Origin of the sequence: Actinoplanes teichomyceticus ATCC 31121 (genome assembly GCF_003711105.1) — a bacterium.
In the GTDB taxonomy this organism is placed as follows: Bacteria; Actinomycetota; Actinomycetes; order Mycobacteriales; family Micromonosporaceae; genus Actinoplanes; species Actinoplanes teichomyceticus.
On the sequence record NZ_CP023865.1, the window covers coordinates 1386644 to 1498850 of the forward strand.

General features: G+C 72.0%; 112 protein-coding genes, 2 tRNA genes, 4 pseudogenes and 1 riboswitch (1 of these 119 only partly in view). Of the genes and pseudogenes, 70 read left to right on the plus strand and 48 right to left on the minus strand.

Features of this window, described 5'->3' with window-relative positions; all coding sequences use genetic code 11:
• On the minus strand, positions 1-700 hold the 5' portion of the coding sequence (locus ACTEI_RS06305; RefSeq protein ID WP_372443296.1) for an enoyl-CoA hydratase-related protein. Its footprint begins 71 nt before the window's first position; only the first 700 of its 771 coding nucleotides appear in the window; it begins with the start codon at positions 698-700; its stop codon lies beyond the left edge, outside the window.
• Between the two features lie 37 nt (positions 701-737).
• Here ACTEI_RS06305 and hemW point away from each other — a divergent pair, with 37 nt between their 5' ends.
• The 4 genes from hemW to ACTEI_RS06325 all read left to right on the plus strand — a co-directional run bounded on the left by hemW (position 738) and on the right by ACTEI_RS06325 (position 5156).
• A complete protein-coding gene (hemW, locus tag ACTEI_RS06310; protein ID WP_187645901.1) occupies positions 738-1940 on the plus strand; it encodes a radical SAM family heme chaperone HemW in 1203 nt (400 codons plus the stop codon).
• Positions 1941-2117: 177 nt separating this feature from the next.
• Positions 2118-3140, plus strand: a complete 1023-nt coding sequence (gene hrcA, locus ACTEI_RS06315) for a heat-inducible transcriptional repressor HrcA (RefSeq protein ID WP_122976777.1) — start codon at positions 2118-2120, stop codon at positions 3138-3140.
• Positions 3141-3174: 34 nt separating this feature from the next.
• A complete protein-coding gene (gene dnaJ, locus ACTEI_RS06320) occupies positions 3175-4314 on the plus strand; it encodes a molecular chaperone DnaJ (RefSeq protein ID WP_122976778.1) in 1140 nt (379 codons plus the stop codon).
• A gap of 107 nt (positions 4315-4421) precedes the next feature.
• Positions 4422-5156 carry a 16S rRNA (uracil(1498)-N(3))-methyltransferase gene (locus ACTEI_RS06325; protein ID WP_122976779.1) on the plus strand — a complete coding sequence of 245 codons (735 nt, stop codon included), beginning with the start codon at positions 4422-4424 and terminating at the stop codon, positions 5154-5156.
• A 35-nt stretch (positions 5157-5191) separates the two neighbouring features.
• On the opposite strand, the gene ACTEI_RS06330 is transcribed toward ACTEI_RS06325, so the two are convergent.
• Positions 5192-5728, minus strand: coding sequence for a PadR family transcriptional regulator (locus tag ACTEI_RS06330; RefSeq protein WP_122976780.1), 537 nt, complete (start codon positions 5726-5728; stop codon positions 5192-5194).
• A gap of 84 nt (positions 5729-5812) precedes the next feature.
• Here ACTEI_RS06330 and ACTEI_RS06335 point away from each other — a divergent pair.
• From ACTEI_RS06335 to ACTEI_RS06370, 11 genes and pseudogenes are all read left to right on the plus strand, one after another.
• A pseudogene (locus tag ACTEI_RS06335) lies at positions 5813-7012 on the plus strand (MATE family efflux transporter); the annotation flags it as partial.
• 234 nt (positions 7013-7246) lie between these two features.
• A complete protein-coding gene (locus tag ACTEI_RS38095) occupies positions 7247-7597 on the plus strand; it encodes an HIT domain-containing protein (RefSeq protein ID WP_239082646.1) in 351 nt (116 codons plus the stop codon).
• Entirely contained in the window at positions 7594-8976 is a 1383-nt protein-coding gene (locus tag ACTEI_RS06340) for a serine hydrolase domain-containing protein (protein WP_122976781.1), read from the plus strand. The genes ACTEI_RS38095 and ACTEI_RS06340 overlap by 4 nt, the downstream gene beginning before the upstream one ends.
• Positions 8977-9244: 268 nt before the next feature.
• Positions 9245-9958 (plus strand): annotated as a pseudogene (locus tag ACTEI_RS38100) (PhoH family protein); the annotation flags it as partial.
• A 552-nt stretch (positions 9959-10510) separates the two neighbouring features.
• Positions 10511-10720, plus strand: a pseudogene (locus ACTEI_RS38105) (hypothetical protein); the annotation flags it as partial.
• Positions 10721-11032: 312 nt separating this feature from the next.
• Positions 11033-11392, plus strand: a pseudogene (locus ACTEI_RS38110) (PhoH family protein); the annotation flags it as partial.
• Between the two features lie 23 nt (positions 11393-11415).
• Positions 11416-11886: an rRNA maturation RNase YbeY gene (gene ybeY, locus ACTEI_RS06350; protein ID WP_122976783.1), complete on the plus strand. Its 471-nt coding sequence runs from the start codon at positions 11416-11418 to the stop codon at positions 11884-11886.
• 32 nt (positions 11887-11918) lie between these two features.
• On the plus strand, positions 11919-13238 hold the full coding sequence (locus ACTEI_RS06355) for a hemolysin family protein (protein ID WP_372443297.1): 1320 nt from the start codon (positions 11919-11921) through the stop codon (positions 13236-13238).
• Positions 13231-13614, plus strand: a complete 384-nt coding sequence (locus ACTEI_RS06360) for a cytidine deaminase (RefSeq protein ID WP_122976785.1) — start codon at positions 13231-13233, stop codon at positions 13612-13614. Before ACTEI_RS06355 ends, ACTEI_RS06360 begins: the two co-directional genes overlap by 8 nt.
• 646 nt (positions 13615-14260) lie before the next feature.
• Positions 14261-15181 (plus strand): GTPase Era, encoded by a 921-nt coding sequence (era, locus tag ACTEI_RS06365; RefSeq protein WP_122981952.1) that lies wholly within the window; start codon positions 14261-14263, stop codon positions 15179-15181.
• Between the two features lie 83 nt (positions 15182-15264).
• On the plus strand, positions 15265-16377 hold the full coding sequence (locus ACTEI_RS06370) for an acyltransferase family protein (RefSeq protein WP_122976786.1): 1113 nt from the start codon (positions 15265-15267) through the stop codon (positions 16375-16377).
• Here ACTEI_RS06370 and ACTEI_RS06375 read toward each other — a convergent pair.
• The gene (locus ACTEI_RS06375) at positions 16336-17100 is read right to left on the minus strand and encodes a DUF4097 family beta strand repeat-containing protein (protein WP_122976787.1); all 765 of its coding nucleotides are present in this window, start codon (positions 17098-17100) and stop codon (positions 16336-16338) included. The genes ACTEI_RS06370 and ACTEI_RS06375 overlap by 42 nt on opposite strands.
• Before the next feature lie 193 nt (positions 17101-17293).
• Between ACTEI_RS06375 and recO the strand changes: the two genes are divergently transcribed.
• Positions 17294-18073, plus strand: coding sequence for a DNA repair protein RecO (gene recO, locus ACTEI_RS06380; RefSeq protein WP_122976788.1), 780 nt, complete (start codon positions 17294-17296; stop codon positions 18071-18073).
• Positions 18070-18852, plus strand: coding sequence for an isoprenyl transferase (locus tag ACTEI_RS06385; RefSeq protein ID WP_122976789.1), 783 nt, complete (start codon positions 18070-18072; stop codon positions 18850-18852). The genes recO and ACTEI_RS06385 overlap by 4 nt, the downstream gene beginning before the upstream one ends.
• 9 nt (positions 18853-18861) lie before the next feature.
• On the opposite strand, the gene ACTEI_RS06390 is transcribed toward ACTEI_RS06385, so the two are convergent.
• The gene (locus tag ACTEI_RS06390) at positions 18862-19548 is read right to left on the minus strand and encodes an HAD family hydrolase (RefSeq protein WP_239082644.1); all 687 of its coding nucleotides are present in this window, start codon (positions 19546-19548) and stop codon (positions 18862-18864) included.
• Entirely contained in the window at positions 19545-19841 is a 297-nt protein-coding gene (locus ACTEI_RS06395) for an MTH1187 family thiamine-binding protein (protein ID WP_122981953.1), read from the minus strand. The genes ACTEI_RS06390 and ACTEI_RS06395 overlap by 4 nt, the downstream gene beginning before the upstream one ends.
• Before the next feature lie 149 nt (positions 19842-19990).
• On the opposite strand from ACTEI_RS06395, the gene ACTEI_RS06400 reads away from it, so the two are divergent.
• Positions 19991-20866 (plus strand): aldo/keto reductase, encoded by an 876-nt coding sequence (locus tag ACTEI_RS06400; protein ID WP_122976791.1) that lies wholly within the window; start codon positions 19991-19993, stop codon positions 20864-20866.
• Positions 20867-20956: 90 nt separating this feature from the next.
• Here ACTEI_RS06400 and ACTEI_RS06405 read toward each other — a convergent pair whose 3' ends face one another.
• On the minus strand, positions 20957-22486 hold the full coding sequence (locus ACTEI_RS06405) for a wax ester/triacylglycerol synthase domain-containing protein (RefSeq protein ID WP_164465859.1): 1530 nt from the start codon (positions 22484-22486) through the stop codon (positions 20957-20959).
• Between the two features lie 499 nt (positions 22487-22985).
• Here ACTEI_RS06405 and ACTEI_RS06410 point away from each other — a divergent pair, with 499 nt between their 5' ends.
• On the plus strand, positions 22986-23903 hold the full coding sequence (locus ACTEI_RS06410; protein ID WP_122976793.1) for a methylenetetrahydrofolate reductase: 918 nt from the start codon (positions 22986-22988) through the stop codon (positions 23901-23903).
• A gap of 11 nt (positions 23904-23914) precedes the next feature.
• The gene (locus ACTEI_RS06415) at positions 23915-24289 is read left to right on the plus strand and encodes a PH domain-containing protein (RefSeq protein ID WP_122976794.1); all 375 of its coding nucleotides are present in this window, start codon (positions 23915-23917) and stop codon (positions 24287-24289) included.
• 293 nt (positions 24290-24582) lie between these two features.
• Here the strand turns inward: ACTEI_RS06415 and ACTEI_RS06420 are convergent, their stop codons facing one another.
• The 6 genes from ACTEI_RS06420 to ACTEI_RS06445 form a co-directional block, all read right to left on the minus strand.
• The gene (locus ACTEI_RS06420; RefSeq protein ID WP_239082647.1) at positions 24583-24804 is read right to left on the minus strand and encodes a type II toxin-antitoxin system VapB family antitoxin; all 222 of its coding nucleotides are present in this window, start codon (positions 24802-24804) and stop codon (positions 24583-24585) included.
• Positions 24805-25052: 248 nt separating this feature from the next.
• Positions 25053-25730 carry a hypothetical protein gene (locus ACTEI_RS06425; protein WP_239082648.1) on the minus strand — a complete coding sequence of 226 codons (678 nt, stop codon included), beginning with the start codon at positions 25728-25730 and terminating at the stop codon, positions 25053-25055.
• Positions 25727-27439, minus strand: a complete 1713-nt coding sequence (locus tag ACTEI_RS06430; RefSeq protein WP_122976795.1) for a PHP domain-containing protein — start codon at positions 27437-27439, stop codon at positions 25727-25729. The genes ACTEI_RS06425 and ACTEI_RS06430 overlap by 4 nt, the downstream gene beginning before the upstream one ends.
• A gap of 101 nt (positions 27440-27540) precedes the next feature.
• A complete protein-coding gene (locus ACTEI_RS06435; RefSeq protein WP_122976796.1) occupies positions 27541-28344 on the minus strand; it encodes an energy-coupling factor transporter transmembrane component T family protein in 804 nt (267 codons plus the stop codon).
• Positions 28345-28366: 22 nt separating this feature from the next.
• Entirely contained in the window at positions 28367-29809 is a 1443-nt protein-coding gene (locus tag ACTEI_RS06440; protein WP_122976797.1) for an ABC transporter ATP-binding protein, read from the minus strand.
• A gap of 3 nt (positions 29810-29812) precedes the next feature.
• Positions 29813-30403, minus strand: coding sequence for an ECF transporter S component (locus ACTEI_RS06445; RefSeq protein WP_122976798.1), 591 nt, complete (start codon positions 30401-30403; stop codon positions 29813-29815).
• Positions 30404-30472: 69 nt separating this feature from the next.
• A riboswitch (TPP riboswitch) is annotated at positions 30473-30577 on the minus strand.
• Between the two features lie 91 nt (positions 30578-30668).
• On the opposite strand from ACTEI_RS06445, the gene ACTEI_RS06450 reads away from it, so the two are divergent.
• Together ACTEI_RS06450 and ACTEI_RS06455 are read left to right on the plus strand one after the other, a co-directional pair.
• Positions 30669-31484 (plus strand): alpha/beta fold hydrolase, encoded by an 816-nt coding sequence (locus ACTEI_RS06450; protein WP_122976799.1) that lies wholly within the window; start codon positions 30669-30671, stop codon positions 31482-31484.
• Between the two features lie 31 nt (positions 31485-31515).
• On the plus strand, positions 31516-32067 hold the full coding sequence (locus ACTEI_RS06455; RefSeq protein ID WP_122976800.1) for a DUF6328 family protein: 552 nt from the start codon (positions 31516-31518) through the stop codon (positions 32065-32067).
• Here ACTEI_RS06455 and ACTEI_RS06460 read toward each other — a convergent pair.
• From ACTEI_RS06460 to ACTEI_RS06490, 7 genes are all read right to left on the minus strand, one after another.
• Entirely contained in the window at positions 32033-32641 is a 609-nt protein-coding gene (locus ACTEI_RS06460; protein ID WP_122976801.1) for a hypothetical protein, read from the minus strand. The two genes, ACTEI_RS06455 and ACTEI_RS06460, sit on opposite strands and share 35 nt — an antisense overlap.
• Positions 32642-32659: 18 nt before the next feature.
• Positions 32660-33067, minus strand: coding sequence for a Fur family transcriptional regulator (locus ACTEI_RS06465; protein WP_372443299.1), 408 nt, complete (start codon positions 33065-33067; stop codon positions 32660-32662).
• Positions 33061-33423, minus strand: a complete 363-nt coding sequence (locus ACTEI_RS06470; RefSeq protein WP_239082649.1) for an ArsR/SmtB family transcription factor — start codon at positions 33421-33423, stop codon at positions 33061-33063. The genes ACTEI_RS06465 and ACTEI_RS06470 overlap by 7 nt, the downstream gene beginning before the upstream one ends.
• Positions 33416-34285 carry a metal ABC transporter permease gene (locus ACTEI_RS06475; RefSeq protein WP_122976804.1) on the minus strand — a complete coding sequence of 290 codons (870 nt, stop codon included), beginning with the start codon at positions 34283-34285 and terminating at the stop codon, positions 33416-33418. Before ACTEI_RS06475 ends, ACTEI_RS06470 begins: the two co-directional genes overlap by 8 nt.
• Before the next feature lie 13 nt (positions 34286-34298).
• Positions 34299-35081 (minus strand): metal ABC transporter ATP-binding protein, encoded by a 783-nt coding sequence (locus ACTEI_RS06480; RefSeq protein WP_122976805.1) that lies wholly within the window; start codon positions 35079-35081, stop codon positions 34299-34301.
• Positions 35082-35166: 85 nt separating this feature from the next.
• Complete coding sequence (locus tag ACTEI_RS06485; protein ID WP_122976806.1) at positions 35167-36084, minus strand: metal ABC transporter substrate-binding protein; 918 nt, start codon at positions 36082-36084, stop codon at positions 35167-35169.
• Positions 36085-36133: 49 nt separating this feature from the next.
• Complete coding sequence (locus ACTEI_RS06490; RefSeq protein ID WP_372443298.1) at positions 36134-36487, minus strand: DUF6703 family protein; 354 nt, start codon at positions 36485-36487, stop codon at positions 36134-36136.
• Between ACTEI_RS06490 and ACTEI_RS06495 the strand changes: the two genes are divergently transcribed.
• The 6 genes from ACTEI_RS06495 to ACTEI_RS06520 all read left to right on the plus strand — a co-directional run bounded on the left by ACTEI_RS06495 (position 36422) and on the right by ACTEI_RS06520 (position 41331).
• On the plus strand, positions 36422-36763 hold the full coding sequence (locus ACTEI_RS06495; RefSeq protein ID WP_122976808.1) for an antibiotic biosynthesis monooxygenase family protein: 342 nt from the start codon (positions 36422-36424) through the stop codon (positions 36761-36763). The two genes, ACTEI_RS06490 and ACTEI_RS06495, sit on opposite strands and share 66 nt — an antisense overlap.
• Positions 36764-36780: 17 nt before the next feature.
• Positions 36781-37314, plus strand: a complete 534-nt coding sequence (locus tag ACTEI_RS06500; protein WP_122976809.1) for an Rv0361 family membrane protein — start codon at positions 36781-36783, stop codon at positions 37312-37314.
• A 60-nt stretch (positions 37315-37374) separates the two neighbouring features.
• A complete protein-coding gene (locus tag ACTEI_RS06505; RefSeq protein ID WP_122976810.1) occupies positions 37375-38754 on the plus strand; it encodes a glycine--tRNA ligase in 1380 nt (459 codons plus the stop codon).
• Positions 38755-38936: 182 nt separating this feature from the next.
• Complete coding sequence (locus ACTEI_RS06510) at positions 38937-39329, plus strand: hypothetical protein (RefSeq protein ID WP_122976811.1); 393 nt, start codon at positions 38937-38939, stop codon at positions 39327-39329.
• Between the two features lie 66 nt (positions 39330-39395).
• The gene (dusB, locus tag ACTEI_RS06515) at positions 39396-40514 is read left to right on the plus strand and encodes a tRNA dihydrouridine synthase DusB (protein ID WP_122981956.1); all 1119 of its coding nucleotides are present in this window, start codon (positions 39396-39398) and stop codon (positions 40512-40514) included.
• 43 nt (positions 40515-40557) lie between these two features.
• A complete protein-coding gene (locus ACTEI_RS06520; RefSeq protein WP_122976812.1) occupies positions 40558-41331 on the plus strand; it encodes an SDR family NAD(P)-dependent oxidoreductase in 774 nt (257 codons plus the stop codon).
• Between the two features lie 6 nt (positions 41332-41337).
• Here the strand turns inward: ACTEI_RS06520 and ACTEI_RS06525 are convergent, their stop codons facing one another.
• The 6 genes from ACTEI_RS06525 to ACTEI_RS06550 all read right to left on the minus strand — a co-directional run bounded on the left by ACTEI_RS06525 (position 41338) and on the right by ACTEI_RS06550 (position 45754).
• On the minus strand, positions 41338-42414 hold the full coding sequence (locus ACTEI_RS06525; protein ID WP_122981957.1) for a DUF2786 domain-containing protein: 1077 nt from the start codon (positions 42412-42414) through the stop codon (positions 41338-41340).
• A gap of 252 nt (positions 42415-42666) precedes the next feature.
• Positions 42667-43038 (minus strand): hypothetical protein, encoded by a 372-nt coding sequence (locus tag ACTEI_RS06530; protein WP_122976813.1) that lies wholly within the window; start codon positions 43036-43038, stop codon positions 42667-42669.
• A gap of 87 nt (positions 43039-43125) precedes the next feature.
• Positions 43126-43623: a roadblock/LC7 domain-containing protein gene (locus ACTEI_RS06535; RefSeq protein ID WP_122976814.1), complete on the minus strand. Its 498-nt coding sequence runs from the start codon at positions 43621-43623 to the stop codon at positions 43126-43128.
• A 35-nt stretch (positions 43624-43658) separates the two neighbouring features.
• Positions 43659-44738, minus strand: coding sequence for a DUF4388 domain-containing protein (locus ACTEI_RS38900; protein WP_187645900.1), 1080 nt, complete (start codon positions 44736-44738; stop codon positions 43659-43661).
• Positions 44739-44766: 28 nt separating this feature from the next.
• Entirely contained in the window at positions 44767-45114 is a 348-nt protein-coding gene (locus ACTEI_RS06545) for a roadblock/LC7 domain-containing protein (RefSeq protein WP_239082650.1), read from the minus strand.
• A 172-nt stretch (positions 45115-45286) separates the two neighbouring features.
• Positions 45287-45754, minus strand: a complete 468-nt coding sequence (locus ACTEI_RS06550) for a DUF4388 domain-containing protein (protein ID WP_145830802.1) — start codon at positions 45752-45754, stop codon at positions 45287-45289.
• 121 nt (positions 45755-45875) lie between these two features.
• Here ACTEI_RS06550 and ACTEI_RS06555 point away from each other — a divergent pair, with 121 nt between their 5' ends.
• The 7 genes from ACTEI_RS06555 to ACTEI_RS06585 are packed head-to-tail and all read left to right on the plus strand — an operon-like array spanning position 45876 to position 52431.
• On the plus strand, positions 45876-46226 hold the full coding sequence (locus tag ACTEI_RS06555; RefSeq protein ID WP_122976817.1) for a VOC family protein: 351 nt from the start codon (positions 45876-45878) through the stop codon (positions 46224-46226).
• A gap of 38 nt (positions 46227-46264) precedes the next feature.
• Complete coding sequence (locus ACTEI_RS06560) at positions 46265-47476, plus strand: deoxyguanosinetriphosphate triphosphohydrolase (protein ID WP_122976818.1); 1212 nt, start codon at positions 46265-46267, stop codon at positions 47474-47476.
• A 50-nt stretch (positions 47477-47526) separates the two neighbouring features.
• Positions 47527-49389 carry a DNA primase gene (gene dnaG, locus ACTEI_RS06565; RefSeq protein ID WP_122976819.1) on the plus strand — a complete coding sequence of 621 codons (1863 nt, stop codon included), beginning with the start codon at positions 47527-47529 and terminating at the stop codon, positions 49387-49389.
• Entirely contained in the window at positions 49386-49910 is a 525-nt protein-coding gene (locus ACTEI_RS06570; RefSeq protein ID WP_122976820.1) for a hypothetical protein, read from the plus strand. The genes dnaG and ACTEI_RS06570 overlap by 4 nt, the downstream gene beginning before the upstream one ends.
• 11 nt (positions 49911-49921) lie before the next feature.
• A complete protein-coding gene (locus tag ACTEI_RS06575) occupies positions 49922-50845 on the plus strand; it encodes an ABC transporter ATP-binding protein (protein ID WP_122976821.1) in 924 nt (307 codons plus the stop codon).
• A gap of 4 nt (positions 50846-50849) precedes the next feature.
• Positions 50850-51608 carry an ABC transporter permease gene (locus tag ACTEI_RS06580; protein WP_122976822.1) on the plus strand — a complete coding sequence of 253 codons (759 nt, stop codon included), beginning with the start codon at positions 50850-50852 and terminating at the stop codon, positions 51606-51608.
• 28 nt (positions 51609-51636) lie between these two features.
• On the plus strand, positions 51637-52431 hold the full coding sequence (locus ACTEI_RS06585) for an ABC transporter permease (protein WP_122981958.1): 795 nt from the start codon (positions 51637-51639) through the stop codon (positions 52429-52431).
• A gap of 58 nt (positions 52432-52489) precedes the next feature.
• Here the strand turns inward: ACTEI_RS06585 and ACTEI_RS06590 are convergent, their stop codons facing one another.
• Entirely contained in the window at positions 52490-53644 is a 1155-nt protein-coding gene (locus tag ACTEI_RS06590; RefSeq protein WP_187645899.1) for a YihY/virulence factor BrkB family protein, read from the minus strand.
• Between the two features lie 581 nt (positions 53645-54225).
• On the opposite strand from ACTEI_RS06590, the gene ACTEI_RS06595 reads away from it, so the two are divergent.
• Positions 54226-55134 (plus strand): apurinic/apyrimidinic endonuclease family protein, encoded by a 909-nt coding sequence (locus tag ACTEI_RS06595; RefSeq protein ID WP_122976823.1) that lies wholly within the window; start codon positions 54226-54228, stop codon positions 55132-55134.
• Between the two features lie 105 nt (positions 55135-55239).
• On the opposite strand, the gene ACTEI_RS06600 is transcribed toward ACTEI_RS06595, so the two are convergent.
• The gene (locus ACTEI_RS06600; RefSeq protein WP_145830803.1) at positions 55240-55569 is read right to left on the minus strand and encodes a hypothetical protein; all 330 of its coding nucleotides are present in this window, start codon (positions 55567-55569) and stop codon (positions 55240-55242) included.
• A gap of 258 nt (positions 55570-55827) precedes the next feature.
• Here ACTEI_RS06600 and ACTEI_RS06605 point away from each other — a divergent pair.
• The 4 genes from ACTEI_RS06605 (at position 55828) to ACTEI_RS06615 (ending at position 58003) form a co-directional block, all read left to right on the plus strand.
• Positions 55828-55900 (plus strand) — tRNA-Asn (locus ACTEI_RS06605).
• A 518-nt stretch (positions 55901-56418) separates the two neighbouring features.
• On the plus strand, positions 56419-57681 hold the full coding sequence (locus tag ACTEI_RS06610; protein ID WP_122976825.1) for an NAD(P)/FAD-dependent oxidoreductase: 1263 nt from the start codon (positions 56419-56421) through the stop codon (positions 57679-57681).
• Between the two features lie 24 nt (positions 57682-57705).
• Entirely contained in the window at positions 57706-57879 is a 174-nt protein-coding gene (locus ACTEI_RS36775) for a hypothetical protein (protein ID WP_164465861.1), read from the plus strand.
• Between the two features lie 47 nt (positions 57880-57926).
• Positions 57927-58003: transfer RNA gene (locus ACTEI_RS06615), tRNA-Ile, on the plus strand.
• A 70-nt stretch (positions 58004-58073) separates the two neighbouring features.
• On the opposite strand, the gene ACTEI_RS06620 is transcribed toward ACTEI_RS06615, so the two are convergent.
• Positions 58074-59246, minus strand: coding sequence for a tyrosine-type recombinase/integrase (locus ACTEI_RS06620; protein ID WP_122976826.1), 1173 nt, complete (start codon positions 59244-59246; stop codon positions 58074-58076).
• Positions 59243-59797, minus strand: a complete 555-nt coding sequence (locus tag ACTEI_RS06625; protein ID WP_122976827.1) for a hypothetical protein — start codon at positions 59795-59797, stop codon at positions 59243-59245. Before ACTEI_RS06625 ends, ACTEI_RS06620 begins: the two co-directional genes overlap by 4 nt.
• A 135-nt stretch (positions 59798-59932) precedes the next feature.
• Between ACTEI_RS06625 and ACTEI_RS06630 the strand changes: the two genes are divergently transcribed.
• The 15 genes from ACTEI_RS06630 to ACTEI_RS06695 all read left to right on the plus strand — a co-directional run bounded on the left by ACTEI_RS06630 (position 59933) and on the right by ACTEI_RS06695 (position 72300).
• Positions 59933-60127, plus strand: coding sequence for an excisionase family DNA-binding protein (locus tag ACTEI_RS06630; protein WP_239082651.1), 195 nt, complete (start codon positions 59933-59935; stop codon positions 60125-60127).
• Position 60128: 1 nt separating this feature from the next.
• The gene (locus tag ACTEI_RS06635) at positions 60129-60389 is read left to right on the plus strand and encodes a hypothetical protein (protein WP_122976829.1); all 261 of its coding nucleotides are present in this window, start codon (positions 60129-60131) and stop codon (positions 60387-60389) included.
• Complete coding sequence (locus ACTEI_RS06640) at positions 60386-63109, plus strand: DUF3987 domain-containing protein (RefSeq protein ID WP_145830804.1); 2724 nt, start codon at positions 60386-60388, stop codon at positions 63107-63109. Before ACTEI_RS06635 ends, ACTEI_RS06640 begins: the two co-directional genes overlap by 4 nt.
• Before the next feature lie 104 nt (positions 63110-63213).
• Entirely contained in the window at positions 63214-63675 is a 462-nt protein-coding gene (locus tag ACTEI_RS36780) for a hypothetical protein (RefSeq protein WP_145830805.1), read from the plus strand.
• Positions 63672-64016 (plus strand): hypothetical protein, encoded by a 345-nt coding sequence (locus ACTEI_RS06650; RefSeq protein WP_122976832.1) that lies wholly within the window; start codon positions 63672-63674, stop codon positions 64014-64016. Before ACTEI_RS36780 ends, ACTEI_RS06650 begins: the two co-directional genes overlap by 4 nt.
• Positions 64013-64396: a DUF7715 family protein gene (locus ACTEI_RS06655; protein ID WP_122976833.1), complete on the plus strand. Its 384-nt coding sequence runs from the start codon at positions 64013-64015 to the stop codon at positions 64394-64396. Before ACTEI_RS06650 ends, ACTEI_RS06655 begins: the two co-directional genes overlap by 4 nt.
• Before the next feature lie 331 nt (positions 64397-64727).
• A complete protein-coding gene (locus ACTEI_RS37705; RefSeq protein WP_203723792.1) occupies positions 64728-64922 on the plus strand; it encodes a hypothetical protein in 195 nt (64 codons plus the stop codon).
• Entirely contained in the window at positions 64919-65164 is a 246-nt protein-coding gene (locus ACTEI_RS06665; RefSeq protein WP_122976834.1) for a hypothetical protein, read from the plus strand. Before ACTEI_RS37705 ends, ACTEI_RS06665 begins: the two co-directional genes overlap by 4 nt.
• Positions 65161-65415 carry a hypothetical protein gene (locus ACTEI_RS06670; RefSeq protein WP_145830806.1) on the plus strand — a complete coding sequence of 85 codons (255 nt, stop codon included), beginning with the start codon at positions 65161-65163 and terminating at the stop codon, positions 65413-65415. The genes ACTEI_RS06665 and ACTEI_RS06670 overlap by 4 nt, the downstream gene beginning before the upstream one ends.
• Positions 65416-65677: 262 nt before the next feature.
• Positions 65678-66109: a helix-turn-helix domain-containing protein gene (locus tag ACTEI_RS06680; protein ID WP_122976837.1), complete on the plus strand. Its 432-nt coding sequence runs from the start codon at positions 65678-65680 to the stop codon at positions 66107-66109.
• Positions 66106-66918, plus strand: a complete 813-nt coding sequence (locus ACTEI_RS06685) for a hypothetical protein (protein ID WP_122976838.1) — start codon at positions 66106-66108, stop codon at positions 66916-66918. The genes ACTEI_RS06680 and ACTEI_RS06685 overlap by 4 nt, the downstream gene beginning before the upstream one ends.
• A 17-nt stretch (positions 66919-66935) precedes the next feature.
• Positions 66936-67655 (plus strand): hypothetical protein, encoded by a 720-nt coding sequence (locus tag ACTEI_RS06690; protein WP_122976839.1) that lies wholly within the window; start codon positions 66936-66938, stop codon positions 67653-67655.
• 16 nt (positions 67656-67671) lie between these two features.
• Positions 67672-67875 (plus strand): hypothetical protein, encoded by a 204-nt coding sequence (locus ACTEI_RS36785; protein ID WP_145830808.1) that lies wholly within the window; start codon positions 67672-67674, stop codon positions 67873-67875.
• Between the two features lie 13 nt (positions 67876-67888).
• Complete coding sequence (locus ACTEI_RS36790; RefSeq protein ID WP_164465862.1) at positions 67889-68053, plus strand: hypothetical protein; 165 nt, start codon at positions 67889-67891, stop codon at positions 68051-68053.
• A 29-nt stretch (positions 68054-68082) separates the two neighbouring features.
• Complete coding sequence (locus tag ACTEI_RS06695; protein WP_145830809.1) at positions 68083-72300, plus strand: phage tail tape measure protein; 4218 nt, start codon at positions 68083-68085, stop codon at positions 72298-72300.
• Positions 72301-72781: 481 nt separating this feature from the next.
• Here ACTEI_RS06695 and ACTEI_RS06700 read toward each other — a convergent pair whose 3' ends face one another.
• From ACTEI_RS06700 to ACTEI_RS36795, 3 genes are read right to left on the minus strand one after another with little or no spacing between them, the layout of a single operon-like run.
• Complete coding sequence (locus ACTEI_RS06700; RefSeq protein WP_145830810.1) at positions 72782-73165, minus strand: hypothetical protein; 384 nt, start codon at positions 73163-73165, stop codon at positions 72782-72784.
• Positions 73162-73455 (minus strand): hypothetical protein, encoded by a 294-nt coding sequence (locus ACTEI_RS06705; protein WP_122976842.1) that lies wholly within the window; start codon positions 73453-73455, stop codon positions 73162-73164. The genes ACTEI_RS06700 and ACTEI_RS06705 overlap by 4 nt, the downstream gene beginning before the upstream one ends.
• On the minus strand, positions 73452-73610 hold the full coding sequence (locus ACTEI_RS36795; RefSeq protein ID WP_164465863.1) for a hypothetical protein: 159 nt from the start codon (positions 73608-73610) through the stop codon (positions 73452-73454). The genes ACTEI_RS06705 and ACTEI_RS36795 overlap by 4 nt, the downstream gene beginning before the upstream one ends.
• 334 nt (positions 73611-73944) lie before the next feature.
• Here ACTEI_RS36795 and ACTEI_RS06710 point away from each other — a divergent pair, with 334 nt between their 5' ends.
• On the plus strand, positions 73945-75159 hold the full coding sequence (locus ACTEI_RS06710) for a helix-turn-helix domain-containing protein (protein ID WP_122976843.1): 1215 nt from the start codon (positions 73945-73947) through the stop codon (positions 75157-75159).
• Positions 75160-75818: 659 nt separating this feature from the next.
• Here ACTEI_RS06710 and ACTEI_RS06720 read toward each other — a convergent pair.
• The 10 genes from ACTEI_RS06720 to ACTEI_RS06760 form a co-directional block, all read right to left on the minus strand.
• The gene (locus ACTEI_RS06720) at positions 75819-76367 is read right to left on the minus strand and encodes a DUF6907 domain-containing protein (RefSeq protein ID WP_122976845.1); all 549 of its coding nucleotides are present in this window, start codon (positions 76365-76367) and stop codon (positions 75819-75821) included.
• Positions 76364-76696 carry a DUF6907 domain-containing protein gene (locus tag ACTEI_RS06725; protein WP_122976846.1) on the minus strand — a complete coding sequence of 111 codons (333 nt, stop codon included), beginning with the start codon at positions 76694-76696 and terminating at the stop codon, positions 76364-76366. Before ACTEI_RS06725 ends, ACTEI_RS06720 begins: the two co-directional genes overlap by 4 nt.
• A 585-nt stretch (positions 76697-77281) precedes the next feature.
• A complete protein-coding gene (locus ACTEI_RS06730; RefSeq protein ID WP_122976847.1) occupies positions 77282-77935 on the minus strand; it encodes a DUF6907 domain-containing protein in 654 nt (217 codons plus the stop codon).
• 255 nt (positions 77936-78190) lie between these two features.
• Positions 78191-78451, minus strand: coding sequence for a hypothetical protein (locus ACTEI_RS06740; protein WP_145830811.1), 261 nt, complete (start codon positions 78449-78451; stop codon positions 78191-78193).
• On the minus strand, positions 78426-78944 hold the full coding sequence (locus tag ACTEI_RS06745) for a hypothetical protein (protein ID WP_122976849.1): 519 nt from the start codon (positions 78942-78944) through the stop codon (positions 78426-78428). Before ACTEI_RS06745 ends, ACTEI_RS06740 begins: the two co-directional genes overlap by 26 nt.
• Before the next feature lie 148 nt (positions 78945-79092).
• Positions 79093-80481 carry a Wadjet anti-phage system protein JetD domain-containing protein gene (locus ACTEI_RS06750; protein ID WP_239082222.1) on the minus strand — a complete coding sequence of 463 codons (1389 nt, stop codon included), beginning with the start codon at positions 80479-80481 and terminating at the stop codon, positions 79093-79095.
• Between the two features lies 1 nt (position 80482).
• Entirely contained in the window at positions 80483-83554 is a 3072-nt protein-coding gene (locus ACTEI_RS36800) for a coiled-coil domain-containing protein (RefSeq protein ID WP_164465866.1), read from the minus strand.
• Positions 83551-84180 carry a hypothetical protein gene (locus ACTEI_RS06755; protein WP_122976851.1) on the minus strand — a complete coding sequence of 210 codons (630 nt, stop codon included), beginning with the start codon at positions 84178-84180 and terminating at the stop codon, positions 83551-83553. The genes ACTEI_RS36800 and ACTEI_RS06755 overlap by 4 nt, the downstream gene beginning before the upstream one ends.
• Positions 84177-84734, minus strand: coding sequence for a hypothetical protein (locus ACTEI_RS36805; protein ID WP_145830812.1), 558 nt, complete (start codon positions 84732-84734; stop codon positions 84177-84179). Before ACTEI_RS36805 ends, ACTEI_RS06755 begins: the two co-directional genes overlap by 4 nt.
• Positions 84731-86002 carry a DNA repair protein RecN gene (locus ACTEI_RS06760; protein ID WP_122976852.1) on the minus strand — a complete coding sequence of 424 codons (1272 nt, stop codon included), beginning with the start codon at positions 86000-86002 and terminating at the stop codon, positions 84731-84733. The genes ACTEI_RS36805 and ACTEI_RS06760 overlap by 4 nt, the downstream gene beginning before the upstream one ends.
• Before the next feature lie 1002 nt (positions 86003-87004).
• On the opposite strand from ACTEI_RS06760, the gene ACTEI_RS06765 reads away from it, so the two are divergent.
• The 7 genes from ACTEI_RS06765 to ACTEI_RS06800 all read left to right on the plus strand — a co-directional run bounded on the left by ACTEI_RS06765 (position 87005) and on the right by ACTEI_RS06800 (position 95550).
• Positions 87005-87373, plus strand: coding sequence for a PadR family transcriptional regulator (locus ACTEI_RS06765; RefSeq protein ID WP_122981960.1), 369 nt, complete (start codon positions 87005-87007; stop codon positions 87371-87373).
• Entirely contained in the window at positions 87370-88731 is a 1362-nt protein-coding gene (locus tag ACTEI_RS06770; protein WP_122976853.1) for a permease prefix domain 1-containing protein, read from the plus strand. Before ACTEI_RS06765 ends, ACTEI_RS06770 begins: the two co-directional genes overlap by 4 nt.
• A gap of 222 nt (positions 88732-88953) precedes the next feature.
• Positions 88954-89391 (plus strand): hypothetical protein, encoded by a 438-nt coding sequence (locus tag ACTEI_RS06775; RefSeq protein WP_145830813.1) that lies wholly within the window; start codon positions 88954-88956, stop codon positions 89389-89391.
• Positions 89392-89528: 137 nt separating this feature from the next.
• A complete protein-coding gene (locus ACTEI_RS06780; protein ID WP_122976855.1) occupies positions 89529-92969 on the plus strand; it encodes an NB-ARC domain-containing protein in 3441 nt (1146 codons plus the stop codon).
• Positions 92970-93427: 458 nt separating this feature from the next.
• Complete coding sequence (locus tag ACTEI_RS06790) at positions 93428-93922, plus strand: hypothetical protein (RefSeq protein ID WP_164465868.1); 495 nt, start codon at positions 93428-93430, stop codon at positions 93920-93922.
• Between the two features lie 9 nt (positions 93923-93931).
• Complete coding sequence (locus ACTEI_RS06795) at positions 93932-94234, plus strand: YbaB/EbfC family nucleoid-associated protein (RefSeq protein WP_122976858.1); 303 nt, start codon at positions 93932-93934, stop codon at positions 94232-94234.
• 2 nt (positions 94235-94236) lie between these two features.
• On the plus strand, positions 94237-95550 hold the full coding sequence (locus ACTEI_RS06800; protein WP_122976859.1) for a hypothetical protein: 1314 nt from the start codon (positions 94237-94239) through the stop codon (positions 95548-95550).
• Positions 95551-95785: 235 nt separating this feature from the next.
• Here ACTEI_RS06800 and ACTEI_RS06805 read toward each other — a convergent pair whose 3' ends face one another.
• On the minus strand, positions 95786-96643 hold the full coding sequence (locus ACTEI_RS06805; RefSeq protein ID WP_164465869.1) for an LPXTG cell wall anchor domain-containing protein: 858 nt from the start codon (positions 96641-96643) through the stop codon (positions 95786-95788).
• A 239-nt stretch (positions 96644-96882) separates the two neighbouring features.
• Positions 96883-98100, minus strand: a complete 1218-nt coding sequence (locus tag ACTEI_RS06810; RefSeq protein ID WP_122976860.1) for a cytochrome P450 — start codon at positions 98098-98100, stop codon at positions 96883-96885.
• Positions 98101-98299: 199 nt separating this feature from the next.
• Between ACTEI_RS06810 and ACTEI_RS06815 the strand changes: the two genes are divergently transcribed.
• A complete protein-coding gene (locus ACTEI_RS06815) occupies positions 98300-99619 on the plus strand; it encodes a hypothetical protein (RefSeq protein WP_122976861.1) in 1320 nt (439 codons plus the stop codon).
• Positions 99620-99713: 94 nt separating this feature from the next.
• On the opposite strand, the gene ACTEI_RS06820 is transcribed toward ACTEI_RS06815, so the two are convergent.
• Positions 99714-101141, minus strand: a complete 1428-nt coding sequence (locus tag ACTEI_RS06820) for a sugar porter family MFS transporter (protein WP_122981962.1) — start codon at positions 101139-101141, stop codon at positions 99714-99716.
• 456 nt (positions 101142-101597) lie between these two features.
• Here ACTEI_RS06820 and ACTEI_RS06825 point away from each other — a divergent pair, with 456 nt between their 5' ends.
• The 3 genes from ACTEI_RS06825 (at position 101598) to ACTEI_RS06835 (ending at position 104523) form a co-directional block, all read left to right on the plus strand.
• On the plus strand, positions 101598-102356 hold the full coding sequence (locus tag ACTEI_RS06825) for a dienelactone hydrolase family protein (protein ID WP_122976862.1): 759 nt from the start codon (positions 101598-101600) through the stop codon (positions 102354-102356).
• Between the two features lie 269 nt (positions 102357-102625).
• Positions 102626-103345, plus strand: a complete 720-nt coding sequence (locus ACTEI_RS06830; protein WP_164465870.1) for a magnesium transporter MgtE N-terminal domain-containing protein — start codon at positions 102626-102628, stop codon at positions 103343-103345.
• A gap of 179 nt (positions 103346-103524) precedes the next feature.
• Positions 103525-104523, plus strand: coding sequence for a LacI family DNA-binding transcriptional regulator (locus ACTEI_RS06835; protein WP_122976864.1), 999 nt, complete (start codon positions 103525-103527; stop codon positions 104521-104523).
• Between the two features lie 36 nt (positions 104524-104559).
• Here ACTEI_RS06835 and ACTEI_RS06840 read toward each other — a convergent pair whose 3' ends face one another.
• Positions 104560-106095 carry a UxaA family hydrolase gene (locus ACTEI_RS06840; RefSeq protein WP_122976865.1) on the minus strand — a complete coding sequence of 512 codons (1536 nt, stop codon included), beginning with the start codon at positions 106093-106095 and terminating at the stop codon, positions 104560-104562.
• A gap of 293 nt (positions 106096-106388) precedes the next feature.
• Here ACTEI_RS06840 and ACTEI_RS06845 point away from each other — a divergent pair, with 293 nt between their 5' ends.
• Entirely contained in the window at positions 106389-106715 is a 327-nt protein-coding gene (locus tag ACTEI_RS06845) for a hypothetical protein (protein WP_122976866.1), read from the plus strand.
• Between the two features lie 300 nt (positions 106716-107015).
• Positions 107016-107210 (plus strand): hypothetical protein, encoded by a 195-nt coding sequence (locus ACTEI_RS06855; RefSeq protein WP_122976867.1) that lies wholly within the window; start codon positions 107016-107018, stop codon positions 107208-107210.
• Between the two features lie 54 nt (positions 107211-107264).
• Here ACTEI_RS06855 and ACTEI_RS06860 read toward each other — a convergent pair whose 3' ends face one another.
• Both ACTEI_RS06860 and ACTEI_RS06865 read right to left on the minus strand, forming a co-directional pair.
• Entirely contained in the window at positions 107265-110189 is a 2925-nt protein-coding gene (locus ACTEI_RS06860; RefSeq protein WP_122976868.1) for a hypothetical protein, read from the minus strand.
• 168 nt (positions 110190-110357) lie between these two features.
• Entirely contained in the window at positions 110358-110915 is a 558-nt protein-coding gene (locus ACTEI_RS06865) for a hypothetical protein (RefSeq protein ID WP_122976869.1), read from the minus strand.
• 280 nt (positions 110916-111195) lie between these two features.
• On the opposite strand from ACTEI_RS06865, the gene ACTEI_RS06870 reads away from it, so the two are divergent.
• The gene (locus ACTEI_RS06870; protein ID WP_122981963.1) at positions 111196-112056 is read left to right on the plus strand and encodes a GDSL-type esterase/lipase family protein; all 861 of its coding nucleotides are present in this window, start codon (positions 111196-111198) and stop codon (positions 112054-112056) included.
• Positions 112057-112207: the final 151 nt, after the last annotated feature.

The following is a 112207-nucleotide window of genomic DNA, read 5'->3' on the forward strand; positions in this document are numbered from 1 at the left end:
AGGTGAAGTATCCGGCCGATCGGTCACTGAGGTCGGTCAGTTCGGCCCGGATGGACTCCGACCGGGTACGCCGCAGAAGTTCTTTCGTGCCGGCCAGCGCCAGCGGGCCGCCGCGGATCAGCGACGCGCAGTACCGGGCGACCGCGGCGTCCAGCTCCTCGTCCGGGACCGCGGCCGTGACCAGGCCGATCTCCGCCGCCCGCGGGCCGTCGAAGACGTCGCCGGTGAGGTAGAGCTCGGCGGCCGCCCGGGGGGCCAGCCGGGGCAGCACGGTGGCGCTGATCACGGCGGGGATCACGCCGAGCCGTACCTCGGTGAACGCGAAGGTCGCCGAGCGGGCGCAGACCGCGAGGTCGGCCGCGCCGATCAGGCCCAGGCCGCCGGCCCGGGCCGGGCCGCCGATCCGGGCCACCACCGGTTTCGGGAACTCCCAGAGCGCGGCCAGCAGGTCGGCCATCAACTCGACCGGCAGACGCTCGCCCGGCCGGGTCGCGGCGGTCTCCTTCAGGTCGGCGCCGGAGCAGAACACCGGGCCGGTGTGCGAGAGAACCACCACACGTACGGCGGGGTCGGCGGCCGCGGCGCCGAGCCGGGTGAGCAGTTCGGTGATGAGCGCGCGGGACAGCGCGTTGCGGTTGGCGGGGCTGTCCAGGGTCAGGGTGGTCACCCCGGCGGCGGTGACGGAACGGACCAGATCCATGCCCGGCACCTTAACGGCGACCGTGCACACTTGGCGGATGGCCGGCGCACTCCCTGATGGCGAACCCGTACCCGCGGACGGGTCGCTCCCCGACGAAGCCACCCGCGACGTGGGCGCGAACGGCTTCGCCGTCTACGTCCACGTGCCGTTCTGCGCCAGCCGGTGCGGGTACTGCGACTTCAACACCTACACCGCGAGCGAGCTGGGCGGCGGCGCCGGCCGCGACGAGTACGCCTCGACCGTGCTGCGCGAGCTGGACCTGGCCGCCAAGGTGATCCAGCCGCGCCGGGTGGACACGGTCTTCGTCGGCGGCGGCACCCCCACCCTGCTGAGCGCCGACGATCTCGGCCGGATCCTCGACGGCATCGACCGCACCTGGGGCCTGGCCGCGGACGCCGAGGTCACCACCGAGGCGAACCCGGAGTCGGTGGACCCGGCCTACCTGGCCCGGCTGCGGGCGGCCGGCTACACCCGGATCTCGCTGGGCATGCAGTCGTCGGCGGCGCACGTGCTGCGCGTGCTGGACCGCAAGCACACCGCCGGCCGCGCGCCGCAGGCCGCCCGGGAGGCCCGGGAGGCCGGGTTCGAGCACGTCAACCTGGACCTGATCTACGGCACGCCGGGGGAGACCGCGGAGGATTTCGCGCAGTCGGTGCAGACCGTGATCGAGGCCGGCGTGGATCACGTCAGCGCCTACGCCCTGATCGTCGAGGACGGCACCCGGATGGCCGCGCGGATGCGCCGCGGCGAGATGCCCTACCCCTCCGACGACGTGGCCGCCGACCGCTACCTGGCCGCCGAGCAGGCGCTGACCGGCGCCGGCTTCCAGTGGTACGAGGTGTCCAACTGGGCGCGGCCCGGCGGCGAGTGCCGGCACAACCGGCTGTACTGGACCGGCGCGGACTGGTGGGGGCTGGGCCCCGGCGCGCACAGCCACGTCGGCGGGGTGCGCTGGTGGAACGTGAAGCACCCGTCGGCGTACGCCCAGCGTCTGGCCGGTGGCGTCTCGCCCGGTCACGGCCGGGAGCTGCTGTCCGCGGCGGACCGGCACGTGGAGGACGTGATGCTGCGGGTCCGGCTGCGCGACGGCATCGCCCTGGATCGGGTGGACCGGGCCGGCGCGGAGCGGGCCCTGGCCGGTGGTCTGCTGGAGCCGGCGGCCTGGGCGGCCGGGCGGCTGGTGCTGACCCTGCGCGGCCGGCTGCTGGCCGACGCGGTGATCCGGGACGTCGTCGCCTGAGCGCGCGCGGGTGGCCCGGCGGCGGCGATCGGCCGTACTCTTTCGGTCCGGCCCCGGCTGGCGGGCCGGATCGGCCGCCCCGGAACCGCCGAGGGTCCGTCCTTTCGATCATCGCGCTGCAGCCAGCGGCGACGTAGACTGGCACTCTGTCCGCGGGAGTGCCAGAGGGAGGGTCATATGAGTCTGGATGACCGCAAGCTCGAGGTCCTGCGGGCGATCGTCGAGGACTACGTGAAGACCCGCGAGCCGGTCGGCAGCAAGGCGCTGGTCGAGCGCCACCAGCTCGGTGTCTCCCCGGCCACGGTGCGCAACGACATGGCCGTGCTGGAGGAGGAGGGGTACATCCGCCAGCCGCACACCAGCGCCGGCCGGGTGCCCACCGACGCGGGTTACCGGCTGTTCGTCGACCGGCTCACCCGGATCAAACCGCTCAGCCCGGCCGAGCGCCGGGCGATCGAGCGGTTCATGGTCGGCGCGGTCGACCTCGACGACGTGGTGCACCGCACGGTGCGCCTGCTGGCCCAGCTGACCCGCCAGGTCGCCGTGGTGCAGTACCCGAGCCTGTCCCGCTCCGCGGTGCGGCACCTGGAGCTGGTGCCGATCTCCACCACCCGGCTGATGCTGGTGATGATCACCGATACCGGCCGGGTCGAGCAGCGTCTGGTCGAGATGCCCGCCCCGGTGCCGGACGGCGACGTGTGGGAGCTGCGCCGCCGGGTGAACGAGAAGCTGGCCGGGCAGAAACTCGCGGACACCCCGCCGCTGGTGCAGAAACTCGTCGACGAGTGTGCACCGGAGCGGCGTGGGAACATGGCATGTCTCGCCAGCGTGCTGCTGGAGACGCTGGTCGAGCGGAGTGAGGAGCGCCTCGCGCTGGCCGGGACGGCCAACCTCACCCGCGGCGGTGTGCTGGACTTCCAGGGCACGCTGCGACCCGTACTGGAAGCGCTGGAGGAGGAGGTCATCCTGCTCAAGCTGATCGGCGACCTGGAGCCCAGCACCACCCGGGTCCGGATCGGCGACGAGAACGAGATCGACAACCTCCGGTCCGCGTCCGTGGTCAGCACCGGTTACGGGCCGGGCGCCACGATCGTTGGTGGGCTCGGCGTGCTGGGGCCGACCCGGATGGACTACCCCGGCACCATCGCAACCGTTCGTGCAGTGGCACGCTACGTTGGCGACCTGTTGGCACAGAATTGACGGATCCGCGCAGACATTGAGGACTCCAAACCCCGTGGCCAAGGACTACTACGGAATTCTCGGCGTGAGCCGGGAAGCCACCGACGACGAGATCAAGCGCGCCTACCGCAAACTGGCTCGGCAGTACCATCCGGACGTCAACCCCGATCCGGAGGCGCACGAGAAGTTCAAGGACATCAACGCGGCGTACGAGGTCCTCTCCGACGACCAGAAGCGGCAGATCGTCGACCTCGGCGGCGACCCGCTCGCGCCCGGCGGCGGCGCGCCCGGCGGTGGCCCCGGCGGGGCCGGCCCGTTCGTCGGTTTCCAGGACATCATGGACGCCTTCTTCGGCACCGCGGCCGGTGGTGGCAGCCGCGGTCCGCGGCCGCGCACGCGGCCCGGGGCCGACGCCATCCTGCGCCTGGAGCTGGACCTGGTGGAGACCGCGTTCGGCGTCGAGGCGCCGATCACCGTCGACACCGCGGTGCTCTGCACCCAGTGCTCCGGGGCCGGCACCGCGCCCGGCACCCACCTGGCCACCTGTGAGGTGTGCGCCGGTCGTGGCGAGGTGCAGTCGGTGCAGCGCACCTTCCTCGGCCAGGTCGTCTCGTCCCGCCCCTGCCAGAACTGCCAGGGGCACGGCACGGTGATCCCCAACCCCTGCCCGACCTGCGCCGGCGACGGGCGCATCCGCACCCGGCGCTCGCTCACCGTGAAGATCCCGGCCGGGGTCGAGGACGGCATGCGCATCCGCCTCGCCCAGCAGGGCGAGGTCGGTCCGGGCGGCGGCACCGCCGGTGATCTCTACGTGGAGATCCACGAGCGCCCGCACGACGTCTACTCGCGCAAGGGCGACGACCTGCACTGCCGGGTCACCCTGCCGATGACGGCCGCGGCGCTGGGCACCCGGATGACCATCAAGACCCTCGACGGCGAGGAGAACATCGAGGTCAAGCCGGGCACGCAGCCGGCCAGCACGCTGCGCATCCGGGGCAAGGGCGTGCCGCACCTGCGCGGTCAGGGCCGCGGTGACCTCTTCGTCCACCTGGACGTCAAGACGCCCACCAAGCTCACCGCCGACCAGGAGCGGATGCTGCGCGACTTCGCCAAGACCCGCGGTGAGGACGTCGCCGAGCTCAGCAAGCAGGGCGGCTTCTTCAGCCGGATGCGCGACGCGTTCAACGGCCACTGACCGGCCGGCGACACGGGAGGCGGTGGCCGGCGGCCACCGCCTCGCGGGCGTGGCACGCGCCCCCGGCCGGCGGCTGGGCGGCTTCCCCGGCGCGGTAGCGTGCGGGGGTGTCCGCGCCGCTGTTCCTGGTCGAGAGCCTGCCCGCCGGATCGTCGTTCACCCTGGACGGGCCGGAGGGGCACCATGCCGCCACCGTGCAACGGCTGCGTGCCGGTGAGGCGCTGATCCTCGCCGACGGACGTGGCGGCACCGCGTACGCCGAGGTCGTCGCGGTGGGCCGGGGCAGCGTCGACGTCGCGGTGCGCGAGCGAACCATCGAGCCGGCGGCCGACCCGCGGCTGGTGGTCGTGCAGGGCATCGCCAAGGGCGACCGCGGGGAGCTGGCCGTGCAGGCGATGACCGAGACCGGGGTCGACGAGATCGTGCCGTGGGCGGCCTCCCGGTCGGTGGCGCAGTGGCGCGGCGACCGCGGGGCCAAGGCTCGGGACAGGTGGGCGGCGACCGCCCGGGAGGCCGCCAAGCAGGCTCGCCGCTCCTGGCTGCCGGTGGTCGCCGGTGCGCCGGACTGCTCGACCCGGCAGGTCGCGGCCCGGCTCGCCGGCGCGGCCGCCGCCTTCGTGCTGCACGAGGAGGCCACCGAGCGCCTCACCGCCGTGCCGCTGCCGGCCGGCGGCGAGATCGTGCTGGTGGTCGGCCCGGAGGGGGGCATCAGCGACGCCGAGGTGAGCGCTTTCCGGGACGCCGGCGCGGTCCCGGTGCGGCTCGGCAGCGCCGTGCTGCGCACCTCGACCGCCGGGGTGGCCGCGCTCTCGGTGCTCTCCGCGCGCCTCGGCCGCTGGTGACCTGGCCCGGACCGGCGCTGCTCAGCGGCCCGCCGTCAGCCGGTCGGGTCGGCGGTCAGCTCGGCCAGGGTGCGCTCCAGCCAGGCCCGCTCGGCCCGTGAGGTGGCGCGGGCGATCTCGAACATGCCCTGCCGGAACGGATCGTCCACGTCGTCGGCGTGCAGCCGCCGGCCGCCGCGGGAGAAGAACGTGGCCGGCGCCTGCAGGAAGGCCAGCCGTCGGCGTAGCACCTCGGCCTGCCGCGCCGGGTCCGGCAGGTGCCGCAGGAACGCCAGCAGCGTGAAGTACCGGTTCCGGTCGGTGATCTCCACCTCGGAGGGCTCGCCGAGGCGCCGCAGCAGCTCGGCCCGGCCCGCGTCGGTGAGCGAGAGCATCTGTCGTGGCGCGGCCGCGACGCCCGGCTCGGTGCGGCGTTCCAGCAGCCCGGCGGCGGTCAGCCGGTTGATCGCCGGGTAGAGCGCGCCGTCGCTGACCGTGCGCACGTGGCCGGTCAGGGACGTGATCCGGTCTTTCAGCTCGTATCCGTGCAGTGGCTCATCGTGCAGGAAGCCGAGGATCGCCAGCGCCAGCATCACTGCCTCCCGGTTGTTCGGTGCCGGGTCAGCCTATATCGTTCCGTGTTACCTCGATTAGAGGTACAACGAAACGAGGCGCTGATGGATCACCGTGGACCGCTGCTGCGGCTGGCCGTGCCCAACTACGTCGCGCTGCTCTCCGGCGTGCTCACCGGGATCGTCGACGTCGCCTGGGTGGCCCGCCTCGGGCCGTCCCCGGTCGCCGCCGTGGCCGTGGCCACCGGCGTGGAGAACGTGCTGCTCGGCGCCGTTCTGCTGATCAACGGCGGGGTCACCGTGCGGCTCGCCGCCGCGCTGGGCGCCGGGGACCGGGCCACCGCCGGGGCGGTGATCCGGGCCGGCTGGCGGCTCTACCTGCTGCTCACCCCGGTGGTGGTGCTCGCCGGGCTGGTGCTGCGCCGAGCGCTGGCCGGCGCCTTCCTCGACGACCCGGGCACGGCGCGCCTGGCCGAGGGCTACTTCACCGTGCTGTTCCCGGGCGTCGCGATCTTCTACGCCCAGCAGGTCGTCGACGCGATCTTCGCGGGGCGCGGCGACACCCGTACGCCGATGCGCCTGGCCCTGACCGCCAACGCCCTGATCCTGATCCTCGACCCGGTGCTGATCTACGGCACCGGGCCGCTGCCCGCCCTCGGCGTCGCCGGCGCCGCCGCAGCGACGGCCCTCGGCCGCGCCGCCGCCCTGGCCATCGGCGTGCTGCTGCTGCGCCGCGGGGCCCGGCCGCCCGTCGTGGCGGCGTCCCCGGACGGCGGTGTCCCGGCAGCCACCGGCGGCGACGCGGCAGCCGGCGCCCGGGACGATCGCGCCGGGCGGGACCTCCCGCCCGGCGCGGCGGTGGGCGCGGTGCTGCGGACCGGTGCGCCGATCGCCGGGGATTTCCTGGTACGCATGGGCGGCGCCCTCGTCCTGCTGAGCCTGGTCGGCCGCTTCGGGGTGAGCGCCGTGGCCGCCTACGGCATCGGCATGAAGGTCCTCTACTTCGCCACGATGGCCTTCTACGCGATCCGCAACGCGGCCACCATCCACACCCCGCGCACGCTCAGCGCCCACCCCGGCCAGCGCCGGGCCGTCGGCCGTCAGGTGTGCGTCCTGGCGTTGCTCACCGGAGTCCTCGCGAGCGCCCTGTTCGCCGTGCTGGCCCCGCTGGTCATGCGGGCGTTCACGGCCGACCGCGCGGTGGCTGCCGCCGGCGTGCTGTTCCTGCGCAGCGTGGGCGGCTACCTGGTGCCGATCGCCGGGGTGATCGCCGTGGCCGGGTTCCTGATGGCGACCGGCCGGGGGCCGCGGCTGTTCGCGGTGACCGTGGCCGGGACGGTGGCGCAGACCGCCCTCGCCTGGTGGCTGCCGTCCCGGCTCGGCCTGCCCGGCGTCTGGCTGGCGATGGCCTCGGCCGCGGTCCTCCAGCTGGCCCTGGTCGTCCGGCTGGCCGGGCTCACCGCGGGAGCGGTCCCAGGACGAGATCCGGAATTCCGGCACCCGTTCAAGCCCAGCCCGGTCCCGCATAAGATCCGACGGGTGGACAACTCCTGCCTGTTCTGTCGCATCGTCGCCGGCGAGATCCCCGCGACCGTCGTGCACCGCACCGAGACCACCGTGGCGTTCCGCGACATCGACCCCAAGGCGCCGACCCACGTCCTGGTGATCCCGGTCGATCACCACGCCGACGTCACCGCCCTGGCCGCCGACCCGTCCGCCGCCGCCGACGTGCTGGCCGCCGCGGCCGCGGTCGCCGAGGCCGAGGGGCTGGCCGCCGACGGTTTCCGGGTCATCTTCAACACCGGCCGCAACGCCGGCCAGGAGGTCTTCCACGTGCACGCGCACGTGGTCGGCGGCGCCCCGCTGGGCCCGATGCTGGCCGGCAAGTGAGCGGCCCCACCGCCCGCTACGAGCGCGCCGCCCGCCGCGCCCAGGCCGACGGCCGGATCCCGGCGCTCACCGTCGCCCTGCACCGCGCCGACCGCGAGCCGTGGACGTTCACCGTCGGCGAGTCCGGCAACCCCGAGCACCCGCTCGGGCCGGACAGCCGGTTCCGGATCGGCTCGGTCACCAAGACCTTCACCGCCGTACTGGTCATGCAGGCCCGTGACGACGGGCTGCTCGACCTCGACGAGCCGGTCTCACGCCACCTCGAGGTCCCCGCGCACGGCGACGCCACCATCCGCCGGTTGCTCTCGCACACCGCCGGTTACCAGCGCGAGCCGTACGGCGACGTGTGGGACACGCTGACCGCCCCGGACGCCGCCCGGCTGCTCGCCGAGCTGGACCGGGCCGAGCGCGTGCTGCCCGCCGCCCGCCGCTTCCACTACTCCAACCTCGGCCTGGCCGTGCTCGGCCAGCTGGTCGCCAGACTCCGCGGCGGCACCTGGGCGGAGGTCCTCACCGAGCGCGTCCTCACCCCGCTCGGCCTCGACGCCACCACCGCCGCCCGGCCCGCCGAGGCGGTCGTCGGCTACCTGGTCGACGCGTACTCCGACGCCGCGCGCCCGGAACCGCCGATCGACATGGGCGGCGTCGCCCCGGCCGCGCAGCTGTGGAGCACCGCCGGCGACATGGCCCGGTGGGCGGCGTTCCTGGCCGACCCGCGCTCGGTCGACCCGGGCGCCCGGGTCCTGGCCCCGGCCACCGTCGACGAGATGCGCTGGCCGCTGACCACCACCGACGAGTCGCTCTGGGCGGCCGGCTTCGGGCTCGGCCTGATCCTCTGCCCGGACGGCCGGCGCGCGGTGCACGTCGGCCACGACGGCGCCATGCCCGGCTTCCTGGCCGGCGTCTACGGCCGGCGCGGCGGCGAGGGCAACCCGGGCGGCCTGGGCTGCGCCGTGCTCGGCTCCTCCGGCACCGCCGGGCAGACCAACGAGCTGGTCCACGAGCTGCTGCGGCTCACCGTCGAGGCGGACCCGGCCGAGATCCGGCCCTGGCGGCCGGCGGCGCCCGCCCCGGCGCCGTACCGGTCGGCGCTCGGGCGCTGGTGGAGCGAGGGGTCCGAGTTCGTCTTCGCCTGGCACGACGGCCAGTTGCAGGCCCGCGCGGCGGAGGCGCCGGCGGACCGGCCGCCGGCGATCTTCCGGCCGCTGCCGGATCGGGCGGACACCCTGCGGACGGTCTCCGGGCGCGAGGCCGGCGAGCTGCTGCGGCTGACCCGCGACGAGCGCGGCGCCGTGGTGCGGATGCACTGGGCGACCTACCGGTTCACCCGGGTGCAGGAGGGCTTCGACGGCGGCCCGGCCTCCGACGGCCCGTCCTGACCCACGGGCTCCCCGGCGGCGCCGTGCGGGGCGCTCACCGCCTCGGCCACGCCGGCTCCCGCAGCGCCACCCCGGCGCGCCGATCTCCCCGATCGGTGCGCCGGGTGGGTGATCTGCGGAACTGCCTGCCGATAATGGCATCGGCGAGGGAGCGGGCGAGCGGATAGGATGGCACGATCCTTGAGCACGCCGCCCCACTCGGGACAGCGCCGCCAAACAAGCCAAGCCGATGATGAGAGCAGGTGGCGGAGGCCCACAGGGCCGCCCTATGACCGGTACGCCGAACCCTTCCAGCACGGGCTCGTCCAGCCCGGTGCGGGCGCAGACCAAGATCTCGGTGTCCGACCCGAAGATCATGGTGAACCTGCTCGGCGCCAAGGACGAGATCCTCCGCCTTGTCGAGCGCACGCTCAGCAGTGACGTGCACGTGCGCGGCAACGAGATCACCATTACCGGCGATCCCGCGGACAACGCCACCGCCGAGCGGCTCTTCTCCGAGCTCATCGAGCTGATCGAGAAGGGCGAGACGCTCAGCGTGGACGCCGTCCGCCGGACGCTGCTGATGCTCGAGGAGAACACCTCCGAGCGTCCCGCCGATGTGCTGACGCTGAACATCCTGTCCCGACGGGGCCGCACCATCCGGCCCAAGACGCTGGGGCAGAAACGCTACGTCGACGCCATCGACGAGAACACCATCGTCTTCGGCATCGGCCCCGCCGGTACCGGCAAGACGTACCTGGCGATGGCCAAAGCCGTGCAGGCGCTGCAGGCCAAGCAGATCAACCGGATCATCCTGACCCGGCCGGCGGTCGAGGCGGGCGAGCGACTGGGCTTCCTGCCCGGCACGCTCACCGAGAAGATCGACCCGTACCTGCGCCCGCTCTACGACGCCCTGCACGACATGCTCGACCCGGAGTCCATCCCCCGCCTGATGGCCGCCGGGACGATCGAGGTCGCCCCGCTGGCCTACATGCGTGGGCGTGCGCAGCCGCTGGATGCCGGGGTGCTGACGCCGGACGGCTGGCGCCCGATCGGCGAGCTGACCGTCGGCGACCTCGTGGTCGGCTCGAACGGCCGGCCGACCCCGGTCCTCGGCGTCTATCCGCAGGGCCGTAAGCCGGTCTACCGGGTCACCACCCAGGACGGCGCCTCGACGCTGGCCTGCGGTGAGCATCTCTGGACCGTGCAGACCCCGGACGACCGCAGCCACGGCCGCGGCGCCCGGGTGGTGCAGACCCAGGACATGATCGGCCGGCTGCGCCGCGGCCACGTGCACCGGTTCGAACTGCCCCTGGTGGAGCCGGTGGAGTTCCCGGAGCAGGACGTTCCGGTGGATCCGTACGCCCTGGGGCTGCTCCTCGGCGACGGAAGTCTGACCACCACGACCACTCCGGCGTTCCGCACCGCGGACCCGGAGCCGGCGGGCGCGCCGGAGGCGGCGCTTCCGGACGTCGAGCTGGTCCGCAAGGACGAGGCCGACTACGTCCCGCGGCACGTCGACGGCCGGCGTGGTGGTGTGATCGTGGCGGACCCGATGACCACCGCGCTGCGCGTTCTCGGTCTCGCCGGCACCCGGTCACCCACGAGGTTCGTGCCGGACGCCTATCTGTGGAACACCGCCGCGACCCGGCTCGCGGTGCTGCAGGGGCTCCTCGACAGCGACGGCGGCCCGGTGCCACAGCGGGGCCGGACCTGCCGGATCCAGTACACGACCTGCTCCGAGCGGCTGCGGGACGACGTCGTCTTCCTGGTCCGCTCGCTGGGCGGGGTCGCCCACTGGCGCCGGCGCCCGGCGGAGGGCCGGAAGCCGGGCCTGGCGAACGGTCGTCCGGTGCCGTACCGCAACGATGCCTTCGTGCTGGACATCCGGTTGCCGGAAGCGGTTCAGCCCTTCCGGCTGGCGCGCAAGCAGGAGCTCTACGCGCAGTCCGGCGGGGGCCGGCCGATGCGGTTCATCGAGAGCATCGAGCCGGAAGGCGAGACCGAGACGGTCTGCATCCAGGTGGCGGCGGAGGACTCCCTCTACGTGACCGACGACCTGATCGTCACCCACAACACCCTCAATGACGCGTTCATCATCCTGGACGAGGCGCAGAACACCACGCCCGAGCAGATGAAGATGTTCCTGACCCGGCTCGGGTTCGGGGCGAAGATCGTGGTCACCGGCGACGTCACGCAGGTCGACCTGCCCGGTGGCACGACCAGCGGGCTCAAGGTGGTCCGGGAGATCCTGCGCGACGTCGAGGACGTGCACTTCGCCGAGCTGTCCAGCTCCGACGTGGTCCGCCACCGGCTGGTCGCGGAGATCGTGGACGCCTACGCGCGGTACGACGCCGTGCAGGACCAACAGGCAGATAATTCCGTACATGCCGTACCCGGACGGGCCGCGACCGGCCGCCCGGGGCGTCGGCGCTGATTGCAAGGGGTAATCGCACCACTATGTCCATCGAGATCGCCAACGAGTCGGGAGTCGAGGTCGACACCGACGCGATCCTCGCGGTTGCCCGGCACGCCCTCGACGAGATGGGGGTCAACCCCCTCGCCGAGCTGTCCATCCTGCTCGTCGACATCGATTACATGGCCGAGCTGAACCACCGCTGGATGGGCAGCGACGGGCCCACCGACGTGCTCGCCTTCCCGATGGACGAGGGCAGCGTCGACCACGGTCCCGGCGAGTCCGGGACCGGGGAGCCGGCCCTGCTGGGTGACATCGTGCTGGCCCCTGAGGTGGCCGCCAAGCAGGCGGCCGCGGCCGGGCACACGCCCGCGGACGAGCTGCACCTGCTCACCGTGCACGGCGCGCTGCACCTGCTCGGCTACGACCACGCCGAGCCGGAGGAGGAGCGCGAGATGTTCGCTCTGCAGAACAAGCTTCTGCAGAGCTGGCGCGCCGGGCGTAAAGCCGGCTGACCGTGGACGCCGCCTCGGCCGGCCTGCCGGACCTGCAACTGATCCTCTTCGCGGTCGGGCTGGTCCTGCTGGCCGGTCTCGCCTCGATGACCGACGCGGCGCTGGCCACGGTGTCCGCGGCCCGCGCCGCGGAACTGGAGCGCGAGGGGCAGCGGGGTGCGGGCGCGCTCGCCGCGGTCGCCTCCGACGTGGTCCGCCACGTCAACCTGCTGCTGCTGCTCCGGCTGCTCTGCGAGCTGACCGCGACCACCCTGGTCGCGCTGGTCGCGGTGGACAGCTGGGGGGTGGGCTGGCGTGCGGCGCTGGTCACCGCCGGTGCGATGACGCTGGTCAGTTTCGTGGTGGTGGGGGTCGCGCCGCGCACGGTGGGGCGTCAGCACGCGTACGCGGTGGGCCGTGCCGCGGCGCCGCTGGTGCGCTGGCTGGGCCGGGTGCTGAACCCGCTCGCGTCGCTGCTGATCCTGATCGGTAACGCGGTGACCCCGGGCCGGGGGTTCCCGGAGGGGCCGTTCGGCAGCCAGGTCGAGCTGCGTGAGCTGGTGGACCTGGCCGAGCAGCGGGGCGTGGTCGAGCACGGCGAGCGCGAGATGATCCACTCGGTGTTCGCGCTGGGTGACACGATCGCCCGCGAGGTGATGGTGCCGCGTACCGAGATGGTGTGGATCGAGGCGCCGAAAACCCTGCAGCAGGCGTTGTACCTGTTCCTGCGCTCGGGCTTCTCGCGGATCCCGGTGATCGGGGAGAGCGTCGACGACGTGCTGGGCGTGCTCTACCTGAAGGACGTGATCCGGCGGACGCAGAACGGCGACCCGGCGGCGACCGCGCGGGCGGTGGCCGACGCGATGCGCCCGGCGACGTTCGTACCGGAGTCGAAACCGGTCGACGACCTGCTGTCGGAGATGCAGGCGGCCCGTAATCACCTGGTCATCGTCGTCGACGAGTACGGCGGCACGGCGGGCCTGGTGACCATCGAGGACATCCTCGAGGAGATCGTCGGCGAGATCACCGACGAGTACGACGTGGAACGCCCGCCGATCGAGCACCTGGCCGACGGCGCGGTGCGGGTGACCGCCCGGCTGCCGATCGAGGACCTGGGTGACGTGTTCGGCGTGGAGCTGCCCGCCGACGAGGTGGAGACGGTCGGCGGCCTGCTGGCGCAGACGCTGGGCCGGGTGCCGATCCCGGGCGCCCGCGCCGACGTGGGCGGCCTGCACCTGATCGCCGAGGGGACCACCGGCCGGCGGAACCGGATCGACTCGGTGCTGGTGCGCCGGGTGCAGCCGGAGCCGCCCGCCGACGACAACGATGAGAACGCTACCGAGAACGAGGAAAGACTTCCCGCCGATGCCTGAGCAGACGTTTGCCGCCACCGCCGTGCCGAGTGCCGACGGCTCCGCGCTGAGCGCCGAGGACACCAAGCTGGTGACCCTGGCGCGTAGTTCCCGCGCCCGGGTCGCCGCGGCCGAGGGCGCCGCGGTCCGGGACCAGGACGGTCGTACGTACGCGGCGGCCTCGGTGACGCTGCCCAGCCTGTCCGTGACCGCGTTGCAGCTGGCGGTGGCCCAGGCGGCCGCCTCCGGCGCCACCCGGATCGAGGCCGCCGCGGTGGTCACCGAGGCGTCGACCCTGGACGGCGCCGGGCACGCCGCGGTGCGTGACCTGTCGGTCGACGCGCCGATCCACGTGGCGGGCCCGTCCGGCGCGCTGCTGGGCACGGTCTCCGCATGAGCGCCGCCGAGCGTCCGGTCCGGCCCGGCTCCCCGGTTGTCTGCGATCCTTCCCCGGCCGCCGGTGGCGGCATCTCTCCGCGGGTGGCGGCAGGAGGCACGGCGTGACGGACGCGAGCCAGCGACCACACGGTGAGCGGCGTCGTTCCGCGGGCGGCGGCGGGCCGGATGCGGGCCAGCGGGCGGCGGACGGTGAGCGGCGTCGTTCCGCGGGCGGCGGCGGGCCGGATGCGGGCCAGCGGGCGGCGGACGGTGAGCGGCGGCTGACGCCGGGGGAGCGCAACGAGCTGCGGCGCCAGGAGCGCCGCGCCGCCCGTCGCGCCGAGCAGCAGGGCGCCGAGCCGCGGGGACGCAAGCCGGGCGGGGCGCGTGGCGGCGCGTCCGGGGAGCGGGGCGCGGCCGGCGGAGCGGCCTCCGGGTCGCGCGGTGGTCGGTCCGGCGGCTTTCCCGGTACGCGGGGGGAGCGCGCCGGCACGAGCCGGGGCGGCGCCGGCCGGCGTGACGAGCCCGGTGCCGGCCGTGGCGGGGCCGGTGTGCCCGGCGGCCGGGGGCAGGCTGCCGCGCCGGGCCGGGACGAGGCGGCGGGGCGTCCGGGTCGTGTCGGCAAGCCGGGTGTGCCGGATGGTCGTACGGAGCGGAAACCGCGCCTGCACCGGCACAAGGCCGCGTCGCCGGACCGCCGGGACGACGGCGTCTATCGCGCTGGTTTCGCCTGTTTCGTCGGACGGCCGAACGCCGGCAAGTCGACGCTGACCAACGCCATCGTCGGCCAGAAGATCGCGATCACCTCGAACAAGCCGCAGACCACCCGGCATGTGATCCGGGGCATCCTGCACCGCCCGGACGCGCAGCTCGTGCTGGTCGACACGCCGGGTCTGCACCGGCCGCGGACGCTGCTCGGCGAGCGGCTCAACGACCTGGTCCGCGAGGTGTGGAGCGAGGTCGACGTGATCGGGGTGTGCTTCCCGGCGGACGAGCCGGTGGGGCGCGGCGACCGGTTCATCTCGGCCGAGATCAGCGAGCTCAAGGCCAAGGTGATCGCGGTGGTGACCAAGGTCGACCTGGTCGACCCGCAGACGCTGGCGCAGCGGTTGCTGGCGATCTCCGAACTGTACGACTTTGCGGAGATCGTCCCGGTCAGCGCGGTGTCCGGGCATCAGGTGGAGATCCTGACCGACGTGATGGTGCGCTACCTCCCGGAGTCGCCGCAGCTCTACCCGGACGACGTGCTGACCGACGAGCCGGAGCAGGTGCTGATCGCCGAGCTGATCCGGGAGGCCGCGCTGGAGGGGGTGCGCGACGAGCTGCCCCACTCGATCGCGGTGATCGTCGAGGAGATGCTGGTCGAGGGCAACCTGACCCGGATCTTCGCGGACATCTACGTGGAGCGGGACAGCCAGAAGTCGATCGTGATCGGGGCTCGCGGGGCCCGGCTCAAGGAGGTCGGCTCCACGGCGCGGGTGGAGATCGAGCGGTTGCTGGGCTCGAAGGTCTACCTCGATCTGCATGTCCGGGTCGCGAAGGAGTGGCAGCGGGATCCGAAGCAGCTTCGCAAGCTCGGCTTTTAGTTCGATAATTGGACATTCTTTGACTATGGGGTAGATCACCAGGATTTGCGCTTTGGCCCTCGGGGCGGGTAACACCGTTGGCCATGCGCAACCGGTACCTGGACCTTCTCCGCGCGATCGCCACCGTCCGGGTGGTGATCTATCACCTGACCGGCTGGAGCGCGCTGACCATCGTGTTCCCGGCGATGTCGGTGATGTTCGCGCTGGCCGGCTCGCTGATGGCGGCATCGCTGGACCGGTTCGGGGTGGGGGCGGTGGAGCGGCGCCTGCGCCGGCTGCTGCCCTCCCTCTGGGTGCTCACCCTGGTGGTCGCGGTGCCGGCGATGCTGATCGCCGGCACCCCGTTCGACGTGCACCTGCTGCTGTGGGGGTTCCCGCTGGCCGACCCGCAGGCCACCGGCTGGTGGATGCAGAGCCTCAGCCACGCCTGGTACCTGCGGGACTTCCTGTGGTTCGTGCTGCTCTCGCCGCTGCTGCTGCCGATCTTCCGGCGGCTACCGCTGGTCGCGCTGCTGATTCCGTACGTGGTTCTGCTGACGTGCGAGGTGAGCGGCGCCCGGCTCCCGGCGGTCGCCCACGACCTGGCCCTGTACGGCGGCGCCTGGCTGCTCGGCTTCGCCCACCACGACGGGTGGCTGCGGCGGATCCGGCCGGCACGGCTGCTCGGGATCGCCGCCGCGCTGGCCGGGGCGGGAGTCGCCTGGACCGTCACCCACCCCAGCGCCCGCGGGTACGACCTGAACGACATCCCGCTCGGCAACGCGCTCTGGTCCGCGGCGTTCGTCCTGGTCGCGCTGAGCCGCTCGCCGATGGTCCGGGACCACCGGGTGCTGACCGTGCTGAACTCCCGCGCGCTGAGCATCTACCTGTGGCACATCCCGATCCTGGTCGCGGTCACCCAGTTCGGGGAGCGGCACGGGCTGCCGATCACCGGGCCGACCGGCCTGGGCTGGCGGCTGGCCGCGGTGCTGGTGCTGCTCGGCGCGGTGCTGGTGGTGGTCGGCTGGGTGGAGGACGTGGCGGCCGGACGGCGGCCGGTGCTGCTTCCGGGTCACCGGGCGCAGGCGCGATCCGCCCCGCTGGTCCCCGCGCCGGCCCCCCCGTTGCCGCCCGCGCCGCCGCGCCCGGCACCGGCCGTGACGTCGCCCGCGGCCCTACCGGGTGCCGACGGTCAGGTCGCCGCTGCGCGCGCGTAGGTCCAGGACGTTCGGCGACTGCGGGTCCTCGGTGAGGCCGTCGATGTGCGTGTCGCCGTCCGCGGTGTGGTCGTTGATCCGGTAGCGGCCCTCGGGCACCAGCAGCATGAGGTCACCGCTGGTCACCGACGCGGTGACCGAGGCCGGCTCGGCCAGCTCCAGATCCAGGCTGCCGGACGTGACCCGGGCCTGCACCGGGCCGCTGATCTCCAGAGCGGTGATGTCGCCGGACGTGGCCTCCAGGATCGCGCCGGGCGCCCGGGTCACGCTCACCTGACCGGAGGTGGCCTTGACCCGCACCGGTGCGCTCGCGCCGTCGATCATGACGTCGCCCGAGGAGAGGGTCAGGTCGACGGCGCCGACGCCGGTCAGGTTGACGCTGCCGGAGCGCAGGTCGCCGCGGACCTTGACCCCGGTGGGGGCCTGCACCTCGTACACGATGTGGCAGTCGAAACCGCACTCGGTGGGCAGCGTCAGCGTGGTCCCGGCGATCCGGTAGGTGGGGCCCGAGCCGTTGCCGCCGCGCACGGTCCGCTTGATCCGGGTGTCGGTGACGTCGGCGGTGGTCACGATCACGTCACCGCTGCCACCGCTGACCACGATGTCGGTGATCTTCGCCCGCTCGGTGTCCTCGAAGGTCATCGTCGCGCCGACCACACCGTCGCAGCCGGCCAGGGCGGCCACCGAGGCGGCGGCCAGGACCAGGGCCACGGTACGGCTCATGCGGGGCCTGCCCGCCGGGGCCGCTGGGCGGCCCCCGCCTGCGGGTTCGTCATGCGCTCCGGCCACGTGCCGCGCGGTGCAGTCGCTCATGCCCCGACGCTATTGCCGGGCCGGCCCCGGCACCATCGGTTCGGTCCCGGAGTCCACCCTGAGATCCGGGTCAGGGTTTGTCGTAGGCACCGGGCAGAATGGCATGGTGCCCGCTGGATACCGCCGCCATCTCTACCGTGACGACGCGGTGGTGCTGCGCGTGCAGAAACTGGGCGAGAGCGACCGGATCGTCACCCTGCTGACCCGCCGGCACGGCCGTCTCCGGGCGGTCGCCCGGGGAGTGCGCCGGACCACCTCGCGCTTCGGCGCCCGGCTGGAGCCGTTCGGGCACATCGACCTGCAACTGGCCGGGTCGCCCGAGGGGGTGGGCAGCTCGCTGCATTCGGTCAGCCAGGTCGAGGCCCTCTCGCTGTACGGCAAGAGCTTCCTCGCCGACTACCCGCGGTACACCGCGGCCAGCGCCATCTGCGAGACCGCCGAGCGGCTCACCCCGGTCGAGCGGGAGCCCGCGCTGCGGCTGTTCCAGCTCACCCTGGGCGCGTTCAAGGCGCTCGCCGCCGGGGAACACGCCGGCAGCCTGGTCCTCGACGCGTACCTGTTGCGCGCCATGACGTTCGCCGGCTGGGCGCCCGCGGTCACCGAGTGCGCGGTCTGCGGAGAACCCGGCCGGCACGCGGCGTTCGCGATCCCGGCCGGCGGGGCGGTCTGCCCGGACTGCCGGCCGCCCGGCGCCGCCCACCCCAGCCCGGCCACCCTCGGCCTGATGAACGCGCTGACCATCGGCGACTGGACGGTCGCCGACGCCACCGAGCCCTCGGTGCGCCGGGAGTGCAGCGGCCTGGTCGCCGCCCACCTGCAATGGCACATGGAGCGCTCGCTACGCTCGCTGCCGCTTGTCGACCGACGGGAGTTGAAACCGTGAGCCCGCGTCCGCCCACCCCGCACATCTCCGGCGCCCGGCCGCCCAAGCTGCCGCCCGCGGCGATCCCGCGTCACGTGGCGCTCGTGATGGACGGCAACGGCCGCTGGGCCAAGGAGCGCGGCCTGTCCCGCACCAAGGGCCACGAGCAGGGTGAGCACTCGCTCTTCGACGCCATCGAGGGCGCCATCGAGCTGGGCATCCCGTACCTGTCGGCGTACGCGTTCTCCACCGAGAACTGGAAGCGCTCGCCGGAGGAGGTGCGCTTCCTGATGGGCTTCAACCGCGACGTCATCCGCCGCCGCCGTGACCAGCTGGTCGACCTGGGCGTGCGGGTGGTCTGGTCGGGCCGGTCGGGCCGGCTGTGGAAGAGCGTGATCTCCGAGCTGCAGACCGCCGAGGAGATGAGCCGGCACAACAGCACGCTCACCCTGCAGTTCTGCGTCAACTACGGCGGCCAGGCGGAGATCGCCGACGCCGCCGCGGCCATCGCCCGCGACGTCGCGGCCGGCAGGCTCAAGCCGGACAAGGTGAACGAGAAGACCGTCGCGAAGTACCTCTACCACCCCGAGGTCCCCGAGGTCGATCTCTTCCTGCGCCCGTCGGGCGAGCAGCGTACGTCGAACTTCCTGCTCTGGCAGTCGGCGTACGCGGAGATGGTCTACCTCGACACCCTCTGGCCCGACTTCGACCGTCGTCACCTGTGGTACGCGTGCGAGCTCTACGCCCAGCGCGACCGCCGCTTCGGTGGCGCCCTGCCCAACCCGGTCAGCCCGACGTAGCCGTCCCGCTCAGGCCGCCCGGAACGTGGTGAGAGCGCGGACCGCCGCGTCCCGGTCGCTCAGGTCCGGGAGCACCACGTGCGCGCCCGCGGCGGCCAGCTCGGCGGCCGGCGTGGACCCGGTGGCCACCGCGACCGCGACCGCGCCGTTGGCCAGCGCGGCGGTCACGTCGTGCACCGTGTCACCGACCACCACCGGGTGGAACCGCTCGCCGTACTTCGCCTCCGCCCGCTGCAGGCTGCGGAGCACCAGGGTGGCGCGCACGCTGTCGTCGGTGCCGTACCCGCCGACCTCGGCGTCGAACGAGCCGGACAGCCCGAACGCCGCCACCTTCGCCGCGGCCACCTCCGGGACGTTGCCGGTGACCAGCGTCTGCACCACGTCCGGGCGGTCACCGAGATGCCCGAGAACCTCGCGCACGCCCGGCATCAGCGCGCCGTGCCGGGCGAACTCGTGCCGGAGCGTGCCGACGATCTCGACGTAGCGGGCGAAGAACCGTTCCGGGGTGCAGTCGGTCACCCCGTGCGCGGCGAAGACGTCGTCGCAGATGTCCAGGTCGGTGCGTCCCGCGAAGACCGGGGTGTCCCGCCACGGCACGCCGGTCACCTCGGTGAACGCGGTCCTCCAGGCCCGGGCCGCGACCCCGCCGGTGCGCAGCAGCGTGTAGTCGATGTCCCACATCACTAGGCGTCTCATGAGTCGCCGAGCACCCGCTCGATGTGCTCCACCTTGGCGGTCAGCGCGCCGGTCACGCCGGGCCGGACATCCGCCTTCAGGGACAGGCTGACCCGCGGCGCGACCGCGGCGACGGCGTCCACCGCCTGTTTGACCACGGCCATCACCTCGTCCCACTCACCCTCGACGGTGGTGAACATGGCGTCGGTGCGGTTCGGCAGCCCGGAGGCGCGCACCACCCGCACCGCCTCGGCGACGGCGTCGCCGACGGAGTCCCCGACTCCGAGCGGCGTGACGGAAAAGGCAACCAGCATGCCGTCCATCCTCCCAGGCGGACCGGAACACTCTGGGAGATCTACAAAGTAGCAGTGACGGTGACAAACCGGTATCCGATGACCGGCCGAGGGCGGCGGGCGCGCCCAGCGCCTACGGTCTGCCGGTGACCACACGACTCGATGCGTCGATGGCCGGCACGTGGCGGCTCGGGGACCGGACCGTCAACCGGATGGGCCTCGGATCGATGCGGCTGACCGCGAACCCGGACACCGGCGTGGCGATCCGGGTGCTGCGCCGCGCCGTCGAGCTGGGCGTCGACCACATCGACACGGCCGCGTTCTACCGCACGCCCGGCGGGATCATCGACGCCGGACCCGGGCCGGTACGACACGCCACCGAGCTGATCCGGGCCGCGCTCAGGCCGTACCCGAACCGGGTCTTCATCGCGACCAAGGTGGGACCGGACCGCCGGCCGGACGGGCGCTGGGCGGAGGCCGACACGCCGGCGCGGCTGCGCCGGCAGGTCGAGGAGAACCTGCGGCGCCTCGGCGTGACGACGCTGGACCTGGTCAACCTGCGGATCACCCGGCAGATTCCGGCGCAAGCCCTCGCCGAGCGGTTCGGGGCGCTCGCCGACCTGCGGGCCGCCGGGCTGATCCGGCATCTGGGTCTCTCCAACATCACCGCGGAGCAGCTGGACGTGGCGGCCCCGATCGCCCCGGTGGTCTGCGTGCAGAACGCCTACTCCGTCGACCTCCGCCGCGACGACGACCTGCTGCGGATCTGCCGGGAGCGGGGAATCGCCTTCGTCCCGTTCTTCGCCATCGCCGGCCGGCAGCGGGAGGCGGGCGCGGCCGGCGAGCAGAGCGGGGCGCTGCGGCGCGTCGCGGCCCGGCACGGGGTGACCGAGCACCAGGTACGCCTGGCGTGGACCCTGCACCGGGGGCCGCACGTGCTGGCCATCCCCGGCACCGGCGACCCGGCCCACCTGGAGCAGAACATCGCCGCCGCCGGACTGGCTCTGACCGGCGCTGACCTGGCCGAGATCGACGCCGCGGGCTGACCGCGGCGGCCGCCGGCTGCCCCCGGGCCGTCAGGCATGGGCCGCCGGTTGCGCCCGGCTCTGCATCGGCCGCCGGCTGCCCCCGGGCCGTCAGGTCATCGGCCGCCGGTTGCGTCCGGCTCTCAGGTCACCGGCAGCCGCCCCGGCGCGCGGGCCGCCACCGGCCGGCACGCCGCCCGCGCCGCTCGGGTGGCATCCCGCGGCGAGGGTCGCCCAGTCCTGCCGGATGCCGGCGACCAGCGTCGGCAGGTCCGGGAAGCCGTCCGCGCCGGCCTGCACGGTCACGGTGAGCTCCCCGGCGTAGGACAGCGCGACCACGGAGAGAGCCACGTTGCCGGCCAGGTTCCCGACCGCGATCACCCGGCGCACCGGGGCACCCAGCAGCCGGATCGGCGTCACCGGCCCGGTCATGTTGCTCTCCACCAGGGCGGTCACGTGCTGCCGGCGACTGAACCAGCGCACCAGGCCGAGCCGGGCCAGGGCCACCAGGATGCCGTTGGCCGCGGTCACCGACTGTTCGCCCTTGGCCCGGGCGGTGGCCGCCGTCACCGCACGTAGCCGATCGGCGGGCTGGCCGGCCGCCACCGGCAGGCGCACGAGCATCGCGCCGGTCCGGTTGCCGTCCGGCCCGGCCGAACCGGCACGCAGCGACACCGCGACCGTGCAGTTCAGCCACAACCGGTCGGCCGGCTCCCCGCGCGACCGCAGCAGCGCGCGGACGCCACCGGCGGCGAGAGCCAGGATCAGGTCGTTGACCGTGGCCCCGTACCGGTGCGCGACCGTCCGGGCCTCGGCCAGCGGGAACGGCAGGACGACCAGGCGGCGGCCGGGGGTGAGCGGCACGTTCAGCGAGGTGCGCGGGGACCGCCAGGCCGCGCCGAGCATCCGCAGCCCGGGCAGCGGTGAGCCGGTGCGGCGTACCGGCGGCGCGGGGCGCAGGTCGCGCAGCCGGTCGGCGACCAGCGCCCGCCAGCGGGGTGCCGGCCGTGGCCGCCAGCTCGGGTCGGGGTGGGGCGTGCTCTCGGGCAGTGGTGTGGGGCCCGGGCCGATGGTCGGGCCCGGGTGGGGCGGTGTCTCGGGGAGGGGTGTGGGGCCCGGGCCGATGGTCGGGTCGGGGTGGGGCGGTGTGTCGCCGAGCAGCGTGGTGACCATCCGGATCGCCGCCATCCCGTCGGCCACCACGTGGTGCAGCAGGAACATCACCGCCATCCGGCCGTCGGGCAGGCCCGGTATCAGCCACATCCGCCACAGTGGCCGGGAGCGGTCCAGCACCGGCACGAGGAGCCGCTCGGCGAGCCGGAGGAGGGCGCCCTCGTCGTACGGTGGCGGCAGCTCGGCGACGCCGACGTGGTCGGCGATCCGGAACCGCGGCGCGTCCACCCAGACCGGGCGCCCGCCGAACGGGCCGCTCGGGCGGATCACCTGGCGCAGCCGGGGCACACGGGCGAGCCGCGCCTCGACGGCCGCGCGGATCTCGGCGAGCCGTGGCCGCCCCGCGGGGTCGCCGAGGGTGGTGCCGTCGAGCACCGCGATGGCGGCGACGTGGATCGGCGTGTCCGGGCCCTCGGCGGCGAGGTTGATCAGATCCTCGGCGGTGAGCCGGGGAAAGCGGCTCTCCACGGCGTGCCCTCCCTCCCCAGCGTGCCCGGCCGCGCCGGGCCGGGTCAGGGCCGAGAGTCCCGTGAGCGCGGGCTCCCCGGCGGCCGGGCCCGGCGCGGCGGAGGTGGTGGGGCGCGCGACCACCGTGGCCTTCCGGGCGACCCGGGAGTCCGGCGGATCGACCCGCGCGGACTGCCGGGGCGGCCCGGGGGTCCCGCGCATTGTCCGGGCGGGTCCGGAAGCTGTGCGGATCGAGCCCGCGGGTCGCCGGGCGGCCGGAGGTTCGGCGGATCGACCCGCGCGGAATGTCCGGGCGGCTCGGGGCGTGCGGGCGGGGTGACCGCGGGGCGGGGCGTGCGGGCGGGGTGACCGCGGCGCGGGGCGTGCGGGCGGGGTGACCGCGGCGCGGGGCGTGCGGGCGGGGTGACCGCGGCGCGGGGCGCGCGGGCGGGGCGTTCGAGGAGCGGGAACCGGCCCCCGCCGGACCCGGACCGGCTCCGCCGGTCCCTAGGGTGGGGCCATGACTCGTCCCCGACTGCCGGAACTGCTTTCCGAGACGCGCAGCGGTGTGCTGCTGTTCAGCATCACGCCGCCGAAGCGGAGCCACCCCGAGGAGCGGATCAAGGAGATCGCCGAGGTGACCCTGGAGCGGCTCCGGGCGCTCGACCTGGACGGGCTGATCCTGTACGACATCGACGACGAGTCGGACCGCAACCCGGACCAGCGCCCGTTCCCCTTCCTGGCCACCCTGGACCCGGCGCGGTACTACGAGACGCACCTGAGCTCCTGGACCCGACCGGTGATCATCTACCGCTGTGTCGGGAAGTACGCCGAGGACGAGCTGCGCGACTGGATGCGCGCCGCGGACCCCGGCCGGGTGCTGAGCGTCTTCGTCGGCGCGTCCTCCGGCGGCAAGGCGGTCCGCACCGGGCTGCGCCGGGCGCAGGAGCTGCGTGCCGAGACACGCCCGGAGCTGCCGCTGGGTGCGGTGGTCATCGGTGAGCGGCGCGCGGAGCACCTGCGGATGCTGGCCAAGCAGGAGCGCGGGGCGAGCTTCTTCATCTCCCAGGTCGTCTACCACGTCAACGAGACCAAGAACCTGATCTCCGACTACTACTACGAGTGCCGGGCGCGCGATGTGCAACCTCGGACACTGATCTTCACCTTGTCGCTGTGCGGTTCGCTCAAGACGCTGGAGTTCCTGCGCTGGCTCGGCGTCGACGTGCCCCGCTGGCTGGAGAACTCGCTGCGGCACGCCGGCGATCCGCTCGCCGAGTCGTACAAGCACTGCGTCGACATCGCCCGTGACCTGCGCGACTTCTGCGAGCACCTGGGCGTGCCGTACGGCTTCAACGTGGAGAGCGTGTCCACCCGCAAGACCGAGATCGAGGCCACCACCAGGCTTGCCGCCGAGGTCGCGACGTTGCTCGGACGGTAGGGTCACGCGCCGTGATCGACTTCAACAACGGTTCCGTCTTCAAGCTCAACCCGTGCGACCCGGGTGAGCTGATCCCGCAGGTCGCCCCGTTCCTCGTGCAGGGTGAGCAGGTCATCTTCGCGTTCCGCTCGGTCCGCGATTTCGTGGTCTTCACCAACAAGCGCCTGATCGCCGCCAACGTGCAGGGCATCACCGGCTCGAAGACCGACTTCACCTCCCTGCCGTACGGGAAGATCCAGGCATTCTCGGTGGAGACCGCCGGAAGCTTCGACCGGGACACCGAGCTGGATCTGTGGTTCAGCGGGCTCGGCAAGGTCCGCCTGGAGTTCAAGCGCAATGTCGACATCCGCCAGCTCAGCCAGATGATCGCAAACTACGTTCTCTGATCGGTTACGGCCCAAGGCCGGGTTTCCGGCCGGATGGCCCGAAACCGTCCCGGTGCGTCCGATCCCGGCCCGGGCGTTGCCGACGCCCGGGCCGACGGTGAGAGCGGGCAGCTGCGGTCAGACGCGAGCCGGTCACGGTGCTCCGCGGATCGGGCGGTGTAGAAGATCTCCAGTTCGGTGAGTTCACACATCGACAGCAGGCCCGCCCTGACGTAGTCACCCCAGGAGTCCTGAAGCGTGGCCTCCCGGGCGAGGCGCATGTATGCGCTCGTGTCGATCAGAAGAATGGCGGTTCATTGTCGATAACTGCGCTTGTCGAGGAAATCGTCGAAATCGTCCGCGGCCCCCATCCCGGCGAGTCGCTCCACGGCCGCCACGCGCTCATGGATGGCGACGACCTCGCGCAGTGCGGCATTGACGGTTTCTGCGGCGTCCGTCGTGCCCAGGATCTTGGCCGCCTCGATCAGCGCCCGGTCATCGATGCTGATCCGTGCGATCGGGGGATTCGCTTCCACGGTTGCCCCCATAAGCCGCGCCTCCCTTCAGGGTAGGGCAACCCGCCGGCAGGGGGTTGCTCAACGACTGGACCAGTCGTGCGCATTGATCGACTCAACCGGTCACCCACGCGGTTGCCCGGGAGGGGCCGCGGCCGGGGCGACACCGTCGCGGCGGGGCTCGGCCGCCCGGCGAACCCCGCCGGTCACGGTACGTAGAGCCGCCGGACGGCGTGCCCGGCCCGGCGGTTGGCCGGGCCGGGCACGCTTCAGTGGTTGGCGCAGCAGGGCGTGGGGTCGCGGCGCTCGAACGGGATCAGCCGGCCGCCCGCCGCAGGCGTCGTGACCAGGACCAGTTCGCCGCAACGGAACTGGGGGCGGACGAAGTCGCCGGTGTCGACGACCGTCGCCGGGTCGGCCGGGCCCCCGCCCAGCACCTCCACCCGGGCGATGGAGCTGCGCTGCAGGATCTCGCTCACGGTCAGCGCGCCGGTCAGCCGGCTGCTGCCGGGGAACAGGACGGCCCGGCCGGCCGGGCCGCCGGCCGCCGCCTCCGCGGCCGCCCGCAGCTCCGGGACGGTCTCGACGGGCGCCGCGGTGAGCAGGCTGATCGCGACGTGCGGGAACGGGACCGCGACCAGGTGAGTGCAGGCCAGCACCGGGGCCGGGACCAGCTGCTGGATCCAGTGGTCCGCCTCGGCCAGCGTCCGGTGCCCGAGGCTGACCCCGACGATCCGCGCATCCCCACCGGCGGGAGAGGCCGCCCCACCGGCAGCCGCGCCGCCGGCAGGAGGGACAGCGGCACCGGCGGAGAGGGCCGCCCCACCGGCAGGAGGGACAGCGGCACCGGCGGAGAGGGCCGCCGCACCGCCTGGAGGGATCGCCGTGCCGGGAGCGTCACCGGCGGAGCAGACGGCGACCCCGGCCGGCGCGCTCCCGCCGGTCATCGCGGCAGAACCCAGATGGGGTTGGTGTAGAACCACAGGTCCCCCCACGGGTCGGCGTCGCCGGCCACGTCCAGCGCCGGCCCGTACGGGTCGACCGCCGCACCCATCAGGCCAGGCTGCGTGCGGTTGCCGTCGGTGCCGCGGACCCGTACGTAGAACGGCTTGTCCAGGCGGCCCAGGTCGAAGCTGAGCGACACCCGGCCGGTGGTCTTGGAGATCTCGAAGGACTTGGCCACCCGGGTGTCCGGGGCGGTGAACCGGTCCCGGTCGGCCACCGGGCCGGTGACCGTGCCGACGATCACGTCGACCCGCTGCAGCTTCGGGATGAACGTCGCCCAGTTCGGGGTGTCCTGCAGATCGATGTCGAGGGTCAGCTCGGTGGAGGTGCCCCGCTTGACCTGCAGCACGCCGCCGAGCGGGGTGCCGGTGTGCCGCCGCCGGTCGCCGGTCCGGCGCACCCGCGCGTCCAGGCCCTTGATCAGGCGGCCGTGGTCGACCCAGACCCGGCCGGCGCGCAGGCCGTCCATGACCGCCCGGTACGAGAACGACGTCGAGCCGACGTTGGTCCGGCCGTAGTAGCCGGGCCAGAAGTCACCGGCCGTGGTCAGCGTCCTGCCGGTGTAGACCGGGTCGTGGTACCTGCCGTCGGCCTCGAAGTCGCTGCCCGGGCCCCGGTCGGACTGGTCCAGGTAGACCACGTGCGAGTCCGAGTTCACGGTGATCCACCACGCCTTGCCCTCGGCGAGCAGGCTGTCCCACAGTCCGCCGACGGTCGAGGTCATCCAGTCGTAACCGCCCCAGGTGCGGTAGCTCTCCAGCGGGTAGCCGGGGAACGACGCGGCCGACGGGTTGTTGTCGTAGTAGCCACGGGCGCCGCCGCGTCCGTTCGGGGCCGGGATGCCGGCGGCCTGGTGGCCGGGCGCGCCCTCGAAGCCGACCGCCACGCTCGGGTCGGCGTCGCGCCAGTTGCGGATCTCGTGGGGCGAGTCGATGCCGCGCCGGGCCGGGTGGTTGGCGAAGAACAGCGCGGCCTCCACCTTGCGGTCGCGGACCTGCCGGCCGAGGAACTTGATGCCCTCGATCGCCATGGCCTCGTTCTGCGCCGCGGTGTTGGTGGCCGGCAGCAGCGATCCGTCGTACGTGTTCTCGAAGCGCTTGAGGACGTCCACCTCGTTGCGGCCCGGGTGGACGAAGACCGTGGCGTGCTCGGCGCCCGGGATGTTCCACTCCAGACCCTGGAAGGTGAGCAGGTCACGGATCTCGGCGCGGGTCTTCACGATGTCCGGGTTCACCTTGTCCACGCCGATCTTGGCGTGGGTGGCGCTGCCGTGGTCGGTGATCACCAGCCAGTCCAGGCCGTACGCGTGGCCGTGCCGGGCCTGGTCGAGCACCCGGTACTGCGCGTCGGAGCTGTACTGGGTGTGGATGTGGTGGTCGCCGGCGAGCCACTGGAAGCCGCCCTGGGCGTCGCCGCCGCCACGGTGGTCGTGGGTGTGCGGGAGCCCGGCGGCGGACGCGGCGCCGGGTCGGGCGAAGACCGACGCGGCCGCGGCACCCGCGCCGAGCAGGCCGGCCCCGCGCAGGAAGTTGCGGCGGGATGTGTCGGCCGGGGACAGTTCGCCGTCCGGGATGCCCAGGTCCAGTGCCTCGGGCAGGTCGCCGCCGCTGCCGGTCTCGTGCGAGTGGTCGTGGTCGTGGCCGTGACCCATGTGGTGCGCTCCTACGGAAGTCCGCTCGAATATCGAGCGTCACCCTCGCCGGGTCAGGCCAACGACCACTGGCGATGCGGTGGCCGCGCGGCGAACACGGGTCAACCGATGATCGGCCGGAACAGGCCCAGTGCCACGGTGGCGCCGAGGATCGCCGCGGACAGCAGGACCGCCCCGGCGAGCAGCGCGGTGTCCGCCCGGGTGAACCGCTGCACCCGGGCGTGGGTGCGCGGCGTCCCCGAGTCGAATCCGCGCGCGTCCATCGCCACCGCCAGCCGTACCCCGCGTCGCAGCGCGCCGACCAGCAGCGCGAACGCGGTGGAGACGAACAGCCGCAGCCGGGCGGCCGGGTTGCGCCCGGCGTCCACCCCGCGGGCGCGCCGGGCCAGGGTGAGCATCCGCCACTCCGCGGCCAGCAGCGGCAGCAGCCGGAACGCGGCCAGCGCGCCGATCGCGAACCGGGCCGGCGCCTTGGCGTTCTGCACCAGCGCGTCGGCCAGGTCGGTCGGGTCGGTGGTGGCGAAGACCACGATGCCGGGCAGGGCGACCGCGAACATGCGCAGGATCAGCCCGGCCGCGCCGGCCAGCACACCGGTGGTGACGTCCAGCCCGCCCAGCGCGAACAGCTGTGCGCCGCCACGGTCGGCGGCGAACAGCAGCATGCTGATCAGCACCCCGCCGGCGGCCAGCAGCAGCGGCCAGACCCGGCGGGCGAGCACGCGCGGGCGGACCCCGAAGAACGGCAGCGCGACCAGCTCGACGGCCAGCGCCAGCGCCGGGGTGACCGGGTCCAGCGTGGCGACCAGCGGGAACGCGAACAGCAGCGCGGCGCCGAGCTTGGCGACCGGGTTACGCCGGGCCAGCGGCGCGGACGCGTCGGCGACGGGTTCGAGGGCGAGCGTCATCGGTCCTCCGCCCGGTGGCGTGTCATGGGAGCAGCCGCCGGGGAAGCGGTTCCGGCGCCGGCTCGCCGAGGGCCACGGTCCGATCGGCCAGCGTACGGGTGAAGTCGGTGTCGTGGGTGACCGCGACGATGCCGTGCCCCTCGGCCCGCAGCTCGGCGAGCAGCGCCACCAGCTCCAGCCAGGTCCGCCGGTCCTGGCCGAACGTCGGCTCGTCGAGCACCAGCAGCCGCGGGGCGGTGGCCAGCGCGGTGGCCACGCTCAGCCGTCGCGCTTCACCGCCGGAGAGGGTGTACGGATTGGCCTGCGCCAGCCGCTCCAGCCGCAGCCGTTGCAGCAGCTCGTCCACGATCCGCCGGATCTCGCCGGCCGGTCTGCCGAGCCGGCGCGGGCCGAGCGCCAGCTCGTCGGCGACCCGGGCGGTGACGAACTGGTGTTCCGGATTCTGGAAGACCGAGCCGATCCGCGCGGTCAGCGTCGCGGCCCGCCAGCGGTGCGGGGGCCGCCGGTCGCCGAAGCCGGTGATCCGCCCGGAGCCCGGCGCGAGCAGGCCGCCGAGCAGCAGCGCCAGGGTGGACTTGCCGGCGCCGTTGGGACCGGTCACCGCCAGCACCTCGCCGGCCCCGGCGGTCAGCGACACGGCGGGCAGCCGGCCCGGGACGGCGACCTGCTCGGCGCGTACCAGATCGGTGGTCGCCGCCGCCGGCGCCTTGCGCGGGGCGGCCCGGAAACCCGGCACCCAGACGCCCTCGCCGGCGAGTTTGTCGCCGTAGGCGGCGAAGACCACCTCGGGCGCGCCGTCGGCGCGCACGCCGCCGCCCGGCTCGATGACGATCACCCGGTCCACCAGCGGCAGCACGTCGGCGACCCGGTGCTCCACGATGATCATCGTGGGGTCCGGGCCGGCCGTCCCGCGGGTCCAGCGGCTCAGCGCCTCCCGGATCAGCGCCGCGCCGGCCGGGTCCAGGTTGGCGGTCGGCTCGTCGAGCAGCAGCAGCCCGGGGCGCAGCGCGATCACCCCGGCCAGGGCGAGGCGCTGCGCCTCGCCGCCGGAGAGCGCGCCGGTGGGGCGAGTGATCGGGTACGGGAAGCCGACCCGGTCCAGCGCGTCGCTGACCCGCGGCCAGATCTGCGCGGCCGGCACCCCGCGGTTCTCCAGGCCGAACGCCACGTCGTCGCCGCAGCGGGCCATCACCAGCTGGGTCTGCGGGTCCTGGAACAGGATGCCGGTGCGGTCCCGGGCCCGGCGCGGCTCCCGCCCGTCGATCTCGATGCTGCCCTCGGCCTCGCCGGAGTCCTCCGGCAGCAGCCCGGCCAGCGCGGCCAGCAGGGTGCTCTTGCCGGCCCCGGAGGGACCCAGCAAAAGCACCCGCTCGCCGTGCCCGATCCGCAGGTCCAGCCCGCGAACCGCCCAGGCCCGGCGGCCGGCGTGCCGCCACCCGAACCCGCGCAGCCGAACCTCGGACATCGGCTAGATCAGGGCCCGCTCGCGGCCCGCCCCGAACCGGTCCAGTACGCCGGTCGGTGCGAGCGCGCGGACCAGCAGCCAGGCGCCGGCGCCGGCGATGACCGTGGCGCTGGCCACGGTGAACAGCGCGTAGGGCACCCGGTAGTTCCACAGCTCGTAGGCGTAGGTCCAGACGAACCAGTCGAAGACCGCGGCCACCAGACCGGCGAACGCGCCGGAGAGCAGGCCCACCGGGAGGCTGAACACCCGGTACCGGAACAGCGCGAACGCCAGCTCCGCGCCGAGGCCCTGGGCCGCGCCCTGGACGATCACCGTGGCGCCCCACTTGTTGCCCAGCAGCGCCGAGATCAGCGCGGCCACCGTCTCGGTGAAGAACGCGGCCCCGGGCTTGCGGATGATCAGCCCGCTCAGCACGGCCGGCAGGAACCACATCCCGTAGAGGATCGCCTGCGCGGGCGGGAAGAACAGGAAGGCGTTCTCGGTGGCGGCCCAGACGGCGTCCCAGGCCCAGAAGATGACGCCGAACGCGACCGCGACGACGGAGGCGATCACGATGTCTATCGTGCGCCAGCGGTGCGGATTGGTGGACTTCATGTACGCCTCCCAGCGTGTGCACCGGGAGGAGACGCACGCCTGCCGGGCGGCGGTGCCCGGGCACGACGCGGCTGGAGAGGACCGAACTTCCTGCGCTGGCATTACCCAGATCAGGTACGAGGGTCTGCGGGATCTCCCGCACTCTCAGCGCTGTGCGCTCCCCTGTCGGATCGAAGGCCGCCCGGCGAGGCGGGCGACTTCCGGTGGATGTGCTTCGATGACGCTAACACCTGGTGGGGGCGCGGCACAGGGAGGGAGCGATCACATGGAGGTCAAGGCGCGCGGCCTGACGTTCGAGGTGGCCGAACAGGGCCCGGCGGACGGGGCGCCGGTGCTGCTGCTGCACGGCTTCCCGCAGGACCGCCGCGAGTTCGATCCGCTGCTGCCGCGGCTGCACGCGGCCGGGCTGCGGACCTACGCGATGGACCAGCGCGGCTACTCCCCGGGCGCGCGTCCGTCCGGGGCGCAGGCGTACCGGATCGGCGAGGCGGTCGCGGACGTGCTGGGGGTGCTGGACGCCCTGGGGCTGGAGTCGGTGCACCTGGTCGGGCACGACTGGGGGGCCCAGGTGGGCTGGCTGGTGGCCGGCAAGCACCCGGAGCGGGTGCGCACGCTGACCGCGATCTCGGTGCCGCACCCGCGGGCGCTGCTGCTGGCGCTGCGGGTCCGGCCGACCCAGCGGGCGCGGTTCGCGTACTTCCCGGTGTTCCGCAGCGCGGGGGCCGAGCGGCTGCTGCTGGGCGCGGACGCGTTCGTGCTGCGCAGAATGCTCGCGCCGATCGGCGACCGGGCCCGGTTGTACGTCGAGGCGATGCGCGAGCCGGGACGGCTGACCACCGCGCTGCACTGGTACCGGGCGTTCCGGTCGACGGACATCGCCGACCTCGGCGAGATCACCGTGCCGACCACGTACGTCTGGAGCGACCGGGACGGGGTGGTCGGGCTGACCGCCGCGCTGCGCACCGCCGACTGGGTGCGCGGCGACTACCAGCTGGTGGCGATGCGCGGGGTCAGTCACTGGGTGCCCGAACAGGCGCCGCGGGAGCTGGGCGACGCGGTGCTGGCCCGGATCGGCGTTTGAGCACACCGATCATCGGGAATGCCGCGAGACCATGGCCCCCGAGAAACGGCGCTCTCCGCAGGAGAGCGAGAAGCAGCGCTGGGACCGCAACTTCGCTGACCTGTTGCAGGAACTGCGAGTGGCGCAGACCGGCGTCCAGATCCTGTTCGCGTTCCTGTTGACCCTGCCGTTCTCCAACGGTTTCCCGAAAGCCACCGATTTCCAGAAGGACACCTACATGGTGGCCCTGATCAGCGCCGCGTTCGCGACCGCGCTGATCATCTCACCGGTGGCCTTCCACCGGGCGCTGTTCCGCCAGGGCCGCAAGCCGGAACTGGTCCGGTACTCGCACCGGATGGCCAGCGGCGGGCTGGCCTGCATGCTGGTGTCGATGGTCGCCAGTGTGCTGCTGGTCACCGACTTCGTGCTGGACGGGCGCTGGGCGGTGGCGCTGAGCGTGGTCACCGCCGGCTGGTTCCTCACCTTCTGGGCGATCCTGCCGGTCACCCACCGCAACTGGGGTGAGGACGACGACAAGGACGGTTACGTCATGGACGACGACTCCGGCGTCAGCGGCGGGAACCGCGCAGGCCGAGACGCCTGAGCTCCAGCTCGGCCAGGGCGTCGACCGCCGCGGCGTCGCCGGCCCGCCAGCTCTGCGCGATGTCCGGGCCCATCCGGGCCAGCTCGCCGAGCGGGCGGGACGCCAGCGCGCGCAGCGCCAGCAGATCCCGCCCGGCCGGCAGGTCACGCACCGACCGCGCCACTGCGGCCCGCCGGATCCAGCGCAGCCGCAACGGCAGCCAGAGGAACAGCACCAGGGCCAGCGGCGCCGCCAGGGCGATCAGCGGCAGGATCAGCGCCAGCTTCCCGACCAGCTCCTGCTGCTGCCGGCCGGCCTCGGCCAGCGAGCGGGCGGCGTCGGCGGCCCCGGCGAACGGCCGGGTGAGATCGTCGCCGACCACCGGCACCCGGCCCACCTTGCCACCGGCGTCGGCCAGGTTTCCGGCGATGCCGCTGCCCGCGTCCTGCAGCTTCTGACCGGGCACGGCCAGCTTCTCCACCACGTCGTGAATCCAGATCGCGACGCGGATCCACAGGTACACCCAGACGACGACGAGGACGTCGGTGACCACTTGGCGGACGGCGGTGGGCGCCCGGTCGGCATAGAGCTTCACAAGCGCCAAGCCTCGCACTCAGCCCGCGGCGGCGCACTCCGGACAGGTGCCGAAGATTTCCAGCGTGTGCGCCACGTCCACGAAGCCGTGCTCACCGGCCACCTTGTCGGCCCACGACTCCACCGCCGGGCCGAGCACCTCGACCGTCCGCCCGCAGGAGCGGCACACCAGGTGGTGGTGGTGTCCCTGACTGCACCGCCGGTACAGGTGCTCGCCGCCGGGCGGGCGCATCACGTCCACCTCGCCGGCGTCGGCCAGCCCCTGCAGCGTGCGGTACACCGTGGTCAGGCCGACCCGCTCGCCGCGGTCACGCAGCATCGCGTGCAGGTCCTGCGCGCTGTGGAAGCCCTCGGTCTCGGCGAGCACGGCACTCACCGCGTTTCGCTGCTTGGTGTTGCGCGGGGCGCTGCTCTCCGGGCTCACAATCGGTTCTCCCTCGCATGGCTGACGGCGTCGGCGACGATGTGCGCGACGTGTTCGTCCACCAGGGAGTATGCGATCTCCCGGCCACGTCGGACACCCCGCACCACGCCGGCTCCGCGCAACACCCGCAGGTGCTGCGAGACCAGCGGCTGCGGGGCGCCGAGGCGGGCGACCAGATCGTGCACGCAGCGTTCGCCCGCGCCGAGCTCCGCCACGATGGCGATCCGGATCGGGGCGGACAGCGCCCGCAGCAGGCCTCCCGCGGCCTCGTACGCTTCGTAACCGGTGGCCGTCGTGGTGCCGACCACCGTACCGCGTGGGGCGTCCGGGGCCGGTGCGCCCGGGGCCGGCTCAGGCATGGAGCACGACGTCCGGGGGTTCCGGCCGGACCGCGGGCTCGGCGGTGCGCCGGCGCATCCGGTGCCGCAGCGCGCCGGCCGCGGCGGTGAGCAGGAACGCGGCCAGCGCCAGCAGCACGGTGGTGGCGCCCGGCGCGGTGTCGATCTGCCCGGACAGCACCACGCCCGCGCCGGCCGCGCCGATGCCGATCAGCATGGCCAGCGCCATGGTCGCCCGGAACCCGCGGGTGATCTGCTGGGCGGCGGCGACCGGGACCACCATGAGGGCGGAGACCAGCAGCAGGCCCACGGTACGCATGGCGATGGTCACGGTGACCGCGGTGGTGACCGCGAGCAGGAGGTTGAGCGTACGCACCGGCAGGCCACTGACCCGGGCGTACTCCTCGTCGTTGCAGAGCGCGAACAGAGCCGGCCGGAACACCAGCATGGCGATCAGCACCGCCGCCCCCAGCCCGGCGATCACCGCGATGTCCTGCGACGACGTGGTGATCAGCGAGCCGAAGAGGTACTGCATCAGGCTGGCGTTGCTGCTGTCGTCGGAGAGCCCGACCAGCACCACGCCACCGGCGATGCCGCCGTAGAACAGCAGCGCCAGGGCCAGGTCGCCGGAGGTCCGCCCGCGCTCGCGGACCAGCTCGACGGCGACCGCGCCGGCCACCGACACCAGCACCGCGGTGAGCACCGGCGACTGGTGGGTGAGCAGGCCCACGCCGACCCCGGTCAGCGCCACGTGGCCGATCCCGTCGCCGATCAGCGACAGCCGCCGCTGCACCAGGTAGACGCCGAGCGCCGGGGCGGCCAGCCCGATGATCAGCGCGCCGGCCAGGGCGCGCAGCATGAAGGGATAGGTCAGCAGATCCATCGGTCCGTCTCCACTAGAACGCGTTCATCCCCTCGGTCGGCGCCCACTCGCAGATGCCGGCCTTCTCCTCGTCGGCGTGCGGGTGCACGTGGTCGTGTCCCGGCTCGGCGTGGTGACCGGCCGGCTCCGGCGGGGCCCCCGCGTGCGCGATCCGCCCCTCGTGCACCACCACCGCGCGCCCGATCAGCGGCCGCAGCGGCCCCAGCTCGTGCAGCACCAGCAGGATCGTCCCGCCACCGGCGGCGAACCGGGTCAGCGCCCCGGCGAACGCCTCCTGGCTGGCCGCGTCCACCCCGGCGGTCGGCTCGTCCAGCACCAGCAGGTCCGGCTTGCCGGCCAGCGCCCGGGCGATCAGGGTGCGCTGCTGCTGGCCGCCGGAGAGGGTGCCGACCGGATCGTTGATGCGCTCCAGCAGCCCTACCGAGTCGAGCGCCTGGTGCACCGCGGCGCGGTCGGCGGCCCCGGGCGGCCGGAACAGGCCGCGGCGGGCCAGCCGGCCGGACGCCACCACCTCGCCGACCGTGGCCGGGACGCCGCTGCCGGCGCCGATGCGCTGCGGCACGTACCCGAGGCGGGCCCACTGCCGGAACCGCCGCTGCGGCGTGCCGAACAGCTCGATCTCGCCGCGGCGCACCGGGACCAGGCCGAGGATCGTCCGGATCAGGGTGGACTTGCCGGAGCCGTTCGCCCCCAGCACCGCGACCACGTCGCCGGAGGCGACGCTGAGGGTGACGTCGCGCAGGATGTCCCGGCCGTCATAGCCGGCCGCCACGTGGCGCACCTCGACAACGCTCATGAGGCGCCTTCCTTGTCAAGCCGTCCCGGCCGGCGCCGGCGGGGACGCCGGGCCGGTGCGGGTGGGGGGAGTTCGGCGCGGCCGGTCATGACGAGCATCCCAGCGCCGTGGTGAGCGCGGCCAGGTTGGCGCGCATCACCGAGAAGTAGTCCGCGTCCGGGTCGGTGAGGCCCTCCAGCGGGTCGAGCACCGCCGTGCTGGCGCCGGCCTCCCGGGCGATCGTCTCGGCGACCTTCGGGCTGACCAGCGTCTCGAAGAAGATCGTGGTGGTGCCGTGCGCCCGGGCCTGCGCGGCGACCTCGGCGAGGCGGCGCGGCGACGGCTCGGCCTCCGGGTCGATGCCGGTGATCCCGATCTGGGTCAGGTGGTAGCGCTCCGCCAGGTAGCCGAACGCGGTGTGGCTGGTGACCAGCTCGCGCCGGGCGCAGGTGGCCAGGCCCGCACGGAACTCGCCGTCCAGGTCGGTGAGCTGCCGGCGCAGGGCGGCGGCGCGGGCGGTGTAGTCGGTGGCGTGTGCCGGGTCGAGACCGGCCAGCCGCCGGGCGAGGTCGTCGCCGATCGTGGCCAGCCGGGTCGGGTCCAGCCAGACGTGCGGGTCGGTGGCCCCGTGTTCGTGCCCCTCGTGCTCTTCGTGCTCCTCCTCGGTCTCCCCGGCGTGCCGGAGGCCGACCGCGGTGGACACGTCGTACCCCTGCTCCGGCGCGTTCTGCGCGACGGCCTCGTCCACCGCGGGCTGGAAGCCGTGCAGGTAGACGGCGACCCTGGCGTCGACGATCCGGGCCACCTGGCGCGGGCTCAGCTCCACGTCGTGCGGCTCGGCGCCGGGCTTGGTGAGGTTGGTGACCCGGACCAGGTCGCCGCCGACACGCTCGCTGACGAACTGCAGGGGGTAGAACGCGGCCACGACCGGGAGCCGGCCGCCGGTGTCCGCCGGCGCGCCGCAGCCGGCCGCCGCGACCGACGTGGCCGCGACGAGCAGCGGGGCGAGCAGGCGGCGCATCATGGCACCAACTGTCGTCGATAATGAGAATGATTGTCAAAAGCGCATAGGTTCACAGCACCTTGCTGAGCGCGGCCACGACCAGCAGGGTGAGCAGCACCACCCGGACCACCCGGGTGACCGGCGACTGCACCGGCCAGGTGGTGAAGGTCAGCGTGGCCAGCCCGGCCGCCAGCACGCCCAGCAACAGCGCGCCGACGATCCCGGGCAGGAACAGCCCGGCCAGCAGCAGGGCCAGCGCCGCGACGAACGCGACGGTCGGATTGACCCGGGCCAGGCGGCGCAGGAAATGGTCGGACGTCGTCACAGCGGCTCCCGTCGGCGTGCGTACCCTCGTCACATGCTGGTGCTCAACCGTTTCCTGGTCCCGCCGGACACGCAAGACGGCTTCCTGGAGCAGGCGCACGCCGCGCTCGCCGCCCTGGCCCGCTGTCCCGGTTACCGGTCCGGCCGGCTCACCCGGGCCCTGGAGGACACCGCGAGCTGGGCCCTGGTGACCGAGTGGGAGTCGGTCGGAGCGTACCGCCGCGCGCTGGGCGCGTTCGACGTCAAGGTGCACGCCACCCCGCTGCTCGCCCGGGCGCTGGACGAGCCGTCCGCCTTCGAGACGCTGGCCGGCGCCGGGCCGGGGGAGCAGGTCGTGGTCACCGCCAGTGACCGGGCCGCCGAGCCGTGGCGCTGAACACTAGGCTGGGTGACATGACCTACGGTCAACCGCCCACATCGTACGCGCCGGCGCCGGCTCCGGCGCCGGTCGCGCCGCCCCCGCCGCCCGGTCCGGGCGTGCACCCGCCGTTCCCGGCGCCCCCGGTCGAGGGCCGTGGCCGGCGGATCGGGCTCGGGCTCGGCGTCGGCGCGGGCATCCTGGTGCTGGTCTGCGGTGGCGGGCTGGCCGCGGTGATCGGTCTGGCCGTCGCGATGACCGGCGCCGCCAACGAGCAGGCGCACATCGTGGTCAGCGACTATCTGGACGCGGTGCAGGACGGCGACTACGACAAGGCGTACGCGCAGCTCTGCCAGGACACCAAGGACGTCACCACGCTCGGCGAGTACCGCCGGCGGATGGCCCAGCAGGAGCGGTTCGACAGCTACCACGTCGGCGACGTCGATCTCGTGACCGGTGAGGTCCCGGTCGACCTGACCTATCCCGGCGGCGCCGTCGACCACGTCGAGGCGCAGCTCGGGCAGAACAGCAGCACGGGCGCGTTCGAGGTGTGCAGTCTCGGGGAGTAACCTCGCTATTCGTCCCATCACCGACCACCCCCGCCGACACCCAGCCGGCGTAGGAGACTCATGCCTGCCGACCGCATCGATTCCGTTGTCAGCCTTGCCAAGCGCCGGGGCTTCGTCTTTCCCTCCAGCGAGATCTACGGAGGGACCCGCTCGGCCTGGGACTACGGTCCGCTGGGCGTCGAGCTGAAGGAGAACGTCCGCCGGCAGTGGTGGCGGACCATGGTCCAGCAGCGGGACGACATCGTCGGCCTGGACTCGGCCGTGATCCTGGCCCGTGACGTCTGGGCCGCCTCCGGTCACCTCGACGCGTTCGTCGACCCGCTGACCGAGTGCCAGTCCTGCCACAAGCGCTTCCGGGCCGACCACCTGGAGGAGGCGTACGAGGCCAAGCACGGCAACCCGCCGGCCTCCCTGCAGGAGCTCAACTGCCCCAACTGCGGCAACAAGGGCACCTTCACCGAGCCGAAGATGTTCAACGGCCTGATGAAGACCTACCTCGGCCCGACCGAGAGCACCGAGGGCCTGCACTACCTGCGCCCGGAGACCGCCCAGGGCATCTTCGTCAACTACGCCAACGTGGCGACCGCGGCGCGCAAGAAGCCGCCGTTCGGCATCGCGCAGGTCGGCAAGAGCTTCCGCAACGAGATCACCCCGGGCAACTTCATCTTCCGTACGCGTGAGTTCGAGCAGATGGAGATGGAGTTCTTCGTCGCGCCCGGCAGCGACGAGCAGTGGCACGAGTACTGGTTGCAGGAGCGCTGGAACTGGTACCGCGACCTCGGCCTGTCGGAGAGCAACCTGCGCTTCTACGAGCACCCCAGCGAGAAGCTCTCGCACTACTCCAAGCGGACCGTCGACATCGAGTACCGCTTCCAGTTCGGCGGCACCGAGTTCGCCGAGCTGGAGGGCATCGCCAACCGCACCGACTTCGACCTGTCCACGCACTCCAAGCACTCCGGCGTCGACCTGTCCTACTTCGACCAGGAGAAGGGCGAGCGCTGGACGCCGTACGTGATCGAGCCGGCGGCCGGGCTCACCCGCGCGGTGCTGGCCTTCCTGCTGGAGGCGTACGACGAGGACGAGGCGCCGAACACCAAGGGCGGCGTCGACAAGCGCACGGTCATGCGGTTCGACCCGCGGCTCGCGCCGGTCAAGGTCGCCGTGCTGCCGCTGTCGCGCAACCCGGAGCTGTCGCCGAAGGCCAAGGGGCTCGCCGCCGACCTGCGCAAGCGCTGGATCGTCGAGTTCGACGACTCGCAGGCGATCGGCCGCCGGTACCGCCGGCAGGACGAGATCGGCACGCCGTTCTGCGTCACCGTCGACTTCGACACCCTCACCGACAACGCGGTGACGGTGCGCGACCGCGACACCATGAAGCAGGAGCGGGTGTCGCTCGACCAGATCGAGGACTACCTGATCAAGCGCCTGCCGGGCTGCTGAGGATCGAAGCTCGACGAACGCCGGGTGCCGGGTGCGGCACCCGGCGTTCGTCGTGTTCCCACCTCTCCGTGCACCCGTTCAGGTGACGACTGACATCTAGTCGCGGCGCTATAGTCCTCTCCAGCGTGAAAAGCGCGACGCCGGTCGGTCGACCGGCTACCCTTCACCCCCGGAGGCACCGCATGCCCACCCTGGAAGACCGCGTCACCCGCCTGGAGGAGCGCATGGACGAGCAGGAGGGGCTCCGCGCCGGCCAGGATCGCGACCTGGCGGACATCGGCGAGAAGCTCAAGGGCCAGGAGAGGCTTCTCAAGGGCCTCGCGGCAACCCAGTCCGAGCACACCGCGACCCTCGCCCGGCACACCGCGACCCTTGCGCAGCACACCGCGATCCTGGAGGAGCACACCGCGACCCTTGCGCAGCACACCGCGATCCTGGAGGAGCACACCGCGATCCTGGAGGAGCACACCGTCAGGCTGGACCGCCTGGAGACGAAGGTGGATCGCCTCACGGACGGCATGCAGAAGATCATCGGCATGCTGGACACGCTGATCGGGCGCCAGGGCGGCCGGTAGCGGGAGCGGGCGGTTCGAGGTTGCCGGGCCGAGCGTGTCACCCTAGAGCGCGTGACCGCACCGCTCATGCTCGGCAACCACGCCGTCAACCCGCCTGTCGTCCTCGCCCCGATGGCCGGGATCACCAACGTGGCGTTCCGGCGACTCTGCCGGGAGCAGGGCGGCGGCGTCTACGTCTGCGAGATGATCACGACCCGCGCACTCGTCGAGCGGATCCCCAAGACGCTCAAGATGATCGCCTTCGCCGAGGACGAGAAGTTCCGCAGCCTGCAGCTCTACGGCGTGGACCCGGACGTGACCGCGGCCGCGGTGCGGATGGTCGGCGAGAACGACCTGGCCGACCACATCGATCTCAACTTCGGCTGCCCGGTGCCGAAGGTCACCCGCCGCGGCGGCGGGTCCGCGCTGCCCTGGCGGCGCAAGCTGTTCGGCCGGATCGTGCGGCAGGCCGCCGAGGCGGCCGCCGCGTACGGCATCCCGCTGACCATCAAGATGCGCAAGGGCATCGACGACGACCATCTGACGTACGTCGAAGCCGGCCTGACCGCGCAGGACGCCGGCGTGGCCGCGGTGGCGCTGCACGCGCGCACCGCCGAGCAGCGCTACTCCGGCCAGGCCGACTGGGACGCGATCGCCACCCTCAAGCAGGCGCTCGACGTGCCGGTGCTGGGCAACGGCGACATCTGGGAGGGCTCCGACGCGCTGCGGATGGTCGCGCACACCGGGGTCGACGGCGTGGTCGTCGGCCGTGGCTGCCTGGGGCGCCCGTGGCTGTTCGCCGACCTGGAGGCCGCGTTCACGCAGGGCGCCGGCTACCGCCCGGTGCTCCCGGCCCTCGGCGAGGTCGCGAAGATCATGTCGCGGCACGCGCAGCTGCTGGTGGAGGCGCTGGAGGACGAGAGGCACGGCTGCGCCGACTTCCGCAAGCACGTGGCGTGGTACCTGAAGGGCTTCCCGGTCGGTGGCGACCTGCGCCGCAGCCTGGCGATGATCTCCTCGCTCGCCGAGCTGGACGACCTGCTGGCCCGGCTCGACCCGGCCGTGCCGTTCCCGGTCGAGTCGCTGGGCCAGCCGCGCGGCCGGGTCAACGCCCCGGGCAAGGTCGCCCTGCCGCACGGCTGGCTCGACTCCCGGGACGACGACACCGTCCCCGAGGGCGCCGAGACCGACGAGTCCGGCGGCTAGCGGGTCCGGCCGGGCGCGGAGTGAACCGGTTAAGGTGTCCGTCATGGCGACGATTCTGATCACCGGGTCCAGCGACGGCATCGGACGGCACACCGCGGCGGTGCTGGCCGCGGACGGGCACCGGGTGGTGCTGCACGCCCGCGACGAGCGGCGGGCCGAGGACGCGCACACGGCCGTGCCGGCCGCCGCGGCCGTGCTCATCGGTGACCTGGCGTCCCTCGCGCAGACCTGTGAGCTGGCCGGCCGGGCGGCCGCGGCCGGGCCGTTCGACGTGGTGATCCACAACGCCGGGGTCGGGGGTGGGCAGCGGGCCCCGCAGCCCACCGAGGACGGCCTGGAGCGGATCTTTCAGGTGAACACGCTCGCCCCGTACCTGCTGACCGCGCTGATGCCGGCGCCGGCCCGGCTGGTCTATCTGACCTCGGGGCTGGAGGCGGCCGGCCGGGCGCGCCTCGACGACCTGCAGTGGCAGGCCCGGCCGTGGGACGGCATGCAGGCCTACAGCGACTCGAAGCTGTACGACGTGCTGCTCGCCTTCGCGGTGGCCCGGCACTGGCCCGGCACCCTGAGCAACGCCGTGGACCCGGGCTGGATCCGCACCCGGCTGGGCGGCCCGGACGCCACCGACGACCTGCCCGAGGGTGCGGAGACCCAGGTCTGGCTGGCCACCTCGGACGAGCCCGCGGCCACGGTCACCGGGCACTACTTCAAGCGCCGGACGTCGCTGACCGCCAACCCGCAGGCGTACGACGAGCAGTTGCAGGAGCGGTTCCTCGCCGTCTGCGCCGACCTCACCGGGGTGGAGCTGCCGGGGTAGCGCCGGTCAGCGCAGCTGTGCCTCGTCCGCGGCGGCCCGGCCGGACTCCCAGCCCTCCAGGCTGTCCACGCGGCTGCCGCGGGCCCGTACCGTACGCGGGAAGACCCGGTCCATCGCGGCCCGGACCTGCACGTCCCGGTTGCGCAGCACCGGCAGCAGGTCGCCGTGCCCGGCGTACTCCCGCTCGGCGGCCCGGCGCAGCCGCTCGCCGATCCGCACCGCGTAGGCCACCAGGAACGACCGGCGGAACGCCTTCACCCGGGCCTTGCCCTTGGCCGGCTCGTCCCGGGTCATCGCCCGGTTAGCCTGCACCAGCAGGGACGTGTAGAGCAGCTCCACCGCGTCGATGTCGGCGTCGAACCCGAAGACCGTGCTGAAGCCGAGCTCCGGGGACCAGACCGTACGGCAGCCGTTGGCCCGGGAGACCGCGTCGAGCAGGCTGGCCTTCTCGTTCTCGTACGGATGGTCCACCCCGATCCGGCGGGCGAACGGGGTGACGTCCACGGCCGGCGCGGTGACCTCCTCGATCCGGTACCGGGTGATCAGCTCCTGTGCCTTCGCGCTGTACGTCTCCGCCTCGGCCGGGAAGTCGGTGGCCTCCGCCTTGGCCAGCAGCGCCCGCACCCGGTCGAGGACCCGCTGGTCGGCGTGGTGGTGCACGGTGGTGGCCGGGGTGCCGGGCGGCGGGACGAGGATCTCGATGGCCGGCAGGCGGCGCAGCTCGGTGAGCAGCGCGAGCGACGAGTCCAGGACGGCGATCCGGTCCGGCCGCCGGGGTGAGCCGCCGGCCAGGCTCTCGGCCTGGGCCCGCCAGCCGGCGTCGACGGGCTCCTTGCCGGTCAGGAACGCGGTGGCCGCCTCGGCGACCAGCCGGCCCTGGACCGGGTCGCCCCGGCGGGCGATGGCCCGGTGCAGCTCGACGGGCTGCCACCCGTTGCGGAACAACCGGTCGAATTCGTGGGCCAGCGCGGCCTGCAGGGCCGTGTCGGTCTCCGCCGCCGGTGTGCCGGTCAGCAGGTCGAGGGCGGTCTCGTGGTCGAGGTCCCCGACCCGGACGCGTTCGACGATCTCCCGGGCCGGCATGTCGCACATGCTAGCGCCCCAGAGGCCGGGGTCCCGGTTCCCGGCCGGGGCCCCGGCCGCCGCGCCCGTCGAGCGGCCGGACGGGTCGCGGAGCGGCAGCCGCTTGCAGCGCTGCAAAGCCAGCATGCACAAGCCGCGCTCGGACTTCAAGGGGTGACCGGCCGGCACACCGTGGCCCGGTCGGCTCGTGGGCGGGGAGGGCGGTGCGAACCCTCCCCGCCACCGGTGGCGGTCACGGATCGAGCGGCGGGATCACACGTCCAGGTCGTTCTCGACGCGGCGGAGCTGGTGGCGTGCCATGGCCAGGTTCGCCCGGTCCCGGCGCAGGGCCACGTACAGGAACAGCCCCTTGCCCTGCCGGCTGGTCAGCGGCCGGATCATGTGGTACTGCGTGTCCAGCGTGATCAGGATGTCCTCGATCTTCTCGGAGAGGTTGAGCATCTCCATCGCCCGCAGCTTCGCCCGGACCACATCGGTGTTGCCGGCGGCGGCGACCGTGAGATCGAGGTCCTTGCCGCCGCCGAGCGTGCCCAGCGCCATGCCGCTGGTGTGGTCCACCAGGGCGACGCCGATGCAGCCGTCGATCTCCATGATCTCTTTGAGTGCGGTGTCCATGTCGGCCATGGGGGTTCCTCCGTTGTGGTGGGATGGCGGTCCGCCGGAATGGGCGGCGCCGATGAGTGCGGCGGATGCCGCGGTTGCGCCTGCCGATCAGCCGGCCGCCGTGCGGCGGCGCGGGATGCCCGACAGGGTGGCCATCGGGGTCCGCCGGGCCAGCGGGATCGACGACGGTCCGGTCTGATGCGGGATCTCCGGTCGCGGGGGCTGCTGCCACGCGGGCTCCAGGGCCAGGAGCTTGACGATCCGGCGTACGCACCGCCGCGCCTCCAGGTGCACCCGGGCCAGGTTCGCGTCCCCCGAGGTGACCACGGTCAGCAGCGCGTTCGGGCCCGCGGTGTACGAGGTGATGTAGCCGCCGTCGCACTCGACGACGGACTCCCGCAGCTCCCCGTGGTCGACCGCGTGCGCGAACCGGCGGGCCAGCGCCAGGTGCGCGGCGGCGAGGGCGGCCAGGGTGTCCGGTTCGATCCCGTGCGAGTCGTGCGCGACGACCAGCCCGTCGGCGGTGGCGAGCACGCTGCCGGACAGTTCCGGCACCCTGCTGCGCAGGCGGCCGAGCTCGTCGAGTACCGCCGGGTCCACCGTCATCCTCGAAACGCTCCTTCGTGTCGGGGGTGCGCGCGTCACCGCAGTGCCCGCAATGCGGTACGTATGCGTTTGAGCAGAACTTCGTCGGTGCCCTGGTGCACCGGGTGATGCTCGGCGGCCGCGATCTCCTTCGGCAGCTTGGCGCCGGGCTTGCGGCGGGCCAGCCGGGGCAGCCGGTTCGGGCCGGTGCTGCTTCCACCGGGCGGTGGCGCGGCCGGCGGCGGCGCGGCGTCCGGTGGCGGCGGGGCTGGTGGTGGCGGCGGGGCCGGTGGAGGTGGGTCCGGTGGAGGTGGGACCGGCGGTGGAGGTGGGACCGGCGGTGGCGGTGGGACCGGCGGTGGCGGCGGGACCGGCGGTGGCGGCGCGGCCGGCAGCGGCGGTGTCTCCGGTGGCGGGGGTGGGGCGTTCGGCGGCGGGCGCAGGTCCGGCACGCGTGCCTCGGGCAGTTCGAGCAGACCCAGCGCCGCCAGCCGCCGCAGCTCCTGGATGGTCGCGTACCCGGCCCGGCCGAGCAGCAGGGCGAGGTCCGCCGGGGTGCGCTGGCCGTCCGCGTGGACGAGCAGCTCCCACTGCGGCGCGGTGATGGTCACCCGCTCGCGCGGCGGCCGGGGCACCGGGATCACCGGCGCGGTGTCGATCCGCGGGTTCGGCAGGATGTCGTCGAGCAGCCGTACCCGCCGCCGCACCTCGCGCAGCACCGCGGAGGTGTCGATCTGCACCACCGGCCCCAGCCAGTGCGTGGCGGCCGGCAGGAACTCGACCGGCGCGGGCCCGGTGGTGAGCGCGAAGTACGCCGCGTCGTAGGTCGCGCCGAGCACGCACAGCTCCAGCTCCCCCCGGGTCAGGTGCCCCTGCTCGACCAGCAGACGGCCCACCCGGGCGGTGGAGGTGCCCAGGTCCAGCGCGTTCTGCCAGGTGCGCCCGGCCAACCGGCCGGACGAGGTGAGCAGTTCGCCGACCCCCGGAGCGGCCGGCGACTCGGCGTAGACGACCCGCCCCTCGAAGACGTAGACCGCGCCGCCGGGATGGCCGCCCATCACCAGCGCTCCGGTCTGCCGTTCCGCGGCGATCCGCGTGAGCAGATCACCCGGCGCGGCGGTCCTCGTGGCGGCCACCGTTACTCCTGTCTGCGGGGTGCGTTGGTCAGGTTGCGACGAGCTCGTCGGTCAGGCGCTGCATCTTGCGGCGGGCCACGGCGAGGTTGCCGCGCACCCGATCCAGCCAGACGTAGAGCACCAGGCGGCTGTCGAACTCGGTCCGGACGACCCGTAGGAGGTGGTAGCCCCCGGCCGTCGTGATGATCAGGTCTTCGAGCAGGTCGTGCGGGACGGCCGAGACGAACAGCGACCGGCTGTTCGCGGCCTGGACCACATCGGCGGTCCCGGCCGCCGCGGCCTCGTGGTCCGCGTTCGGTGCGGCTCCGGTCGTGGCGACCGGGAAGCCGGTGGTGTAGTCGACGATGCTGGCTCCGACCGCGCCAGGGATCGTCATGGCCTCCTGCAGACAGTGGTCGACGCCGGGCACATCTCTCCTCAGCGCTGCTACTACCGGGCCTCTTCGCTCGGCCCGTCGGGTTGCCGCGGCGGCCCGGTCGCGCACCGTGCCGCGCCGCCGTGCGCCATCCTCCGGTCGTGGTGCGGCGGCGAGTCGCACGTTTTGTGCGTCATGGTCCAGTGGCCGGCATCCGTGCCCGGGCCCGGCGCGGCCGAACGCCGGCCCGGGCCGATCCCACCTCACCCAGCCAGTGCCGCTCCCCGGGCACGAACCGGGCCGGCGCGTCCGTCTGCCGCAGCAGCACCCGCGCGGCCCCGGCGATCGCCGCCGCCACCCGCTGGGCCAGCTCGTGCTGCCCGAGCCACCCGTCGCGCAGCAGCACCCGGCCCACCCGGCAGCCGTGGTGACCCTCCGCATATGCCGCCCGCCAGGTCTGCGCGGTCAGCCGACCGGAGCCGATCAACCGTTGCGCCAGGCTCGGCGCGGCCGGTGACTCGGCGTATGCGATCCGTCCCGCCACCAGGTAGAAAACCCCACCCGGAGTGCCACCCACGTGCAGTGCGCCGGTACGCCCGGACTCGCCCAGCTCGCTCAGCAGACGCCGCATCGTCGCGGTCGCCGGTGCATCAGGACTCACGGAACGTAATCCTCCGGCAGCCGTCGAGGGCCGCCGTCGCACCGCCGGTGCGTCCGGCTCGCCGGGATCACCCGTCGGGGCGCGTAACCTGATCGCCACGCGTCGATCGTCGGGAGGTCATATGCCCAGTCGCTGGGAGCAGGTCGTGGTGGACGCGGCGGATCCCGCCCGGCTGGCCGGCTGGTGGGCCGAGGCGCTCGGCTACGTGGTCATCGCCGAGGGCACGGACGACGTGGAGATCCGGCGCCATCCGGACGAGCTGCCCGGGCTGCTGTTCACCCACGTCACCGACGCGCGCCGGGGCAAGAACCGGCTGCACCTGGACCTGCGCCCGGACGACCAGGAGGCCGAGGTGGAACGCCTGGTCAACATGGGCGCCCGGCCGGTCGACATCGATCAGGGCGAGGTGCCGTGGGTCGTGCTGGCCGACCCGGAGGGCAACGAGTTCTGTGTGCTGGCGTCCCGCGTCTGACCGGCCACCGGCCGGGACACCCGGCTTAGGGTGATCCCATGACGGCGTCCGACGCGCAGCGGTGGGTATCCGAGCCGGCCAAGGACAGCGGTTACGGCCGGACCCCGTACCAGCGCGATCGGGCCCGGGTGCTGCACTCGGCCGGCTTCCGCCGGCTGGCGGCCAAGACCCAGGTGCACACCGCCGGGTCCGACGACTTCCTGCGTACCAGGCTGACCCACTCCCTGGAGGTCGCCCAGATCTCCCGGGAGATGGGGGCCCGGCTCGGCTGCGACCCGGACGTGGTGGACGTCGCCGGGCTGGCCCACGACATCGGCCACCCGCCGTTCGGCCACAACGGGGAGGCCGCCCTCGACCAGGTCGCCGGAGCGTGCGGCGGGTTCGAGGGCAACGCGCAGACGCTGCGGGTGCTGACCCGGCTGGAGGCCAAGGTGCCCGGCGCCGGCCTGAACCTGACCCGCGCCTCGCTGGACGCCTGCGCCAAGTACCCGTGGTTCCGCCGCCCCGGCGCCCGCAAGTTCGGCGTCTACGCCGACGACGAGCCGGTCTTCAGCTGGCTGCGGGCCGGCCGCGCCGACGACCGCCGCTGCCTGGAGGCGCAGGTGATGGACTGGGCGGACGACGTGGCGTACTCGGTGCACGACGTCGAGGACGGCGTGCACGGCGGCTACCTCGACCTCGGCCTGCTGCTGCGCGACCCGGTCGAGCGCGCCGAGCTGTGCGCCGACGTCGCCGCCACCTACTCCGACGAGACCCCGGACCGGCTCGGCGAGGCCCTGGACCGGCTGCTCGCCGACCCGGCGGTGGCCGCGGCCGGCGACTACGACGGCTCCTATCCGGCGCAGATCGCCCTCAAACGGATGACCAGCGTGCTGACCGGCCGGTTCGTCTCCTCCGCGGTCGGCGCCACGCACAGCCGGTACGGCACCGAGCCGATGCGCCGCTACCAGGCCGACCTGGTCGTCCCGGCCACCGCCCGGGACCAGTGCGCACTGCTCAAGGGCATGGCCTTCCGATACGTGATGCGCACCCGCGCCGCCGAGCAGCGCTACCAGCGGCAGCGCACCGTGCTGATCGAGCTGGTCGAGGCGCTCGGCCGTACGCCCGAGCGGCTGGACCCGCTGTTCCGGCCGTGCCACGCGGCCGCCCGCACCGACGCCGACGCCCTGCGGGTGATCGTGGACCAGGTGGCGTCGCTGACCGATCACGCCGCGGTGGCCTGGCACCGCGCCCTGGTCGCGCAACGGTGATCTGATTCGCCGGCGACCCTGCTGGCGATCGCCGGCCCGGGCGAGGCAGGATGTATGCCGTGGCGGGCAGGGTCAAGGACGAGGACATCGCACTGGTCCGCGACCGCACCTCGATCGCCGACGTGATCAGCGAGACCGTGACGCTGCGTTCGGCCGGGGGCGGCAACCTGAAGGGGCTGTGCCCCTTCCACGACGAGAAGACCCCGTCGTTCAACGTCTCCCCGGCCCGGAACGTGTATTTCTGCTTCGGCTGCGGCCAGGGCGGGGACGCCATCAAGTTCCTGATGGACGCGGAGCACCTGTCGTTCGTCGAGTCGGTGGAGCGGCTGGCCGGCAAGGCCGGCATCCAGCTGCGATACGACACCGACGGCTCCGCGCCGTCCGGCCCGCGCCCGCAGGTCGGGCAGCGGCAACGGCTGATCGCCGCGCACGCCTCGGCCGTCGAGTTCTACCGCGACCAGCTCGGCTCGCCCGGCGCCCGCAAGGCCCGGGAGTTCCTCGCCGAGCGCGGCTTCGGCCGGGACACGGCGGAGAAGTACGGGTGCGGCTTCGCCCCGGACTCCTGGGACGCGCTCAGCAAGCACCTGCGGCTGCGGGGCTTCACCGCCGACGAGCTGATCACCGCCGGCCTGGCCAAGACGGCCCGGTCCGGCTCGCTGATCGACCGGTTCCGCCGCCGGCTGCTCTGGCCGATCCGGGACCTCAGCGGTGACGTGATCGGGTTCGGCGCGCGGAAGCTGTTCGACGACGACGACGGCCCGAAATACCTGAACACCCCGGAGACGCCGCTCTACAAGAAGTCGCACGTGCTCTACGGCATCGACCACGCCAAGCGGGAGATCGCCAAGCGCGGCCGAGCGGTGATCGTCGAGGGGTACACCGACGTGATGGCCTGTCACGAGGCGGGCGAGCTGACCGCCGTGGCCACCTGCGGCACCGCGTTCGGGGTGGACCACATCGGGGTGCTGCGCCGGCTGCTGATGGACAGCGACAGCTTCACCGGCGAGATCATCTACACCTTCGACGGGGACGCCGCCGGGCAGAAGGCGGCGCTGCGGGCGTTCGAGGAGGACCAGCGGTTCGTCGGGCGTACCTTCATCGCGGTCAGCCCGGACAACATGGACCCGTGCGAGCTGCGCCTGGCCCGCGGCGATCTGGCGGTCCGCGACATGATCGCCGGCCGCGAGCCGCTGGTCGACTTCGCGCTGCGGCACACCATCTCCCGGTTCGACCTGGACACCGTCGAGGGCCGGGTGGAGGCGATGCGGCGCGCCGCGCCGCTGGTCGCGAAGATCAAGGACCGGGAGAAACGACCCGAGTACGCCCGCAAGCTCGCCGGTGATCTCGGCATGGACCTGGAGCCGGTGCAGCGGGCGGTGAACAACGCGCTGCGTGGCGAGGCGGCCGAGCCGCGCGCCCCGCGCCCGCAGGCGGTGGCCGACTCGCCGCAGCGGCTGGTCGAGCGCGAGGCGCTGAAGCTGGCCCTGCAGGAGCCGGTGCTGGCCGGACCGATGTTCGACGCGCTCGGGCCGGAGAACTACGCCGACCCGGTACTGGCCGCGCTGCGCGAGGCGGTGGCGCATGCCGGTGGGGCGGCGTCGGCGGCCGGCGGCGTGGTCTGGATCGAGAAGGTGCGTGACGCCTGCGCCGATCTGGCCGGACAGGGGCTGGTCAGCGAGCTGGCGGTGGAGCCGCTGCGGGTGGACGGCGTGGCCGACCCCCGCTACGTGCAGGTCACCCTGGCCCGATTGCAGGCCGGCGCGCTGACCACCCGGATCCGTGATCTCAAGTCCAAGGTCCAGCGGCTGAACCCGGTCACCCACAAGGACCAGTATCTGGCGCTCGCCGGGGAGCTCTTCTCGCTGGAACAGCAGGCCCGGGCCCTGCGTGAACAGGCGGCAGGTGGCATGTGAAGCTCTTCCGACGGCGACCCGCGTTGCCGGCCGAGTCCCGGCCCCCGCTGGAGGCGGAGGAGCGGGTGGTGGCCTGGTGCCCCTGCGAGCCGGAGGGCGTCGTGGTGGCGACGAACCGGGGCGTCTGGCTGCCGGGCGCCGAGCAGCGGCTGGGCTGGCACGAGATCCACAAGGCGGCCTGGTCCGGACGCGAACTGCGGATCACCCCGGCCGAGGTGGCCGAGGAGCGCGACGGCTACACCGTGCTGGTGGACGGCCCGGAGGCGACGTTTCTGCTGCTGGCGCCGGGGGAGGTGCCGGATCAGGTGCGGTCGCGGGTGACCCGCTCGGTGGCGTACACCACACATCACGCGTTGGAACGGGGCGGGGTGCGGGTGGTCGGCCGCCGGGTCAGCGGGCAGGACGGCCTGAGCTGGGCGGTCCGCTACGACTCGGGCACGCCGGTGGACCGGTCGGAGGTGGCCGCCGTGACCGGCGAGCTGGTCGGCGCGGCGCGAAATTCTGTCGCACCCCCTCCGTAGGGTCTCTGGATGTGACGGCACTCATCCACGCCCGCGGTCTGATCAAGCGGTTCGGCGACTTCACCGCGGTGGACGGCATCGACGTCGATGTGCAGGCCGGTGAGGCGTTCGGCTTCCTCGGGCCGAACGGCGCCGGCAAGAGCTCCACCATGCGGATGATCGGCTGCGTCTCGCCGCCCACCGACGGGGTGCTGCGCATCCTGGACATGGATCCGCGGCACGACGGCCCGCGGATCCGGGCCCGGCTCGGCGTGTGCCCCCAGCTGGACAACCTCGACGCGGAGCTGACCGTCCGGGAGAACCTGACGACCTATGCGCGCTTCTTCGGCATCCCGCGCGCGACCGCCCGTCGCCGCGCGGCCGAGCTGCTGGAGTTCGTGCAGCTCGCCGAGCGGGCCGGCAGCAAGGTGGAGCCGCTGTCCGGCGGCATGAAACGCCGGCTCACGATCGCCCGGGCGCTGGTCAACGAGCCCGACATCGTGCTGCTCGACGAGCCGACCACCGGTCTCGACCCGCAGGCGCGCCACCTGGTCTGGGAGCGGCTGTTCCGGCTCAAGCAGCAGGGTGTGACGCTGGTGCTGACCACGCACTACATGGACGAGGCGGAGCAGCTCTGCGACCGGCTGGTGGTGATGGACGGCGGCCGGATCGTCGCGCAGGGCTCGCCGCGTGAGCTGATCGAGCGGCACTCCACCCGGGAGGTGGTCGAGTTGCGGTTCGCCACCGAGGACCAGGGGTCGTACACGGGAAAGCTCGCCGGGATCGCCGCCCGGGTCGAGGTGCTGCCCGACCGGGTGCTGCTCTACGTCGCCGACGGCGACGACGCCCTGGCGGAGGTGCACCGGCGCGCGCTGGGCCCGGCCAGCGCGCTGGTCCGCCGCTCCGGGCTGGAGGACGTGTTCCTGCACCTGACCGGCCGCACGTTGGTCGACTGAACCGATGATCTCCTCGGCGTACGTACTGGAGTACCACCTCGTCAACTACCGCCGCACGTGGCGTTCCAGTGCCCTGTCCACGCTGGTGCTGCCGCTGCTGACGATGCTCGGCTTCGGGCTCGGCGTGGGCGGCTATGTGCGGACCGGGGTGGACGGCACGGCATACCTGGACTGGATCGTGCCGGGCCTGATCGCCTCCACCGCCGCGCAGACCGCGCTCGGCGAGGCCACCTGGCCGGTGATGAGCTGCTTCGAGTGGATGAGGGTGTATTTCGCGCAGGCGGCCGCGCCGCTGCGGGTGGCCGACATCCTCGGCGGTCATCTGGCCTTCATGCTGTTCCGGGTGCTGCTGACGGTCACGGCGTTCCTGCTGGTGGCCGCCATGTTCGGCACGCTGCGCTCGGGTTGGGCGCTGCTGGTGCCGGCGGTGTCCGTGCTGGTCGGCACGGCCGTGGCGGCGCCGGTGGTGGCGTACACCGCGAGCGTGCGCAGCGACAGCTACCTGGCCGTGCTGTTCCGGTTCGCGGTGCTGCCGATGTCGCTGTTCTCCGGGGTGTTCTTCCCGATCGAGTCGCTGCCGGCCGTGCTGCGCTGGGTGGCGTACGCGTTGCCGCTCTGGCACGGCGTGGACCTGACCCGCGCCGCCACGCTGGGGGTCGACCCCGGCGTGGCCGGGCTGTGGCACGTGCTCTACCTGCTCGCCTGGTGTGTGGCCGGCTGGTTCCTGGCGCACCGGCGGTTCGAGCGGCGGCTGGTGATCTGAGGATGGGAGCGACGTCGTGCTGATCCTGATGCCGAAGCTCGTGTCCTTCGAGGGCAGCGCCGGCCGGTCCGTGCGGGTCACCGAGCGCAACGTCACCGCGCTGAAGTCGGCGTACTGGCTGGTGATGATCGGTGGCCTGCTGGAGCCGGTGCTCTACCTGTTCTCGATCGGGGTGGGTGTGGGCGCCCTGATCGGCGACATCGAGCTGCCCGGCGGCCGGCTGGTCAGTTACACCGAGTTCGTCGCCCCGGCGATGCTGGCCGCCTCGGCGATGAGCGGCGCGCTGGCCGAGACCACCTTCAACTTCTTCGGGAAGATGAAGTTCATGCGGCTGTACGACGGGATGCTGGCCACGCCGATCCAGCCGTTCGAGATCGCGATCGGGGAGCTGATCTGGGCGATGGCCCGGGGCAGCATCTACTCGGTGGCGTTCCTGGCGGTGATGGTGGCGATGGACCTGACCACGCCGCTGCGGGCGCTGGTCGCGTTCCCGGCCACGGTGCTGGTCGGCTTCGCGTTCGGGGCGCTCGGCATGACGGTGGCCACGCTGATCCGCAGCTGGCAGGACTTCGACCTGATCGGCGCCGGGCAGTTCGCGCTGTTCCTGTTCTCCGGCACGTTCGTGCCCGCGACGGCGTACCCGGCGGCACTGCGCTGGCTGGTCGAGGCGTCCCCGCTGTACCGGTCGGTGGACCTGGTCCGCGGGATCAGCCTGGGTTCGCTGGGCTGGATCCAGGTGGTGGACGTGCTGTTCCTGCTGGCGATGCTCATGGTGGGGCTGTCCGTTTCCGGTCAGCGGATGGGCCGGCTGCTCTGCAGGTGAACGCGCCCGGCCGGCGCCGTCCGGACGGGTCGCGCCCACCGGACGGCGCCGTGGCCGGTCAACCCTGGCTCAAGCCGTGCTCGGAGCCCTTCTTGAGCTTGCGGGTGTCGCGCAGTTCCAGGAACGGCTCCTCGTCGGCCGGGTGGCCGGCCGCGATGGCGCGACCGCGTTCCAGCTCGGCGTCCAGCTCCGCGCCGAGCATGATGGCCATATTGGAGATCCACAGCCAGACCAGGAACGCGATGACGCCGCCGAGCGTGCCGTACGTCTTGTTGTAGTTCGCGAAGTTCGCCAGGTAGATCGCGAACCCGGCGGACGCGGCCATCCAGACCAGCACCGCGAAGACGCCACCCCAGCTGATCCAGCGGAAGCCGCCGGTCCGGGCGTTCGGCGAGGCCCAGTAGAGGATCGCGAACATCAGGCTGACCAGCGCCACCAGCACCGGCCACTTGGCGATGTTCCAGGTGGTCACCGCCGCCTGGCCCAGTCCGAGGTGCTCGCCGACCACCCGGGCCAGGTCGCCGGTGAACACCACGATGGCCGCCGAGGCGATCAGCATCAGCCCGACCACCGCGGTGACGCCGATCCGGATCGGCAGGGTCTTCCAGATCGGCCGGCCCTCCGGCACGTCGTAGATGGCGTTCGAGGCGCGCATGAAGGCGGCGATGTAGCCGGACGCCGACCAGAACGCGACGAGCAGACCGAAGATCGCGGCCAGTCCGGCGCTGCCGGTGCCCTGCACCTGGTCGAGCACCGTGTTCACCATGTCCCGCAGCGCGCCGCTGGGGGCGATCTGGCCGACCGCGTCGGTGACCGTGCGCTGGCCGGCGTCGCCGAGCATGCCGAGCACCGAGACGATCACCAAGGCGCCCGGGAAGATGGACAGGACGCCGTAGTAGGTCAGCGCGGCCGCCCAGTCCGAGACGTTGTCCTCGGAGAACTGCTTGAACGTCCGTTTCAGCGCGGCGAACAGGCCCTTGGCCCGCAGTTGGGCCGGATGGTCCGGGCCGGCGTCCGGGCCCGGCGCGTCGAGCTCGTCGGCGCTCGGGGTCCGGCCGACCTCGGTCGTGCTGGCCGCGGCCAGATCGAAGTCCTCGCCGCCGCGCCGGCGGGCGTCCGCGGCGTCGCCGGTGGGCGCCGGTGAGGTGCCGGGTGCGCCGCCCGGCTGGTCGGCGGAGTGATGGTGCCCTTCCGGGCGGTCACGCAGTCTCATGCGGGTTCCCTTCGGCGAAGCGGCTGGTCGCCGCCGCCGCTCTTCCCCGTCGCGACGTGCGGATACGACCTGCGGACGGTGTTCCCGGCGGGGCGGCCGACTAACCCTTCGCCGCCGTTGCCGGCGCCGCCTGCGAAGCCGCCCGGCCCGCGAGCGTGCCGGGGTGTGCGCCCGCCCCGTGCGGCGGCACGGGTCCTCCGCACGGGCAGGCGACCGTTGCATGTCCATTTGTTCAGATGATGCACACAGGTACGGGTCCGAAAACGCTCTCCCGCGATCCGCCCCGGCTTGCTACTCGCTGGTCACCCGCTCACACGCATCGTCATCCGCCTATCGATGTGGCGTCTTTTGATCATGAATCCGCCGGTCACGGTGTCGCACGGCCGGTACGCCGGTGATCCGGCCCCCGCCGCACGCTCGTATCCGAGGGCACGACATTCCAGGTTGGAGGCGCTCATGGGGTCCCGGCGGCTGGGCACTGGCGGATCCCGGCTCGCGCCGGGAATGGTCCATACTGGAGCCGGTGGCACGCGCGAATGCACGTGCATCTGCACGGGTGCTCTCGTCCCGGGAGGAAATTGATGCGGCTGCGACATCCCTCCGGCCGCGCCGTGCATCTCACCTGCGGCGTCAGCCTAACCGACGCGCGGACCCCGGCCGAGACCCTCGCGGCCGTCGATGCCGCAGCCGCCGGGCTGCGAGCCGCCCTGGCCGCGCACGGGGCGCACCGGGGACGGCTGCGGGTCACACTCCGCCTGCCGCACCCCCTCGCCGCCGCCCTCGCCGCCGACGGGCGTGCCCGTACCCGGCTTCGTGCCGACCTCGACGCCCGCGGCCTCGAGGTCGTCACGGTGAGCGGCGGGCCCGACGCCGAGGACGGCGGCCCGCCCCCGCTGCCCGACTGGAGCGAGCCGGTCCGCCTGCAGCACACCCTCGACCTGGCCCGCATCCTGGTCGACCTGCTGCCGGACGAGGAGGTCCGGGGCGCGGTCAGCACCTGCGGCCTGGGCCGCCGAGAGGACTGGGACGAGGCCCACGAGCGCGCCGGGGCCCGGCATCTGGCCCGGCTCTCCGCCGGCCTCGCCGACCTGGCCTGGCGGGTCGGCCGCGCGGTCCGCGCCGGATTCCGGCCCGAGCCCGGGTACGTCCTGGACAGCCCCGAGCAGACCGTCGCCGCGCTGGCCCGGGTGGACAAGGACCGGCTCGGCATCTGCCTGGACCTGGGGCGCGTGGTGCGCGACTGGCCCGCCCCGCAAGACGGCGTCGACCGGTTGACCGACGCCGGCCTCTCGGTGATCACGGCACGGATCACCGACCCGGCGCTCGCGTGGCAGCCGGTGCTGCGGCACCTGCTCGCCGCGGACACCGCCCGCACCGAGTACATCGAGGTGGACGCCGAAGGGCCGGCCGGGGTCGACCCGGCGTACGTGCTCGGCGAGCTGACCGCCCTCGGCCTGGTGCCCGAACCCGAACCCTGCACCGCGCCCTGACCCCCCACAGGCGCGACGGTGAAGGCCGCCCCACCCGGGGCGGCCTTCACCGTGTGCTGCCGGTGAAGCCGGCGGAACGCCCGCCGGCTTGGTCACCGGTCCGCTCTAGAGGGTGCCGCCGGGGCCCTTGGTGCCGGAGAGGGTGTCCGTCGGGGCCAGCAGCTCGTCGGTGCGGTCGGTGCCGGTGGTGCCGCTGGTGCTGCTGGAGGTCGTGCCGAGCTTCTCACCGAGCTTGGACGACTGCAGCTTGTCCTTGCCCTCGGTGTAGAGCTTGTTCGCCTGGGCCTGGGCCACGCCGGCGGCCTCCTGGACCGTCGGGTGCTCCCAGAGCTTCTGGGCGTTCGCCCGGATCTCCTCGTACTTCTCGCGACCGGCCCGGCTGCCCAGGACGAAGCCCGCCGCGAGACCGCCGAGGAACATGAGCTTTCCGCGCATGATGGCGGCTCCTTCCGTTTCGTGACACACGTGCGTCTGCGGGGCTGCATACCCATCCTGCCGCGCCGGTACTCCCTCCATCCCGGTTTCCCGCCTGTTGCCGTACCGGGACACCCCGATCCCGCGACGCCACACCCGCCACGGGGATACCCCTTCGCGCGGAGCCCGGGTGGTCGTGTAATCTCTTCTCCGTCGCCAGGGAAACCGGGCGACACAACGAAGCAGCACCGCAGGATCAGCACAGCAAGACCAGCACGATCCCCTGTAGCTCAATTGGCAGAGCAGCCGGCTGTTAACCGGCAGGTTATTGGTTCGAGTCCAATCGGGGGAGCTCAACTTCGAGGCCCGCTCACGCGGGCCTTCGTCGTTTTTCGGCGCGGGTCCGCCACCTTCTTTCCTTGTACGCGGTCTCTCCTGGTACGCGATGCGTGAGCGATGTCACGTCGCCGGGTCGTGGGGGCCGGTTCCTGGGGCCGGCGTGGTGTGACGGCGCGCGCTTCCCCGAGGAGCGGGCCGTCGATCGCCGGGCGGGCGGGTTCGGGGCGGTCGGCGTCGCGCCTGTGCGCCGTCATGCCGTCGCGCCGTTGCGTCCATGCGCCGTCATGCCGTCGCGCCTGTGCGCCGTCATGCCGTCGCTCCCGTGGCGCCGTGGGCGGTGGCGAGCGGAGCTGGGGCGGGCGTGGCAGCATCGGGTGCGAGCGGGGCGCGTAACCGCGGGCGGGACCGGGCAGTCGTACCGGGAACCGGTCTTGATCTTGGGGTTTTCCCGGCCCATGGCTCTTTCGGCTCCTTGGCCCGAAGTGCGCGGTTACGCTGAGGCTCGCGCTGTTCGCTCTCAGTGAGGTGGTTATGTCGCAGCCGGTTGCCGTGGACGTCGTCATCGTCGGCGGCGGGCTCGCCGGCCTGTCCGCCGCCCGCCGACTGGACCGCGCCGGTGTGGAGTGGCTGCTCGTCGAGGGTTCCGACCGGCTCGGCGGACGCGTGGCGACCGAGGTGCTCGACGGCTGGCGGATGGATCGCGGCTTCCAGGTGCTGAACACCGCCTACCCCCGGTTGCCCGCCCTGGTCGACGTGGACGCGCTGGAAATGCGGTATTTCACGTCGGGCGTGCTGGTGCGCCGCGGCGGTGGCCTGCACCGGCTGGAGAACCCGCTGCGCGAGCCGCTCGCCACCCCGCAGACCCTGATGTCCGGGATCGGCTCGCTCACCGACCGCCTCAAATTCGCCGCGCTGGCCACCCGGTGCGCCACCACGGCTCCGGAGAAACTGCTGGCCGCGCCGGAGACCACCACCCAGGAGATGCTCCGCAAGGCGGGCCTGTCGCACCGGATCATCGAGGAGGCGCTGCGACCGTTCTTCTCCGGCGTCTTCGCCGACCGGTCGCTGGAAACCTCCAGCCACGTCACCGCGATGGTGCTGCGCTCGTTCGCCCGCGGCCGGATCGGGGTGCCGGCCGCCGGGATGGCCGCGCTGCCCGCCGCGGTGGCGGGGCCGCTGCCGTTTCCGCAGCTGCTGATCGGCGCCCGCACCCTGAGCATCGGCCCCGGCATCGTGGTCACCGAGGGCGGCGAGATCCGCTGCCGCGCGGTGATCGTCGCCACCGACCCGGTGAGCGCCGTCGGCCTGCTCCCGCAGCTGCCGAAACCCGACATGCACGGCCTGACCACGTTCTACTTCGGCGCCGACCACGCGCCGATCGACGAGCCGATCCTGCTGCTCGACGGCGACCGGCGGGAGATCATCGCCAACACCGTGGTGCTCAGCAACGCCGCCCCGGAGTACGCCCCCGGCGGCCGCAGCCTGATCGCCGCATCCGTGGTCGGCGTGTCCGCCCCGTCCAGCGCCTCCGAAGCGGTGATCCGCGTCGAGCTGGCCCGGATGTACGGCGAGCCGACCGACGACTGGGACCTGCTCAACGTGATCAGCATCCCGAACGCGCTGCCCGCGGCCCCGGTCCCGCAGGCCCGGCTGCGCAAACCGGTCGCCCTCGGCGACGGCCTGTTCGTCGCCGGCGACCACCGCGACAGCCCCTCCATCCAGGGCGCGATGGCCGGTGGCTGGCGCACCGCCGGAGCCGTCCTGGCGTCCCTCGGCGCCCGGGCCGCAGTCTGAACGCATTCACCCGGAGGAGACGGCATGAGCGACCTCAACCCGGAGAACTTCGCCGAGTTCACCACCCAGGACGGCCCCGGCTGCCCGAGCGTCGGCGACGACGATCCGCCACCGGCGGACGACCCGCAGCCGCCCGACATGGTGTCGGACCCCCGCTTCCCGATCATTTTGGTGCCACAGACGCTGGTGGAGCGATAGATCGCTAGCTCCCGGACCGGGGAGCGGGATAGGATCGCCGCCGGTACGGGGCGGTAGCTCAGTGGGTTAGAGCAGGGGACTCATAATCCCTCGGTCGCGGGTTCGAGTCCCGCCCGCCCCACCACGATCTTCCTGCGGCGACTCTACAACGGGCCGAAGCGCATTGGGAAGACCGTTGCAGTTCCCGTTGCAATTTAGTCCCACAGTCGCCCTCCGATGCGGTCCGCAGCCACTCGGGAGACCTCCGGCGCGACGTGCGAGTACGTACCGAGCGTGAGGGAGATCTGCGAGTGGCCGAGGAGCTCCATGACCACGCGGGCAGGTACACCCTCGGCCAGTAGGAGGCTCGCCGAGGTGTGCCGGGCATCGTGAAGCCGCGCGTCGCGGACGCCAGCCGCGGCCAGCAGGTCCTTCCAGTCCTGCCAATCCCGCCGCGGGTCGAGCGGTCGACCGTTGACCTGAGCGAAGACCAGGCCGCGCAGCTGCTGCCCGCCGATGGTGGGTACCGCGTCATCCCACAGCTCTCCAGCAGTCTCTCGCTCGGCGTCCTGCATAGACCGGTGCTCCCGCAGCGCGTCGACGAGCTGTGCCGGTAGCGCTATCGTCCGCCGCCCTGCCCGAGACTTCGGCTCGACCAGCACGAGGCCGCGGCCTGCCAGGCGCTGCAACTGCCACCGCACGCGCAACGTGCCAGCGTCAAGGTCGACGTAATCCCACATGAGGCCGAGCGCCTCCCCTTGCCGTAGACCGAGAGCGAGTGCGACGGACCAGCGAGCAGCGTTCCGACGGCCGCGAGCAACGTCCAGGATCGCCCGAGCGTCCTCGCCCGACAGCGGCTGCACCTCTTCGCGGCTCACGCTCGGCGCGTCGACAAGCGTGCACACGTTCCGCGCGATCCGCTCCCGCTGCATGGCGACCTTCAGCGCCCGGCTCAGGATGCGGTGCATCTGCAGGATGGTCGCCGGCGCGAGGCCCTTGCGTGAGCAGGCGGCGTAGAACCGCTCCAAGTGCTCGGGCTGCAGGCGGTCGAGCCGATGCTCACCAAGTCCCGGGATGAGGTGCGTGGTGACCTTGGAGTGGTAGCCCTGCAGCGTAGAGGGGCGCACCTTCTGCTCGGCGATGTTCTCCAGCCAGTACGTCAGCCACTCGGCGACCGTCGGGACCTTGCCGACCGTCATGACGCTGCCCGCATCGCGCTTCTTCTCCAGCGCGACCACCTTTGCCGTGACGGCCTTCTCTGTCGCGGCCTGGACGTGGCGCCGGTCGGTCTTGCCGTTGTCCTTGACGCCCATCGTCACGTATCCGTGCCAGCGGCCATCTTTGCCCAGGAAGATCGAGCTGCGGCCGTTAGCCTTCCGTCCGCTCATCCCTGCCGCCCCTGGCGCGCGGGCGGCAGGTAGCCGCGCAGGCGAGCCTCTCTGATCCACGAGTGCACGGTGGCCGACTTGACTCCCCATTCGGCGGCGATGGCCGCGGCCGGACTAGGAACGGCCGGTGCCCACGCCTCGTAATGCTTGGCGACCAGCTGGGAGAACTGCTCCGCGCTCATGCCGGCTTCCCGGCGCAGCGGCGGCAAGTCTTTAAGGGCGGCGGCGAGGTCGCCTTCCCAGTAGCTCCGTGTCAGATTGTTGCTGTTCTCCATCCGTGCGACCGGGACCTTACGCAAGGTCTCGCCCTTGATCGCACTGGTGGCGTCTCCGAGGAGCAGCAGGCCGGTTAGCACCTTCCGCCCCGAGGGCGACTCCGAGAAGCGGGAGAAAACGGCGGCGTCGTCGAGCAGGCGCCCCCGGTGCCTTCCCGACCACTCTCCGCCGAAGAGTTCACCGAGGGCCTCCTCGATGTGCCTGATCGACAGCGTTCCCTCGGGGATTTTCGTGTGCGGATCGTAGTCGAGCCGTACTTTTCGGTCCTCAGCCATGGGTGAACGGTAGGTGTCTGCCGGTTCGTCAGTCAACCAGCTGAGACTGTCATGAGTCAGCAGATACTTGCGTGGATCGGCAGACTGTGTTGCCATGGTCGCGTCCAATGAATCTGCTGACTCATGGGAGATGTCGTGTCCAGGTCATTGCTGCTGACTGTCGAAGAAGGCGCCAAGCAAGCGAGTATCAGCCGCGCGAAGATGTTTGCCCTGATCAAGGCGGGCGAGGTGAGGTCCATCAAGATCGGGCGCTCACGTCGGATTCCGGCCATCGCGCTTGAGGAGTACGTCAACCGCCTGCTGCAGGAGCAGAGCCGGGCGGCTGCCTGAGATGGCCACCGACGACAACGCCCGCCCCGCGGCGAACGGGACGGGCGAGAAGCAGGCCGGGCAGCCTGAGTCGATCGTAACCGACGTGCGGGCTGCCGAGCGGTCTCGCCGATCCCGGCGCTGGGCCCGGCGCGAACTGGACGAGCTGCTGGACGTCCCCGAGCCGGAGATCCACGCGGTGGACTACTCCGGGATGGGCTTCGACCTCGGCGTATCCGAGCGCACCGTGGCGGGGCGCGCGCTGCGGGAGCGTGCTGCGTGACCGATCACCCATCCGTCGACCCCATCCGCGATGTGGTCCTGCCGAGGCTCGCCGCGGTCCGGAAGTCCGCCGGCGGCTACATGGCCCAGTGCCCCGCGCACGAGGACGGCACGGCGAGCCTCTCGGTGGCGGCCGGACGCGACCAGCCGGTGCTCCTGCACTGCTTCGCCGGATGCCACCCGGACGACATCCTCGCCGCGCTCGGGCTGACGGCCGCGGACGTCTGCGCGCCCCGGGAGAGCCAGCCCGTCGACACCTGGCTGCCGTGCGGGCACGTCAAGGTCGCCGAGTACCGGTATCGCGACCAGGACGGCGCGCTGGTGTTCGCCGTCGCCCGCTGCGACCGCAAGGGCATCGACTGCCAGGGGTTCCGGCAGTGGCGTCCGGACGAGACCAAGCGCAGCGGGAAGACCTGGACGCGGAAGCTTCCCGACGGCAGCCGGGTCGGTGAGGGCCTGCCGTACCGGCTGCCTGAGCTGCTTGCCGCCGACCGGTCGCACGCGGTGTGGGTCGTGGAGGGAGAAAAGGACGCTGACCGGCTGACGGCCATGGGTCTCGTCGCCACCTGCAACCCCGAGGGCGCAGGGAAGTGGACCGAGCAGCACGCCGCCTGGCTCGCCGACCGCATCGTCATCATCGTGGCCGACCGGGACCAGCCCGGCGTCGACCACGCTCAGAAGGTCGCGCGGACCCTGCGAGGGGTTGCCCGGTCGGTGGAGATCGTGCAGTCGCGCACCGCCGGCAAGGGCGCCGACATCAGCGACCACCTCGACGCCGGCCACGGCCTGGGCGACGTCGTGCCGTTCGAGCCGTCCAGCGGGCATGTGGAGCCGCCCGCGCCCGCCGCCGCGTCGTCCGAAGTTGCGGCCGGCGGGTGGGATGACCCGTTGCCGCTGGGCTGGCAGACCCGCCTTCCCGCCTTCCCGCTCGACGCGCTGCCCGGGCTGGTTGGCCGGTATGCCGCCGCGCTGTCGGTCGAGACGCAGACGCCGCCGGACCTGGCCGGCGCGGTCGTGCTCGGCACCCTGGCCGCGTGCATCGGCGGCCGGGTGCGCGTGCTGATCCGCCGCGGCTGGGCGGAGCCGACGAACACCTACACCGTGCCGGTGCTCGCTCCGGGTTCCCGCAAGTCCGCCGTCGTGGCGGCCTGCGAGGCGCCACTCGACAACGCGGAGAAGATCCTGCTCGAAGAGATGGCCGAGCCGATCCGGAACGCCGCCATCGAGCGTGACATCCGCGAGCGGTACGCCGACCAGCTCAAGACGAAGGCCGGCAAGAGCCCGGACCCGATTGCGATCATGGAGGCCCAGGAAGCGGCCCGGGTCGCCGCGGAGATCGAGGTGCCCGCCTGGCCACGGCTGCTCACCGACGACGCCACGCCGGAGCAGCTGGTCAAGCTGATGGCCGACCAGGGCGGCCGGATCGCCGCGATCACCGCCGAGGCGGGCGTCTTCGACAACTTCGCCGGCCGGTACACCGCGCGGATCAACCTGGAGCCGCTCCTGAAGGCGCACGCCGGGGACTCGATCAGGGTGGACCGCAGGTTCCGCGATCCCGAGCGCGTCGACCGGCCCGCCTTGACGATGATCGCCACCATTCAGCCGTACGCCCTGCGGGACATGGTGAGCCGGCCGGAATTCGGCGGCCGGGGCCTGCTCGCTCGGGTGCTCTGGTGCCTGCCGGCGGACGTGGTCGGCTACCGGGATGAGAACGCCCCGCCGGTGCCGGAGCAGCTGAACGCGGCGTACCGGGCGTTCGTTGAGGATCTGGCCCTCACGATGGCCCGGCGAGACAGCGAGGTGCTGCTGTCGCTGAGCGAGCAGGCGTACAAGGTGCTCATCGAGTACCTGCGCCAGGTCGAGACCATGCTGCGCCCGGACGGTCCGCTCGGCGCCTCACGGCTCATCAAGGACTGGGGGTCGAAGCTGGTCGGCGCGGTTGCCCGGATCTCGGGCGCGCTGCACACCGCCGGCGTCGACGGCGCCCTGGATCAGCCGATCAGCGAGGAGACGATGAGCGCCGCGGTCCGGCTCGGCGAGTACTTCCGGGCGCACGCCATGGCCGCGCTCAGCCCAGCCGAGGACAAGCGGGTCGACGCCGGTCGCAAGGTGCTCGACGTGGCGGTCGCCAAGACGATGCACAGCTTCACCATGCGGGAACTGATGCGCCGCGTCCCCCGGGCGCTACAGAACGCCGAGGAACTGGCCAAGATTCTGGACTACCTCTCGGAGCTGGGCTGGACCCGCAAGGCGGGCAAGGGCTGGGAGCTCCACCCGCGCGCGGAGGACATGCTCCGAAGTGCTGACAGCGCTGACAGTGCTGACGACAGGGATGTTTTCCCAGGCCAGAGCGATTCCGCATCTGTCAGCAATGCTGCTGACACTGCTGACACCTCGGTCGGACCGGCGGAGGGCGTCAGCACTGTCAGCACCGGTGCTGACAGTCGGTTGGTGGGGTTCGGAGGTGCTCTGAGCAGCACGAACGCGCCGAGCGTCAGCACTGTCAGCAGTGTCAGCACTGTTGTCGCCCCTGTCGCCCCGGCGGGCGACAGCAGGGGCGACAACCTGTCGCTCTCCTCCACCAGCGGAAACACGGGATCTGTCGCCCCTGTCGCCCCTGTCGCCCCGATCGACTGGCCCGCTGACGACGACACCTGCCCCGACTGCGGATGGGGCTACGAGACCGTGGCGCATCACCGCACCTGCGAGGTGGCGCCGTGAGTGAACCGCGTCCACCGCGTCCCACCGCGTCCCAACCCCGTCCCGGACGTGGTTGTCCGACCGCGTCCACCGCGTCCCCCTCTATAGGGGACGCGGTCGCGGACGTGGTTTCGGGACGCGGTCAGGAAGAGAACCCCGTCCCGGACGCGGTCGGCCCGGACGCCCGCCCCCGAGGAGGAGTCGAGGAGCACGACTGGGAGGCCCGGCTGCAGGCCGCCGTCGCAGAGACCCTGCGCAAGCGGGAGGAGCAGCGGGCGACCCGGCAGGAGTTCGCCGAGCGGCGCCGGCACGGGCTCGCCGCACGACACCAGCAGAAGCTCGCCCGCAGCAGCCCCCGGGGAAGCCGTGGGACACAGCGCGGCCGAGGAGCAGCAGGAGGAGACATGCCCCAACCAACCCGCACGATCACCCTCGACGTCAGCGCGCTCAGCGCGGTGGACCTGAAGAACCTCGCGCACGTCGCCGGGCGGGCCGCCGGCTCGACCGCCATCGGCACGTCAGCGGTCGCCGCGCTCGGCCAGCTCGCACGCGACGCCGCCCGGCTCGCCCGGGAGGTGACGGCATGAGCAGCGTGCGGCAGTGCGCCATCTGCGGCACCGACGAGGCGGAGACCTGGACCCCCGTGGTCCTGCTGGAGACGCTCAGGATGCGGTGCACGGTGCTCAACGACGCGGACGTACCGCCCATCCCCGCCGGGCTCTACTGGCTCTGCCCGCCGTGCGAGAGCTGGCGGCCCGAGGCGCGCACGGCGCCACTCCCCGCGCGCGTCATGGCCACGGTCAACGCCACGGCCGCCCTCATCGAGAAGCCGGACACCCGGCACCTGTTCCACACCGAACAGGTCGGCGCGTACCGGCACTTCGCCCGGCAGCTCCAGGCCATCAACTACCAGAAGGGCAAGCCGTGAAGGCACTGATCGCAACCCATCGGACTCAGGGCAACGGCACACGCGACTTCACCTTCTGCGTGCCCGGCGAGCTGGTCTACCTCGGCGCCGTCTGCGACCGGGACGCACGGGATCCGGACAGCCCCGGAGCCTGCGGCTGTGCTCGCGCGTTCACCGGACTCAACAGCGGCAAGGCCACGACCACCGCCGAGGTCGGCGAGGTGCCGCTGTCGACGGAGGACTACCGCGAGGCCGTGCGGTCGAGCCTGGAGCGCGCCGGGTGGACGTCGCTCGGTGTCGACCCCGAGGAGATCGTGGCCGAGCTGATCGAGATCGCCGCGCAGCATCCGGTCGGCACGGTGCTCGGACGGCGAGTCGACGACGTCATGGTCCGCGACTGACCAACTCAAGGGTCACTATCGGTAACTGAACACGGAGAGTGGTGGACCGGGCGGGTATGGGGGGTAATCCCCATATCCCCTGGTCAAGCGGTACCGCCGGGAGGTGGATCCCTGGCCGCGACCCCTGAATCAAGTCGACCTATCAACGGAGAGTAACTGTGAGTGAGAAGCCTTCCCGCCCGTCGGGCTCCGTGAGCCAGGCCGGCGTCTCTGGGATTCGATCACCGGCGACTACGACCTTGACGAGCACGAGCTGGCGCTGCTGCGCGAGGCCGTCCGCACCGTCGACCTTCTCGAAGAGCTGGAGGAGCGCGTCCGGGCCGACGGCGCGGTGATCTCCTCGCCGCAGGGGCTCAAGGCGCACCCGGCCGCGGTCGAGGCCCGCCAGCAGCGCATCGCCTTGGCGCGCCTCATGGTGGCGTTGCGGATGCCCGCGGGTGACGAGGGCGACCAGGCGCAGGGCCGCCGGCCGCAGCGGCGCACCGGCGTCAGAGGCTTCTACGGCATTCGAGGCGGTGTCGCGTGAGGCGCCGGGACGCGGCCCCGCTGAACGCCGATGGCGTGCCGGCGTGGCTGCCGGTGTTCGAGCCGTCCCGCTGGACCGATCCAGCCGACCGGCCGCCTGCGGACTGGGGTTTCGGCTCGGCGATGTGGCGCGCGATCCGCGGCCATGAGCGCTGGGCGGACGCCGGCCGGGAGTGGCTGGCCGAGCGTGGCCGCCGCGCGGAGTGGTACGCGCTGACGCGGCCCCGGGTGGTGGCCCGGTGAGGCGCCGGGAGAAGTCGCGCCCGGGCGGGGAGCGTTTGAAGCCGCCGCGCTGGATCGTGCATCGCGTCGTGGGCCTGATGCACTTCGGCGGGCGTGACGCTGAGGGCGCCCTGGTCCTCGGCGACGAGACCCGCGAACGGCTCCAGAGCGCCCGCGACGAGTGGTGCCGTGACAACGGCTGCTGGCGGCCCGGCCCCTCGTGCGCGGAGGCGGGCGAGCAGCCGTGCGCCGGCCGTCGGGCGGCGTCGTGAGGCGCCGGGAGCCGGTTGTCGAGCGGCGCGAGGGCAAGGCGCCGCCGCTGTGGATCCGGCAGACGCTCCAGGCTCTGGCCGAGTATCACCGCCGTCATCGGACCGCGCGCAAGGGCTCCACCGCCATTCCGGAGGGCTTCACGCAGTGGTGGCGGGCCGAGCGTGACGCCTGGTGCCGGGAGCACGGGTGCCACCGTCCCGGCAAGTCCTGTGAGCAGATTCCGCCCATGGGCAAGGACTGCGGCGCCCGTGGGGCCGCGCGGTGAGCCGGGTGCCGCGGCCGCCGGCCGCCTACGTCCACGGTCTCGATGGCCCGACCGTGGTGGTCCCGGGGCGGATCGCCGCCCTGCTGGTCAAGCGCGCCCGCCTGGACGAACTGCGGCTGACACTCCGCGGCATCGATGGCGAGCTGGACAGCGTGCTGGAGGCCATCGTCTTGGCCGGTGCTGCCTGGCGTCGCCACCGCACCGGTTCCGATCACGGTACTGACCTGGAGAAACGCCCCGATCATGGGTCAGATTCGGTGCTGACGACGGCGGATGCCGCGGCGCTGCTGAGCATGAGCGACCGCGGGGTCCGGCGGGCCATCACCGATGGTCGTCTGCCGGCTCAGCGCGCCGGTGACGTGTGGCTGATCAACCGCGAGGACGTCGAGCACTTCCGCTCGGCACGAGGCAACGGAGAGAGCGAGTGACCAACCAGGAGGAGAGCCCCGTCGCGGGCGAGGACTCACGGGCCCGTGAGGTCGCCGCCGAGAACCTGCTCACCGCGGTGGCCCGCTACACCGCTGACGACGGCCCGGTGGACCTGCTCGGCCCCGTCGATGATCTGCTGGCCGCCGTGGCGGGTGCCGCGTCCGAAGAGGCCGTTGTCGCCGTGCTGGACGCGGTGTCCGCGATACCGCAGCGGTTCTGGAGCCACGCCTTCGTCGGGGACCGGCCGGACATCGCCCGGACGATGGCCGCCGGCCTGATCGGTGGCCTGCGCACCGCCCTGTACGCCGTCGTGCGCCCCTTCGACCGGCAGCGGGACCTGCTGGCCGCAGAGCAGGCCGTGACCGAGCTGGAGCAGGCCGAGGCGCAGGCCCGGGAGCAGCTGGAAGCCGCGGTGCAGCGCGGTGACATCGCGGCGGTGATGTCGCTGCGGGCCGACGCCGAGATCACCATCCCCGACCAGCTCGCCACCGCCCGGGCGAAGCTGATGGGCCTGCAGGCCGAGGCCGCCGAGGTGCGGCTGGAGCAGGCCGAACAGGACTTCGGCCGGAGCGTCGACCGGGCCGGCAAGGCCAAGGCCGCCGTCGAGGCGGCGCTGGCCGAGGTGCACCGGCTGACCGCCGCGGCCGCCGAAGCCGAGCAGGCCGCCCGTGACGCGATCGGCGTCCGTGACGCGCTGCGCGCCGACGCATCGCGCCGCCGCGCGCAGCTGCAGGAGCACCAGGCCCACCACGCCCGCCAGAGGCAGGACCGCATTCGCCAGCTCGCCGGTCTCACCCCGACCGCCTGACCACGAGGAGACCCCGCGTGCTCACCGCCCCGATCGCTGCCGCTCGCGAGCGCATCGCCATCGCCGCGACCGCTGACAGCATCCTTCTTGCCCTGGCCGCCGGCCAGGACCAGGTCCGCGCCGAGAACCTGACCGACGACAACGCGCCCGCCGTGTGGTCCGCCCTTGCCGCGCGGCTCAAGGGCTACCGTGGCGGCGCATACGCCCGCCGCGCCGATGCCGGCCTGCTCGACCTTCACGCCCGCCTGGAGCGCCTGCTGGCCGGCGTGCGCGCCGCTGGAGAGCGCGGCGACCTGGGCGACGCCATCGACCGGTACCGCCAGATCCGCAACGCCCAGCACGCCCTCACCGTGGCCGCGGCCGGCCGTCAGGGCGAGGTGGAGCTTTCAGAGGTCCCGATGCGGATCTACGTCGGGCAGCTGCTCCGGATCGCCGGCACGATCGCCAACATCGACGAGGTGTGGCCGGACTGGCGCAACCAGCTGCGCGGCGGCCGCTACGTCATGCCGCCGTGGGAGACCACCGGCAACCAGCCGTTCGACATCGCCGCGACCGCCACCAACCTGCGCTGGCTGGCCAGCGACACCGTTCGGGCGTGGGTGCCGACCCTGGCGCAGGCCGTCCGCGCGGTCGCCGAGCAGACCAACGCCGAAGAGGCGCGTCACGTCGGCGCAACCGGAGTGCACGTCGGCGCCTCCGAGCCCCGGCCGGTACATCACCGCATCTCGGACCTGTGATCGAGAGGACCACACCATGACCGCCTGCGCCCGCTGTGGCCACGACCCGGCCGCCACCTCCCCGCCTCGCACGTCACCGACCTCCGGCCGGGCTGCCGCTCTTGAGGAGGTCCGGCGCCGCTTCGGAGACGCCTCCGTCCCCGCCGAGCCGCAGACCGCTCAGGAGCGTGCGCTGGCCCGCTTGCGCCGCCTGGGCGTCACCCCGAACACCGCGAACTGAACGGAGCTCTTCCATGTCGAACTGCCCGCACTGCGGCCAGGACACCACCGCCGAGCCGGCCGCCCCCGCCCGAACTGTCGCCGCCGGTGAGCAGCTGTACCGGCAGCGCAAGAAGGGCGCCCGGATCCTCTCGGGCGGCGAGAGCACCGAATCCGACCTCGGTCCCGCCAGCGCCTGACGCGTGAAGATCGATAAGGAGTAGCGCCTGTGGCTCGAACCGTGACCGTCAAGATCGGTGCGGACACCGCTGACTTCCGGGGCAAGCTGCGCGAGGCCGGCCGGGCGGTCCGGGACTTCCGCGGCGAGATGGAACGGGCGGCCCGCGGCGGGCACCTGGACTCGATCGCCGACAGCGCGGCGCGTATGGGGGTGGCGGGCGTCGGCGCGTTCGGCGTCGTGATCGCCAGCTCGGCGAAGTTCCAGAAAGCCATGTCGGGCGTCTCGGCCGCCACGCACGCTTCCGCCCGCGACATGCAGATGTTGCGCGATGCGGCGTTGGAGGCCGGCAAGGCGACGAGCTACAGCGCCACCGATGCCGCGGCCGCGGAGACCGAGCTGGCCAAGGCCGGTGTCTCCGTCCGCGACATCATCAACGGCGGCCTCAGCGGCGCGCTGTCGTTGGCGGCGGCCGGTCAGATGGACGTCGCCGAGGCGGCCGAGACCGCGGCCAGCGCGCTCACCCAGTTCAAACTCAAGGGCTCCGACGTCCCCCACATCGCGGATCTGCTGGCGGCCGGCGCCGGCAAGGCTCAGGGGTCGGTGCACGACCTGGGCGCCGCGCTGAACCAAGCCGGGTTGGTCAGCGCGCAGATGGGCCTGTCCGTCGAGGACACTACCGGCACACTGGCTGCATTCGCCTCGGCCGGCCTGATGGGCTCGGATGCGGGAACCAGCCTCAAGACCGCCATGCTCATGCTGGCCAACCCGACCGACAAGGCCCGCTCGCTGATGGAAGAGCTGGGCATCCAGGTCTACGACGCGTCCGGGAAGTTCGTCGGCGTTACGAAGCTGGCCGGTTCGCTGAAGTCGCAGCTCGGCACCCTCACCCAGGAGCAGCGCAACAGCGCGCTGGCCACCATCTTCGGATCGGACGCGATCCGGGCTGCATCGGTGCTGTACGAGCAGGGTGCGTCCGGCATCCAGACCTGGATCGACAAGGTCGACGACCAGGGCTATGCGGCGGACACCGCAGCCCGTCAGACCGACAACCTGATCGGCGACATCGAGCGCCTCAAGGGCTCGCTGGAGACCATGGCGATCGAGAGCGGGTCCGGGGCGAACGGTGGCCTGCGGATGCTCGCCCAGGGCGCCAACGCGGTCGTCGACAGATTCGCCGAGCTGCCGCCCGCGGTCGGCGAGACCATCACGATCATGGCCGGCCTGACCGGCGCGCTCATGCTCGGCGGCGCCGGCTGGGTGAAGATGCGCCGCTCGAACGCCGAGGCGCTGGCGGAGTTGCGCGCCACCGGTCCCGCCGGGGCGAAGGCCGCGGCCGGCCTGCAGCGGGCTGCCGGCGCGGCTGGGAAGGCCGCCGGCGCGTTCGCCCTCTTGCAGATCGCGGACATGGCCATCGCGGCGAACATGTCGGACCTGAATCCGCAGGTCGATGCGCTGACGGTCGGCCTGGGCCAGTACGCGCAGACGGGCAAGGCCACCGGCGAGATGGCCCGGCTGCTGGGCGGCGACCTCGGCAAGCTGGACGGCCAGTTCCAGCTGCTCGCCAACACCGACAGCGCTCGCGCGAAGTGGGCTGTCGGACTCCAGGGGGGCCTGGAGTCCGTCTCGTCGGCGCTGGCGAAATCCGACTCCAGCCTCAGCACCACCCGGGAACGCGTAACCGCGCTGGACCAGTCGCTGGCGCAAATGGTGCAGGGTGGCCAGACGGACGCGGCGAAGCGCGCCTTCGCCGAACTAGCCCACCAGCTCGCCGTCAACGGCGTTTCGATGGACGAGTTCAAGAAGCAGTTCCCGCAGTACGCGGCGGCGCTCCAGGTCTCCAACTCGGCCACCGCCGACGCGACCACGAAGACCGGCGAGCTGGGCGGCGCACTGCAGTCCGGCGCCGGTGACCAGAAGGAGTACGCGACCGCCACCGACGCGTCCGCCGCGGCGGTGCGCGGCCAGCGGGACGCCCTCGACGACCTCTCCAAGCAGCTGCGCGCCGAAGCGGATCCCGTTTTCGGGCTGCTCGAAGCGCAGGACAAGCTGGCGGCGGCTCAGGACGCGGTCGCGAAGGCGACGAAGGAGCACGGGAAAAAGAGCTCCGAGGCGAAGCAGGCCACCCGCGACCTTGCTGTGGCGGCGCTCGACCTGCAGGGCAAGGTGGGAGCGCTCGGCGGGACCTTCAAGGGGCAGATGACCCCGGAGCTGCGGGCGACGCTGCGGGCGGCCGGGCTGAGCGAGAAGCAGATCAAGAACCTTGCCGGCCAGTTCCGTGAGGCGAAGAAGGACGGCGACAAGTTCTCGAAGAATTACCGCGCCGAGGTCCAGCTGACCGGGTACAGCGCCGCTGCCGGCCAGATGGACAAGTTGTTGGTCTACCAGCACGCGCTGCGTAAGGGCATCCCGGTCAGCGCCGCGCAGTCGGCGTACGACAAGAACTCTCGCAAGGAGTTCCACGCTGGCGGCTGGACGGGCCCGGGCGGCAAGTACGAGCCGGCCGGCGTGGTGCACGCCGACGAGTTCGTGATCCGCAAGGAGGCCCGGCAGAAGATCGAGGCCGCGAATCCGGGCCTGCTCGACGAGATGAACGCGACCGGCCAGGTCCGCGGGTACGCGACCGGCGGCCTGGTTCTGCCGTTCCCGGCCAGCGTGGCCGGCGCCCGGATCCCGTCGCGCGCCGAGGTGGCGAAGGCGGTCGGCCCGGTGTTCGACCGGGACTGGCCGTCCAGCCCGGGAGCCCAGCGCGGTGACTCCGGGGTCTGGCACAAGATCGTCCAGCTCATCAAGTCGACCGGCCCGTTGTCCGGCGAGTTTGGGAACGCGTTCCGTCCCGGCGACCCGAAGTGGCACGGATCCGGGCGCGCGGTCGACTGGATGGGCTACGAGCAGGACGCCCTCGCGTCGTTCCTCGCCAGCAAGAGGCCGCTGGAGCTGATCCACCGCACCAAGAGCAGGGACTACGCGTACTCCCGCGGCGTCAACAAGGGCAGCTTCGACGCCGCGTTGATGGAGGCGCACCGCAACCACATCCACGTCGCGATGGCCAACGGGGGCGTGATCAACGAGCACGTCATCGGCTACGGCAAGTCGGGCGCGACGTACGAGTTCGGCGAGGCCGGCCCGGAGCGGGTGACCCCGCTGCGCGGCTACGCCTCCGGCGGCCTGGTCAACGTGGCCCCGTCGACCACCACGCCGACCGGCTTCCGACCGACGGGCACCCGCCTGGACTACCTGGAGTCGCTTCTGGCGGCCCGGAGCGCGGTGCAGGCGCTCTCAGCGGCGTTGAAGGAGAACGGCCGCACCTGGTCAACGGCGACGGCGAAGGGGCGCGACAATCGCAGTGCCCTGATCGCCGGGGTCCGGGCGGCCCAGCAGGCGGCCGAGGCGAAGTACGCCGAGACCGGGTCGGTGAAGGCCGCGAACCGGGTCTACGACGACTACATCAAGCAGCTCGACCGGGCGCTCAAGGCGATGGGGGTCAACGCCAAGCAGCGCCGGGCGTTGATCAAGACGTACAGCGAGAAGCCGAAGTACGACCTGCCGGAGACGGCGCCGCGGGCCCCGTCGAACAGCTCGGGCCGGGTCCGGTCGATCACCGACCAGATCGCCGCGGAGGAGGCCATCTCCAATGCCAAGACCGCGTTCGCCTGGACGAAGCCGACCTTCTCGACGAAGACGAAGACCGGCCAGGCCGAGCTGACCCAGCTGTTCGCCTACCTGTCGGCGGCCGAGCAGGCGGCGCAGAGCCTGTACGCCGAGGGCGGCAACGCCAAGGCTGCGACCAACCTCTACAACTCGTACCTGGCCCAGCTCCGGACGATCCTGGGCCGGTCGGGGATGACCCGGGCGCAGATCGACTCGCTGCTCAAGACGTACGGCCGGATCACGTTGTCGCGCAACGCGCTGGGCGGTGTCTACGAGCGGGCCGGTGGTGGGCTGCGGGAGGCGCAGATCGCGGCCGGCGGCCCGACCCGGTACGCCTGGGCGGAGGAGTCTACCGGCGGCGAGGCGTTCATCCCGCGGCTCGGTGACCGCTCCCGGTCGCTGGCGATCTGGCAGCACGTCGGCGAGCGCTGGCTGAACCAGCCCGTCTGGCGTCCCGGCTCGGCCGGCGGCGGGCAGGCGGCGGCCCGCAACATCACGGTGCAGGCAACCATCCCGATCACTCTCGGAGCCGAGACGATCACCCGCCAGGTGCGGATCGAGGTTGACACCGTGCTCGGCGAGGTCGCGGCCGCCACCGTCTACCAGACCGCCGGATAGGAGGGGTGGAAGCTTCCCGGGTCCGGGAAGCTTCTGCGGCCGGGTGGAACTCGGCGTTCGCGGCAGTGGGAGGGGTCGCGCTGTGCATCTGTCCTCTGCATCGGCGAGGGCGGCAGACCGGCGGCATCAGGCCGGCGCGGCGCGACCCCGCGACCCTGCAGCTCAGTCCAGGGTCGCGCCCGGTCGCGTTGCCGCGACCCGCGACCCTTCCGCGACCTCTCCCGCGACGGCTTGATGCCGCCCTGATCAGCGATGTCACCGATGACGGTGACAACAGCGGTAGCGGCTCGCCGAGGTCTCCAGCGGCGTCCTGAGCGCCGACCTGGGCCGCTGCAGGACCGCCCCGCTACCGCTGTTCGACGGCGTTTCCGCAGGCCGCCCCAGTAGCGGCTGACCTTACGGTGCCGCTACTGGCCGACCGCCCCGCTATCGCCGGTAGCCCGGCCGGCCGGACGCCGCCGTGGCGCCCGCGGCGGATGGTTCAGCGCAGGCCCCGCCGGATCGCCGAGTAGAGCTGCTCCTCCTTCGCCTCCTCCTCGGCGTGCAGCGCCTCGATCACAGCGATCCGCGCCTCCAACTCCGCGACGCTCGGCCCCCACGCCACCACCCTGCGGGCGATCCCGCCCTGCGGCAGCCGGCGCAGGTCGTCACAGCCGACCATCCACCAGCCGGGCCGCCACGCGGCGAACCCGGCCGGCCTCTCCCAGCCCCGGCCGTAGTTCGGACCCAGCCAGCTCGCGCACCAGCCGGGGTGTGCGGCATCCAGGCTCTCGCACATGGCCAGCGCGCCGGCCGGCCACCCGGTGCGCCGGGCGACCACAATCCGACTACGGCGGCGCAGCGCCACGCCCTCCAGTGCGGTCATCGGGAACTCGTCCGGGTGGCCGGCCGGCGCGCCGCGGGCGTGCGGGCGTTGCGGGCCCGTGGGTCAGGAGCCTTGCCGACCGGCCGCAGTCCGGCGGGCTGCACGAAGATGGTCCGGCGGTCCACGGCGTCGCCGGTGGCCGCGTTCAGCTCGTACCCGTCGAGCCATACCCAGCCCTCGTACGTGGTCCAGTTCAGCACCCGGATGACCCGGAACAGGATCGGGTGCGTGGCGAACTGCACGCTCGCCGCCCGCGTCACGTGGATGACGTCACCGGTCCGGAGCATCAGCCTCGCCTCCCGGCCGGGTCGGGCACGTCCTGGGCAACGATCCGGCGCACCGCGGCGTTCCGCTCGGCGGCCTGGGCGCGTTCAGCGTCCCGCCAGGCGCGGGCGGCGGCGGCCCGGCGGCGGTAGAGCAGGTGGCGCGCGATCTCTGTGAGCATCCGTCCTCCCCAGGTAGCGGGGTGGCGGCCGGGTGTGGAAAAACGGGATCCCGGCCGCCACGCTGGAGGGGCGGCGACGAGACCGGTGCATTTCCCACGATCTCGATGGATGGCCGCGCCGCCGCCCAGGGACGGCGACGGGCTCAACCGCTCACGACGCTGGACGTGCCCGCCGCCGCCGATCCGATCGTGCTGCCCGTGTCGGCGCTTGTGAGTCATGCCGCTGTTGACACCAGGTGACAACTCCGGTCGTCCGGTTGAGCGACGAGGGGCAGCGCAGGAAGGCTGAGCAGCCCTACGGTGGGGAGAGCAGCGCTTCGGGGGGTGTCGACGGGTGTTGACAGGTGTTGACAACGAGAGCGGGTCGCCCGGCGCGACGCTGCGACGCTTGAGGGAAGCGGCCGGGTACTCGCTCGCCGGGCTCGCCAAGCGGGCCGGCATGGATCGCACTCTGATTAGCAAGCTGGAGACCGGTGATCGGATCCTGCGGCCGCACCACGCCGAGGCTCTCGACAAGGCGCTGGGTGCCGACGGGGCCCTCCAGACGCTCGTCGAGGGGGAAGGAGGAGGCGCGATGCAGCGACGTGCGATGCTGTGGATGATCAGCGCTGCCGCCAGCGTCACCGCGACGACTGGCCGGGTCACCCTGGACGAGCTGCTCCGGTTCGGGCTGCTTGATGCGATCGAGCAGCCGGAGGACTGGGACGCCACGATCGCTGAGATGCAGCGCCGCCTGGTGCTCGCGCCGGACGCCGAGTTCGGGGCGAGCATCGGGGCGAAGCTGCTCATGGTCCGGCAGGCCATCGCCGACAAGGGTGGTGTGGAGGATGTGCGGGCCGCCGCCATGTTGAGCCTGCTCTATGGCCTCTGGCAGGGCAACCAGGGCCGTTTCCCGGCGGCCCTCGATTGGTATCGAACCGCTTCCGCTCTGGCCCGCAAGTCGGGCGACCCTGCGATCGAGACCTACGTGCTTGGCCGCGCCGCGTCCCGCGGCGTGTACGAGGGCATGAGCCGTGAACAGGTCGTCGGCATCGCCGAGCGGGCCCTGGCCGTAACGAAGACGCCGACGCTCGGCCTGCTGGAGGCGCGCTCGGCGTTGGCCGGCGTGGCGGCCATGACCGGCGACGTCGATGGCGGCCGCGCCGCGGTGCGGGCGATGCGGGAGCTCGCCGACCAGCTGCCCGACGATGGTCCGACTGGGCCGGTGGCTCGGACCGCGAATTTCCACATCTTCGTGGAGTCCCGTGTCGGCGGCACGCAGAGCGCCGAACGGGCTCGGGATGAGACGGAGGCGGTGCTGGCCAAGACCCCGTTGTGGCTGGCCGAGTCCCGGATCTACTACGCGCTGTCGGTGGCGCGGGCCGGCTACGTCCGCGGCGCAGCCACCCTGGCGCTGGAAGCGATCCGTACCGTCCCCTGGAATGTCCACACCTTGGCGATGGCCGCAGCGGATGTGCTGACGGCGGTTCCGCGGGACGATCGCAGCGATGAGGTGATGGAGCTCCGTCGGTTCGCCGAGCCGGCGCCGAGACCGTGGGAGACGCTGTGATCAAGCCGAAGCACCACGCCCCGCAGACCGCCGCAGAACATGAGGCCGACATCGCCCGAGTCCGCCAGCTGCAGGCGGCCGCCCACCCTGACCATCAGCCGTGGGCGGCTTGCGGAGTCACTACCGGAGGGGCGTGTCCGGTGTGCGGCGCGGTCGTCGCAGCGGTGAATGCGGAGCCGCTGGACTTCGAGCTCCGGGACAGTGTGATGGTGCCGAGGACAGTGGTACATGTGATGTTGCCCTGCGGGCACAGCGTCATCCGCGATACCACCTCTGGCACGTAAGCGCCCGAGCCGGCGGCCGGGTTCATCGACGGGTTCACTACCACTGAACCCGTCGGTGACCGGGGCGTTGAACCCGTTGACCCCGGGCCCCTGGCCGGGGGAGGGGAGGGGTTCTGGATCTTGCCGCGTGGGCACGCTGGGTCACTTCGCACGGTGCGCACCGTCCACACCAGCGCTTCGCACGGCGATCCACAGGGGCCCTATGCAGGAACCGGCCGCACCCGATCGCACGGTGTACACCGTGTGCACGGGCCGGCGCCGGTTACTCCCCGTCGCCATCGCTGGGAGTAGCCAGTACCGACGCCAGGGGCACCCACACCGCGGGTACCCCTCCAGCGCCAGCCTCCAGGCAGGGCACCGGCGTTACGCCGGTCCCTACCTCCGGCGCCCGTCCGCCTGGTCGGCGAGCTGCTGGAGCAGCTCGGCCAGCTGACGCATCGCGTCCGGCGTCAGCTCGACGTCCTCGGCGAGCCGGCGCACCTCGAGGATTCCGACGGTCTCCGCCACGCCCGTCTCCCGGTCGTCGCGGCGCTCCAGCCAGACACCCAGCTCCCGCCGCGTCCCGGCGTACACGTCCGCCACGGGGACCGACTGCGGGAAGCTGGAGTGGCAGCGCTGCTGCCGCCGCTCGCCGCCGTCGTAGTGCTCGGTGCACCACGCGGGGCACCCGTCGGCCGGCGCCGCGTCGCGGTAGCGCACCATCTCGTTGAACCGGAACCGCCACCCGCCGGTCCACTCGTCGTCGCGCTGCGGGGTGAACACGGTCACCTGGTCGGCGTCGGCGAAGATGACCAGACCACGGATGGTCTGCCACCCGTCCTCGGTCATGACCTGCGTGCCGACGCGGAGGAACTGCGCCCGCGTCCAGGGCCCGGCGCCAGGGGTCTCAACCGGGCTGAGCCCCTTCTCGTCGCGGCCGGTCACCGGTTCGCCTCCACGGCCAGGGCGCGCGCCCGCAGGATCATCGAGGCGTACTCGGCGGCCTGCTCGGGAGTCAGCACGCCCTCGACGAACGTGCTCACGCCGACCGGGCCGGCGGTGCCGCTCACGAGGTCGTCGACGCGGGTCACCTCGACGCCGGCGGTCGTCTCGGCGCCACCGATCTCGATACCGCCGAGGATCTGGCCGCGGCCGAAGTGCACCCGCTCGCGCTGCTCGGCCTCCTGCTTGCGGGAGAACGCGGAAGCGTGGTTGGCGACGCACCACGACGGGCAGTCGAGGGTCTTCTGGGTGGGCGTTTCCGTGCTGCGCATATCGTCACTCCTGTCGATGCGCTGGGGCGTTGGGAAGTGAGCGCCGGAACGGCCGATGTGGCGCACTGAGGGCCGGGTCTGCGGTACACCCGGAGCAGTGCGTTTCTGCTGATCAGCCGCCGTCCGGAGCTGCTCTGTTGGCGCACTGGGGCGGCTGGAACCGGCGCACCGGGAGTGCGCCAAGTCGTGCGCGTTGAGTGCGCCAGAAGAAGGGGGTCGGTACTGCCGACACCCTCTTCCGGGAGTCGATCGGAGGCCGGACCGGTGGAGGGAACCGTGGGGATATCCCTGCGGTTGCCGAGCCGGGAGCCTCCGCAGTCACCAGCACCACGGAGGCCGAGCCGGGGGCCTGTGTGGGCCTCTGGCCCACGCAGCTCGGAACGGCCTGGCCGCCGCCGGGTGCGGACACTGTCCGTACCCCCTGGGGTCCACGGGGCTCGGCAACCACCGTCGTTACGACGGTGGTTGGCCGGACCTGCACTGCCGTAACGACGGTGCAGGTCGGCAACCGTTGGCCGGAGCACAATGGTTCCCGCCGCTGGTCCGCCCCAGAGTGGCTGCGGGCCGCCGCCGTGGTGCGGTTGGTCAGCCGTCGATCAGGTCGGCCGCGTGGATCAGCTCGCGGGCGAGCGCCCGGGCCTCCCGTGGCAAGAGGTCGTAGTCCTCCATCTGGATCATCGGGCGCGACAGCTTGCCGACGATCTTGTTGAACGTCCGGACCGCGTTGATCTGAAACACCTCACAGCCGCGCTCGCCGGCTCGTCGCACCGGGACGAATACCTCCTCCGAGGTGCAGTCGCGGAATTCGTCGGAGTCCTGCTCGCTCAGGTGCACGCCGTCGCACCACGACGGGCAGGCCGGCGGGTCGATGAGCTTGCTGGCGGGGGTACGCACGAACGCGTACCCCTTCTCGCCCTCGCCGGGGGCGTCCGCCCGGTGGACACCCTTGTCGCCCTGGTCGCGCTTCTCGGCGTAGAGCCGCGTCGCGACGGCGATGGCGTCGAGGTAGCCGGCCACGTAGCCCTCGCGGACGTCCGGGTTCTCCATGTCGGGCGCGTCGTCGGCGGGGAACAGCCGGTCGAGCACCTGCTCGGTGGTCTCCGGCGTCAGCTCGGCGCGGCGACGCCAGAACAGGAGCATGTTCTCCGCCTGCTCGCGGTCGGCGGGGGCGAAGGGCTTCAGGGCCTTGATGGCCTCGTTGATGACGTTCGGGATTGCGGTGGGGGGTACGGTGCTCACTGGGTCGCCTCCTGGGGCGATCAAGGGCCCGGCCGGTGCTACCAACACCGCGTTTCCGGGCCCGCCTACTTTACGTAGCCGGGGTTCGGCCGTTGCAAACTCAGTTGCGGTATGCCGCGATCCGGTTTCGTCTACCGGCGTCTTCTGACCGCATCTGACCTGCTGATTTGTACTCGGGTGGATCGCGGTGGACGTTCGAAGGGGAAACTCATAATCCCTCGGTCGCGGGTTCGAGTCCCGCCCGCCCCACCTCTTCTACGTGGTCTCTCTTTTCGGCCGGACGGCATCGAAGGCCGGTTCGATGCCTTCGTATAGCGCGTCGCCGTATATCGGACTGTCGGCCAGGCCGCGAAGCTCAATCCTGCCTGCCAGCAGGTCGCGAGCCATCTCGGCGATCTCCGGGCCGGCGAGGCCCGACCGAAGCCGGTCCAGGCTCTCCTTGACCACCCGGCTGACCCTCGGGTCACCCGTCATGGCATCGAGGTCCCGATCAAGGGGTGGCTCGTTCCTCTCCATCGCGCCACTCATGCGCCCGGCCCGACGTACGGCGCCCGGGGGAAGGGATGCTTTCCAAGCTTCCGCCCTGGTACGCGATGTCCATCCTCATGCCGAAGGAGCCGAAGATGGCCATCATCCCGGTGCTGATGACCGCTGAGATATTGCTCGCCAGCGTCACCATGTCAGCCACGATCAGGGCCAGCGCCGCATACCCGGCCAGGCCAGCCCCGGTGGTCATCAGCGCGCCGCTGCCGACGGCGACAACGCCGGCAACGATCGCCTTGTCCACAAGCGCCTGGATCAGATTGCCCAGGTGGGTGGACGATCCCCAAGCCCCGTTCGCCGCCTTGTGGTAGTTCTCCCCGAGATCCGTCAGGGCGAACCGTAGCTCACTGGTCGAACTCGCCAGTGATGTGAAGTAGCCGGCGGCGTCGTCGTTGACGTTGCCGTCCCAGCCCGCGTCCAGGGCCAGGAATCCCTGCTGGACGTTCACGGCGACCTGGTTCCACACACCTGGCCAGGTTGCCGAGCGCGTCGCCGAACTTGTAGACGGCTGCCCAGTCCCCGCAGTGCCGTGAACGAGCCCGCGCAGCGAATGCCGGCAACGCTGGGGACGGCCCCGAACGAAGGCCGCCTGACCGCTCACATCCGGCAAACGATCATGGACAACGCACCAGATCACCATTTTCTATCGCACGTAGCATGCGGGGTAGCTGGGGCACGACCCGTTGGCGGGTTGTCTCCTGTTCACAGCTATCACCGGACATAGCGATGAGCTCGGCCAGAGGGCGGAGCGGCTCGGGGGCCGATGTCGCCATCTTTTCGGCCAGTTCGCGAGCATCGCGACGTTCCTCGTCAGTTCGCTTCCGTTTGACGCCGGTCCGGAAGATCTCGGGATCCATGCCGACAGGCACGACCGAGCGCTCGAGCCGCTCTGCCAGATCGGCGACGATGGCGATGCCGTGGGCGTCAAGGTCACCCCATGCCGCGACATGTTCGGGCGCCAAAGCTCGAACCAGCGTGACGAGGCCGTCTCGGGCGTATCCGCGTCCCCATACGCATAGCCATCTGTCAACGATCTCGGGTATCGCGCACACTCGTTCGAAGTTCGACTTGTTCTCTATGAGAAGAACGCCGCGAGCTCGAGATTCGACGACGCCGAGAGTGCACAGTCCATTGGACGGCAGGCCGATCCACGGAACACTTGTGGCTGCGTCTGCCACGACCTCACCGATCGTCCAGCGAAGCGGGCCGCGGAGAGTCACCTCGGTGTCGATGGGTAGCACAGCCGAGTCCCACGACATTCCTACGAGGTTCGCGAACGCGGCCCGCAACGGCGGCGTCCACTTGGTGTGGGATTCTTGGAAGGCGACCGCGGCCAACTCGGTCGCGTCTACCTGATCCGTGCCGGCATATCTTGAGAACCACGTGCAGGCCGCACGAATCGCGTGGTCGTAGAGGCTCCATCTTTTGGCACCGGATCGTGACCCGGGCGGTACGTCGAGGTCGTCGTTTTCGGGCATGGCCGCCAGCAGAGCACGTTCGTCGGCCATCTGAGGAACGTCTGCCATTCTCTCGAGAAGCGCTTGCCTCGCCGCATAGGGGTCCGGCTGGTCGGTCAGCTGGCGGAGCTGGTCGGCCGCGACTGCGGCCCATGCGGCGGACAGGCGCAGACGGAGGGGTTTGTAGCCGAGCTCGGACGTAACCTCACAGCGAACGACGACGCCACCGCTGCGGAGCAGAGCGACGACGATCTCCCAGGCTGTCTTACCGAGGCGCTTGGTGACGGTCGCCCACTGCTTCTGTCCCTCAATCCGAAGAAGCCAAATCAAATCGCCCGATGGGAAACCGATCGGCGGCTGGAACGGCGGCACTGCGTCCTCGGTGACCAGGTCGACCTGCCGGGGCGCGACTCTCCCTCGCCTATCGCGCGGCACCCGAGGTCCCTCGGGTCCTTTGCGGGGCACGGTCAGCGCCACTACCCCCGAGGGCAGACCCTTGAGAGGTACCACGCGTCGGCCTGCTGCCTCGGTGATCAGCAGTGGCACGTCAGACAAGACCGCGACCTGCTCTGATCCAGTCGGCGGTGAGTTCCACTCGCGTCGATGACGGATCGAATCCCCATACGCGGGTCGGCATATTGTAGTGGTCGGTAGCGCTGGCGTGGGTAAACCACAAGAGCTCTCCGCAGACTTCGGCCGCATCGACCAGAACGCTGTCCTGGCAGGTTCCCAGGATGGTGATCCCCTGCCGTTCCGCCACGGCGCGAAGGGCGCCGAGCACGTCCTTCCGGTTGACCTCGCCGAGGCTGTTTCCAAGCTCATCGAGCACTAGCACGCGACCGTGGGAATCAGCGTCGGACAGCACAGCCGCCAGGACCAGTTGGACGGCCAGAACCTTGACCTGGGCCCCGTTGGCCACTTCACGGTATGAGACAAGATCGCCGCTGGGCGATCGGCGCCATCGGGGAACGACCTCCCATCTCCAGGTTCCGGCGCCGTTCGGGCGGATGCTCGTGAAGTGAACCTCCGCGCCGAATCCACCTCGCTGGCGGTCGAGCGTGTCAAACGCTTCGCTGATCCGCCCGAGGTTGCCCTCGATCTGGCTCTCGATCATGTCCTGAAGTATCTCGAGACGGTCGGCGGCGTCGGCAACCTCGCGGCGCAGGGCGTCGAGCGCTTCAGCACGAACGGCTCGGACCTCAACCACGCGTGCCTTGATGACCTGGTCATTGTCCGCATGGCTATCTATCGTGTCGCTCAATGGACCGGCGACATGCTCCAGCAAGACCATCGGTAGCGCGCTGGGATCCTGATCGGCAAATGCCGCACGAAGGTCGGTCGCGCGGCGCAGCTCTCCGGTGACCGGGATTCCCTCATCGTCTTCACCATAGAGCCGCAGCGCCTTGTCGAGTGCCTCGCGTGAGAGCCGGTACAGGGACGCCGGCTTCAGCGCCATCTCCACGGCGTCCTCGGCACCTTCACTACGTTGCCTCGCCGACTCGAGAAGTTGGTGCCAGGTGACGACCTGGAGCCTTTCCCTTGCCCGTTTCTTCTCAGCCAAACGGTCTTGATGGTCTTTCTCTGTGTCCGTAGCCTCTCTGAGGTGTAATTGTGCGATCTCGAGGTCCTTGGCATGGCTTTGGGCTAGTCCGTTGGCCGTCCTCCACTCGCTTTCGCACCGCATCTCGATCATGGACGCTTCCGCTGTCTCAGCGTCGATCTCTGCGATCAGAGTGTTGAGCCCGGTCTCCTCCTGACCCACCTCAACTAGCCGGGCGGCGGCGGTAGCTGCCTCGTGATCACGCTTGGCGAGGGCTAGCCGAGCGTCAGCAACGGAAACCGCCGCCTCCGCCTCGGAAAGGCGTTGCCGGGCGCCGCTGACGTCGTTTCGGGCGGTACGCACGAGGGTGTCGCGTCCGGTCACCGGCTCGACGAATCCACCGAGTACGCCCAGGCCGAGTTCGTCATCGCGCACATGGGCGGGCTTGTCCGAGTAGTGAAAGCGCTCGCCGAGTGCCGAAAGAAATTGACCTAGCGGTGCGCGGCTGCGAACGCCGGGAGGCATGTATCCGTGGAAGTCCGATGCGTCAGCAACTACGATCGTGGCGCCCGGAACACCGGCGAGCGCCTTACGTGCACGTGTCTCGAGGGCTGGCTCGACTACAACCGCGTGGCGCCATGGCCACAGTCTCGGCTCCCACTGCGCCCGAGCGTCCTCGTCGATATCGAGGCCGTCAAACAAGCCAGACGCGGGAATGGGGGAGTCGAGATTCCACAAGATGTCCATCGCCCGGCCGGCGTGTCCCCAACGGCCGCTCTCGGCTCGGGCAAGCTCGTCGAGGCCTACCGTAACGGCAGCTTCGGCTGCCGCCCGGGTCGCCCGAGCGGCGGCCTGTTGCAACTCGGCGTCTATGACCGCAAGATGTGCGTCGTCGACGAGGGCGCCGCTCCACCCGTCGAGCTTCGGCGAGAGAATCCTCCGCTCCTCCGCCAGGGTCGCGACACGGCCGGCGCATCCGGCGCGTCGCGTCCTCAGAGCTTCGGCCACCGTTCTCGCGTTCTGCCACTTCTCGTGGGCCTTGCGTTCCGCGTCCGCGACGTCAGTCTTCTCGCGCAGCCGTCGGAAAACCCCCTCCGCCTTTGAAAGTTTTTCCTTGGCCTCACGGAGAAGGTCCGCGCGCTCCCGGATCAGAGTTTCGCTATGGTTATCCTCGTCACGGACCTCCTGGCATCGACGCTCTAGGTAGAGCCACCAGTAACGGCGGGCCCGTCGGAGTTCCTCCCCGGCCCTCTCTCGCGCATTGACGCCGGCGAGGTCGGCTTCCTCGTCGATCGTGGCACGGGCGTGCTTCTCCTCCGCTTCTTGGAGGTCACGACGATTGCTGAGCGTCCTTCCCCGCTGCTGCTCCTCTTCGTCCATGAGCTTCTTGAGCCCGGAAAGACTGATCAGCGAGTCGCCGATGTCGTGCGGCTCCATCTCGGTCATCTGCTGGCTCAGCAGTGACGGGACGCTCGGCCGCAGCGGCGTATCCAGATACGTCAGGCATCGCGGGGCGGCGCCGTAGAGCTCCTCGCCCATACGCTTGGCCGAGATCGCGCTGGCCGGGCTGAGTGCATTCCAGAGCGAATCGGCCTGGAGATCCCGCTCCGGGTCGGTCTCGGCGTCCGCAATATGGAGGCCGCCGGTCCATCGAGCCTGAACATATGGAGTAGAACTGGCCACACGCACCCAGACGGTGAGGCAGGTACCGGCGACGTCCTCAGATTCCGCGAAGACGCCGACGATGTATCCGTACGGGGCGGCAGGGATCTGTTGTGCCCGGCCGACGCCCGCTGCGTCCGGCTTGAAAAGGATGCCGCTGGCGAAACGGCCGCCGTTGACGTCGAGACGCCACTGCGGATCAGCGAGCAGGATCGACGCGGCGGACAGGAAGCTGGTCTTGCCGGAACCATTCGAGTCGTTCCGTGGCCCGACGCCGGAGACCGCTATAAAGGTGTTCGGCACGATCGGCACCGCATGGGTGGTGAGCCGAGCGATGTCAAATGTCTGCAGGGCCAGCAACTGCCGTCGGCCTACGATGCCCCGGCCTGTCGGCGTGGATGACTGCGGCTCGGTCACGGATACTCCTGTGGCGTTGGAACGGATCGGGCATGGCGACGTCGACGGATCTGCTGGGCAAGTCCGCCCATCGGCTCGGCCAGCAGGATGAGTTCTTCGAAGATCCGTTCAGAGGCGGCCTTCGTCAGCCGATTGAACTGGGGACCCGGCGCGATTCCGCGCGAACTACGAGCGACGATCCGTGCGTCGCTGAGCCGCTGCAGCGCGGCATCGATGACCCGCTCCTTCAGCCTTGAACCGCTGAGCAGCGCACGGGCGATCGGCTCAGCCTGCGTCCACTCGAAGCCGGCCGCGGCCGGACGCTCCGCACGCGGAATCGCTACCGCGAACAACACGACCAACGTAAGAACGGCACGGTCGTCCGCCGGCAAAATTCCGATACCTTCCTCGGCGAAGCGGGAAACCACCGCGTCGTCGTACCCGGACAGATAGCCTGCCTCGGTTCTGAGCAGCACTCGGCCGGCCTGTGCCAGCATCTGCTCCACGACCAGCCGGAGCGGGGCCTCGGCCAAGGCTCGGAAGGCGTGGTGGGGAACGGGCCGCTCCGCGGTCTCGACCGCCGTGACGGCGGCTACCACCTCGGCCCGCCGCTGAGCCGGCAAATCGTCGAGCGGGGATCCAGTCATGTTCGCTCCTCGGGTCGACCCGGCAGGACGTGATGTTCACGCCGCAGCTCCGCAACCTCTGCCGGCGTCCACAGGGCGACCGCTGGGCCCAGACGAACGACTCCGTCGCCGGCATCGGGTTGTAAGAATGCGCAGGCGCGCAGCACGCGCAGCGCCGACTTGCGGGCACGGTATCTGCCGTTCCTGCTGCTCTCTTCCGGCTCGGCCGACGGCGTCTCCAGTCCCTCGAGGGCCGTGAGCACCTGCTCTTCGGTAGCAGCGACACCGGGATATGGCGGCGCATCGGGATCCGGCCAGCAGGAGCGCAGGCAGGCCGCGAGTACCAGTTGGACCGTCGAGGTGGCTGACCGAGAGGCCTCCGAGAGAACCACCGGCTCATGACCGTCGGGCCAGCTGAGAACGACTGCCGCAGACCCGTCCGGTAGAGACACGTCCACCAAGCCGCGTCCCGCGAGCAAGGCCGCGTCGCGCAATGCATCCCGCTCTGTTCGGTCTAGTGGCTGAGGCAGGATTCTCAAGGCTCGGAGCTTTGCCAATTCGTAGGCGGCGCTCACCCCCTGTCACCTCTCTTCAGAGGCGAGCTCTCCGAATGCGGTGGCGTCGTTCCGTCGGTTCGTCGAAGCGTCATGGGGGTGGCGTAGCTGACTGGGCCAGGTGGGTCGACGAGCACGGCGTTCGAGAGCGTGACCTCCAACGGAATCTCGGGATCCGCGTGAGCGACCAAGGCGTTCACTACGACCTGCACGGCGCCGGCCCACGTGGCGTGGGTCATTCCGGACAGTTCGGCTTCGCGAGCGCCCTGTAGCAGAAGCTGAATCGCGTACCACCGGCGTTCACGAAGAGCTGCGGCACGCTGCCGAGCCAGTTCCACCGGATCGACCCCGGTCGGCGTCTCCGCGGGTCTGGGCGGTCGCCGGCGGGCTGGTGCCGGACGGTATTCCCGGACGGTCGCGATGATTTCGTGAGGCTGGATCAGAAGAGTCGGAGGATCGAAGGCGGTGCTCGCGAACACCTCCGCAAGGTCTCCGAGAAAAGACCGCAGGGCCGCGGTTCGGTATTGCTCCGGCAGCAGCATCGAGAAGTCACGGGTTGCCTTGGCTCGCTCAAACAGCCGATCAAGGAACTCGTTGACGGCGGCGGAATAGCCCAGCGCGTCGGCGATCAGTAGCCTCCCGGCGTGCGACATCCGGGGAAAACGCTCGGAGGCCAGCTGGACGATACCGCGCGCGTCCTCCAGCAATTGGTCACCGGCGCGGTGATGGCGCCGTTCTGCGATCAGCTGCTCGAACTCGCGGCTACGCACGAGATGGCGAAGATGATCGGCGTTGATGGAGAGTTCGCGTCGCGCTTTGATCAACATACGTTCAACCGCGGCCTCGTCGGCGTCGCCCTCCTCCAGTGCGTCGCGGATCCGGCCCAGGAGCATCGCGATCTCCTGGACGCCTCCAACCTCGCTCAGGCGATCGAAGACCAGAAGGGCGGCGCTGCTCGTCGGATTGAAGAGGTACCTGTGCTCGTGCGGCTTGTCGCGTGACCGCTGCAACAGTCCCATCTCGACGAATAGGTGGAACCGGGAATCGAACACTTGGAGGGGAACGACCTCGGCGCACGATGCCGCCAGTTGCGCTCGCGTCATACCATCTGACGATCCTGAATCACCGAACGCCGCATAAACCGCTTCGGCGACCCTCAGGGTGGCGGGGTCCTTACTGACTGCCCCGCTGTCGGACGCGATCGGCGCCACGAAAGCCGACAGGCGCTCAACCAGGCCCGAATAATCGCCGTCATCGCCGGAGAAGAGATCCGGCCCGCTACCTTGCACAGATGCCCCCGCGTTGACTACTCAGTCGCCATCGACCGGGATTCGGCGGAAACCTTATCCGGCAGCGTCACTCTTGAATCTAGAAACTGTGGCGCTTGATGTCGAATTGCCCCCTTGTGCTCTGGCGAATTCACCCGAATGCGCGACGTTAAGTCGCCGGTCATTCTTGCCGTAATGCTATGAGAATTCTCATAAGATAAGAAAGCTGACGAAAAGGCCAAATGCTCCCTAATCGCACCAAGGAGGCGACTGTTGGTGAGCCGTGCCGTCGCCGATCAATTCCTCATGAACGAACCGCCCTCGGCTCCGCCGGGATCTCGGGTCCGGCCGGTCCTCGGCGAGTTCGCCGGGGCGAGCCCGCCGGCCGGTTCCGGGCGGGCGTCACCGGTTGCAGCGCCGTCGGTCTATCCGGTGAACTGTGGATGACAGTGGGGTGGTTCGCATGGTGCATCATTCGGCCCGCCACCGGGTTGATCGACGACGTAGCGCAGTTTGCCCGGGTCCTTGATGCGGGGAGATTTCGGCTTCGGGATGATCGGTCCGGTGCCGCGCTGGCGGCGTGTCCGACGGAAGGTTTCGCTGCTGTGGCCTTTGTCGGCCAGCAGGGTGGCGGAACGTCCGCCGATCGCCGACCGGGCCGGCCGGCGGGCGGCCGTCGAGCAGGTCGAGAGCGCGGCTGATGTCGGGCACGTGCGCGCCACTGGTCAGTACGTAGCTCGGGTGCCGTTACCGTCGCAACTCGGTGGTGCTTCGAGCCCGGCTCACCCTTCCACTTCCTCGGTGTGTTCGAGCGCCTCGTCGCCGTGCTCCTTGACGATCTCGGCCCGCCGGTCCGGCGCTCGCCGTCCGAGATGGACTTGCGGCCGCTGAGATCCGGCTCACCGGACGGCCACTCTCCCGCGCCGGCTGGTCCTGACCCGTGACGGCGGGGCGGCGCCGTTGTGCCGACCGATACCTAGATCTACGATGCATTCCACTTCTAGGTATCCGAAGGAGGTGCCGGTGCGGGTCACCAAGGACCTCGTCGCCGCCTCGGCCATGCCGATCGTGCTGGGCATCCTGGCCGAGGGTGACAGTTACGGCTACGCCATCCTGCGCCGCATCAGCGAGCTGTCCGCCGGGGAGCTGGACTGGACCGAGGGCTTCCTGTACCCCCTGCTGCACCGGCTCGAGCGGCTCGGCCATGTCGAGTCGAGCTGGGCGGCGACCGGCGGGCGCCGGCGCAAGTACTACCGCATCACCGAGCAGGGCCTGGCCCAGCTGTCCGAGCAGCACCGCCAGTGGCAGACGGTGGTGGACGCGCTCAAGCAGATCTGGCCCAGCGCCGGCGACTTACGGCCGCTGACTTTCCCCCAGGAGGGCAACGCGTGACAGTGACCAACGGTCCGGACGAGCTGGAGGCGCAGTTCACCCAGTGGCGCCGGTACGTACGCCGCCGCCCGGAGCTGCGAGCGTCCGACGCCGACGAGCTCGAGGACCACCTCCGCGACTCGGTCGACGAGCTCGTCGCCATCGGCCTGCGTTCCGACGAGGCGTTCCTCATCGCGGTCAAACGCATGGGCGGCCTCGACGAACTGTCCCGCGAGTTCGCCCGGGAACATTCCGAACGGCTGTGGAAGCAGCTGATGTTCACCGACGACACCGGGAAGAGCCGGTCGCAGCCTGACCTGATCGCGATGCTGGTCTGCGCGGCCGGCGCCGCCCTCTCGATCAAGGCGCCGGAGCTGTTCGGCAAGCGGTTCAACGGCGACGGGACGTTCTATTCCACCAATCTCGCGCTGTTCGCGTTCCCCTGGCTGGCGGCCTTCCTGCTGTGGCGCCGACAGGCCGGCGCCCGGCTGTGCGGGGTGCTGCTGGCGCTGTTCACGCTCGGGGCCGTGGGGGCGAACGTCTACCCCGTCGCCGACGAATCGCAGTCGGTCGGTCTCACCGCGACCCACCTGCCCATCGCCCTGTGGTTCGTGGTCGGTCTCGCCTATGCGTCCGACGATCTGCGCTCGTCACGGCGGCGCATGGACTTCATCCGGTTCAGCGGCGAGTGGTTCGTCTACCTGGTGCTGATCGCCCTCGGCGGCGGGGTGCTGATCGCCTTCCTGTCCGGGACGTTCGACGCCATCGGCATCGGGTCGGACGAGTTCGTCTGGAACTGGCTGCTGCCCTGCGGCCTGGTGGCCGCAACCGTCGTCGCCGGGTGGCTCGTCGAGGCGAAACAGGGGGTCATCGAGAACATCGCGCCGGTGCTGACCCGGCTGTTCACCCCGCTGTTCGCCGTGGTGCTGCTGGCCTTCCTGGTCACCGTGGGCTGGAACGGCAGCGGTATCGAGGTCAACCGGGAGACGCTGGTGCTGTTCGACCTCCTGCTGGCGGTGGTGCTGGGGCTGCTGCTGTACTCGATGTCGGCCCGCGACCCGCTGGCCCCGCGCGGCACGTTCGACATCCTGCAACTCGCCCTCGTGGCGAGCGCGCTGCTCATCGACGCGCTGGTGCTGTTCACCATGACCGGCCGCATCGCGGAGTACGGCACCACCCCGAACAACGTGGCGGCGCTCGGGGAGAACATCGTGCTGCTGGCCAATCTCACCTGGACCGCCTGGCTCCTGCTGGGCTTCGTACGCCGGCGGCGCGCCTTCGCCGTGATCGAACGCTGGCAGACCGCCTACCTGCCGGTGTACGCCGGCTGGATGTGGGCCGTCGTGCTGTTGCTGCCTCCGGTCTTCGGTTATCGGTGACCCTGCCGGTCCGGGACAGCGCGAGCGGGGTCCGGATCACGTGCGCCCCGAGCCGCCGTCCGCTGTGGACCGCGGTGGCGCCGGGCCGCCCGGCTCCGGCGCCGAGGTGACCGTGCGGGACGCGCCTCTCCTGCGCACGGCCGGGCCGCCGGCCCGGTGGCCGGATATGGACAGGCGCGGATACGCTGGGCGCCGGTAGCGCCGACGGAGTGGGTGGTGTACATGGTTGCCGAATGGTTGATGACCCTGGCCGCCACCGGCGGCTCCGCGCTGGTGGGCGCCGCCGCGACCAGTGCCTGGGAGGCGGCCCGCGCCGGGATCGCCGGCCTGTTCGGGCGCGCCGGCGCCCGCCGCGCGGAGCTGGTGGGACAGTGGGCGGACGAGACCGCGGCCGCGCTGGCGCAGGCGCCGGCCGACCAGCTCGCCGTGGTGCGCGACCAGTCGGCGCGAGCCTGGCAGCAGCGGCTGGTGGACCTGGTCCGGGAGTACCCGGAGGTCGTCGATGAGCTGCGCTCGTGGGTCGAGCAGACGAAGCGCGACCTCCCGGAGCCCCGGCAGGGCTGGGTCAACACGTTCGTCGCCCGGGACAACGCCACGCAGTACAACGCGCCCGGCGGATCGATCGTCGTGAACAACACGGATGGCGGGACGGCCGATTGATCGAGGGTCGCGCCGTCTGATGGAGTGCAGGGCATGTCGGCATGTGGCAGGCCACGTCGGTCCCGTGAGGACAGCGCGACGATCGCGGCGCGTCCGGACCCGGTGGCGATGATCGGCGACTCCAGCCGGCGACCGCCGTGGTGACGGACCCGGCCGGCGCCGCGCCGCGAGACTCGGCGGACACGTCGTTCGTCGCGCAGACGCGCGGGCACCAGTACAACGCGCCCGGCGGCTCGGTGGTGGTCAACAATTACGGCGCCGGCCGGGGCGCCCGCGTCGCCGTTCCGTGGATGCTGCCGGAGCTGGGTGGCCGCCGGCCGATCGACCGGCCGGATCTGACCAGGAGGATGCTGGACTTCCTCAGCGACGGGTCCGGCGCGACGATCGGTGTGACCACCGCGTTGCACGGCGCCGGCGGATTCGGCAAGACCACCCTTGCCTCGTACGTCTGCTCCCGGCCCGAGCTGCGCCGGCTGTTCCCCGGTGGTCTTCTCTGGCTCACCGTCGGCCAGGAGAAGTCCGGGCCCGAGCTGGCCAGCATGATCAACGATCTGTGTGTCCACCTCACCGGCGAGCGCCCGTCCTTCACCGATCCGATGCAGGTCGGCTACTACCTCGGCAGTCTCCTGGACGAGCGGGAACCGACCCTTCTCGTCGTCGACGACGTGTGGACCGAGGACCAGCTCCGCCCCCTCCTGATCGGCGGCGAGCGCTGCACCCGCCTGGTCACCACCCGAGTGCCCGCGGTCATCGGGGACGACGCCCGGTTCATCCGCGTCGACCAGATGGAGCAGCAGGAGTCGGCGGCGCTGCTCGATGCCGGCCTGCACGGCGTCAGCCACGGCCAGCGGCGCAGGTTGCTCGAGCTCACCGGACGTTGGCCGCTGCTGTTGGCGCTGGTCAACGGCGCGTTGCGGCGTACCGTCCGGGACGGCGGGGACATGCGTGACGCCGCCCAGGACATGATCGATCGCCTGTCGCAGTACGGGCCGGCGTCGCTCGACGTCCGCGTCGTCGACCGGCGGGACCGGGCGGTCGACACGACGGTGCAGGCCAGCATGGCGTTGCTCGGTGACCGCGACCGTGAGCGCTATCAGGAGCTCGCGATCTTCGCCGAGGACGTGGACATCCCGTTCGAGATGGTGGCCCGGCTGTGGCGGGCGACCGGCGGGTACGCCGACGGCGACGTGATCCGGGTGATGGACGATCTCGCCGACCTCTCGCTGCTGGCGGCGTACCGGCGGAATCCCCGGTCCCTGCGGCTGCACGACGTCCTGCGGCAATATCTGCGCCACCTCTGCGGCGCGGATCTCCTCGCCCGGCTGAACGACACGTTCCTCGCCGCCAACCTCAGCGCGCTGGGCGCGGCCGCGGACCCGCCCTCGTGGTGGGCGCTCCCCGCTGATCAGGACTACCTGTGGCGCAACGTGCCCTATCACATCGCCGAGAGCGGGCGCACCGGCCAGCTGGAGAACCTGCTCACCGATCTGCGCTGGGTCGCCGAGAAGAGCTGGCGATACGACATGGCGGCGGTGGAGGCGGATCTCTCCCGCGCGGACTCGCCGACGATCGTGAACCTGAAGGCCGCCCTCGCCCGCGAGTCCCATGTGCTGAGGCGGATCACCCCCAAGGACTCGTATCCCGGCGTGATCATGAGCCGGCTGGAGAAGACCGCGGCGATCAGCGCCGTCGTCGACCGGTACCGGAGAAATCTCGACCCGCCGGCGGAACGTATCGAGAATTTCTGGCCCCTGCCGGACCAGAGCGCCGCGCTGGTGCGGGTCTTCACCGAGAACGCGAACCCGATGCACGGCTGCCTGTTCTCCCCGGATGCCGCCCAGGTCATCACGGTCGGCGGGGGCGGTTCGGTCACCGTCTGGAGCCGGGAGACCGGGCAGCGGCTCTTCGATCTCGCCGGCCACACCGACACCGTCACCGGATGTGCCCTGTCGCCCGACGGTCTCACGCTCGTCACCAGCAGCGCGGACGGCACCGTGCGGGTGTGGGACCTGCTCAGCCGCAAGCCGCGCACGCTGCTGACCGGGCACGACGGGGCGGTCAACGGTTGTGCGCTCACCGCTGACGGCTCGACGCTGCTCACCTTCGGCGACGACGGATCCGCGCGCACCTGGGACACCACCACCTGGGAACAGCGGGTGGTCTTCGGCCGGCACGGCTGCCGCGTGCTGGCGGGCGCGCTGTCCCCGGACGGCTCGTGGGCGCTGACCGCCAGCTCCGACGGGCGGGTACGGAAGTGGTGCACCGGCACCGGCGAGCAGCATGACGCGGTCAGCGCGCACATCGGCAGGGCCACCGCGTGCGACATCGCGCCCGACGGCACCTGGTTCGCCACCGGCGGCGACGACACCGTGATCCGGATCTGGGACGCGGCCACGATGCGGTACCGCCACGACCTCACCGGACACCGGGCCCGGGTCGGCGCGGTCGCCATCTGCGGCACCGGCAAACTGCTCGCCAGCGCCGGGGACGACCAGACCGTCCGGGTGCACGAGACCTCGTACTGGTCCACCCGGACCATCCTGCGCGGGCACAGCTGGTACGTGACGGCTTGCCGGTTCAGCGCGGACGGGCAGTGGCTGCTCTCGTCCGGCTGGGACCGGTCCGCGCGCCTCTGGCGAGCCGACCAGACGGTGGAGGACGTGGTCGAGCCCGCGGCGCGGCGCCGGACGACCGCCTGTGCCGCATCCGCCAGGAGCGGCGACCCGGCCACGCCCCGGCTGGTGACCGGCGGGCGGGACGGCGAGATCAACGTCTGGCAGCTCAGCGAGAACACGCATGCCGTGCTCGGACGATGCGGCGGGACGGTGCGCGGGGTCGACGTCGCCGCCGACGGAACGCTGGCGGTGAGCTGCAGCACCGACGGGGCGGTTCGGGTCTGGGACGTCGCCACGGGCGCCGAGCACCTGCTGGAGGACCCGGGCGGCACGCAGTTCGAGCGGTGCCGGATCTCGCCCGACAAGCGCCTTGTCGCGGCCGCCTCCCAGGACGGCACCATCTCGGTCTGGTCATGGCCGGCACGCAGACTGGAGCACATCCTCGCCAGGCACGACGGATGGGCCGCCGATTGCTCGTTCAGCCCGGACGGCCGGCTGCTCGCCTCCACCGGGTGGGATCGGACCGTCCGCCTGTGGAACCTCGCGTCCGGCCGCCAGGAGGTTCTGCTGAACGGCCATGACTGCGCCGTCTACTGCTGCGCCTTCTCGGCCGGCGGAACCGAGCTGATCACCGGGGGAGACGACGGCAAGGTCCGCGTCTGGTCCACCACGAGCGGAACGCGGCTCGCGGTGCTCGAAGCGCATGAGGGTGCGGTGCGTGCCTGCGCCGTGAGCCGCGACCGGAACCTCATCCTCACCGGTGGGGACGACGGTTCGGTGCGGCTGTGGCACAAGCAGGGTTACCGGAACGTGGCCTCCATGCGCATCTCGAGTCCGGTCTCCGACGTCTGCTGGGCGGACATCGCCGGGGAGCGCTGCCTCTCGGTGGTCGGGGACGCCGGGGTGCACCTGTTCCGGGTCCGTGAGGCGCCGGGGCCCCGGGTCGGCGTCCGCCGGCCCTGACGTCCGCCCGGGTCGGCGCCCGCCGGCTCTGACGTCCGCCCGGGTCGGCCTCCGCGGGCTTCTCGGCGGCGGATCGGCTTCGTCTCGGCGGGACGTGAACCGGGGCGGGGCTGACGGCGTTGACATCCGTAGATGGAGCGGCGGACTTGACGGGAGCATGTCGTGGCACAGGACCGTTGGCAGCCGGATGCGGACGTGTACTCGCCGGATCGGTCGGTGCGTCTGCGCGCCGACCGATCCGGGCAGCTCCACGTCGACCTGCGGGACCTGCACCGGCACACGGAGGAATCCCTCGCCGGGCAGGTGCGCGCCGCCGCCCGGGTGGCGTTGGCGACGTTGCAGGTTGAGCCGGGCGCTGCCGACCGGCCTGACCGTCGTCACGGGGGCCGGCGGTGATCCGGCCGCGTCCGGCGCTGATCGCCGGGCTTGCCGCGGTCACCCTTTCCGTGGGTGCTCTCGTGGGGTGGGTCGTCCTGGGGCGCGACGCGTCACCGTGGGTCCCGACCTGTACCGATCTCACCCCACGGTTGCGGACCGAGCTGGGTGGTGAGTGGACGGTGACCGACCCGGACGGCGACCGGGACAGGTTCCACTCCTCCTCGACATGCACGATCTCCTTCGTCACGGCCGACCAGAGGTACACCGGTGGCATCGACCTGTTCACCATCGGTGCGCCTGACCCGGATGCCGCACGTCACGACGTGGACAGCTACCGGTGCGGGGGGACCGACGTACAGGTCGATCTACCGCGGGGCTACCACGCGTTTCGGATCTGCTCCGCGACGACCAGCATGCGGACACTCGTCTCGGTGTACGCGGCCAAGGGTGACCGGCGGGTCACCGCTTCCGTGACGGTCAATCTGCGTGACGACGTGCGGGCCGCGACGACGTACGCCCGGGACCTGAGCCGTCTGGCCGCCGACCGGGCGCTGACCATGGCGCGGCCGGAGTAGGAGAGGCCGATGGCGAGGCTGGACCGGTATCACCAGGCCGTCGAGAACATCCGGGCCACCGGCCGGTCACCCGGCGAGACGGTGACCGTCACCCGCGACCCGGACGGCGAGCTCGACGTGTGGATCCGCCCGGGCACGCTGCGCCGGTTGACCGGCGACCAGATCGCCGCGGAGATCCGCGCGGCGCTGCTCGCCGCGGTGGCCGACCACCGGCGCCAGTTCATCGGCGTACGGACCAGGCACTTCGGTTCGCCGCTGTTCGTCACCCCCTTCACCCCGCCCGAGCCGCTGTCCACCCGACCCAGGGAGTGATCATGACGCAGCCGGGAACGCTGCGCGTCGAGATCCGGGCGCTGGCCGCCTACGGCACCGAGCGCTACGAGGACGCCGTCACCTGCGGCGCGATCCGTCGCTTCCTCGATCACGTCGGCGCCGTTCCGGTCGGCGCCTGGGGAACCCTGCCGGACGTCTCGGCCAAACTCGCCCGGGACTGGCGGACGGCCCTGGACCGTCGGATCGACGAGGCGCTCGCCGCCCGCGACGAGATGGACCGGCTCGCCGACGTGCTGCTGCAGATCGGCGCGGACATCCAGGGCACCGACATCGTCAACGCCACCAGCTTCGACGTGGTGAACCAGGACCTCGGCCCGTACCTGGCGGCGGTGGACGGCTACCACACCCGGGTCCGGGCCCGGCCCGGCGGCGCCGGCATCGCCGGCGTCCCGCACAACCGGCACGAGCCGTACGAGCGACCCGCCGTGGTGATCCCGCCGGAGAACACCCGGCTGGCGGTCGTGGGCAACGAGGTCCTGCCGAGCACCCGCGTCGTGGAGGAGCCCCTCTCCCTCGGCACGGGCACCGGCGACGACCTGACCGTCGCCGGCGGCCGGACGACCTACTACGACAACGGCGGCGGCGACGCCCTCGACCAGTTCGTCCAGCGGTACCGGGGCAACCTGCTGCTGCTGGAAGCGATGCTCGTCGAGATCGGCACCGACCAGCGGATGCCGCTGTCCGATCTGATGATGAATGCCTGGTCCAGCTCGCCCGAGGTCATCCGCAACCGCGCCGACCTGCTGCACTCGGTCGCCAACACGTACCAGGCGGTGCGCGCCGACATGGAGGAGGAGACCAAGAACCTGGCCCGCTACTGGAACGGGGTCTCCGCCGACGCGTTCACCCAGCACGCCCAGAGCCGCAGCACCTGGATCGGGCAGCTCCAGGCGCAGGCGTCGTGGCTCGCCGAGGAGGGCAAGAAGGCCGCGACCATGCTGGAAGGGCTGCGCAACGCGTACGCGGTCGCCGGCTACGAGCGCATCGACAGCCTGCTGGAGGCCATGCAGGACTACGCGACCCGGGTACGCGGTCTGTTCACGCCGTGCTCCAGGGCCGAGGACAAATTGGCCGATGTGGCCGACGCTTTCATCAACTTTCTGGTCGAATCCGAGAAACGCGCGATCGGTGAGCTCGCCGAGCTGATCAAGATCGACGAGCAGGAGCGCAAGGAACGGCCCGACCTCGGCACCCGTAGCCACGACGCCGTGCGACCGCCGGCCCCGGCAGTGGGCGTCACCGTCTGGACCGACCGCGCCGGCTGGTCGCCGAACCCGGAACGGCCCGCCGTCTGAGTCGCCACCGGCGCGGTCCGGCGCCCCGCGGCCGGCTCCCACCGGCACGGCCCGGCGCCCCGCGGCCGGCTACCAGCGGCGCGGCCCGGCGCCCCGCGGCCGGCTGCCCCGCGGCGCGGGAAGGTCGCCGCTTCCGGTCGTGTTGTTCAGACCCGTACCGGTGATCAGCTGACCGGCAGCGGCGGGTGCACGACAGGCCGCACCCCGGTGCGGCCTGTCGTGTGCGACGGCTTCGTCACGGTACGAAACGGGTGCGCCGCCGGGCGACGAGCAGGCCGAGCGCACCGGCGGCCAGCAGCACGCCGCCGAGACCGGCGATGACCGCGGTGTTGGAGCCGGTCACCGGCAGGCCGCCGTCACCCGCCCCGGTGCCGCCGTCACCGGTCCCGCCGGCACCGGCGCCGGCCGAGGGCGACGTGGGGGCGGGCGACGTGGGCGCCGGCGACGCCGAGGTGGGGCCGCTGGTGGGCCGGGTGGGCGTCGCGCTCGGGGTCACCAGCTTCACGTAGGCGAAGCCGACACGGCTGGTCTCCGTCGGGATCGTCAGCTCCTGCGGCGCGAGGCCGAGGGTGTCGCCGGTGCCCCGTACCGGCGTGCTGCCCTGACCGGAATATTGGGCGGCGAGCTTCTCGATGCCGCCGCTCTTGTCGGCGAAGCTCGTCGGGAACCACTGGAAGACGATCGCCGGGAGTTTGGCGGCCGGGTCGGCCGCGGCGACCTGGAAGGACGTCAGGGCGTACGTACGCCGGTCGGCGGCCAGCTCCGCATCGATCTCACACCAGGCGCCCTCGACGTTGGAGTCGGTGTAGTAGAGGCAGTTCGAGAAGGTGCGCGGCAGGTTGACGTCGTCGTACGTCCGGATGTTGACGATCACGCCCGGTGCCGGTGCGCTGCCGACGTTGGCGACGCCGAGCACCACCGGGACCGTCTCGCCCGGACGGATCGGATGGGTGGTCACCTTCCCGGCCGCGTTCCGCTCCGACAGCGCGGCGAAGAGGGGCTCCTCGTCCGCGGCCCGGGCGGTGGAGGGCACCGCCAGGGCCATGGCGGTCAGGGCCGCGGCGCCGAGCGTACGCATAATCGTCTTCTTCATGGGGCTCCCCGTCGATGTCCGAGCGGGTGATCATACGGAATCCCGTTGACCGCGAGCGCCGCCGGTCTGACGTCCGGATGAACGCCGCCCGAACAGCCGCGGCATGTCGGCGAGTTCCGCCCATGGTGGAGCGACGGTGGCCGGAGTTGGCTGGTGAGCTGCGGTTCCGCCGCGCGGCCCGGCACGCCGCGCCACCAGACGGGGGCGCGGCGTGCCGGGCCCGGCCGGTGGCCGGGTGATCAGAAGGTGACCGGCAGGGTCGCCAGTCGATGGCCGATCGGCGCGGTCGGCAGCCGGTCCGGGGTCCGGTAGGCCGGCCGCAGATCGGGGCAGCGGTCGAGCAGGATTCGCAGGCACTCGTCGGTCTCCATCCGGGCCAGCGCGGCGCCCAGGCAGTAGTAGGTGCCCATGCCGAAGCTGAGATGCCGGTTGCGCTGCCGGGTGATGTCGAAGACGTCCGGGTCGTCGAAGACCTCCGGGTCGCGGTTGGCGGCCATCAGGGCGAGGTAGACGTGCTTCCCGGCGGGCACCGGGTGCCCGGCCAGCTCGACCGGGGCGGTGGTGACCCGGCCGATCACGCCCGCCGGGCCGTCGCAGCGCAGCATCTCCTCGACGGCCTGCGGCATCAGGTCCGGGTTCGCCCGGAGCCGGGCCAGCTGGTCCGGGTTCTCGAAGAGCAGGACGAGACCGTTGGCGATCAGGTTCGCGGTGGTCTCGTGGCCGGCGAAGAGCAGCAGCACGCAGTTGGCCACCGCCTCGTCCTCGGTGAGCACGCCCTCGGCCTCGGCGGCGATGAACGTGCTCAGCACGTCCGCGCGCGGGCTGCGGCGGCGCTCGGCGGCGAGGGGCCGCAGGTAGTCGTGCATCTCCAGCATGCTGCGCTGTGCCTGGCGCAGCTGCGTCAGGTCGCCGTCGCCGAAGATCGGCACGATGTCGCGCGACCACGCCTGCAGCTGCTCGCGGTCACCGACCGGCATCCCGAGCAGCTCGGCGATCACGTTGGCCGGCAGCGGGTACGCCAGGTCGCGCACCACGTCCATCTGGCCTTTGCGGGCCACGGTGTCGAGCAGCTCGTGGGTGAACGCGCGCACCCGGGGGCGCAGCCGGTCCACCATCGCGGGCGTGAAGTACCGCTTCAGCAGCTGCTGGAAGCGGGCGTGGTCGGCCGGGACGGTGTGTCCCATCCACATCTCGATCGACCGGCGGACCGGGGCCAGTTCGCGCTGCTCCTCGGGGGTCAGGCGCTGCAGGACGCGCGCCATGTTGGCGGTGTCCATCCGTTTGTCGCGCAGCGCGGCGTTGACGTCCGCGTACCGGGTCAGCAGATAGGCGTCGAGCTGTGGCAGCCAGGCGAGCGGGCTCTCGGCGCGGACCCGGTGCAGAAAGCCGTCCGGGTCCGTCATCGCCTCGGGGGTGAACAGGTCATATTCCCGTACTGTCGCGGCGTTGTCGCTCATGGTCACGATTCTGGCGGAGGTCGGGGGCGGTTTCCCGTGCCCGATTCGGCGGTGGGCGGCAAGACGCAGCTCAGCGCCGGGACGGCCGGTGGCCGGGGGACGGGCGATCGGGGCGCGGGGTGCTGATCGAGGGTCGTACACTGCCAATCCGCGGCGCTGGGGGAGCGTCGCGTCACCCCTCGATCGGAGATTTTCGCGCATGAAGCGCTTTCTGGCCGGCTCGCTCGCCGGCGTCACCGCCCTGACCCTCACCGTCGGGTGCGCCAAGCAGCTCCAGCAGCTGGAGCCCAAGCTGGAGATCAAAAAGGCGGCTGAGGCCCTGGGCGCGACCGGCAGGGCCGGGTTCACGCTCAAGGCCGGCGGCAGCGTCGACGACCTGATCGCGCTGGCGAAGAAGGAGTCCGGCACCGGTGAGGACGCCTTCACCGACGAGGACGCCGACATCCTGCGCAAGATCTACAACTCCTCGTTCACCATCGCCTGGGACAAGGCGGGCGACGGCGTCGCCGACGACAAGGCCGTGATCAACGCCACCATCGACGGCGTCACCGGGGCCGAGCTGCGGGTGGTCGACGAGACCGCCTACCTGAAGGTGCCGGTCGGCGAGCTGGCCACGAAGTTCGGCGCGTCCAAGGCCGACATCGACTCCATCCGGCAGGAGATGGGCTCCGCGATCGACGGCATCGGCACCCTGATCGACGGGGGCTGGATCGCGATCGCCGCGGCCGACCTGAAGAAGCTCAGCGAGAGCGCGACCGGCGTCACCCCGAGCGCCAGCCCGAGCGTCGACCCGCAGCAGAGCGAGCAGCTCGCCGCGGAGCTGAAGACCAGCGCGGAGAACCTGATGCAGGGCGCCGAGGTGGTCCGGGACGAGAAGGACAAGACCCACCTGGTCGTCACCACGTCGACGGTGAAGGCGTACGAGGAGGGCAAGCGGCTGGTCGGGGCGCTGCAGAAGGTGGCCGGTGAGTCGGCGTCCGGCGCGCTCGACAAGGCGCTCGGCTCCGAGCTGGACAAGGCGCCCGCGGACAAGCCGATCGTCATGGACCTGTGGGTCGACAACGGCACGTTCAAGGCGTTCGAGATCAACCTGCTGCAGTTCGCCGACGGGGCCACCGGCCGGGCGAGCCTGCGGGTGGAGCTGTCCACCGGCATCGACATCACCGCTCCCGCCGACGCCAAGAAGCTCGACCTGAGCAAGATCGTCGAGGCGATCGGCGGGTCCGGGCTCGGGGCCGCCACCCAGACCAGCAGCCTCACCGGCGGCGGCCTCGGTGGCGGCGAGGCCAAGACCTGGGCCGAGCTGGTCGGCTCCCAGGCCGTGCTGCTCGCCCTCACCGAGGGCGGCAAGCCGGCGGCGTACCTGAGCAAGGCCGCCGCCAAGATGGCGATCCCCGGCGTGACCGTGAAGGTGGTCCGCAGCGGCGTCGCCCAGGTCACCTCGGGCAGCAGCGTGGCCTGCGTGACCGTCCCGGCCAAGAGCACGGGCGAGCCCAAGGTCGTCGGGCGCGCCTGCTGATCCCTGCGCCCGGACAGAGCCCGGCCCGCCGATCTGCGGCGGGCCGGGCTCTGTCGTCTACGGACGCGGCCGGCGTGACCGCGCGGGCACCGGTTCAGCGCGCGGCGAAGTCAGCCGGCCGGAACCGCCCGCCGGCCAGGTGCTCCTCGATCCGTTCGAGACTGTGCCCGGTCAGCTCGGGCATCCTCCGGTACAGGAACACGAACGCGAGGATGTTGAACAGCGCGTACATCCAGAAGGTCTGACCCGTGCCGATCGTCCGCATGGTGCTCAGCAGGGTCAGGGTGATCAGCACGTTCGTGCCCCACAGCGACGCCGACTGCGCCGCGGCGCCCGCCGCCCGGGTGGCCAGCGGGTAGATCTCCGAGCCGGTCAGCCACCCCATGAGCTGGATCCCGCCGGCGGTGAACGCCATGAAGGCGACGAGGGTGGCGACGATCCACGGCACCATGGACTTGCCGTCGTTGCCGGTGACGAAGAACCAGCCGAGCACCAGGAGCGCGAGCGCGGAGAACGGCAGGGTCAGCAGGGTCAGCCGGCGCCGCCCCACGCGGTCGATGACGGCCAGGCCGACGAGCTGCGCGATGAGGTACGTCAGGCCCAGAGCCACCGAGACGCGCAGCGCGGTCGAGTCGGAGAAGCCGTTGTCGGTGAGGATGGTGGGCGTGTAATACACGATCATCTCGATGCCGGACAGCTGGGTGAAGATGGCCAGCCCGCAGCCGACGAGCAGCGCCGGACGTACCCAGGCCGCCCTGAGCCCGCTCCATCCGCGCGTGTCGGCCTCCTTCTCGGCGCGCACGTTGTCCTGGATCTCGTCGAGTTCGGCGGTCAGGTCGCCGTCTGGGTGGCGCACCCGGGCCAGCGCCTCGCGGGCACGGTCGGCGTGGCCCTCCCGGGCGAGCCAGCGCGGACTCTCCGGCAGCCGCAGCATCAGGGCGAACATCACCGCGGCCGGGAGCGCGGCCAGGCCGATCGCGATGCGCCAGTGGATCATCTGGGCCGCGCCGACGACGGTCGCGATGACGATGCCGACGCCGATCGCGATCTGGAAGAAGAGCACCAGACGGCCGCGGTAGGCGGTCGGCGCGAGCTCGGCGACGTACACCGGGGCGGTCTGCGTGGCGCCGCCCACGGCGAAGCCCAGCACGAGGCGGCTGGCGGACAGGGTGACCGGATCCGGCGACAGCGACGCCGCGACCGTCCCGGCGACGAAGACGATGCCGATGAGCAGCAGCGTGCCGTGCCGGCCCCGGCGCTCGGCCAACCGGCTGCAGGTGAGCGCGCCGATGACGGCGCCCACCAGGATCGATGCCGCGATCACCTGTTCCCACACGTGGCCGATGGCGAAGTCGTCACCGATCTGCAGCAGGGCGCCGGAGATGATGCCGGTGTCGTAGCCGTAGAGCAGGCCGGAGACGGCCGAGACCAGGGCGACCACGATGATCGATCCGGTCAGCCGCTGGTCCGGCGGCGGCGGTGACAGCTGTGGTGCGTGTCGGTTCCGGTCGACCTGGCTCATGGTGACCTCCCGTGCCGGCATGAGCGGACAGCGGCCGACGGGATTCCCCGGGATGACCCCGGCTAACGCATGAGTACGCGCCTTCGGTCACCGCGGTGTCGCGCCCGTGTCCCGGCGCTGGGTGGCGCCGCCCGCCGGGTGGCGCCGCCCGCCGCGGTCATGGCGGCCCGGAACCGGCTGCCCGTTCAGGCATCCGCGACTACTCGGGTTGGTGTGGGCGTTGAGCAAGTCACGGAGAGCTGTGACTGTGGATCTCCGTTGGCGAAGCTGAGCGCGTTAGGTGGCGATGTCGATCTCGATGGCAGCGTCATCGGTTGAGCCGAGCCGCGGTAGTTGAAACGGGGTGTGGGTAGTGGGAACCGTGGCGAGGAGATGAACGGGCGGCGGCCACCACCGTCGCCGGCCCGACTGAAAATTGACTCGCCGGGTCAGCGGGATTGTCGATGTAATTCCTCCATGCGTATCACTGCAGGAACCGTCGCCGACGGCATCCGTGAACAGCTCTTCACTGTCGGCGACATCCCTGGAGTGCTCTGGACGCCCGCCGCAGGCTCCGGTCCCCGTCCACTGGTCTTGATCGGGCACGGCGGCGGCCAGCACAAGAAGGGATGGGAGGTCGTCTCCCGAGCCTTCCCGTACGTCACTGCTTGCGGCTTTGCGGTCGCCGCGATCGACGCGCCAGGTACTGGTGACAGGCCGGAGCATCCGGAGATCCGGCGGCTCGTTGCGCTGATCGACGAACGAAAGGCTGCGGGCGAGCCCTTCGGACCCGCGCTGCCCGCCCTCTACGAAACCGTGGCGGCAGAACTCATCCCCAACTGGCAGACCACCCTGGACGCGTTGCAGAAACTGGACTCCGTCGGCGACAGCCAGCCCGTCGGGTACTACGGCCTGTCCGCTGCCGGGGAGTCGGGCATCCGCCTTGTCGCGGCCGAACCCCGGATCACTGCTGCGGTCCTCGGCCTCATGGCATGCGACTGGCTCCTGGACACCGCAGCGCGGATCACGATCCCCGTCGAGTACCTTCTGCAGTGGGACGATGAAGGCAATCCGCGGGACTCAGTCATGAAGCTGTTCGACGCACTCGGCTCCGCCGAGAAGACCTTGCACGCCAACCCCGGTGGCCATTTCCGGATCCCGCCTTTCGAAATCGACAGCTCGATCCGATTCTTCGCTAGGCACCTGGGCGGCGCTGGCGTACCGAGCAGTTCCTGACACCGCAGGAGCCCGCGCCGCCGCGCGGTCAGCCGCTACGTGATGCCCCTGCCCACGCCCGCCGCTAGCCCGGTCACACCTACGGCGCAGCGGTTGGGGCGAGACGCTGCCCACGAAGAGCCAGGTCGGCGCGGCATCCGGACCGTCGATATAGATGATGTTCGCGGCAGGTCGCGGGTGTTAGTCCTATCGGGCGGCGTTCGGCCGGATCGTGAGAGGTGAGAGTCATGCTGCCCGGTGGGATGATGCCGATAACCCCGTTGGCGGTGATGATCCGCCGGACTCCGCCGCAGTCCGCGATCAGCATGCTGACCGGCCTGCCCCCGGAACGGTTCGTGGCCGTGGCCGCCGCCCTGGGTGGGGCGGACGTGGCCCGGCTGATGCTGGCCGCCAAGCCGGACGGCCGGGCGCGGTTGCTGGAGATGTTCGCCGACCGGGAGCTGATCCGGGCCACCTCGGCGGTCACCCCCGAGCCGGCCGCCACGATGCTGGCCGGGCTGCCGGTGTCCCGGCTGCGCGGACTCTTCGGCGAGCTGCCCGAGCCGGTCCGGTCGGCGCTGCTCACCGCCCTTCCCGCCGAGCGGCGCGACGAGCTGCTCGGCGAGCTCGACAACGGGCAGGCCCAGGGCGCCCGGGCGGCGTTGTACGAGCGGGCGGTCACCGCCGCGCTGCGACGCGCCAACACCGAGGTGACGGTGCCCGCCGGTGCTCCCGCGGGCATCATGTACGTCCGCGCGTACCACCGGCTGGTCGCGGTCGCGGTGTGCCGGGGCGACGACGGCCGTACCGGGGTGCCGGCGGCCGAGAACGCGGCCTACCGGCTGCGGGCCCACGGCGCGCTGTGCGTCACCGACCAGCCGATCGATCCGCAGGTGCGGCGCTACTGCGGGGGCGCTCGTGAGCAGGGCCGCCCGCTGGACGTGGTGACCTGGGCCGGCGAGCGCCACGACGGCCACCTCAAGCGCACCCTGGCCACCCTGCTGTCCTGACCGGCGGCGCGGGCGGTCGCTGAAACCTTGTTGGGAACGAATGCGGGCACATCCCGGGCGTGACACCTGCGGGATCGTCCCGGACGGCATCGCTGCTGAGAGCGGCGATGAAAACCTGTGCAGCACCGATCCGATAGACTCCGCCCCGCATCATCACCGACCGTCGGGAGGGGCCCACCGTGGCAGCGACCGTGAGCGACGTCGCCCGGGCGGCCGGGGTCTCGGCCTCGACGGTCTCCCGCGCGCTGACCGGCGGGACCGTCAGCCCGGCGACCCGGGAGATGGTGATGGCGGTGGCGAGCCAGCTGGGCTACCAGCCGAACCGGGCGGCCCGCGGCCTGATCACCGGCCGCACCGGCAACCTCGGCCTGATCGTCCCCGACCTGCGCAACCCGTTCTTCGCCGACGTGGTGAAGGGGGTCACCACCCGGGCCCGGGCGCTGGACTGCGGGGTGTTCATCGCCGACACCGACGAGGATCCGCGCGCCGAGCTGGAGGCGGTGGCCGCGCTCAGCCGCAACACCGACGGCCTCCTGCTCTGCTCCCCGCGGGCCGGTGACGACGAGTTGCTGGAGGTGGTGGAGCCGGCGAGCACGGTGCTGATCCACCGCCAGGTGCCCGGCATCCCGTCGGTGGTGGCCGACATGGTCGACGGCACCCGGCAGGCGATCGCGCATCTGCACGCGCTCGGGCACCGCCGGGTGGCGTACGTCGCCGGGCCGGAGGACTCGTGGGCGAGCCGGCAGCGGCAGGCGGCGCTCGCCGACGCGCACGCGGACGTGGAGATCCTGCGCCTGGGGTCGGTGGCGCCGACCTTCCAGGGCGGCGTGCTCGCCGGTGACCTGGTGCTGGCCAGCCCGGCCACCGCCGTGGTGGCCTACAACGACATGGTCGCGCTGGGGCTGCTGCACCGGCTGGCCGCGCGCGGGATCTCGGTGCCGGAGCGGCTCAGCGTCGTGGGGTACGACGACGTCAGCCTGGCGACCATGAGTCATCCGCCGCTGACCACGGTTGCCGTGCCCAAGGGCAGGGCCGGGGCGGCCGCGCTGGACATGGTGCAGCGGCGCATCGGCGGCGCGGGCGGGCGGCCCCGCGCGTCGCAGGCCGCGCCGGAGCAGGAGATCGTGCTGGGCACGAGCCTGGTGGTCCGCTCGTCGTCCGGCGTCGCCGGCGCCTGACGGCGCAGCGGGCGCCCCGCCGCCGGCCGGTGGTGCTCAGGTCACCGCGCCCAGCTGCCACGGGACGAATTCGTCACGGCCCAGGTCGAGCTCCTCGCTGACGGTGGCCCGGCCGGACGCGACCGCCAGCACGGCCTCCAGGATCTCTGCGCCGACGCTGTCGATCGTGTCGGTGCCGGCCACGATCCCGCCGGCGTTGAGGTCCATGTCCTCGCGCATCCGTTCGTACATCGGGGTGTTCGTGGCGACCTTGATGCAGGGCACCGGCTTGGTGCCGAGCACCGAGCCGCGGCCGGTGGTGAAGACCACGACGGTCGCGCCGCCGGCGACCAGGCCGGTGACCGACACCGGGTCGTACCCGGGGGTGTCCATGAAGGTGAAACCGGAGGCGGTGACCCGCTCGGCGTACTCGTAGACCGCCGTCAGCTCGGCGGTGCCGCCCTTGGCGACCGCGCCGAGCGACTTCTCCAGGATGGTGGTCAGCCCGCCGGCCTTGTTGCCGGGGGACGGGTTGTTGTCCAGGGTGCCCCCGCCGCTCTCCACGTACCTCTTCCACCACTCGATCCGGTCCAGCAGCCGCCGGCCGACCTCCGGGCTGACCGCGCGCCGGGTCAGCAGGTGCTCGGCGCCGAACACCTCGGGGGTCTCCGCCAGGACGGTGGTGGCGCCCTGCGCGACCAGCAGGTCGGAGGCGCGGCCCAGGGCCGGGTTGGCGGTGATCCCGGAGTACCCGTCGGACCCGCCGCAGTTGAGCCCGAGCACCAGTTTCGAGGCCGGCGCGGTCTGCCGCCGGCGCTGGTCGAGCTGCTCGATCAGGCTGCGCACCACGGCGGAGCCGTCGCGCACCGTGGCCCGGATGCCGCCGTGCTCCTGGATCACCATCTGCTCGATCAGGGTGTCGGCGGGCGCCGGCAGGTCGGCCAGCACGGCGTCGGCGGCCAGCATCTCGCAGCCGAGCCCGAGCACGAGCAGGGCGCCGATGTTCGGGTGGGCCGCGTAACCGCGCAGCGTGCGGCGCAGCATCCGGCCGCCCTCGCTGGCCGGCACCATCCCGCAGCCGGAGTCGTGGGTCAGCGCCACCACGCCGTCCACGTTCGGGCAGGCGTCCATGACCGGGCCGCGGAACTGGTCGGCGATCATGCGGGCGGTGGAGGCCGAGCAGTTCACCGTGGTCACGATGCCCACGTAGTTGCGGGTGCCGACCGAGCCGTCGGCCCGGACGAAGCCCTCGAACGTCCGGGTCCGCGTGGCCGGCGCGATCGGGACCCGCGCGGTGCCGAACTCGTACCGGTGCTGGACGTCGTCCATGCCCAGGTTGTGCGCGTGCACGTGCTCACCCGGCCGGACGTCGGCGGTGGTGCGGCCGATCGACTGCCCGTACTTGTGCACCCGGGCGCCGGCCGGCAGCTCGCGGACCGCGAACTTGTGGCTGCGCGGGACCTCGGTGGCGATCGTCAGCAGCGTGTCACCGTGCCGCAGGGCGAGGCCGGGGGCCAGGTCCCGGGTGGCCACCGCGACGTCGTCGCCGGGGCTCAGCAGCAGGGCGTGGTCGGTGAGTTCAGCGGCTGTCATGCCGCGCCTCCTTCGGTGTTCGCGGTCGCCGGGCTCGCCGGCGCGCCGCCGCCGAGCCGGGCGGCGTCCCGCGCCGGGGGTGATGCCGAGGACGGACACGCTTCGTAGCCGCGGGGGTGTGCACCCGGCCGGGCGACGGCACCCCGGCGGCGGTCCGGCGCGAGCATCGGAAAGACACTCTCCCGGTGGCGGCGGCACCGTCGTGAAAACGTGCGGGAACGTTTGCAAAATGCATCATCGCATGTGTTTCCATTCGTCGTCCAGATCGGGAGCGCGCTGAACGCGAGCGCCAAGTGGCACACCCGGAGCCTGCCCGTGGTCCGCGACGCCTGGCCGACCGGGCCGCGCCGCTCAGCGTCTTCGCCCTGGCCTGCCTGCTCGCCGGGTATGCCGGCGCGCTCGGCGAGGAGCCGGTCCGCGACGACGAGGCGGTGGTGGAGCTGGTCCGCGCCGAGTTCGATGCCGCCGGCCCGCGGCGGCGGCTGACCGTGCTGCCCCGGCTCGGGTGGCCGCACGTCGATCCGGCCAACCTGGGCCGGCTGGCCGGGGAGACCGCGGCGCACGTGCGGGCGCTGCTCGGCGGCGACCCGGCGGCCGTGGTCCGCGCGCTGGTCGGCTGACGCGCCGGCCGCCGGTCCGTACGGGGAATGCGGCCGCCGTGCACTCTTTATGGAATCGTTTGCAGTAATTGCTGATAGTGTCTTTCGGCTGATTCAGGAGTGACGGGACCCGATTATCGACCAACCGGCCGGCCGGATCGTGCCGGTCGTGGTGGCTCGATGCCGCCGCGGACGCCGGACCCCTCGGCGACGCCCTCACCGGCGGTGGGCTGCCCGTCGCGGAGCCCACGCTGCGTACACCGGAGGCCACCTCCGGCGGGCCGGCCGCGATCCGGCTTCGACCTGGGCTACGTCGGCCACGTGGCGAACGCCGACCAGACCGTGAGCGTCCTGCACGGCATCAAGGCCCTGCAGACGGCCGTCCCGTTCGTGGCCGTCCTGCTCGCCGTGCTGGTGCTCTTCCTGCTCTACCCGCTCACCGACAGCAAGGTCACCGCGCTGGTGCGCGAGACCCAGCAGCGCGAGGCGGCCGAGGCCGCGCAGCCGGGCGCGTGACCCGGCCGGCACCGGGGCCGGCGCGACCCGCGCCGGCCCCGGTGCCGAGCCACCTCAGGAGTGGGACACCGTGAAGCGGTGTCCGGCCTGCGTGGTCCGCGTGCCGTCGGCGGTCCGGCCGGTGACCAGCGCCGTGTAGGCGCCGGCGGCGGACGGGGTGAACGTCACCTGGGCCGAGCCGTCGTCCGCGGCATCGACCGTGCCGGCCAGCACCGGCGCGCCGCCGTCGGGGACGAACGCGTAGTCGTACGAGACGACACCGGCCGTCCCGCCGCTGAACCGGAAGGTACCCGCCGTGCCGGGCGCCCCCGCCTCGGTGTCGGCCGGGTACCGGTCCGAGGTGATCAGCGGCCGGGTCCCGACCGTGAACGGCACGGCCACGGCCGGCGACACCGAGCCGTCGGTGAACTCCCGCTGGACGTACAGCGTGTGCGCGCCGGTGCGGTCCGGCGTGTACGCCACCGAGGTCATCCACGCGTCCGCCTCCACCGGCGCCTCGTGCAGCGGCCCGTCGTCGACCCGCCAGAGGTACCTGGCGGTCACGTCGCCCAGCGTGTAGGCGTAGAAGCCGAACTGTCCCGGCACGCCGAGACCGCCGGCCGGCTCCGCCCAGTCGGCCGGCCACGGGTTCTCCACCTCGACGCGCGGGCTGTCCGCCGACAGCGAGACCGACCGCGGGTCGGAGGCGGCGCCGTCGGCAGCCACGCTGACCACCCGTGCCTCGATGGAGTAGTTCCAGTCCTCGGGCACGTCCAGGGTGATCGTGGCGGTGCCGTCGGCGCCGGCGGCCACCGTGCGCTCCTCGGCGTCCCGGTCGTCGTAGGGGTTGTCGAACGAGTACCGGAACGCGGTCGCCCCGGCCAGCGCCGAGGTGAAGGTGAAGCTCGCCGGGCGGTTGTGGACCAGCCGCTCGTCACCGAACGGGCCGCGCACGGTCAGCTGCGGCGCCGAGTCGAGGTGCAGGGTGTACTCGGTCGGCGGGGACAGCGTGCCGTCGCTCAGCCGCGCCCACGCGGTGAAGACGCTGTCGCCGGCGTGGGTCGGCACCACGTCGACGGAGACGTACGCGCCGTCGACCGTGGTCTGCGGGCCGCCGTCGAAGCGGTAGACCATGCCGGTGACGTCCGGCAGCTCGGAGGAGACCGACACCGAGATCGGGTCGCCGACGTGGGCGCCCCACGTGTTGGCGTACACGTTGGGGTGGGTGTCGATCACCCGGAACGACTCCTCGGCGAGCTGCGACCGGTTGCCGCCGGCGTCCACCGAGGAGACCCGGATCCTGTAGTGGCCGCCCTGTTCCGGCGTCCAGTTCAGCACCGCGGCGCCGTCCGCGGCCGCGTCCACGCGCTGCTGCTCGCCCGGGCCGCCGAAGTCGCGTTCCAGGTCGTAGAGGTAGGCGACCACGCCCGTGGTCCGCGGCGCGAAGGTGAAGCTGCCCGGCCTGCCGGCGACCGGCGAGTGCATCCAGCCGAACTGCTCGGAGCTGATCGCCGGGGCGTCGCTGACCGAGATGCTCTGCGTGTCCGAGCCGATCATCTTCCGGCCCGCGTAGGTGCGCGTGACGACGGTCTTGACGCCGGTGCTGTCGAAGACCAGGTCGTCCTCGCCCGTGCCGTTCACCGCGGGCACCCGCTTCTCCGGGCCGCCGTCGACGGCGTACCCGAAGCCGGTGGCCTCGGCGGCGGCCGAGTGCAGCGTGATGTGGCTGGTCAGGCCGACGCCGCGGACGTCGATCGTGGCGGACGGCGCGGTGTTGCGCACCTCGTACTCGTACCGCACCCAGGGGCCGCGGTTTCCGGCCGCGTCCACCGCGGCGACCTCCAGCCGCCCGGTGCCTCGCATACGCGGCGTGATCGACACCTTGCCCCGGCCCCCCGGGTGGTTGGCGACCACGTGCTGGACCAGGCCGCCGTCCAGGGCGCTCCAGTCGAAACCGGTGACCTCCAGGTCGCCGCCGGCGTCGAAGACGAACGTGCCGGGCACGCCGGGGCCGCCGGTGCCGGGGTGGTCGTCGGTCGGGTACTGCCTGGACGACACCAGCGGCCGGGTCGTCGGCGCGGTCCGGTCGACGGTGAAGTAGCAGGTCCGGCCCCACGGGCCGGCGTCGTCGTAGTCACGGCCCTGCGCGCTCCAGGCGACCACCGTGCCCTCGTCGAAGCCGCTCAGGTCGAAGCTCGGGCTGGTGGTCTCCCGGCGCTGATCCGGGTGGTCGACCGGCCAGTACGCGAACCAGCGCCGCGCGTAGTCGAGCGGATCGGCGTCGGTGACCGTGGCGTCGGCCTGCATCCAGGTGCCGGCCGAGGGGTGCCTGGCCGGGGTGCCGCAGCCGGCGTCCGGGTACTTCAGTTTCAGGCCGCTGACCTTCGGCGCGTGATTGGCCGCCCAGCTCAGCCCGGCCTGGCGCATGGTCCGGCCCAGCTCGGCGTCGGCCTCCGCGCCCGCGGCCAGCCGGACCTCGACGGTCAGCGACTTCTCGCCGCGCGCCAGCGCCGCCTGGACCTGGGGGAGCATGTCGACGTCGAGATAGGCGCCGGGGCAGATGACGCCCTTGCCGTGCGCACGCTCGGCGAGCAGTTCGAGCTCCCTGGGCGGGCGCTGCCAGGTGGTGGTCGCGGTGACCGGCCTGGTCCGCCACACCTGGATCGGCGCCGTCCGGGCGCAGGAGTTCACCGTCCGCTCCGAGGTGTAGAAGGTCACCCGGTGCAGGACCTGGCCCTTGAGCGGGGTCAGGTCGTAGGTGAAGAAGGCGCGCCCGGTGTGCTGCACGCCGTCGGCGTCCCGGCTGGTGCCGATCAGGTAGTCGCCGGACGGGTTCGGGTTCGGTGTGGACGGCCGGGCTTTGTCCAGATAGGTCCACGTGGTCAGGTCGGCAGAGTCGTAGTTCATGGCCTGCGCCGGGGTGGCGAGACCGGCGAGGACGGTGGTGGCGCTCAGCGTGGCAGCGGCCGCGGCCAGCAGCGCCCGTACGCAACGATGCATGATTTCTCCCCGATTCCCCGCCGGGCCGGAGAGCCGTGCGGGGGGCGAGGGAGCCTAACATCGATGATGTTGCGGCGTGGGCGCGCCGCGAAGGGGGCCGGGGGACGGCATCCGGGCGGCACGCGGTGAGCCGCGGGTGTGCCGCCCGGAGCGGTCATCGGTACGCCGTCAGACCCGGCACTGCCAGGAGCCGGCGTCGCGGTAGTCGGCGAACCGGTCGATCGTCGCGCTGCCGCCGACGGTGTGCCGGCAGACCGCGGGCAGGCTGACGTCGAAGTACGTCGGCCCGCCGCGGCTGTAGTTGACGCAGTGCCAGTCGTAGACGGTCGTGCCGGTCAGGATCGAGGCGCTGTGCCCGGTCGCGACGCAGTAGTCGTCGATGGCCGGCGTGACCACGGTGGGCGTCACCCGCCAGCACCGCACCGAGGTGGGGTCGGTGAAGCTGCCGATCCGGTCGACGGCGTCGCCGGTGCCGTAGGCCGAGCGGCAGGCGGCCTCGAAGGTCAGGTCGTGCCGGCTGCCGTCACCGGCGACGCAGTGCCAGTCGTAGGCGGTGGCTCCGTCCAGGGCGGCGCCGGCGTACCCGATGGAGCGGCAGTAGGCGCCGAGGTCGAGCCCGCCGAGCTGCTGGGGCGTCGTGGACGCCGCGGCGGCCGGGCTGATCGCCGCCAGCACGCCGGTGAAGCCGACGAGCAGGGCGAGCAGCACCTTGCTGAGCGAACGCATAGCTCTCCTGATCTATCCGAAGATGTCCGGCACAGCCGGGTCCATCCTCTTTGGACATGGGCAGGCCCAGCCTAGGGCGATGACGGCTTTCTGCAAGCACTTGCAAAGAGAACGTAACCGCAACCAGCCAATGATTCATCTTGCAGTCATGATGATCTGACGATCCTCCGGCCGACGGCTTCACGACAGCCTCCCGCCGCGGTTCGGCCGTTCGCTCCATTCATACGTATGATGGCGGCACGTGTTCTGCCCGTCACCGTCGGTCGATCCGGGGGGAATGATGCCGCGTCGCTGGCACCTCGCCGCACTGGCCCTGCTCGCGGTGTTCGCGCTGGCCTGTGAGGGCGGCGCCGGCGCGGCCGACCCGAAGCCCACGATCACCCGCAGCAAGGCGCCGGCCGGCTACCCCGCCTCGATGGCGGCGCTGGGCGACTCGATCACCGCCGGGGTGGGCAGCTGCCTGGCCTATCTGGCCTGCAGCCGGAACTCGTGGGCGACCGGCGCGGCCAGCGGCGTGGACAGTCACTACCGGCGGATCCTGGCGCGGCACCCGAAGATCAAAGGTCATGTGCACAACTTCGCCGAGCCGGGCGCCGAGGCCGGCGCGCTGGCCGGGCAGGCGGCCCGGGCGGTCGACGCCAAGGCGCAGTACGTCACGGTCCTGATCGGCGCGAACGACGCCTGCGCCGGGCGGCTGCGGGACATGACCCCGGTGGCGACGTTCCGCGCCCGGGTGGACCGCGGGCTGGCCCGCCTGAAGAAGGGGCTGCCCCAGGCGCGGGTGCTGGTCGCCAGCATCCCGGACCTGTACCGGCTGTGGCAGGTGGGCCGGGACGACGAACGGGCGCTGCGGGTGTGGCGTACCGGCGGGGTCTGCCCGACGATGCTGGCCGATCCGGCGTCCACGGCGAGCGACGACGACCGCCGGCGGCGTGCGGTGCGGGACCGGATCGACGCCTACGACGACGAGCTGCGCAAGGCCTGCGCGGCGTACGGCAGCCGGTGCCGCTGGGACGGCGGCCGGGTGCACGACGTGCGGTTCACCCTCGACCTGGTGAGCACGATCGACTTCTTCCACCCGAACCTGGCCGGGCAGAACGAGCTGGCCCGGGTCACCTATCCGCGCCGTTTCGGCTGGTGACAGCGCGCGTGGCGAGCCCGGCCCGGCCGCGGTCGGCGCCGACGAACGCGCAGCACATCGCCCGGGACGACCGCTTCGGCGAGGCGCCTACGAGGCGCTGCGGTACGCGCGGGACCCAGGCGCACATCGGCGTCGGAGCCCGGCTGATCCG

Coding starts and splice junctions, on each gene's coding strand:
- ACTEI_RS06450 (WP_122976799.1), top strand. CDS start 30,669: ATGGAGGTCAAGGCGCGCGGCCTGACGTTCGAGGTGGCCGAACAGGGC.
- ACTEI_RS06360 (WP_122976785.1), top strand. CDS start 13,231: ATGCCTGAGCAGACGTTTGCCGCCACCGCCGTGCCGAGTGCCGACGGC.
- ACTEI_RS06610 (WP_122976825.1), top strand. CDS start 56,419: ATGTCGCAGCCGGTTGCCGTGGACGTCGTCATCGTCGGCGGCGGGCTC.
- ACTEI_RS06755 (WP_122976851.1), bottom strand. CDS start 84,180: ATGACTGGATCCCCGCTCGACGATTTGCCGGCTCAGCGGCGGGCCGAG.
- ACTEI_RS06485 (WP_122976806.1), bottom strand. CDS start 36,084: ATGATGCGCCGCCTGCTCGCCCCGCTGCTCGTCGCGGCCACGTCGGTC.
- ACTEI_RS06700 (WP_145830810.1), bottom strand. CDS start 73,165: ATGACCGCACTGGAGGGCGTGGCGCTGCGCCGCCGTAGTCGGATTGTG.
- ACTEI_RS06600 (WP_145830803.1), bottom strand. CDS start 55,569: ATGCGCGGAAAGCTCATGTTCCTCGGCGGTCTCGCGGCGGGCTTCGTC.
- ybeY (WP_122976783.1), top strand. CDS start 11,416: ATGTCCATCGAGATCGCCAACGAGTCGGGAGTCGAGGTCGACACCGAC.
- ACTEI_RS06580 (WP_122976822.1), top strand. CDS start 50,850: ATGATCTCCTCGGCGTACGTACTGGAGTACCACCTCGTCAACTACCGC.
- ACTEI_RS06830 (WP_164465870.1), top strand. CDS start 102,626: ATGATCCGCCGGACTCCGCCGCAGTCCGCGATCAGCATGCTGACCGGC.
- ACTEI_RS06395 (WP_122981953.1), bottom strand. CDS start 19,841: ATGCTGGTTGCCTTTTCCGTCACGCCGCTCGGAGTCGGGGACTCCGTC.
- ACTEI_RS06825 (WP_122976862.1), top strand. CDS start 101,598: ATGCGTATCACTGCAGGAACCGTCGCCGACGGCATCCGTGAACAGCTC.
- ACTEI_RS06505 (WP_122976810.1), top strand. CDS start 37,375: ATGCCTGCCGACCGCATCGATTCCGTTGTCAGCCTTGCCAAGCGCCGG.
- ACTEI_RS06805 (WP_164465869.1), bottom strand. CDS start 96,643: ATGAAGAAGACGATTATGCGTACGCTCGGCGCCGCGGCCCTGACCGCC.
- ACTEI_RS06795 (WP_122976858.1), top strand. CDS start 93,932: ATGGCGAGGCTGGACCGGTATCACCAGGCCGTCGAGAACATCCGGGCC.
- ACTEI_RS06535 (WP_122976814.1), bottom strand. CDS start 43,623: ATGACGGTGGACCCGGCGGTACTCGACGAGCTCGGCCGCCTGCGCAGC.
- ACTEI_RS06470 (WP_239082649.1), bottom strand. CDS start 33,423: ATGCCTGAGCCGGCCCCGGGCGCACCGGCCCCGGACGCCCCACGCGGT.
- ACTEI_RS06500 (WP_122976809.1), top strand. CDS start 36,781: ATGACCTACGGTCAACCGCCCACATCGTACGCGCCGGCGCCGGCTCCG.
- ACTEI_RS36790 (WP_164465862.1), top strand. CDS start 67,889: ATGTCGAACTGCCCGCACTGCGGCCAGGACACCACCGCCGAGCCGGCC.
- ACTEI_RS06455 (WP_122976800.1), top strand. CDS start 31,516: ATGGCCCCCGAGAAACGGCGCTCTCCGCAGGAGAGCGAGAAGCAGCGC.
- ACTEI_RS06425 (WP_239082648.1), bottom strand. CDS start 25,730: ATGACCGGCGGGAGCGCGCCGGCCGGGGTCGCCGTCTGCTCCGCCGGT.
- ACTEI_RS36785 (WP_145830808.1), top strand. CDS start 67,672: ATGACCGCCTGCGCCCGCTGTGGCCACGACCCGGCCGCCACCTCCCCG.
- ACTEI_RS06520 (WP_122976812.1), top strand. CDS start 40,558: ATGGCGACGATTCTGATCACCGGGTCCAGCGACGGCATCGGACGGCAC.
- ACTEI_RS06555 (WP_122976817.1), top strand. CDS start 45,876: ATGCCCAGTCGCTGGGAGCAGGTCGTGGTGGACGCGGCGGATCCCGCC.
- ACTEI_RS06800 (WP_122976859.1), top strand. CDS start 94,237: ATGACGCAGCCGGGAACGCTGCGCGTCGAGATCCGGGCGCTGGCCGCC.
- hemW (WP_187645901.1), top strand. CDS start 738: ATGGCCGGCGCACTCCCTGATGGCGAACCCGTACCCGCGGACGGGTCG.
- ACTEI_RS36775 (WP_164465861.1), top strand. CDS start 57,706: ATGAGCGACCTCAACCCGGAGAACTTCGCCGAGTTCACCACCCAGGAC.
- ACTEI_RS06635 (WP_122976829.1), top strand. CDS start 60,129: ATGGCCACCGACGACAACGCCCGCCCCGCGGCGAACGGGACGGGCGAG.
- ACTEI_RS06410 (WP_122976793.1), top strand. CDS start 22,986: ATGACTCGTCCCCGACTGCCGGAACTGCTTTCCGAGACGCGCAGCGGT.
- ACTEI_RS06625 (WP_122976827.1), bottom strand. CDS start 59,797: ATGGCTGAGGACCGAAAAGTACGGCTCGACTACGATCCGCACACGAAA.
- ACTEI_RS06810 (WP_122976860.1), bottom strand. CDS start 98,100: ATGAGCGACAACGCCGCGACAGTACGGGAATATGACCTGTTCACCCCC.
- dnaG (WP_122976819.1), top strand. CDS start 47,527: ATGTATGCCGTGGCGGGCAGGGTCAAGGACGAGGACATCGCACTGGTC.
- ACTEI_RS06560 (WP_122976818.1), top strand. CDS start 46,265: ATGACGGCGTCCGACGCGCAGCGGTGGGTATCCGAGCCGGCCAAGGAC.
- recO (WP_122976788.1), top strand. CDS start 17,294: ATGGTGCCCGCTGGATACCGCCGCCATCTCTACCGTGACGACGCGGTG.
- ACTEI_RS06870 (WP_122981963.1), top strand. CDS start 111,196: ATGCCGCGTCGCTGGCACCTCGCCGCACTGGCCCTGCTCGCGGTGTTC.
- ACTEI_RS06595 (WP_122976823.1), top strand. CDS start 54,226: ATGCGGCTGCGACATCCCTCCGGCCGCGCCGTGCATCTCACCTGCGGC.
- ACTEI_RS06400 (WP_122976791.1), top strand. CDS start 19,991: ATGGCCGGCACGTGGCGGCTCGGGGACCGGACCGTCAACCGGATGGGC.
- ACTEI_RS06495 (WP_122976808.1), top strand. CDS start 36,422: ATGCTGGTGCTCAACCGTTTCCTGGTCCCGCCGGACACGCAAGACGGC.
- ACTEI_RS06445 (WP_122976798.1), bottom strand. CDS start 30,403: ATGAAGTCCACCAATCCGCACCGCTGGCGCACGATAGACATCGTGATC.
- ACTEI_RS06725 (WP_122976846.1), bottom strand. CDS start 76,696: ATGCGCAGCACGGAAACGCCCACCCAGAAGACCCTCGACTGCCCGTCG.
- ACTEI_RS06430 (WP_122976795.1), bottom strand. CDS start 27,439: ATGGGTCACGGCCACGACCACGACCACTCGCACGAGACCGGCAGCGGC.
- ACTEI_RS06480 (WP_122976805.1), bottom strand. CDS start 35,081: ATGAGCGTTGTCGAGGTGCGCCACGTGGCGGCCGGCTATGACGGCCGG.
- ACTEI_RS06590 (WP_187645899.1), bottom strand. CDS start 53,644: ATGAGACTGCGTGACCGCCCGGAAGGGCACCATCACTCCGCCGACCAG.
- ACTEI_RS06860 (WP_122976868.1), bottom strand. CDS start 110,189: ATGCATCGTTGCGTACGGGCGCTGCTGGCCGCGGCCGCTGCCACGCTG.
- ACTEI_RS06585 (WP_122981958.1), top strand. CDS start 51,637: ATGCCGAAGCTCGTGTCCTTCGAGGGCAGCGCCGGCCGGTCCGTGCGG.
- ACTEI_RS06525 (WP_122981957.1), bottom strand. CDS start 42,414: ATGCCGGCCCGGGAGATCGTCGAACGCGTCCGGGTCGGGGACCTCGAC.
- ACTEI_RS06840 (WP_122976865.1), bottom strand. CDS start 106,095: ATGACAGCCGCTGAACTCACCGACCACGCCCTGCTGCTGAGCCCCGGC.
- ACTEI_RS06370 (WP_122976786.1), top strand. CDS start 15,265: ATGCGCAACCGGTACCTGGACCTTCTCCGCGCGATCGCCACCGTCCGG.
- ACTEI_RS06435 (WP_122976796.1), bottom strand. CDS start 28,344: ATGACGCTCGCCCTCGAACCCGTCGCCGACGCGTCCGCGCCGCTGGCC.
- hrcA (WP_122976777.1), top strand. CDS start 2,118: ATGAGTCTGGATGACCGCAAGCTCGAGGTCCTGCGGGCGATCGTCGAG.
- ACTEI_RS36795 (WP_164465863.1), bottom strand. CDS start 73,610: ATGCTCACAGAGATCGCGCGCCACCTGCTCTACCGCCGCCGGGCCGCC.
- ACTEI_RS06820 (WP_122981962.1), bottom strand. CDS start 101,141: ATGAGCCAGGTCGACCGGAACCGACACGCACCACAGCTGTCACCGCCG.
- ACTEI_RS06475 (WP_122976804.1), bottom strand. CDS start 34,285: ATGGATCTGCTGACCTATCCCTTCATGCTGCGCGCCCTGGCCGGCGCG.
- ACTEI_RS06510 (WP_122976811.1), top strand. CDS start 38,937: ATGCCCACCCTGGAAGACCGCGTCACCCGCCTGGAGGAGCGCATGGAC.
- ACTEI_RS06545 (WP_239082650.1), bottom strand. CDS start 45,114: ATGACGATCCCTGGCGCGGTCGGAGCCAGCATCGTCGACTACACCACC.
- ACTEI_RS06330 (WP_122976780.1), bottom strand. CDS start 5,728: ATGCTGGCGCTGGCGATCCTCGGCTTCCTGCACGATGAGCCACTGCAC.
- ACTEI_RS06815 (WP_122976861.1), top strand. CDS start 98,300: ATGAAGCGCTTTCTGGCCGGCTCGCTCGCCGGCGTCACCGCCCTGACC.
- ACTEI_RS06650 (WP_122976832.1), top strand. CDS start 63,672: ATGAGCAGCGTGCGGCAGTGCGCCATCTGCGGCACCGACGAGGCGGAG.
- ACTEI_RS06530 (WP_122976813.1), bottom strand. CDS start 43,038: ATGGCCGACATGGACACCGCACTCAAAGAGATCATGGAGATCGACGGC.
- ACTEI_RS06865 (WP_122976869.1), bottom strand. CDS start 110,915: ATGCGTTCGCTCAGCAAGGTGCTGCTCGCCCTGCTCGTCGGCTTCACC.
- ACTEI_RS06620 (WP_122976826.1), bottom strand. CDS start 59,246: ATGAGCGGACGGAAGGCTAACGGCCGCAGCTCGATCTTCCTGGGCAAA.
- ACTEI_RS06375 (WP_122976787.1), bottom strand. CDS start 17,100: ATGAGCCGTACCGTGGCCCTGGTCCTGGCCGCCGCCTCGGTGGCCGCC.
- ACTEI_RS06775 (WP_145830813.1), top strand. CDS start 88,954: ATGGTTGCCGAATGGTTGATGACCCTGGCCGCCACCGGCGGCTCCGCG.
- ACTEI_RS06440 (WP_122976797.1), bottom strand. CDS start 29,809: ATGTCCGAGGTTCGGCTGCGCGGGTTCGGGTGGCGGCACGCCGGCCGC.
- ACTEI_RS06740 (WP_145830811.1), bottom strand. CDS start 78,451: ATGGAGAGGAACGAGCCACCCCTTGATCGGGACCTCGATGCCATGACG.
- dusB (WP_122981956.1), top strand. CDS start 39,396: ATGCTCGGCAACCACGCCGTCAACCCGCCTGTCGTCCTCGCCCCGATG.
- ACTEI_RS06390 (WP_239082644.1), bottom strand. CDS start 19,548: ATGAGACGCCTAGTGATGTGGGACATCGACTACACGCTGCTGCGCACC.